71 protein-coding genes and 2 pseudogenes (1 of these 73 running past the window's edge) are annotated in these 115,343 nt (G+C 61.2%); 12 read left to right on the forward strand and 61 right to left on the reverse strand.

The window, feature by feature from the left end:
- Positions 1-226: 226 nt before the first annotated feature.
- Together KVT38_RS00935 and KVT38_RS00940 are read right to left on the reverse strand one after the other, a co-directional pair.
- Entirely contained in the window at positions 227-1,336 is a 1,110-nt protein-coding gene (locus KVT38_RS00935; protein ID WP_217591810.1) for a sugar ABC transporter substrate-binding protein, read from the reverse strand.
- Between the two features lie 191 nt (positions 1,337-1,527).
- Positions 1,528-2,880, reverse strand: coding sequence for an MATE family efflux transporter (locus tag KVT38_RS00940; protein ID WP_217591811.1), 1,353 nt, complete (start codon positions 2,878-2,880; stop codon positions 1,528-1,530).
- 158 nt (positions 2,881-3,038) lie between these two features.
- On the opposite strand from KVT38_RS00940, the gene KVT38_RS00945 reads away from it, so the two are divergent.
- Positions 3,039-3,719, forward strand: coding sequence for a TetR/AcrR family transcriptional regulator (locus KVT38_RS00945; protein WP_217591812.1), 681 nt, complete (start codon positions 3,039-3,041; stop codon positions 3,717-3,719).
- Positions 3,720-4,819: 1,100 nt separating this feature from the next.
- Here the strand turns inward: KVT38_RS00945 and xylF are convergent.
- From xylF to KVT38_RS01070, 25 genes are all read right to left on the reverse strand, one after another.
- Complete coding sequence (xylF, locus tag KVT38_RS00950; protein ID WP_254638880.1) at positions 4,820-5,965, reverse strand: D-xylose ABC transporter substrate-binding protein; 1,146 nt, start codon at positions 5,963-5,965, stop codon at positions 4,820-4,822.
- A gap of 2 nt (positions 5,966-5,967) precedes the next feature.
- On the reverse strand, positions 5,968-7,548 hold the full coding sequence (locus KVT38_RS00955; protein WP_217591813.1) for a response regulator: 1,581 nt from the start codon (positions 7,546-7,548) through the stop codon (positions 5,968-5,970).
- Entirely contained in the window at positions 7,541-8,986 is a 1,446-nt protein-coding gene (locus KVT38_RS00960) for a sensor histidine kinase (RefSeq protein ID WP_217591814.1), read from the reverse strand. Before KVT38_RS00960 ends, KVT38_RS00955 begins: the two co-directional genes overlap by 8 nt.
- Positions 8,983-9,960 carry a sugar ABC transporter substrate-binding protein gene (locus KVT38_RS00965; protein WP_217591815.1) on the reverse strand — a complete coding sequence of 326 codons (978 nt, stop codon included), beginning with the start codon at positions 9,958-9,960 and terminating at the stop codon, positions 8,983-8,985. The genes KVT38_RS00960 and KVT38_RS00965 overlap by 4 nt, the downstream gene beginning before the upstream one ends.
- A 204-nt stretch (positions 9,961-10,164) precedes the next feature.
- The gene (locus KVT38_RS00970; RefSeq protein WP_217591816.1) at positions 10,165-11,304 is read right to left on the reverse strand and encodes a toxic anion resistance protein; all 1,140 of its coding nucleotides are present in this window, start codon (positions 11,302-11,304) and stop codon (positions 10,165-10,167) included.
- A 29-nt stretch (positions 11,305-11,333) separates the two neighbouring features.
- Entirely contained in the window at positions 11,334-13,022 is a 1,689-nt protein-coding gene (locus KVT38_RS00975; protein ID WP_217591817.1) for a vWA domain-containing protein, read from the reverse strand.
- Between the two features lie 14 nt (positions 13,023-13,036).
- Positions 13,037-13,777: a hypothetical protein gene (locus tag KVT38_RS00980; protein ID WP_254638881.1), complete on the reverse strand. Its 741-nt coding sequence runs from the start codon at positions 13,775-13,777 to the stop codon at positions 13,037-13,039.
- 280 nt (positions 13,778-14,057) lie between these two features.
- Positions 14,058-15,866, reverse strand: a complete 1,809-nt coding sequence (locus tag KVT38_RS00985) for a cyclic nucleotide-binding domain-containing protein (RefSeq protein WP_217591818.1) — start codon at positions 15,864-15,866, stop codon at positions 14,058-14,060.
- A gap of 35 nt (positions 15,867-15,901) precedes the next feature.
- Positions 15,902-16,546 carry a hypothetical protein gene (locus KVT38_RS00990; RefSeq protein WP_217591975.1) on the reverse strand — a complete coding sequence of 215 codons (645 nt, stop codon included), beginning with the start codon at positions 16,544-16,546 and terminating at the stop codon, positions 15,902-15,904.
- 104 nt (positions 16,547-16,650) lie between these two features.
- Complete coding sequence (locus KVT38_RS00995) at positions 16,651-17,172, reverse strand: DinB family protein (RefSeq protein ID WP_217591819.1); 522 nt, start codon at positions 17,170-17,172, stop codon at positions 16,651-16,653.
- 507 nt (positions 17,173-17,679) lie between these two features.
- Complete coding sequence (locus KVT38_RS01000; protein ID WP_217591820.1) at positions 17,680-18,069, reverse strand: iron chaperone; 390 nt, start codon at positions 18,067-18,069, stop codon at positions 17,680-17,682.
- Positions 18,070-18,280: 211 nt separating this feature from the next.
- Positions 18,281-19,177: an SDR family oxidoreductase gene (locus KVT38_RS01005; RefSeq protein ID WP_217591821.1), complete on the reverse strand. Its 897-nt coding sequence runs from the start codon at positions 19,175-19,177 to the stop codon at positions 18,281-18,283.
- 81 nt (positions 19,178-19,258) lie between these two features.
- The gene (locus tag KVT38_RS01010) at positions 19,259-20,581 is read right to left on the reverse strand and encodes a Gfo/Idh/MocA family protein (protein ID WP_217591822.1); all 1,323 of its coding nucleotides are present in this window, start codon (positions 20,579-20,581) and stop codon (positions 19,259-19,261) included.
- A 65-nt stretch (positions 20,582-20,646) separates the two neighbouring features.
- Positions 20,647-22,308 carry a DUF4091 domain-containing protein gene (locus tag KVT38_RS01015; RefSeq protein WP_217591823.1) on the reverse strand — a complete coding sequence of 554 codons (1,662 nt, stop codon included), beginning with the start codon at positions 22,306-22,308 and terminating at the stop codon, positions 20,647-20,649.
- Between the two features lie 61 nt (positions 22,309-22,369).
- On the reverse strand, positions 22,370-26,014 hold the full coding sequence (locus KVT38_RS01020; protein ID WP_217591824.1) for a right-handed parallel beta-helix repeat-containing protein: 3,645 nt from the start codon (positions 26,012-26,014) through the stop codon (positions 22,370-22,372).
- A 141-nt stretch (positions 26,015-26,155) separates the two neighbouring features.
- Complete coding sequence (locus KVT38_RS01025) at positions 26,156-28,504, reverse strand: AraC family transcriptional regulator (RefSeq protein ID WP_217591825.1); 2,349 nt, start codon at positions 28,502-28,504, stop codon at positions 26,156-26,158.
- 122 nt (positions 28,505-28,626) lie between these two features.
- Entirely contained in the window at positions 28,627-29,922 is a 1,296-nt protein-coding gene (locus tag KVT38_RS01030; RefSeq protein ID WP_217591826.1) for an enolase C-terminal domain-like protein, read from the reverse strand.
- Positions 29,919-30,842 carry a Gfo/Idh/MocA family oxidoreductase gene (locus tag KVT38_RS01035; protein WP_217591827.1) on the reverse strand — a complete coding sequence of 308 codons (924 nt, stop codon included), beginning with the start codon at positions 30,840-30,842 and terminating at the stop codon, positions 29,919-29,921. The genes KVT38_RS01030 and KVT38_RS01035 overlap by 4 nt, the downstream gene beginning before the upstream one ends.
- 16 nt (positions 30,843-30,858) lie before the next feature.
- On the reverse strand, positions 30,859-31,809 hold the full coding sequence (locus KVT38_RS01040; protein ID WP_217591828.1) for a carbon-nitrogen hydrolase family protein: 951 nt from the start codon (positions 31,807-31,809) through the stop codon (positions 30,859-30,861).
- 22 nt (positions 31,810-31,831) lie between these two features.
- A complete protein-coding gene (locus tag KVT38_RS01045) occupies positions 31,832-32,818 on the reverse strand; it encodes a hydroxyacid dehydrogenase (RefSeq protein ID WP_217591829.1) in 987 nt (328 codons plus the stop codon).
- Positions 32,819-32,921: 103 nt separating this feature from the next.
- Positions 32,922-34,493 carry an ABC transporter substrate-binding protein gene (locus tag KVT38_RS01050; protein WP_217591830.1) on the reverse strand — a complete coding sequence of 524 codons (1,572 nt, stop codon included), beginning with the start codon at positions 34,491-34,493 and terminating at the stop codon, positions 32,922-32,924.
- Between the two features lie 431 nt (positions 34,494-34,924).
- The gene (locus KVT38_RS01055; protein ID WP_217591831.1) at positions 34,925-36,487 is read right to left on the reverse strand and encodes an ABC transporter substrate-binding protein; all 1,563 of its coding nucleotides are present in this window, start codon (positions 36,485-36,487) and stop codon (positions 34,925-34,927) included.
- Positions 36,488-36,619: 132 nt separating this feature from the next.
- Positions 36,620-37,561 carry a carbohydrate ABC transporter permease gene (locus KVT38_RS01060; protein WP_217591832.1) on the reverse strand — a complete coding sequence of 314 codons (942 nt, stop codon included), beginning with the start codon at positions 37,559-37,561 and terminating at the stop codon, positions 36,620-36,622.
- Between the two features lie 13 nt (positions 37,562-37,574).
- Positions 37,575-38,492 carry an ABC transporter permease gene (locus tag KVT38_RS01065; protein WP_217591833.1) on the reverse strand — a complete coding sequence of 306 codons (918 nt, stop codon included), beginning with the start codon at positions 38,490-38,492 and terminating at the stop codon, positions 37,575-37,577.
- Positions 38,493-38,828: 336 nt separating this feature from the next.
- The gene (locus KVT38_RS01070) at positions 38,829-40,319 is read right to left on the reverse strand and encodes an ABC transporter substrate-binding protein (protein ID WP_217591834.1); all 1,491 of its coding nucleotides are present in this window, start codon (positions 40,317-40,319) and stop codon (positions 38,829-38,831) included.
- A gap of 208 nt (positions 40,320-40,527) precedes the next feature.
- Between KVT38_RS01070 and KVT38_RS01075 the strand changes: the two genes are divergently transcribed.
- Positions 40,528-42,450, forward strand: coding sequence for a glycoside hydrolase family 36 protein (locus KVT38_RS01075; RefSeq protein WP_217591835.1), 1,923 nt, complete (start codon positions 40,528-40,530; stop codon positions 42,448-42,450).
- Here KVT38_RS01075 and KVT38_RS01080 read toward each other — a convergent pair whose 3' ends face one another.
- The 12 genes and pseudogenes from KVT38_RS01080 to KVT38_RS01130 all read right to left on the reverse strand — a co-directional run bounded on the left by KVT38_RS01080 (position 42,451) and on the right by KVT38_RS01130 (position 63,010).
- Positions 42,451-44,208, reverse strand: coding sequence for a DUF4091 domain-containing protein (locus tag KVT38_RS01080; protein ID WP_217591836.1), 1,758 nt, complete (start codon positions 44,206-44,208; stop codon positions 42,451-42,453).
- Positions 44,209-44,336: 128 nt separating this feature from the next.
- Positions 44,337-50,168, reverse strand: coding sequence for a DUF4962 domain-containing protein (locus tag KVT38_RS01085; protein ID WP_217591837.1), 5,832 nt, complete (start codon positions 50,166-50,168; stop codon positions 44,337-44,339).
- A 118-nt stretch (positions 50,169-50,286) separates the two neighbouring features.
- Positions 50,287-51,555, reverse strand: a complete 1,269-nt coding sequence (locus KVT38_RS01090) for a Gfo/Idh/MocA family protein (RefSeq protein ID WP_217591838.1) — start codon at positions 51,553-51,555, stop codon at positions 50,287-50,289.
- Positions 51,556-51,582: 27 nt separating this feature from the next.
- Positions 51,583-52,455: a carbohydrate ABC transporter permease gene (locus tag KVT38_RS01095; protein WP_217591839.1), complete on the reverse strand. Its 873-nt coding sequence runs from the start codon at positions 52,453-52,455 to the stop codon at positions 51,583-51,585.
- Positions 52,449-53,357, reverse strand: coding sequence for an ABC transporter permease (locus tag KVT38_RS01100; RefSeq protein ID WP_217591840.1), 909 nt, complete (start codon positions 53,355-53,357; stop codon positions 52,449-52,451). The genes KVT38_RS01095 and KVT38_RS01100 overlap by 7 nt, the downstream gene beginning before the upstream one ends.
- Positions 53,358-53,433: 76 nt before the next feature.
- On the reverse strand, positions 53,434-54,990 hold the full coding sequence (locus tag KVT38_RS01105; RefSeq protein WP_217591841.1) for an extracellular solute-binding protein: 1,557 nt from the start codon (positions 54,988-54,990) through the stop codon (positions 53,434-53,436).
- Positions 54,991-55,299: 309 nt separating this feature from the next.
- Positions 55,300-57,513 carry a helix-turn-helix domain-containing protein gene (locus KVT38_RS01110; RefSeq protein WP_217591842.1) on the reverse strand — a complete coding sequence of 738 codons (2,214 nt, stop codon included), beginning with the start codon at positions 57,511-57,513 and terminating at the stop codon, positions 55,300-55,302.
- Positions 57,514-57,805: 292 nt separating this feature from the next.
- The gene (locus KVT38_RS01115; RefSeq protein WP_217591843.1) at positions 57,806-60,718 is read right to left on the reverse strand and encodes an Ig-like domain-containing protein; all 2,913 of its coding nucleotides are present in this window, start codon (positions 60,716-60,718) and stop codon (positions 57,806-57,808) included.
- A gap of 208 nt (positions 60,719-60,926) precedes the next feature.
- Positions 60,927-61,220, reverse strand: coding sequence for a hypothetical protein (locus tag KVT38_RS01120; RefSeq protein WP_217591963.1), 294 nt, complete (start codon positions 61,218-61,220; stop codon positions 60,927-60,929).
- 93 nt (positions 61,221-61,313) lie between these two features.
- Positions 61,314-61,508: a phytanoyl-CoA dioxygenase family protein gene (locus tag KVT38_RS34580; RefSeq protein ID WP_254638882.1), complete on the reverse strand. Its 195-nt coding sequence runs from the start codon at positions 61,506-61,508 to the stop codon at positions 61,314-61,316.
- A gap of 47 nt (positions 61,509-61,555) precedes the next feature.
- Positions 61,556-61,801: pseudogene (locus KVT38_RS35490) on the reverse strand (phytanoyl-CoA dioxygenase family protein); the annotation flags it as partial.
- Positions 61,802-62,113: 312 nt separating this feature from the next.
- Positions 62,114-63,010 (reverse strand): TetR/AcrR family transcriptional regulator, encoded by an 897-nt coding sequence (locus tag KVT38_RS01130; RefSeq protein ID WP_217591844.1) that lies wholly within the window; start codon positions 63,008-63,010, stop codon positions 62,114-62,116.
- A 168-nt stretch (positions 63,011-63,178) separates the two neighbouring features.
- Between KVT38_RS01130 and KVT38_RS01135 the strand changes: the two genes are divergently transcribed.
- Positions 63,179-64,666, forward strand: a complete 1,488-nt coding sequence (locus KVT38_RS01135; RefSeq protein WP_217591845.1) for a DHA2 family efflux MFS transporter permease subunit — start codon at positions 63,179-63,181, stop codon at positions 64,664-64,666.
- Between the two features lie 897 nt (positions 64,667-65,563).
- On the opposite strand, the gene KVT38_RS01140 is transcribed toward KVT38_RS01135, so the two are convergent.
- The 13 genes from KVT38_RS01140 to KVT38_RS01200 form a co-directional block, all read right to left on the reverse strand.
- Entirely contained in the window at positions 65,564-66,337 is a 774-nt protein-coding gene (locus KVT38_RS01140) for an ABC transporter permease (RefSeq protein WP_217591846.1), read from the reverse strand.
- Positions 66,330-67,250, reverse strand: a complete 921-nt coding sequence (locus tag KVT38_RS01145) for an ABC transporter ATP-binding protein (RefSeq protein ID WP_217591847.1) — start codon at positions 67,248-67,250, stop codon at positions 66,330-66,332. Before KVT38_RS01145 ends, KVT38_RS01140 begins: the two co-directional genes overlap by 8 nt.
- The gene (locus tag KVT38_RS01150; RefSeq protein WP_217591848.1) at positions 67,247-68,758 is read right to left on the reverse strand and encodes an alpha/beta hydrolase family protein; all 1,512 of its coding nucleotides are present in this window, start codon (positions 68,756-68,758) and stop codon (positions 67,247-67,249) included. Before KVT38_RS01150 ends, KVT38_RS01145 begins: the two co-directional genes overlap by 4 nt.
- A 105-nt stretch (positions 68,759-68,863) precedes the next feature.
- Positions 68,864-69,790: a sensor histidine kinase gene (locus KVT38_RS01155; RefSeq protein WP_217591849.1), complete on the reverse strand. Its 927-nt coding sequence runs from the start codon at positions 69,788-69,790 to the stop codon at positions 68,864-68,866.
- On the reverse strand, positions 69,787-70,488 hold the full coding sequence (locus tag KVT38_RS01160; RefSeq protein WP_217591850.1) for a response regulator transcription factor: 702 nt from the start codon (positions 70,486-70,488) through the stop codon (positions 69,787-69,789). The genes KVT38_RS01155 and KVT38_RS01160 overlap by 4 nt, the downstream gene beginning before the upstream one ends.
- Before the next feature lie 146 nt (positions 70,489-70,634).
- Positions 70,635-71,006 carry an antibiotic biosynthesis monooxygenase gene (locus tag KVT38_RS01165; RefSeq protein WP_217591851.1) on the reverse strand — a complete coding sequence of 124 codons (372 nt, stop codon included), beginning with the start codon at positions 71,004-71,006 and terminating at the stop codon, positions 70,635-70,637.
- A 527-nt stretch (positions 71,007-71,533) separates the two neighbouring features.
- On the reverse strand, positions 71,534-72,073 hold the full coding sequence (locus KVT38_RS01170) for an NADPH-dependent FMN reductase (RefSeq protein WP_217591852.1): 540 nt from the start codon (positions 72,071-72,073) through the stop codon (positions 71,534-71,536).
- Between the two features lie 131 nt (positions 72,074-72,204).
- The gene (locus KVT38_RS01175) at positions 72,205-73,086 is read right to left on the reverse strand and encodes an alkaline phosphatase family protein (protein ID WP_217591853.1); all 882 of its coding nucleotides are present in this window, start codon (positions 73,084-73,086) and stop codon (positions 72,205-72,207) included.
- 15 nt (positions 73,087-73,101) lie between these two features.
- The gene (locus KVT38_RS01180) at positions 73,102-73,887 is read right to left on the reverse strand and encodes a DeoR/GlpR family DNA-binding transcription regulator (RefSeq protein WP_217591854.1); all 786 of its coding nucleotides are present in this window, start codon (positions 73,885-73,887) and stop codon (positions 73,102-73,104) included.
- 5 nt (positions 73,888-73,892) lie between these two features.
- On the reverse strand, positions 73,893-74,930 hold the full coding sequence (locus KVT38_RS01185) for an ABC transporter ATP-binding protein (protein WP_217591855.1): 1,038 nt from the start codon (positions 74,928-74,930) through the stop codon (positions 73,893-73,895).
- Positions 74,927-75,736 (reverse strand): ABC transporter permease, encoded by an 810-nt coding sequence (locus KVT38_RS01190; RefSeq protein ID WP_217591856.1) that lies wholly within the window; start codon positions 75,734-75,736, stop codon positions 74,927-74,929. The genes KVT38_RS01185 and KVT38_RS01190 overlap by 4 nt, the downstream gene beginning before the upstream one ends.
- Positions 75,736-76,665 carry an ABC transporter permease gene (locus KVT38_RS01195; protein ID WP_217591857.1) on the reverse strand — a complete coding sequence of 310 codons (930 nt, stop codon included), beginning with the start codon at positions 76,663-76,665 and terminating at the stop codon, positions 75,736-75,738. The genes KVT38_RS01190 and KVT38_RS01195 overlap by 1 nt, the downstream gene beginning before the upstream one ends.
- A gap of 67 nt (positions 76,666-76,732) precedes the next feature.
- Complete coding sequence (locus KVT38_RS01200) at positions 76,733-77,842, reverse strand: ABC transporter substrate-binding protein (protein ID WP_217591858.1); 1,110 nt, start codon at positions 77,840-77,842, stop codon at positions 76,733-76,735.
- 209 nt (positions 77,843-78,051) lie between these two features.
- On the opposite strand from KVT38_RS01200, the gene KVT38_RS01205 reads away from it, so the two are divergent.
- Positions 78,052-82,887: an FG-GAP-like repeat-containing protein gene (locus KVT38_RS01205; RefSeq protein ID WP_217591859.1), complete on the forward strand. Its 4,836-nt coding sequence runs from the start codon at positions 78,052-78,054 to the stop codon at positions 82,885-82,887.
- A 138-nt stretch (positions 82,888-83,025) separates the two neighbouring features.
- Here the strand turns inward: KVT38_RS01205 and KVT38_RS01210 are convergent, their stop codons facing one another.
- Entirely contained in the window at positions 83,026-83,613 is a 588-nt protein-coding gene (locus tag KVT38_RS01210) for a TetR/AcrR family transcriptional regulator (RefSeq protein ID WP_254638884.1), read from the reverse strand.
- A 194-nt stretch (positions 83,614-83,807) separates the two neighbouring features.
- Between KVT38_RS01210 and KVT38_RS01215 the strand changes: the two genes are divergently transcribed.
- The 3 genes from KVT38_RS01215 (at position 83,808) to KVT38_RS01225 (ending at position 86,498) form a co-directional block, all read left to right on the forward strand.
- Complete coding sequence (locus KVT38_RS01215; RefSeq protein ID WP_217591860.1) at positions 83,808-85,028, forward strand: MFS transporter; 1,221 nt, start codon at positions 83,808-83,810, stop codon at positions 85,026-85,028.
- 448 nt (positions 85,029-85,476) lie between these two features.
- Positions 85,477-86,262 (forward strand): class I SAM-dependent methyltransferase, encoded by a 786-nt coding sequence (locus tag KVT38_RS01220; protein WP_217591861.1) that lies wholly within the window; start codon positions 85,477-85,479, stop codon positions 86,260-86,262.
- A 59-nt stretch (positions 86,263-86,321) separates the two neighbouring features.
- Positions 86,322-86,498, forward strand: a complete 177-nt coding sequence (locus tag KVT38_RS01225) for a YjfB family protein (RefSeq protein ID WP_217591862.1) — start codon at positions 86,322-86,324, stop codon at positions 86,496-86,498.
- Between the two features lie 113 nt (positions 86,499-86,611).
- On the opposite strand, the gene KVT38_RS01230 is transcribed toward KVT38_RS01225, so the two are convergent.
- The 4 genes from KVT38_RS01230 to KVT38_RS01245 form a co-directional block, all read right to left on the reverse strand.
- The gene (locus KVT38_RS01230) at positions 86,612-86,959 is read right to left on the reverse strand and encodes a hypothetical protein (protein ID WP_217591863.1); all 348 of its coding nucleotides are present in this window, start codon (positions 86,957-86,959) and stop codon (positions 86,612-86,614) included.
- Between the two features lie 58 nt (positions 86,960-87,017).
- The gene (locus KVT38_RS01235; RefSeq protein ID WP_217591864.1) at positions 87,018-88,400 is read right to left on the reverse strand and encodes an FAD-dependent oxidoreductase; all 1,383 of its coding nucleotides are present in this window, start codon (positions 88,398-88,400) and stop codon (positions 87,018-87,020) included.
- A 25-nt stretch (positions 88,401-88,425) separates the two neighbouring features.
- Positions 88,426-88,809, reverse strand: a complete 384-nt coding sequence (locus KVT38_RS01240) for a winged helix-turn-helix transcriptional regulator (protein WP_217591865.1) — start codon at positions 88,807-88,809, stop codon at positions 88,426-88,428.
- A 61-nt stretch (positions 88,810-88,870) separates the two neighbouring features.
- Positions 88,871-89,947: a zinc-binding alcohol dehydrogenase family protein gene (locus KVT38_RS01245; protein ID WP_254638885.1), complete on the reverse strand. Its 1,077-nt coding sequence runs from the start codon at positions 89,945-89,947 to the stop codon at positions 88,871-88,873.
- A 201-nt stretch (positions 89,948-90,148) separates the two neighbouring features.
- Here KVT38_RS01245 and KVT38_RS01250 point away from each other — a divergent pair, with 201 nt between their 5' ends.
- Positions 90,149-91,078 carry a VOC family protein gene (locus KVT38_RS01250; RefSeq protein WP_217591866.1) on the forward strand — a complete coding sequence of 310 codons (930 nt, stop codon included), beginning with the start codon at positions 90,149-90,151 and terminating at the stop codon, positions 91,076-91,078.
- Positions 91,079-91,155: 77 nt separating this feature from the next.
- Here the strand turns inward: KVT38_RS01250 and KVT38_RS01255 are convergent, their stop codons facing one another.
- Positions 91,156-92,544: a family 4 glycosyl hydrolase gene (locus KVT38_RS01255; RefSeq protein WP_217591867.1), complete on the reverse strand. Its 1,389-nt coding sequence runs from the start codon at positions 92,542-92,544 to the stop codon at positions 91,156-91,158.
- Between the two features lie 174 nt (positions 92,545-92,718).
- Between KVT38_RS01255 and KVT38_RS01260 the strand changes: the two genes are divergently transcribed.
- A complete protein-coding gene (locus KVT38_RS01260) occupies positions 92,719-93,549 on the forward strand; it encodes an AraC family transcriptional regulator (protein ID WP_217591966.1) in 831 nt (276 codons plus the stop codon).
- A 120-nt stretch (positions 93,550-93,669) separates the two neighbouring features.
- Here the strand turns inward: KVT38_RS01260 and KVT38_RS01265 are convergent, their stop codons facing one another.
- The 3 genes from KVT38_RS01265 to KVT38_RS01275 form a co-directional block, all read right to left on the reverse strand.
- A complete protein-coding gene (locus KVT38_RS01265; protein ID WP_217591868.1) occupies positions 93,670-107,736 on the reverse strand; it encodes an S-layer homology domain-containing protein in 14,067 nt (4,688 codons plus the stop codon).
- 189 nt (positions 107,737-107,925) lie between these two features.
- On the reverse strand, positions 107,926-109,077 hold the full coding sequence (locus tag KVT38_RS01270) for a response regulator (protein ID WP_217591869.1): 1,152 nt from the start codon (positions 109,075-109,077) through the stop codon (positions 107,926-107,928).
- Positions 109,058-110,890: a sensor histidine kinase gene (locus tag KVT38_RS01275; RefSeq protein ID WP_217591870.1), complete on the reverse strand. Its 1,833-nt coding sequence runs from the start codon at positions 110,888-110,890 to the stop codon at positions 109,058-109,060. The genes KVT38_RS01270 and KVT38_RS01275 overlap by 20 nt, the downstream gene beginning before the upstream one ends.
- 373 nt (positions 110,891-111,263) lie before the next feature.
- On the opposite strand from KVT38_RS01275, the gene KVT38_RS01280 reads away from it, so the two are divergent.
- The 3 genes and pseudogenes from KVT38_RS01280 to KVT38_RS34595 all read left to right on the forward strand — a co-directional run.
- Positions 111,264-113,015, forward strand: coding sequence for a methyl-accepting chemotaxis protein (locus KVT38_RS01280; protein ID WP_217591871.1), 1,752 nt, complete (start codon positions 111,264-111,266; stop codon positions 113,013-113,015).
- Positions 113,016-113,360: 345 nt separating this feature from the next.
- A pseudogene (locus KVT38_RS34590) lies at positions 113,361-115,262 on the forward strand (non-ribosomal peptide synthetase); the annotation flags it as partial.
- Positions 115,251-115,343: the beginning of an SDR family oxidoreductase gene (locus KVT38_RS34595; RefSeq protein ID WP_254638904.1), read on the forward strand. It continues 1,488 nt past the right edge of the window; the window shows 93 of its 1,581 coding nt (coding positions 1-93); it begins with the start codon at positions 115,251-115,253; its stop codon lies beyond the right edge, outside the window. The pseudogene KVT38_RS34590 and the gene KVT38_RS34595, both read left to right, overlap by 12 nt.

The raw sequence follows: 115,343 nt of genomic DNA on the forward strand, positions 1-115,343 counted from the left end.
CCCGCGCCGTTTTCCCCGATGAGACAGTGAATCTCGCCCCGTTCGACCTTGAAGCTGACGTCCGTGAGCGCCTTGACGCCCGGGAATTCCTTGGTGATGCTCTTCATCTCTAAAATATAGTCGCTCATTCTCTTCACTCCTTAGGCGCAGCGACATTCGATAATGGCGGAATCGCGATAGACGCATCTATCACGATCCCGCTCTCTAAGCTATTGGCCGGCCGGGATTACAGTCCCGTGAAGTCGCCTGCTTTGTAGTAGTCCGAATCGATGAGTTCTTTCTTCACGTTGTCCTTGTCGACGACGATGACGTCCGTTTGCTTCGCCTTCACGTCCACCTTGCCGTTGTTGTAGGAGCCGGTCGTCTCAGGCGTCTTGCCGTCGAGGATGTCGACCGCCATGCCCATCGCGTCCTTGACCAGCGTGCGGACGTCTTTGAACACCGTCATGGATTGTTTGCCGTCGATGACATATTGGATGGATGCCTTCTCGGCGTCCTGGCCGGTAACGACGTAGCTCGTAATCGCCTTGTCGGAACCGAAGACGTCGGCGATGGAGCGAGCCGTGCCGTCGTTCGGCGCCAGGATAGCGACGTCGCCCTTCATGTCGGCGGCTGCGGAGGTCAGATGCGTTTGTGCTTTGTTCTTGGCTTCGTTGGCGTCCCAGTTCGTGGTCACTTGGCCGATGATCTTGCTCATTTGCTCGCGGGTCAGGTCTTTCGTATCCTTCAGCGCAACCGCTTCGCTCGAGTTCGCGATCTTGAACGTGCCGTCCGCAATCTTCGGCTGCAGCGTCTGCCATGCGCCTTGGAAAAACAGGAACGCGTTGTTGTCGGTAGCTGCGCCGGCGTACAAGTACAGCGGCTCGCCTTGGCCCTTGGCATGATCGACCAGGTATTGCGCTTGCGCCGCGCCGACCGCGACACTGTCAAAGGTGACGTAGTAGTCGACCGCGTCCGTGTTGGTGATCAGACGGTCGTAGGAGATGACCTTGATGCCTTCCTTCTTCGCGGCTTCTACCGCAGCCGCTGCCGCGTCGCCGTCTTGCGGACAGATGATGAGGACTTGAATGCCTTTATTGATCAGCGTTTCGACGTTTTCCTTTTCCTTGGCGGAAGAGCCTTGGCTGAACAGAATATCCGTCGTATATTTCGTGCCGGACAGCGCATCCTTAAAGCGTTGCTCGTCTTGCACCCATCTTGGCTCATCCTTCGTCGGAAGCACGATGCCCACGCTCACCTTGCCGCTGCCTGCTCCGTCTTTGCCGCATGCCGCAGCGACCGCCGCGAACAGCATGACAACCATCAGCAGCGCGATTGTTTTAAATCCTTTTTTCATTTGTTGTAACCCCTTTCGAACTCGTCGGTTTTTCTGGCAAGACCAACTATAGCACCGGACAAGCCCCATGAAAGCGCTTATCGATAGCACTCTTTTGCGACCGTCTGCAAAATTTTATCCTGGCCGGAAATGGCAAAAAAACCGCATCCCGAAGGTGCGGTTAACGATTGCGCGACGGTCTTGTTTTGTTTTTACTGCGCCAATTGCTCCAGATCAGGCTGCAATTTGTTCCGCAGCGCGTACAGCATGATCGCTCCGACCAGGAATGCCACGGCATCCGCGATGACGAGCGACCAGACGACACCGTGGAAGCCGTTCATACGATTGGCGATAAAGAGCACGGGAATCAACGTTGCCCCTTGGACGACGGACATCACAAATGCGGCGGTACCCTGCGCGGTCGCTTGGAAGATCCCCGTGAACAGCGAGGTCATGCCCGTTATGAACAAGGAGAGGAACGTCACATGCAAAATGTAGCTGCCCATTTCGATCAACTGCGGGTCGTTCGTAAACCAGCCGATCAGGTGGTCGGATACGAGATAGACGACGATGCCGAATACGACGGCCAGCGCCACGATCGTCTTGATCGTAAAGGAAATCGTATGCTTCATGCGCAGTTTGTTGGCCGTAAAAGAGAAGGCGATCAGCGGCACGACACCTTCGCACAAGCCCATCAGTATAAATTCGGGAAATTGCAGCAAGCGAGACGAAATGCCGTAACCCGCGATGGCTTGCTCCCCGTATTCGACAAGATAGTGGTTGAAGATGAGCGACATGGCCCCCAGAAATACGCTCATGACGAAGACGGGGACGCCGATTTTAAATACATTGCTCAGGATGTCCTTCGTTATCTTGAACCATTTAGCCGAGATGGTTAGAAACGAACTCTTGTAGCCCATATGGATGGCGAAAAATACGCACGCGACGAGGTTCGATACGACAGTGGCGGACGCGACGCCGATCACGTCCCAGTGCAAAACGAAGATGGCAAGCGCATCGAGCGCGATGTTAACGACGACGCTGAGGATCATGCCGACCATCGACGTGATGGCCGAACCTTCCGACCGCACGATATTTTCCAATGTGAAAAACAGCACGACGAACGGCGAACCGATCAGCATAATCGTGACATAATCCTTCGTGAATCCAAACGAATCGGGTGTCGCCCCAAGCCCGTGCACGATCGGGTCGATCAACGGTAGACCGACGGCCATCACAATGAGCCCGAATACTAAGCTGCTGTAAAAAGCGAACGAAGACAGATGCTTTACGTCGTCGTATTTTTTCTCTCCCAGCAAACGGGAGATGAATGCGCCGCTGCCGATGCCGATCAGGTTGCCCAGCGCCATAATGATCGCGAACAACGGCAGCGTGAGCGCAAGGGCGGACAGCATGGCGGTATTGTCAAGCGTGCCAAGGAAAAAGGCATTTAAGATCGAGTAGATCACGCTCATTGAAGTACCCAGCATCATCGGCACGGCGAAGTGGGCTACGGCTTTGGCGATCGGCGCTTTTTCAAAGTAGTGAAGGTTTGCAGATTCCATGGGAGTCACCGCTTTCTTTGGTTTATCAGGCTGTTGTCTAACTTTATCAGGCATCTGTCTAACACCGTTAGATTGAACCTTACAGTGTTAGATGATATCATGGGCTTATGCACCTGTAAAGAACAATCTTACACCGTTAGACAAAAGGGCGGATATCGATGAAAAAGCAGCAGCCGCAAATATCGGAGGACAAGATTCTGGACGCGTCATGGGCGCTTCTGGGAGAGGACGGCATCGAAAAGTTCAGCATGAGACGGCTGGCCGACCGGCTGGGCATTCAGGCGCCCTCGTTGTACTGGTACTTCAAGAGCAAGCTGGACCTCTATCAGCGCCTGGCCAACCAAGTATCGCGGATCATCCTGGAGGAGTATCGTTCTGAGGGGGATTGGAAGGCGCAGCTCGCGGGAATAGCGATGACGATCCGAAACGTGCACCGCCGGTACCCCTGCGCCACGCAGCTGATGATGCTGACGCTGCCTCACGAGCCGGACATCATCCGGCTTACCAACCGTATGCTGCTCTGCCTGGAATCGACGCCGCTTGCGCAGGAGCAGAAAATACAAACGGTGCTTACGCTCGTGAACTACGTTCACTACTTCGTGCTGGACGATTATCAGCATCAGCGCAACGTTGCCGCGATGATGAACGACCAGGGAGAATTCCATAAAGGCGGGATGGTTCGTTTGCTGGACGCCATGAGCGAGGAGGAAGCGGGACTGTTCCGGAGGTTGTTCAAAAGCGGAATGTTCGAGCTGATGGGCACCGATCGCTCGTTCGAATTCGGCCTGAACCTGATCCTGCTCGGGATCGAGCAGGTGATCCAGGCGCAGGAAAACTAACTCGCATTCGCAGCATAGCGCAATTTTGCGCTATGCGGGCCGTGTCGCTCCCCCGTTCGCGCCGACGCTGACTTACGTGCGTGGCATAGCGCATTTTTACGCTATGCGGGCCGTGTCGCTCCCTGCGTTCGCGCCGACACTAACTCGCATCCGCGGCATAGCGCAATTTTGCGCTATGCTGTCCATAGCGCTGCCCGCGTTCGCACCAACGCTCACTCACATCCGTAGGCATAGCGCATTTTTGCGCTATGCTGGCCACGTTGCTCCCTGCGTTCGCGCCGACGCTAACTCGCATTCGCAGCATAGCACAGTTTTGCGCTATGCTGACCAAGTCGCTCCCCACGTACGCACCAACGCTCACTCACATCCGTGGCATAGCGCAATTTTGCGCTGTGCTGACCAAGTCGCTCCCGCGTTCGCGCCGACGCTGACTTACGTGCGTGGCATAGCGCATTTTTACGCTATGCGGGCCGTGTCGCTCCCTGCGTTCGCGCCGACTCCTAACTCGCATCCGCGGCATAGCGCAATTTTGCGCTATGCTGACCAAGTCGCTCCCGCGTTCGCGCCGACTCCTAACTCGCATCCGCGGCATAGCGCAATTTTGCGCTATGCAGGCCATGTCGCTCTCGCGTTCGCGCACTCCTAACTCGCATCCGCGGCATAGCGCAATTATGCGCTATGCTGACCAAGTCGCTCCCCGCGTTCGCGCCGACGCTCACTCACATCCGTGGCATAGCGCATTTTTGCGCTATGCTGACCAAGTCGCTCCCCGCGTTCGCACCAACGCTCACTCACATCCGTGGCATAGCGCATTTTTGCGCTATGCTGGCCAAGTTGCTCCCCGCGTTCGCACCAACGCTCACTCACATCCGTGGCATAGCGCATTTTTGCGCTATGCAGGCCCTGTCGCTCCCCGCGTTCGCGCCGACGCTCACTCCCATCCGTGGCATAGCATATTTTTGCGCTATGCAGGCCCTGTCGCTCCCCGCGTTCGCGCCGACGCTGCCGCTTGCAACATGCGAAAAAGCGCCAGGGCATCGCCCCTGGCGCTTTAATCTTCTCGCGCAACGCGCCTGCTTCCGCCGAAACAGCCGGCGTCCCTACCGCTTCACGTTCTTGTACACTTCCTCCCGCGTGTGGAAGCCCTCCGCGATGATCGTCTCATCGATGTTGGACTTGTCGACGGCGATTGGCGAGAGCAGCACGGACGGCACCTCGATCTTGCCGTTGTTGACTTTGCGGTCGGCACCCGGGTCTTCGCCGCGGGCGAGCTTGAAGGCGAGCTCCGCAGCCTTATCGGCCAGCAGCTTGATCGGCTTGTAGACGGTCATCGTCTGCGTCCCCTCGACGATCCGCTGCGCAGCCGCAAGATCCGCATCCTGGCCCGCGATCGGGATGCGTCCCGCCAGCCCGCGCTCGGCCAGTGCCTGCACGACGCCGCCCGCCGTCGCGTCGTTGGCCGCGATGACCGCGTCGATGCGGCCTGCGTTCGCGTCGAGCGCCGCCCGCATGTTCGCCAGCGCGCTCGCGGGCAACCAATCCTTGCTCCATTGGTCGTACACGACCCGTATGTCGCCGCCGTCGATTTTCGGCTGGATGACGTTGAACACGCCTTGCTTGAACATATGCGCGTTGTTGTCCGTGTCCGCTCCGCCGATATAGACGTACTTGCCGCGCGGCACCTGCTGCACCATCGCCTGCGCCTGCAGCTCGCCGCCCTTCTCGTTGTCGAAGGAGACGTACAGGTCGATATCGGCGTTGTTGACAAGCCGGTCGTAGGCCAGCACTTTAATGCCCGAGGAGTGGGCGCGTTTGACGATCGCCGCAGTCGCCGCCGCGTTGTGAGGCACGATGACGAGAATGTCGACGCCTTCGCCGATCATCGTCTCGGCCTGCGAGATCTGCTTGGCGTCGTCGCCATTCGCCGCCTCGATGACGACCTCGGCGCCCAGCGCCTCGGCGGCCGCCTTGAACAGATCGCGGTCGCGCAGCCAGCGCTCCTCAAGCAGCGTGTCCATCGCAAAGCCGATCTTGATCGGCCCGCTATGATGCGGAGGCGCGATGCCCCCGCCACCGCCGCCTCCGCCCCCGCCTCCCCCCGCTCCCTGCGAAGCGGAAGCCGAGGGCTCGGCCCCCGACGGGCCGCCGCTGTCGCAGCCAACCGCCAAGCCTGCCAGCGACAGCGCGAGCGCTATCAGCAGCAGCGGCTTCACCCTTCGCTTGACGCGTTTCCACGACTGCACCATCTTCACGATCCCCTTTTGCCCAGCAGCGTTTTGCGGTATTCGGTCGGCGAGACGTCGCACATTTTTTTAAACACCTTGCTGAAATAGTTCGGGTCGTGGTAGCCGACCTCGAACGTGATCTCCTTCAGGCTGCGCCCGGGATCGCCCATCAGCTTCTTGGCTTTGTCGATGCGGCATTCGGTGAGAAAATCGATGTAGTTGACGCCGAGCTGCTCTTTGAACAGCTTGCTGACGTAAAAGGGGCTGAGCCCGACCCGCTTGCCGATCGCCTCGAGCGAGATGTCCTCGTGGGAATGCTCGTAAACGTACTGCTTGATCTGCTGGATCGCGTCCGGCCGCACCTGCTCCTGATGCGCCTCGAACGCCTGACGCATCCGGGCGAGCAGCAGGGCCGTCTCGGCGCGCAGCTGCCGATAATCCCGGGCCTGCACCGCAAACAGCGGCGACTCCGTCTCGACGCCCATCTCGAGCAGCACCCGCGAAGCGAGCCAGAGCAGCTCCAGCGCCCGCTGCTGCCCGAGCAGCAGATCCGCTCCCTCGCTCTCGCACCGCCGCAGCAGCTCCTGGACATCCGCTTCGACCTGCTCCCACTGCCCAAGCCGGATGCGGTCGAAAAATTGGCGCTCCCACTGCTTCGCCGACAGCCCTTCCCGGGCCATGCCCAGCACCGGCGTATCCGCATAAAAACGGTACTTGACCGGCAGCGTCGGATCGGAGGACGCGATGAGCGCCTCCTGATAGGATTGCCGAATCTGGTCCAGCGAATCGTAGACGCCGCCGATGCCGACGAACGAACCGCCCGAACCCGGCACGCTCGCACCCTGCAAGGCCCCGCCCGGCGTCCCCGCGTCCACGACCGCCAGCAGATCGCGAGCCAGAGCCAGCGCCTGCGAGCGATACGAACGGGCCGAATCCCGGAACGCGATGACCGGAATATGCCGCCCGTACATCGCGCCCACCCAGCCGCCGCCCGCCTGTCTCGCTTTTTCCCGGATCGAGCCGTACAGTCCCTCCGCGCCTTGCGGCAGCAGCACGCACATCGCGAACGGCTCTCCTCCCACGCTCTCGCCCAGCAGCCCGACCAGCTCGCCCAGGTGAACCTCGTGCACGTGGTCGAACAGCAGCTGCGTGACGACGTCGGCCTCAATGACGGGCAGCACCTTGCGCAGCGCATCCTCCTGCCGCTTGCTCGTCTCCGCCGCGCTCCGCTCCGCCTCGATCTGGCTCAGCACCTTGCCTACGGTCGCTATGATCTCGCTAGCTTTGCTCGGCTTGAGCAGGTAGTCCTTTACCCCCAGCTTGATGGCCGATCGCGCATAATCGAACGTGTCGTACGCCGTGACCATGATGAACTTAATACCCGGCTGCGCTTGCGAGATTTGCTCAATCGCCTCCAGACCGTTCATGCCCGGCATCTTGATGTCCATCAGGATAAGGTCGGGCTGCAGCTCTGCGGCCATGTCCACGGCGATTTTTCCGTTTTTCGCCTGCGCAATGTCGAGCTCGGGGAAGCCTCTTCGCAGGATCGCCTGCAAGCCGTCCCGCTCGATCTGCTCGTCGTCCACGATCAAGAGCTTAGTCATCGCTATTGAATCTCCTTGTTTTCGGAATTTGAAGGACGATCGTCGTACCTTCGGGTCCACTCGCGATGTCCATGACATCTTCGATGCCGTAAAAAAGGCGGAGCCGTCTGACGACATTGCTGAAGCCGATGCCGGTCGAATGTCCCTCCGTCTCCATGGGGCGCTCTTCGAGAATTTGCCTCACCTTGTCCTCGGACATGCCCGTCCCGTCGTCGGCGATCTCGATTCTCACCCGCTCCTCGCCGTCCGCCACGCGGAAACGGATCGTGCCGCCCTCCTCGCTAGGCTCGACGGCATGGATGACAGCGTTTTCGACGATCGGCTGCAGCGTGAGGCCCGGGAGCTGAACGTGCAGGCACGACTCGTCGATGTCCGCCTCGAACCGAAGACGATCGGTAAACCTGGCCTTCTGAATCTCCATGTACTGGTGCAGTACCTTGACCTCGTCATACAAGGTCACGGACCGGTCAAGCCGCTTCAGATTGTACCGGAGCAGGCCCGCGACGCTCGCGAGCAGGTCGCTCGTCTCCTCCGAGCCCTCGAGATAGGCCTTCTTGGACAGCGTATCGAGCGTGTTGAACAGGAAATGCGGGTTGATCTGGCTCTGCAGGCTGCGCAGTTGGCTCTCCTGCAGGAGCAGCTTGTTCTGCTGAAGCTCGTGCTCGAGCTGCGCTTTCTGCTGAATTTCCGAGATCAGGTTGTTGATATTGACGCGCATCCGCTCGAACATCTTGGCCAGGAAGGAGATCTCGTCGTTGGATTTGACCTCGACCTTCAGGTCGAACCGTCCGCGCGACAGCTCCCTGGCCGCTTGCGTGAGCTTCTGGATCGGACGCGTGATGCTCAGGGAAAATCCGTACGTGAACAGCAGCATAAGCACCGTGATCGTGAGCAGCAGCCAGACGCCCAGCTTCTTGAGCTCGGCCGATTGCTCGATGATGCCGCGGTAGAACTGGTCATACGTTTTGAGCTCGGTGTCGATCAAGGTGAGCGTCATCTCGGAGATGTACCTGGAGACGCGCGTCGCTTCGAGAAAAGCGTTCGCCGAATCCTCGGACTCCTTCTCGGATTGAAAGAGCAGCGAGCGGTCCACCGTCTCGAGCAGGCTGTCGATCAGGTTCATGTAGTTGGTAATCGCAAAGTCGTTGTCCGCGTTCCGGAGATTGATGACGCCTAGCCTCGCTCTGCGCAGCTCTTCCTTGCTTCGGTCGAGCAGGCCCTGATTGGCGATCGTCGGCTCCAGCCGGTAGTTGTTGAGCGCGGCGATCGTCTGCTGACTCGCGGTCGTCACCTCGTTCATGCGCAGGTATCGCTGCAAAATGTCATTGTACTGCTCCTGCGTCTTCTGGTTGTAATACGTCAGCGTTATCCAGATCGCGACCATGATAAAAAGGACGATGGCGACGAGCGCCCAGATCTTGCGCTGAATGCTCGTCATGGCGCCTCCTTCAGCTTGAGCATCCGGATATCGGTCAGGTAGCCGTCGGTATTCAGCGGCATGACCTCCCCGCTCAGCCATTTAACCATCAGGTTCACGCTCATCCTTCCCATCTTGTCCGGCGACTGCTCGAGTACGCCGTCGAGCTTGCCCGCCTTGAGCAGGTCCAGGCTGTCCGAGCTGTCGTCGAACGTGTAAATGTCGTACGGCCCCACCTGCGAGCGTCTGCCGATTTCCTGAATCATCGCGTCGGCAATACTGGCGTTCACGGCGATAAAGGCTTGGACGTCCGGCAGCTTGTTCATCATATCCTGCGTCGTGGCGATCACCTGCTCGCGCGTCTCCCCTGTTTGCGCGTAGGCCCTCTTGACGCCGGGATAGCTTTTAAGCACGTCGTCGATGCCCTGAATGCGCTGCCGCTGGTAATATTCCTGCCGATCGTCGCCCATCAGGATGACGGTGCCCGACGTGCCCATGTCCGCGATAAGCTGCCTGGCGATCATCTGTCCGGCCGCGAACTGATCGGAGCCGACATACGTTCGCCGGAGACTCTCGGCCATCGGCACGTCGCTTCCGACCGTAATGACGGGGATGCCGTAAAAGGCCGCTTTAACCTTCGTCAAATTTTTAAACGCTTCCGTATCGAGTCCCTGCAGGATAATCCCGTCCACCTTGGAAGCGATGGCGATCTCGAGCTTCTTCAGAAAATCGTCCTGGTCTTTGTTGTAGCTGCCCCATATCTCGATGCCGGCGCCGCTCGCCTTCGCCTCCGCCTTCGCGCCCGCTGCGACCTCGTTCCAGAACGGCGTATCCAGCTCCTGCGTGATGAGGACGAGGCGGTAGCGGGGCTCCTGCTCCGCCCGCGTCTGCGGAAGCTCCCCGTCGGAACGGAATACCCGGTCTGCCGACCGAACCGTAAAGTATAAGAGAATGGCGCACAGGACGCCGATCAGAACAAGCAACGGTTTGCGCAAGCGAATGACTCCGTTTCCATTTGGACTAGCTACATCATAGCAGAGGCGAACGGAAGATCAAACGCGAAGATTCCCGGCAGCCGGCCGCTGCCCGTTCCCGCGCGTCGTCCGCCTCCCGAACCGCAAAACAAGAAACCCGGCCGTCTGAGAATCAGACGGCCGGGCCGGCTTATGATGGATGGTTGAATCCAAGTAGAGCGACGATTATAACCCCAGCTTGTTGCCCCGCTCGAGCCGCTGGATTTGCTTTTCCCCGGTATCCGCCAGCTCGCGGAACTGGTTGATCGTCTCGCGCATCTTCGGCAGCGCCTCCTGCTTGAATGCGCTGATCGAATCGAGCGCGGACAGCACGTCGGTGAACGCCTGCTTCATCGTATCGACGGAAATGTTCGCCTCAAGCGCTTGCTTGTGGATCGCGGCGCCCTGGTCCTTGAGCATGCGGGACGTGCCGGCGATCAGCTCGTTTGTCGTCTGGTTGAGCAGCTCGATCTTTTTCAGCACGATCTTCTGGTTGTACAGCGCGCTTGCGACGGTGACGGCGATCTTGAGTGCGGACACGGTGACGTTCTTGGCGCGGTCGACGCCGCGAATGAGCTCCTTGTTGTTCCGCACGACGACCTCGATCGCCATGATGCCCTGCTGGTTGACGACCTGCATCTGCTGCAGATCCATCAGGCGCTGGCGAAGCGGGAACATGACCTCCTCCGTGATAAAGCGGATCTTCTCGGGATCCTCACCCCGTACCTTAGCCGCTTCGACCTGCTGTTCGATCGACGCGTCCATCAGCGTGCCGAGCTCGATTTCCTTTTGCAGCTTCTTGGTCAAGTCGCGCAGCGTCTGCTGCTCGATCTCGAGCGTCGTATTGTCGTTCTTGAGCGTCGTCTTGCCCTTGTCGAGGGAGACGATGATGTCCGCGATGACGGCATCCGCCTTCTCGTACCGCGCGAAGTAGGCGCGCAGCGGATTGAACAGCTTGCCGAGCAGTCCGTGCTTGGCGAAGTCGACGGCGCTCGGGTCGAGATCCTTGAGCTGAATGTTCAGCTCTGAGAGCCCTTTGGCGACCTGGCCGCCGTCGTCTCCCGTCTTCGACAGGTTGCCGACCGTAATTTGCAGCAGCTGGTTTTTCTCGGACGAAGACCGCATCGTGTTCATGCCGAACGTATCGATCGACTGCAGAATCCCTTTGCGGTTGTCAAGCGACTCGAGGTCGAGCGACATGATCGCGTTCACGTTGTTGTCCGCCAGCTCCTTGAGCTTGGCGACTTCCTCGGGGACGGGCTTGACCTCCTCTTCGATCGCGACCTTGATCTCTTCCTGGCTTGGGACTTCCATCGAAAATGACATCTCGCGTCCACCTCTCCTATGGCCTAAAGTTACAATTGAACGTTAAACAGGTTGCCGAGCTTGTAGACGACATCGTCCGTGTCCGCGTTGATGCTGGCGGCTTCGTTGATGCTCGAAATATTTTGCAGCGCCTTGATGTCTGCGTTGTAGCCGATCGTGTAGATCGGAACCTTGTAGCTCTCGATGAGGCCCTGGACTTCCTTGAGCTTGAGGCCGACGTTCGTCTCGCCGTCGCTCAGGACGAAGATCAGCGGCTTGACGTTCGGCGTGGCCGCCATGTAGTCCTGCAGCATCTTGAGCGCGACGACGACGCCGTCGAACGTCGCCGTACTGCCGCCCGCCTGCAGGCCATCGACCGCGCCGACGAACATCGACTGCTGGTTCGTGTCGTACTTGCCGATCGGCAGGTTGATCGTGACGGCGCTGGAATACGAGACGAGACCGATGCTGTTGTCGCGGCCGAGGTATTTCTGTCCCTTGAGCAGCGACTCCTTCAGCCGGTTCAGCGGCTCGCCGTCCATGCTGCCGGAGACGTCGGCGACGAATACGGCGGCGATCGGCTTGGCGCCGTTTTTCTTTTCCTTCCACACCTTCTGCGCGGCGATCAGCGTGCTGCCGTCGACCGCGCCGACCGTCGGCTTGTAATCCTCCAGCTCGTTAAAGCCCTTGCTCTTGGCCGCGTCCTGATATTTGGCCTGCGCCGCGAACTCCGCGAATTTTTTGACGATCTCAAGCTTCGTGGCGGAAATGTTGCCGAGCGCGTACAGCGGGCTGTCGTGCCTCGCGCCAAACGGCGTGAACACGTAGCCGCCCTTCAGATCCGCCGCGTTGACGTAGGTCTGATACTCCAGCACGAATCCGTCGAGCGCGCCCGACTTGGCGGCGTCGCGCATTTGCAGCGTCGTGGAAGCGATGAACGGCACGTTCGCCTGGAAGTTCTCGAAGCCCTGTACCGCCTTGTCGCTAAGCAGGTTCGAGCCGTCGAACGTCTTCAGCGCACTGACGAGAAAGTTAAGTCCGGTCGAGCTGGCGAAAGGGTCCGTGTAGCCCATGGCGAATTCGCCTGCCGCGATCGCATCGGTAACGGTCTTCACGCTGATCGAGCCGTACTTCTGGATAAGCGCGTCGTTTTTGGCCTTGGAAATGACGATGCCCGGGACGTTGCCGACAAGGCGCTTGGCGACGAGCTGCGTTTTCACGCCCGCTGCCTTGACCATCTCGCCCCACAGCTCGTTGGACGGCGTGAAGGCGTCCGGCACGTACTTGCCGGAGCGGATATAGTCCGTCGCCGTGCCCGAAGCGATGTTGCGCAGCTTGACCGACACCGTCTTGCCGTTCACGCTGATATTCGCTTTGTTAAAATCGTTCACCACGTCCGTCAGCCATCCGTCGTTGCCCGTGCCCGACTTCTCCGTCGAGGAGAAAATCTCCGCGAAGTCAGAAGTTGTGCTGTCCGCCGTGATCGGAAACTTGGCGATGTCGGGTAGCGACGCGGCGACGTCGACCGGATCGAGGTCGATCTGACCCTTGACCGGCGTCTCCGTCGTGACGTCGATATTGCCGTATAGCTTGTTCAGCCGCTTGCCCGCGTCTTCCGTCGCCACCTGCTTGTCGGACTTGCCCCAGTTCGTGGACACGTTGACCCCGATGTAGACGATCGCGAACACGACGATCAGAATAATGCCGGTTACCCATAAAAACTTTTTGCCGCTCCTCAATGCGCTTGCACCCCTTACTGTTTATAGTACTTGGTTTGCTTAATCAGGGAGTCGATCTCCACCATGGCGGGCATCCGTTCGATGTCGCCCGGCTCGATGCTGTCCAGACGCGAGATCTCCAGCAGCAGCTTGTCGAGCTGCAAGAGCATCTCTTCGTTTGTGCCGATCGCGTGCTTGATGTAGGCCATATATTCGTTGTAAAAATCGGTTTTCTCCTGGAGCAGCTTCGGCGAGTAGCGCGCAGACTTGCGCGTCATCACCCGCTCGTATTCGGCTTCGTCGAACACGCCGAGCCGATTGAGCACGCTCTTGATATTCAAATAGAATAGATTCTCCACTTCGTCGGCCACGCCGGAAAACTTGGAGAAGCTCATCTCGGCGGGATCGAATCGCTGATGGAGCACTTTAAGCAGCGTCGCCTTTTTCTTGTCCATGCGGTCCATCTGCTCCAGCGCCACCGCGATATCCTCCGCGAGCGCGCGGACCTTGCCGTACTGCGCCAGCGCGCCCGCATAGTCCTCCCGGGTCTTGATCGGCTTGGACGCGGCCAGTACGATCGACGATCGGTAGAGCCAATTGTAGCTGCCGTAAATGATCGCAATGGCGCTGGCAGCCAGCAGCGTCACGCCCAGCGCCGTCTCGAACGCGCCGCCGCCGATCGTCAGACCGACAAAGGCGGGCGACAGCGCGACAATATTCACGAGGGCCGCGCCGACCACGACCCCCAGCATTTTCAAATAATTCTTGGCGACCAACGCTCGTAGCCCCTTCCCTCGGTGTATGAATGTCCGGTCCGTTCGCGCTAGCTATGCTATGAATATGCGATCGATCGGGCGCTCAGTTCATGTAATTAAATAGTACCATATAATGCTAGGGTTCGAGGGTTATTAACAAAATAACCGTCTAAACGGCCGCAGCCGACAGCGCGGCGGCGACGCCGCCTTAGCTGCCTTTGCTGCCTTATAGGGGGAATACGTAATAGCGGCGGAAGAAGTTACTCTATTTTTTGGCGCTGCGTCGTGCCGCGCACTGCGTTCAGTCCTTGGCCCTTAGCGCGCGACCGCAACGGGCGCAGTAGCGCGTCTCCCGAGGGGAGACGGTGCCACAGCCGTCGCAGCGAAGCTCGCCGGGCGCCTCCCCCACGGCGTCGACGTGCCGCACCGACTCCTGGACATATGGATTCAGCGCGGCAAATGCGCGGTATTCTTCTCTGCGGCCCGTGCGGATAAGCCAGTAGAGAAGACCGATGCCTGCGCCTCCGACCGCGGCCATCATCCCCACCTTCGCGAGACCGCCTGCGAATCGCAGATCCCAAAGCGCATGCAGCGCGACGACAGCCGCCAGCAAAAGGACCGCGATCCAAGGCCGCATGCGCAGTCTTGCCCCTGCGCCTGTGCCGGAAGCGCGCGCCGACGCGATCCAGATGCCCGCGGCGGCGATCGCCGTCCAAGTGCCGTGACCGAAAGGCGACAGCAGCGCGCGGATCCAGAGCACGGACAGCATGCCCGCGGATGAGGCTTCGCCGAGATGGGACCAGCCGTAGATGACGCTCTCAATCGCCGCGAACCCCATGCCCGCCGCCGCGCCGAAGACGACTGCATCCATCAGGAAGCGCATCTGCTTCGTGCGAAGCAGCGCCAGACAGACGAGCAGCTTGGCTCCTTCTTCGATGACGGACACCGTCAAGGGCACCCTGAAGTGCGTGAAGTCTCCCTGACCGGCGCCGAAGAGCGACACATGCTCCAGATACCAGGCCAACGGTACGGCGACGACAGCGGAGGACAGGAAAATCAAGCCGAGTCGAAGGCTGCTGAACCCCAGCAGCTGGTGCCCCCGGATGTAGGAGACAAACGTCACGGGACCTACGAAGCCGCCGACGATCAGCGTGACGAAGCTCAGCCAGTCGCTGCGCACGATCAAGGCGAGCACTGTTAACAGGACAAAGCCTCCGCCGAGCCACAGCAGCGCATCCACCCAGCGCTCCTTGGCCTTGGGGAGTGCGGGCTCGGGCGCGACGACCGGGGCTTCGACGCCCTCCGCCCGCGGCATCAGATGCGGCGCCCGGATGCGAAGCATCTCCATGAACTGCCGGCGCACCGGCGCGTAATAGTCCAATATGTATTGAAATTCGCTTTTGCCCATCACGAGCAGCTCGCCGTCTTCGGCGGCCGTCGCCGTCGCTTCGGCGGGCGTGCCGGACAGCAGTCCGATCTCTCCGAAAAAGTCGCCTTCCCGCAGCTGCGCTTTTCGCCGTCCCGACGCCCGAACTTCGACGCGCCCCGCGCTGATCATATAAAAGCGATCGGCCGCATCGCCTTCCCGAACGAGGATGTCGCCTTTCTTCATGGGAAGCACCGTCGTGATCTCCGCCAGTCCGCGGAGCTCGGCATCGGGGATATCCGACCAGATCGAGGCTTTGCGCAGCAATCGGTGAATCATGCGGATTCGGACGGTGAGCAGCAGGCTCTCGTGAAAAAGCGGACTGCGCTCGGCGAGCAGCTCAAACGAACGCCGGTCCAGCCGCAGCGCCTCGACGTCGCCGATCGCGGTCACCGTCGCGGTTCGACGCTCGCGGCGCAGCAGCCCGATCTCGCCGACGAGCGCACCGGGGCCAAGCTCGGCGAGCAGCAGCGTCTTGCCTACCAGATTGCGCGAGGATACCTGTACCGAACCGCGACAGATAAAGTAGCAGTCCGTTCCCGTATCCCCCTCCACAAGCAGCGAACGGCCGTCCTCGAACGAGACAGGCTCGATCGAAGCGGCCGCGATGCGGAGCTCTGGGTCGGGTATGCCGCGCAGCAGGGCATGGTCGCCCAAAAACGCGATGATGTCTTCTCGATTCATGGCAGCTCTTCCGTTTCCGCGCGGGACCTGCCCGTTTATCTCATATTGCCGATGATGGAGCTGCGGGAGTCCTGCATCTTTTGAATGAAGTTCGACATGATGTCAAACGCCTCGTTGCGCTTGTTGGACAAGCTCTGGAGGCGCAGCATATCCATCTGCTGCGAGTTCGCAAGCGAGTCGATCTTGCCTTTGATCGATTGGATGAGTCCGTCAAGCTGCCCCTTCGTCGTCGGTAGAGGATCGGTCAGAGACGCGTTGTTAAGCGCGGTTTGGAGCTCCGCGGCATTCGCGCTCGAAGCGGCGTTCGACGGCACGGGCGTATCCGCTTTGGCGTCGCCGCCGAACGATCCGAGCAGCCGGTTCGCCGTGGCCAGCGCCTGATTCAACTTGGCGATTTGATCGTTCTTCGCCTGCACGGCATTGATCTGATCCTTCAGCTGCTGCTCCAGCAAGCTGGCGCGATTCGCCTGAACCGCATTTAACGCCGTCTCCAAATCCATGCCGCTCACGTCAATCGGTGTCACGCCGCCGACGCTGCCGATTGCGTTCTGCGTCGCGCCCTTGCCCAGCGCGTCGTTCACCGCGTCATATACCGAGTCGCTGTACATCAGCGCGCCTCCGCCAATGATGCCCGCCACGAATACGCCGGCCATCGTCAATGCTCTTTTTTTCGAACTCAACCCGAAGCCCCCCTGCAAAATAAAGCCGTTATTGCCAGTTTATTATGCGGGTAGAGGGGCGTCAATGAAAAATGAAGCGGCTCGGCGCGTGCCGAGACACCAGCTCACCGGTTGAGAATGCCCAAATATTGGACCCAAGGGCCGACGTCCGTCTTGTATCGTTTCGCCATCGTCCTGACAATCTGCGCCAGATGCGTCAGATCGTGCACGACCCATGCGGAGATGAGCTCCCTGGCTTTGACCGTGCCGAACGCCGGATGTGTGCCAGTCCGCTCCAGCAGATCCTCACTGTCGACGATGGCTCGCAGTCGCTCGATGCTTCGGGTTCTGAGCACGGCGAATTCCTCGAGCTTTTGCTCCGTCGTTCGGCGCTCGGCGCCCAGATGCGCGAACCGGTCGAACACGGGAAACGGCTTGCTCTCGCCCTCTTCCAACAAAAACACAAGACGCGGAATCCAATTCGTCCGCTCCCCGTCGATCAGGTGGCCGACGACTTCGTCCGCACTCCAGGTGCCTTCGCCTTCGTTGCAGTCCAGCCAGCCTTCGGGCAGTCCCGACAGGAACGATGTGAGCGTCTGCGGCGTGCGGCTGAGGATGGCGATCGCTTCTTCCAGGTTAAAATTCACGCAAAGTCCTCCTTTAGTGGAAAGGGTTTGATGGGGCGACGTTTGTTGGGGCTATGGGCAGGTTAGTCTCAGGTAGGAACAAATCTGCTCCGTCCGGGCGTTGGTGCGTCGCAGTAATCCTATGTAGGAACCAACTAGCTGCGTCAGAACGTCGCTGTGTCACGGTAATCCTATGTAGGAACAAACCCGCTCTGTCCGAGCGACGCCTTGTCACGGTAGTCCTATGTAAGAACAAATCCGCTTCGTCCGATCATCGCTGCGTTTCGGTAATCCCAGGTAGAAACAAACCCGCTCGGTCCATGCATCGCAGCAGCACGGTAGTCCCAGGTAGGAACAAATCGACTCGTCTGGGCGTCGCTGTGTCACGGTAGTCTCATGTAGGAACAAAATTCACTCTGTCCGCGCGTCGGTGCGTCGCGGTAGTCCCAAGTAGGAACAATTCCGCTCCGTCCGGGCATAGCTGCGTCACGATTGTCTCGAGCAGCGGCATTCGCGAGAACCCGGGCCTTAAGCCTTTTTGCCGCGCTTCGCTTCAGCCCGCGCCTTGTTCTGACTCGCTCTGTAGGCGGTGATTCGCCGGATCAGCTCAAGGGGCAGCGGCTTGTCCAGCGGAAATTGCACCGAGCCCTTCGCCCCCTTGTACGCCGACAGCTCGTCCTTAAACGACGCGATGCCGTCTGCGCCCGGGTAAAATCCGATATGGTTTTTGAATGCCGCGAAGTGGACCAGGTTGCCGTGCAGATCGAACGTCGGCATTTGGTAGCTGATCTTCTCCTTCGCTTCCGGCGCGGCCGACCGGATCGTCTCCCGGACTTCCTGCAGCAGCCGTTGAACTTCGGGCGGGAATGTCGCTATGTAGTCTTCCGTCGATGCGAACGAGTTACGGCTTTGATCCATGGCCTCGCGCCCCTTTACAGATCGAATTGGAGATGACTCTATTTAGTATATTCGAAATGATCGTACAACGGAAAAGACAGGCCCGTGCGGGCTATGGGGAGGGCGCGTTAAAGGTGTGGAACAGGAAGCGAAATAGCAAAAACGGGACGAAGCCGAAAGCGCTTCGTCCCGTTCCATCCTGCTTGCCGTAGACTGCTCCGCAACAGGCGATTCAAGGCGTCGGCGTGCCGCCGTTCGCGTTCAGCGTCTCGCCGCTGACGTAGCTTGATTCCTGGCTCGCCAGGTACACGTACGCCGGCGCCATCTCCGCCGGCTGGCCCGGGCGGCCGAGCGGCGTCGTCTCGCCGAACTTCGCCAGCTTCTCCGTCGGTTGGCCGCCGGCGACCTGGAGCGGCGTCCAGACCGGTCCCGGCGCGACGACGTTGACGCGGATGCCCTTGCTCGCCACCTGCTGGGCCAGCGCCTTGCTGAACACGTTGATCGCGCCCTTCGTCGTGGCGTAGTCGAGCAGAATCGGCGCAGGCTTGTACGCCTGGATGGACGACGTGTTGATGATCGTGCTGCCCGGCTGCATATGCTTGATCGCCGCCTTGCAGATCCAGAACAGGCCGTATACGTTCGTCTTGAACGTCGCATCGAACTGCTCGGTCGTCAGCTCCGCGATATCCGTCACGAACTGCTGCATGCCCGCCACGTTCGCGAGGATGTCAAGACCGCCGAGCTCGCGGACCGCGGTTTCGACCAGCTGCTCGCAGTAGGCCTCATCCTTCTGGTCGCCCGGCACTGCGACGGCCTTGCTCCCTGCCTCCTCCACCAGCTTGACGACCTGCTGCGCATCCGCTTCTTCCTCGGGCAAATACGACAGCACGACGTCGGCGCCCTCCCGCGCGAAGGCGATCGCCACGGCGCGGCCGATGCCGCTGTCCGCGCCGGTCACGATCGCCTTGCGTCCGGCGAGCCGTCCGGTGCCGCGGTACGTCCGTTCCCCGCAGTCGGGGATCGGGGTCATCTCGACCTGGAGTCCCGGCGGCTCCTGCTCCTGCATGTATTCGGGTCCCGCCTTCGGATACTGCTTCGTCGGATCCTGCATCGCATATTGGTCGGCCATCGGATCATCCCTCCATTAAGCGCTTCGCGTTTTTAACTGATAGGCTTGAACTCCTTTCTATATAACCTTCCCGGCCCCGCTTTAAACGAGAAGGGCGTCCCAATCGATCTCGACCGTACGGCCGGCGGCCATCGAGGCGTCCGCGCGGAAGCCCGCCACGTGGCCGACGATCGACTGCGCCAGCGAGGTCGAATAGCCGGCATCGGGATCGCCCCGGACGACACGCACGAAGTCCTCGACGAGCCGGTGATCGCCGCCACCGTGCATCTCGCCGGACACCTCGAGCTCGACCTTGCGCTCCGCGTACACGCCGTCCGACCGCCATGGATCGGGATGGCGGACGACGAACGCGCCTTCCTCCAGCTCGCCGCAAATCTCCCCTTTGGTCCCCGTAATATGCACGGTTCTGCAAGCTTTGGCGGTCCCCCCGACCAGACTGTGCGCCGCCGTGCTCCCGTCCTCGAATTCGAACTGGACGACCTGATGGTCGACGATATCGTTGTCGCAGCGCCATACGCAGCGTCCGAACCGATTGTCGCCCGCCAGGCTCGCCAGCTTCTCCTTGTCGCTGAGCCGCACGCCGTCCAAATAACCCGGCCATACGTACACCGGCCACAGTCCCCGGTCCACATACAGCGTCTTGGCGGAATAGGGACATCCCGCCTCGATCGGGCAATCCGTCACGCATCGCGTGCCCGCGCCTTGCGGCGCCCGGTCTTCGCGGAATTGCGAGAGCCGGCCGAAGCTGCCGACCCGCATAGGCTTGATCCCCGACTTGAACCACGAGATCAGATCGAGATCGTGGCAGCATTTGGCCATCAGAAACGAGGACCCATCCCGCCCCCGGTTCGCGAACTTGCCCCGCACGAAGGCGGTCGCCATATGGTGATAATCGACGTTTTCCTCCGTCTGGATATGGATGACGTCTCCGATCTCGCCGGCCCGGATGACCCGGTTCAGCGCCTGGTAAAAAGGCGCGTAGCGCAGCACGTGGCAAATCATGACCTTGCTCCCGTGCGTCTCGGCGACGCGATACAGCTCGAGCACCTCTTCCTCCGAGATGCCGATCGGCTTTTCCAGCAGTACGTCGTAGCCCCTGGCGAGCAGCGGCAGCGTCGTCTGCACGTGAAGCCGGTCGAGCGTCCCGTTGATGACGGCATCGGCCATCTTCGGACGGGACACGAACGCGTCGAGGTCCGCGAAGCATCGGTCCGTCGGCAGGTCGTACAGGCTTGCCGTATGCGCCCGCCGCATCGGATCGGGCTCGACGACGCCGACAACACGCATCGCCTCCGGATGCTTTAGCGAATAAGAGGCATAGTTCATCGCGCGGCTGCCCGCGCCCACGATGACGACGTTGACCGGCTCGCCCTGCGCGACCGCCTTGTCGGAAGTTCCGTTCACTTGGATTCACTCCTTTGCAAAATGACGGCGCAGGACGAGTCGTCCTGCGCCGCGTTCGTATTAACCTAGCCGATATGCGCCTTGATCGCCGCGTTCACCGATTCTCTCAAGCCGAGCAGCCATTCTGCGTCCCGCGGATACGCGCTGAACGTCAGCGGCTCATCCAGTCCTTCCTCGATCAGCGCGAGCACGCGCTCGCGGCCGATGAAGCGCTCGAGCAACTGCAGCGCGCGCAAGTCCTGAAGGGCTTCGTAGAACACCTCCATGCGGATCGACTCGACGGGCGTCCCGTCCGCCCCCGGGTAGACGAGAAACGCGTCGCCCGAAGGAAACGTGTTGCCCGCATCGGTCACGCGGTACGGATCGATCGCCTCGAGCGAATACTGCGAATTCCAGAAGTTGTAGCCCCAGTGCAGAAACCCGGCGATTTGAAACTTGTAGAGCTGAATGCCGATCACGCGGTTGCGGGCCGACGGCATGTTGAAGAAGCGATTGGACACCTGCTTGTATTGCGCGCAGCAGTAGTAAGTCCACAGCTCCGGAACGCCCCGCTCCAGGAAAGGCCCGATATGATCGTTGGACGGTATCGGCCGCCGCACGAGACCCTGCTCGTAATATGCGTAGTCGGTGAGCGCGTCGATAATCGGCAGCTCGCCGAGATGCGCCTGCATCAGCTCGCTCGCACTGCGGTACCAGGGCATATGCTCTTCCAGCGGTTCGTCGGAAATGTGGAAGTAGCTGCGGTCCAGCAGCCCGTGCCGGCGAAGAAAGGCGACCAGACACGGCAGGAACGCGCCGAGGAACGCTCTGTATTCCTCGCCTGCGGAGTCCGTGTCCCAACCGAAAATCCGCCGGTACGTCCCGTTATCGTCGGCCATAATCTTTGGCGCATGCTTCGCACCCCATTGCGTGAACAGATGCGAGAATTCAAAATACTGAATGCCGACGCGGTCGCACATCGCGACCCAGCGCTCCAGCCGTTCGAACCCGAAGATGTAGCAGTCCCCGTCCTTCGTCACGTCCACCAGCTGAACCGTCGACCGCTCCCCGCCGACCGCAGTGTCGAGCGGCGGCGTGAACAGCGGCGTCAGCACCATGTTCATGCCGTGCCGCGCGGCCGTGTCCAGATAGCGCTCGATGAGCGACCAGTGCGCTTCGCCGAACACTTCGACGCCGTAATAGTTGGCCAGGCAATCGCCATGGAACCATTCGGTATGAAGGAGCGTCTGCGGAGGCAGCTCCGCATCGATCACCTCCAGCTCGAAGCGTTCCTCCCCGAGCGGTTCGCCGTCGTCGCCCGCGAACCGGACGACGACGGGATGAATGCCCGCCGGGGTATCGGCATCGGTCGTTACCGTGACCCACACCGACCTCCACTGGTGGCGAAAACCGGTTATGCCTTTTTCCTCCTGAATCGGATACAGCGGATCGGGATACAGCCCCGGCGTCGCCCGAAGAATGTAGTCGTCGTGGTCGTACTGGCTGGCCAGCTCCGCCGGCGACAATCCTACGGATCTGATGGAGACGCGGTCTCCGAACACGGATTGCGCGCTCACGGCGATCTGCTTGGTCAGCCTCGGCGCGCGGTAGGCGACTTGAAAGGCGTAGGTCTCGCCCTTGAGCGCCGAGCCGCGCGAACGAGGAACCGCGCTTAGCGGTTCATCCGCGAATACTTTTTCCAGGGAATGCAGGCACCGGGTTTCGAATGGCGCGTCGGGGTGGGTCATGGCGATTCTCCTTCTCTTGAACTAAGCTATCGATAACAATAACAATTCGTTATGAGGCATGCTATTCCTTGTCCTTGCCGGATTGGTCGTGCGGTACGTTGAGCGTCGCCGTGGCGACCGTGCTGTTGCCGGCTTTGTCGGTCGCCGTGTAAGTGACCGTATAGACGCGCCCCTTCTCCGCGCGCACCTGGAACGACCGGGCGTCGGTGCCGACGGCAGCCTGAATGTCGTTCTGACTGCTGCCCGGCACATTGCTCGTCACCGAAGTGAGAACCACCGAGTCCACGCCCGAATCCGCGTCATCGGCTGCGATCGTCGCATTCACGGTGACCATCTTGTGGTTCGGCGGCCACACGGAAGATTTGTCGAGCTGGACGGACAGCGTCGGATTTGTCGTATCCGGCGGCGGCGCATCGCCTTCGATCTGGACATCAAGGCTCGAGATGACCGCCTTTACAGGAAGCTTGCCTGCGCCCGAGTACATGCCGATGCCCGCGAGGAAGTCGCCGCCGGCGAATTCGACGGTCGTGCTGCCGATCGATACCCAGGCGCCGTCTTTCAGATAGAATCCTTCAACGTTGTTGCCCGTCTTCACCAGCTTCATCTGGAAAGGCGCGGAGATGTTTTTGCCCTGGAAGTCGAGCAGCAGGCCGGTCTGCGAGCCCCAATACTTCTGCTCGGCTACGGGCTTCTGCGCGTCCAGGATGCTCTCCTCGTTGCGGAACACGTAGCGCAGCACCTTGCCGGTGCCGTCCGTGCGGAAATGCACGTGCTTGGAGTCCGCCGTATCCTGCGCCCGGAACATGAGGCCCACCGAAGCCGGATCTCCCGCGCCGAGCGAATCGATCGTCGCCGTCAGCGTGACCGTCGCATTCGGATCGTTGACATGGACAGGCTTGCTGAAGTAAATGAAGTCGTCGCTCGCGTTCCAGACGTTGTCCCCTTGGCCGATCAGGTTATAGGTCGTGCCGGACACCGTAGCGAAGCCGCGGCTATGCGAACCGTACGTCCGGATCGACCAATCGCCGATGGGCGTCTGGGCGCCGTTCGGGAACACGGTGACGACCGTCGAGGCCGCCTTGGTGATGCCGTCCTTGACGGCGATCGCTTCGACCGTGACCTGTCCCGGCGACAGCGCCGTGAAGGACGCATTGCCCCCGGTCACGCTATCGATGCGGAGCACGCTGCTGTCGCTGGACGTGAATTGCACGTCTGCCGTCGAAAGATCCGCGGCCTGGTCGTCCTGCTGCTTGCCGACGAGCGGAATCGTGCCCGTGTCGCCTGCCGTGAAGACCGGATTCGGCAGGTTGACGCTGACTTCCTTGAGCAGCGAATCGCTGACGCCGGAGTCGAACGGCGTCGTCTCGAACAGCCCGAGATCGTCGGCGTAGGAGATGCCCGTCGTGGCGTTGCTCTTGTAGATGCGCACGCGCGCGCTCGTATTTTCCGGTCCCGTTCGGAACGTGACTTCTTTGCGGATATACGTCGTATCTTGGGAGGAGACGTCTTTGACCGTACCTGTGCCGGCAAAGTTGGTCACGCCGACATTGATCGTCTCGCCCGGTTCGTTATAAACCCACGCGACAAACTTATATTCCGTGTCCGGCTTGAGACCGGTAACGAGTTGCTCGACGCCGCCGCCCTTGCCCAGCTTGAGGGTGACCTGATACCCCCGCTTCTTCCAGGCCGTCGTGCCGGCGATGTTGGACACTTGCTCCAGTGTCGTCGTCGCGGGCGTCCATACGAGCCAGTTGTCCAGCGTGCCGAAGCTGCTGTTCTTGACCAGGTTCATATACGGCGTGACGATCTGCGTATAAGCCGGGCTCGGCGGATTTGCCAAGTTCGGTCCGACCGTCCAGTCGGCGCCGCCGTACTCATAGGCACCCGCATCAGGCGCAGCTCCGACATAATCCTCCGTGATGCCTTCGATGAACGCGCCCGTATTGATCGCCGTCGAGCCGGCGCCAAGACGGAAGTTGCCGTTCGCCGCGTCGACGAAGTTCACGCCGCTGGCCGACAACGTATTGAACCCGCTGGCCGTGTCGGCCGTGAGTCCGACCTTGTTGGTGAAAATGTTGTTGTAGACGCGCGAGCCGTACAGCTCCTGATCGTAAGGCGCGGAGCCCCAGTAACCGACGCTGCTCACGTCGTTGTTCACGACGGTATTGTTGTAGATCAGCCGGTAATTGCCCGGCGTGTTGAGCTGAATGCCGACATTGTTGTTGAAGATCACGTTGTGATGGGCGACGACATTGGAAGCGAAGTTATCGAAGTACAGACCGACGCTCATGTCCGTGCCCTTGCTGTCGTGAATCAGATTGTGGTGAATCTCGCTGTTGCCCATGTCCGTGCCCCAGCTGTAGATGAGGGCGCCGTCGCGGGACAGCCACATGCCGTCGTGGATGTCGTTGTACTGAATCTCCGCGCTGCCTCTGTTCCAGTAGAGGATGTAGCGCCCGGAATTGTACATGTCGTTGTGGCTGATCAGGTTCTGGGAACCCGTCGACAGCTTGACGACCGGATCGTAGGCCGCGAAGTAGCTGCCGTCGTGAATGGAATTGTTCACGATGCGGTTGTTGCTGCCGTCGATGTTGATCAGCGTGCCGGTCGAGTAGGCAATCTCGCTGTTTTTAATCTCGTTGTTGCTGCCGCCTACCGTGATGCCGCCATTCAGCTGATGAGGGACGGACGTGCCGTGCGATTCGGTCGAGAAGTACAAATACTCGGCCTTAATACCGTCGAGCACGTTGTAGCTTGCGCCGCCGTCCATCGGGATGCTGCCGGCGAACGTATTCAGCCCTTTGAGATGGATGTAGGAGCGCCCGCTCAGATCGAACGTCTTGAGGCGCTGCTTGATCTCGACGTTCTGCGGCTGGCCGCCGTCCGGCGCCCACAGATACACCTTGCGCGCGGCCGAATCGACGTACCATTCGCGCGGCGCGTCCAGCTCGCTGCGCACGCCGGACAGATAGAAGGTGGACCCGAGCTCCGGCCACATATAATCGAAGTTCTGGATGATCGTCGGGTACGTCAGCGTATGCGTCGCCGCGTCGTAGCCGGTGATCTTGGTCGATACCGGATTATACGCGTCGCCGCCCCGAATCCACATCGTTGCGCCGACCCAGTAATCGTCGGGCTGCGTCAGCTGATCGCTGGACAGCGTCGTCGCCGAGCCGCCGGTCGCGATGCCGACATGCTGCTTCAGCTGGGGCAGCGTATAGTCGTCGATATTGGGCCATCTCGCCTCCCAGAGCGTCGTGACGTTCCCGCCGTCCCGAATGAACAGCTGGTTCTGGTCGCCCAGGCTGTTCATGCCCGCGGGCAGGTCGGCGACATAGATATGCCCCGAATCCAGCGTCCAGCCGCCGATCTGCTCGGCGCCGCTTACGACGACGGTAGCGCCTGGCTCCGCCGCGTACGTAATGGGCATTCCGGACGTGCCGCTCTCGGCCGGCCTGACCGTCTCGCGATAAGTGCCCGAATCGATCAAGCACGTATCGCCGGGGTGCATGACCGCTGCGCACTTGCCGATCGTCTGGAAGGGCGTCGCGGAAGAACCGTCCGCCGCGTCGCTGCCCGTCTTCGAGACGTGATACGTGTTCACGGCAGCCTGGGCGCCCGGAGCAGGTACAAATCCGATAGCCAATAGTGCAATCATAAATGCCGCCATGCTGGAAACAAGCTTCGATCTCTGTTTCTTGTACAAGAACCATACCTCCTCTTGTCAGATGGCGGATCGGTACAATCCGCACCTCATACAGTAGCAGGACAGCGCAGAAAAAAAAGTGCAAAATCTGCACTTTTCCCCCTTGTCGCGCTCAACGATATGGATTTTAGGATATTGCACCTACATCCCCATCGATTTTTTGATCCGGTAGTCCTTCGGCGTCGTTCCGAACCGTTTTTTGAACAGCTTGAAAAAATAGCTTTGCGAGCTGAAACCGACTTTTTCGGAAATTTCGTTGACCTGCCAGTTGTTTTTTTCCAGCAGAATGACCGCGTTTTGCAGGCGGACTTCGTTGATGTAGTCGGCCACCGAGACCGTCTCGTACTTTTTGAAAATCCGGCCCACGTAAGCCGGCGACATCTTGAGCAGGTCCGAGATTTCCTGAAGGCTCAGGTTCGTATTGGCATAGTTCGACTGGATGACGTCCTTGATCGTGTCGACGATGACCTGGACCTTGTTCTCGACGACCGCCTTGTGATCGACGAAGATCGCATCCAAAATTTGCACGAACGCTTCGAAAATCTCGCCCAGCGTCTCCTTCTCAAACACGAGGCCGTCGACAGAGCGCAGGTCAAGCGTAAGCGGCGATACTTTGTTCTGGTTGATCTCGCGGATCGTCTGCTTGATGATGATGCCGACATGGACGACCGACTGGATGACCGCGTCCGAGCTCATGCCGGAGATGACGGCGCGGATGCGGTCCAGCTCCTGATGGACCTGCTCCTGCCGGCCCGACTTGATGCCTTCGATCAGCTTGCGTTCGAGCTCCGGCGGGATCTGAGCGTCGTGGTTGTACTGCCTCTCCTGCACAAGCTCGGGCGTGATCACCGCATTCGCGCCGACGTTCATCCGGTATTGCAAATAGTCGAGTGCCCGCTCGTAAGCATATGTCAGCTCGCCGTGGGACGGCACGAGGTCGCTGAGTGCCACCGTGAACGTAATGTGGTACAGATCGCCCACGATCGTCTGCGCCTTCCGCATGGACGCCGCGATCCGCTCGTACGTATCCTCGTCCGGCTTGCCGATGTCGAACAGCAGCACGAAGTGCTCCTCCCGAAGATCGACCGCGTCCACGGGAAGCACCTCGGAGACGACCTCCTGCACGATGTTGGAGACGGCGAACTGCAGCAGCTTCAAATCCAGTCCTCTGGTTTCTTTGAGCTTCTTGTAGTCGTCCACCTTGACGACGCCGAGCACGAACGGCCACTCCAGATCGGTCTTGAGGTACCCCCGCTCGCGGAAGGAACGCAGCTCATCCTGCGAGATCGCCGTGCTGTCGGTCACGAGCTTGCGAAGGTGGTAAGAGCAAATAATATTTTCATTGCCGGCCTGCCTGGACTGTTCCGAGGCGAGCTTGTCGACGAGCCGGTCGTAAATGTCGGTGACATAGCTGAATTCGTCCTTGCCCTGCGGCCGATCCACAGCTACGCCGGGCACGCGTTCGGTTTGCTTGAGCAGCACGTTGACCGGATTGTACAGCTTGTTGGACACGAACAGCGAAGCGAGGAGCGCCAGGAAAAAGGAGATGGCGGCTACGGTAATGAACACCTTTTTGAGCTGCTCGATCTGGGCCAGCACGCCCGTATAAGGCTCGATGTCCACGATAACCCAGTTCGTCGACGCGTTCGCCATGTAGTTCACGATCTGCTTCTGGCCGTCCAGCTTGTAGGTGAACTGGGACACCGCCTGATTCGAAGCGTCGATTTTTCTGTAGATCTCTTCCTTGAGCTCGGAAAGCCCTTTGTCCGCCGGCGCGACGGGGCTGTAGATCTCCTTGTTCTGATCGAGGATGAAGATGCGATTGGACGGATCGTCCGACGTCGCGTTCATCAGCTCGAGCTTCTGGAACAGCCATTCCGGCTTGATATTGATAATGAGAGCGCTGTCGGTTTTGTTGTAGGCATCGATCGAGTCGTACATGTAGAGCGAGAAAATTTCCTGCACGTTTTGCGGACGCTCGGTGTTGGGCGCATAGGCGACCGGCATCAGCTGCATTTTGTAGATAGGCTTGGTGCCGGCCAGATAGCTTTTTGTAATGTCCATCAGATTGCTCTTGGGGTTCGATATCGAATCGTCGCCGCTCGTAAAGTAGGTGTCCCGCTTGCTGTTGTAAAAAACGATGGAGTGAACGAACGAATTGTAGGCGATCGTTTTGTTCAGCTTGTTGATCCGCGTCGTATCCTCGAACCGGTCCGGCTCCCGGCTGAACAGCAGATGAGCCATGTCGTTATCGTAATAAAGCGAGATGGCGAAGTTTTTGACCGTCTCGTTCATATAGGAAATGTTGTAGTTGATCTGGGAGAGCACCTTCTCGTTGGCTTCCCGCTGGGAGTCGAGGCTGATCTTCTTCGAATACATGTACGCGGACAGCAAGGAAGCGAGCATCGACGCCACGATCAACAGATTGATCGAGAGCATGATGCGCATCAGGTATTTGCGTTCTCTGTATTTTCGCAGGTAGTGTGTCATGGCTGATCCCCTCCATCTCTACCTTAACAGGAATACAAACGAAGAGAAAAGTGCAAAATCCGCACTTTTCTCCATTAGAGACAACCCAAAAAGTTTCAATATTACAGCGATTGAAATGATTGCTATTCCAAACGGCACAGCGAATCGTCGTAAGCGCTTCGGTCGAGCGCGCCTCCGCTGCGCGCGTAAAAGACCTCGTCGAGCCGGAACATGCCGGACTCCGCTTCGATCCAAGCGCCTTCCGGAATCGGATGGCGGCGCTTCATCTCCGCCCAATGCCGGTAATTTTGCCCCCCGTTCGATTCGATCAGCCCCATGGCAAGTCCGGGGAGCGGCGCGAGGCGCGCGGCCAGGTTTTTGTTCCAATCGACCATAACGGGATTGGCCGTCAGATCGGCGCAGAAGCAAGGAATCCCGTAGGCGGCCGCAACCCGAGCGATCCGCAGGCTCATGCTCATCGTCTTGGCGACGGGCTTGAGCGCGAACGCCCCGTAGCCCATCTGGATGCGGGCGAGCGCATCTCCTTCGTCGTGCACGCTCTCGTCGGCCGCCACGCGTACGGGAAGGTCCGCCACGCTCTCATGCACATGCTCGGGGAACGGTTCCTCGACGACCAGGATGCGATCCAGCGCGCCTATCTTTTCGGCCGCATCGATCAGCCGGTGCAACGCGGCCTTGCTCTCGTAGCGTCCGTTAATGTCCAGATAATAAGCGATCTTCCCGTTCGTGGTATGCGGACAGTCGCGGCGCTCCGCGATCCGGTGAATGTCCTCGAGCCGCCGGATGTCCCAGGCGAGCATCTTGTCCGGATCGCCGTCGCCGGCCGGATCGGATCCAAGCTTGATCTTCAGGACGAAGCAGCCTTCGTCCAGCAGCGCCTCGACGTCCGCGGCCGTCATGCCGTAGGAGACGACCGGCGTGCAGGCCAGGCGATCGTGACGGGCCGTCAGCGCGGAGCGATAGGCTTCGGGCACCAGCTCGAAGAAGGAAGCTTCCGGATGCCGACCCGCGAGCAGCGCCCATGCGGCATGGTCGACCGGCACGAGCGCGTTCAGTCCGAAGGTCGCGCGGAGCCGTCCGCGGCCCCACTCCCGGTCCGCGTAGGCGAGCGTCGGGCCGGTCAGGCTGTCCAGCAGGTCGAGCGGTGTCCCGAAGGACATGCCCGCCGCGGTATCCAGCGCATGCGCGGTGATCGCTTGCATAAACGCGTTGCCCCGCTCGTGGCCCCACCGCGCATGCACTTCGGGGCCGGACCACAGCACGCTCTGGACGCCCAGCCCGGTCGCGCGGCTGCCGATGTCGTCCTGCAGGCAGACGACGGACTGCCACAGCTCGTCGACGTACCCGCCCTTGAAGCCGAACGGCGCCGCGAGCGGTTCGCGATGGCAGCTGAGACTCGTTTTCTCGATCTTGATCATTGTGCCTGCCCTCTCGCCTTCCTGCGGTATTGAACGGCGAATGCGGCTCCGTCGTATCCCGGCGCGGACGAAGCCGCAGCTTCGTCGAGCGAGACCGTTCGCCCGTCTTCGAGCAGGGACGTCCTTGCGGCCAATGCCGCAAGCTCGGCCTCGATCAGCTCGTCAAGCGGCGGAATGCTCGCCGTCTCGCCCGCGAGATACGGCAGCGCAGCCGCGAGGAACGAACGGTACAGCCGATCCGGATCGGCCTGCAGATGGCGAACCTCGCGCTCCGAGACGATCGTCGCGTAGAAAGGCAAGTAGCCCGCGGTCTCGCCGACGCTGAGAAAGGCCCTGCGCCCGTCCCGCCAGACGAGCTCGACCTGCTGCTGGACGTGGACGCCGGCGGACCGGACGCTCGCAAGTCCCGGTCCCATGATCGCGAGCATGAGACCGTAGGCGTGGATGCCGTAGTTGAAGTCGTCCACGGAGCAGCCGGCCAGCGCCATCACGATCCGGTCCCCGGGATCGCGCGATTGGCGCCAGGCTTCAACCTCTTCGCAGAAGCGCAGCGCCGAGCCGCCGGCGATCCGGACGCCGCTTTGCGACCAGGCGAGCAGCTGCCGGATGTCGCGCGCGTTGCCGGCGATCGGCTTGTCGATGAGAATCGCCTTGCCCGCTTCGGCGAACGGACGCGCCCGCTCCACATGCAGGTCCCAATTCACGCTATGGACGATGGCTGCGTCCACCAGCGCCGGCATCTCCGGCAGCCGGTCGCAAACGACCGGGATGCCGTGCTTCGCGGCGAACACGGCGGCTGCGCCCGCGTCGTGTACCGTGCCGCCGTCGAATACGGCCGTTATCTCATGGCCCATTTCTTGCAGGATCGGGACCCAGGCGTTCGGATGGGAGGTGTCCAGATCGACGATTCCGATTTTCAAAGCGCATGCCTCCTCATCAGGGCGTCATCCGGCCCGGCTCATGCCTCGACCGGTCCGCCCGGGCGAAGTAATCGTCCAGCAGCTCCAGCTCGAACTCCGCCACGATATCGTCCGCCGTCACATCCTCCGATTCGCTCGTCAGCAGCACGCACCCCAGGTAGCCGGGGTCGTGGATGACGACCGACGGGCCGTATTTGCGCTTGATCGCCGGGAACTTGGCGTCGTTCTCGTCGATATGGAGCACGACGTAGTCGAGATTGACGCGGGCCGTAATGAACGAGTAGTAGTTCGTGCTGCTGGCCGCCGTCTCGCCAAGCGGCGTCACGATCGTGCAAGGCGCTCCCGCGACCGCTCCGGCGAAGTAAGAGCGGCAGGCATACGCCCAGTAGCCCTGCATCAGACCGCCGTGGTACATCGAAGGAAACACGATGAGGTCCGGCTTCGCGGCGGCATAACGGCGCAGCAGCTCCTCGAAATTAAGGTCGAAGCAGATCGCGGGCGCCACCCGCCCGAAGTCGCATTCGAAGATCGGCGCCTCCCGGCCGTACAGAATGTTCGTCTTGGCGTGCTCGTCGGGCGTCAGATGGTTTTTGACATAAACGCCCGTCACGCCGCCCATGCGGTCGATCAGCTGCAGCTCGTTCAGCCACATGCCGTCGTCGGCTTCGACATGCGCGGGATAGACGATATAACACCCGTGCCGGCGTGCGGCGTCCGCGAAGAAGTCGCGGATCCGGTCCTTGCGCGCGCGGTAATACGACAGGCGCCGCTCCAGCGGGAAGCCGAGCGGGTCCGGCCGGTCGCAGGCTTCCGGCAGGACGATCAGGTCGGGCCGGTCCGGCAGCACCCGGACGAGCTGCGCCTGCCAGTGGGCGATCATCCGCGCGATCGCCTCCTCGTCTGAGACGTCGGCCGGCACGGCGAGCGGCCGGGGACCGAGACAGCTGATGGTCACGTAATTGGCCATTTGGCATTTTGCCCCTTTCTCGTTAAGCGAGCAGGTGCAGCTGGTCGGCCCGCACTTCGCCGGCGAGCGGCTCGCCGTCCATGAACGCCTCCGCGTCGAGCACGACGGACTGCGCGATCCGCCGCAGCCCGTTGTTCACGGCACCCGCGATATGCGGCGTCAGCACGACGTTCGGCAGGCCGCGCAGCGGATGGTCCGCGCCGGGCGGCTCGGGGTCGGTCACGTCCAGACAGGCGAAAAACCGGCCTTTGCGAAGCTCATCCACAAGCGCGTCCTCGTCGATAACCGAGCCGCGCGCCGTATTGATGAGCACGCAGTCGTCCTTCATGAGCGCGAACCGTTCCCGGTTGAACATGCGATACGTCTCGGGCAGCGACGGCAGGTGGATGGAGATGACGTCGCTCTGCGCCAGCAGCGCTTCGAACGTCACCTTGCGCGCGCCCATCGCCTTCGCCTGCGCCTCGGTGACGAACGGATCGTACACCGCGATGTCCACGTCGAACTGGCGCAGCAGCTTGATATAGTGGGAGCCCGCCTTGCCTGCGCCGACGACGCCGATCGTGACGCCGTACACCTCGCGGACGTTCGCACCGTCTCCCCAGCCGCCGTCCCGCGTCTCGCGGACAAGCCGCCACATGTCCTTCAGCGAAGCGATCGTGAAGCAGAGCGCCGTCTCCGCGACGCCTTGGCCGAGCGCGGCCGTCGCGTTGGACACGCGGATGCCTCTGTTCCAGAGCTCGGGCGTAATGATCGGCTTCACGGTGCCTGCGGCGTGGAGCACCAGCTGCAGCTTCGGAGCGGCGTCCAGCACGCGCGCGGTCAGCGGGCCGCAGCCCCATGACGTGATCGCGATATCGGCGCCGCGAATGACTTCCGCAAGCTGCGCCTCGGACGGATCGCCGGCCGTCTCGTTAACGACGACGTCGCCCAGCTTGCGAAGACGGTCGAGATGTTGCTGCGCGAACACTTTTTCCCGCTGTTCCTTGCCTTGCAGCAGCGCGATTTTCATCTGCATATCCTCCCGTACCGCGAAGAAAATAGACGGGGACGAGCCCGGTCTATTTTCCGCGTCGGCTATCAAATTGAGTAGGGCGCCGGCACGCAAGCCCGGCTTATTGCTTGCCGTTGGCGGCGAGCCATTCGTTCAGCTGCTTCTGCTTCTCGGCGCGGATCTTTTCGGCCCCCGCCTTCTTCAGCTTCTCCTCGTAGATCGGCAGATACTTCGCCGGATCGAGCGTGCCGCTGCCCAGCGAGGCGGCATATTCCTCGTTCACCGCGTTCACGTTGGCAACCTCTGTCTTGACCGGTTCGTTGTTGAACACGAAGCCGTTGTACTTGGACACGCGCGCTTCGTTGTTCATCTTGATCGTCTGCTCGATCTTGTCGGCCGGCGCGCCTTCGGGCAGGTACTCGTTGGTGATATTGCCGAAGATCCAGTCCGTGTTCGTAAAATAGCCGGCATCCTGGTTGATCTTGATGAAGTTGCCCGTCGTCTTCTCGTAGTGCTTGCCTTCAATGCCGTAGACGAGCGTGTTATAAAGCTCCTTGTCGGTGTTGACGAGCTCGAGGAACATCATCGCGCGCTCCGGATTTTTGGACGTCCGGCTGATCGCGTTCAGCGTGCTGGCCGCCCCCGTGAAGACGGGCTCTCCCATCGGGACAAGTACGACGTCGTAGCCGCCGTCGGCCGCCTTGTACTCGACCTCGGAGCCCGGCTTGCCCGTCCAGTCGAACCAGACGGCCGTCGTTCCCTTATTGTAGACGTCCGCTGCGGATTTGAGCGTCGCGGCATTCTCGTTGATATAGCCCTTTGTATACCAGGAGTGCGCAAGCGCGTAGTTCTCCTTCATTTCCTTGGTCACGTCGGGGAGGACGGTGTTCGTCGGATCGTCGTAGTAGACCGGCACCTTCGTGTCGATGCCGTACAGCAGAGCCGTGTAGAAACCCTTCCATGTACCGAATGGCGTAATGCCCGGCTCGCCTTCCTTGATCTGCTTCAAGAATGGCTCGAGGTCTTCCATCTTCTTGATCGTGCTCGTATCCAGCTTGTACTTGTCGATGAACCGCTTCTGAATGACAAGGCTTGCGCGCTGGGCGGAAAATTGGAAATTGGGCACGGCATAGATCTTGCCCTGCAGCGAAGCGTCGTCCCAGAACTTTTTCTCGAGCGAATCGTGCAGCTTCTGGCCGTGCGTCTTCAGCAGATCGTCAAGCGGCAGAAACGCACCCTTCAGCTGGTTCTGGTCGAACTTGAACAGCCAGCTCGACGTCCAGATGATATCCATCTTCTCGCCGGAAGCGGTCATCGTGTTCATCTTCTGCTCGTAGGTGCCGAAGTCGATCGGATTCAGCTTGACCGTCGCGTTGATCTTTTCCTTCGTGATCTTGTTCACGGCTTCGTTCACGAGCTGAAGATCGGCGTTCGCCGCGTTTTGCGGATAGTACCAGGTCAGCTCCACGGGCGGAAGCTCGCTGCCGGCCGAAGGAGACGCGCCCGATGAAGCCGGGGACGATGCCGACGGAGCCGCGCTCGCGCTGTCTGATGGAGAAGCGCTTGCAGAAGCGTTGCCGTTATTGTTGTTGGCGTTGCCGCAGCCTGCCGCCGTGAGCGCCAGGCCCAGCGAGATGGAAGCGAGGAGCGTGGTCCGGAAACCGAACTTGCCGATGTTTGTTTTATGCAACATAAACCCTCCTAATTGGTTGGATAATGATGCCATCGAATGCATTGCAGCATGTCTCGCCACTCTCCCCGCCTCTGCCCGTTCGCCTGACGCCCGGCTTCCGGCGGGTTGCTCCCGTCGTTCGTTTCTTTCTATTTTGTTTACGCATGAACGCGTAGCGGACGGACTGAGGAGCCGTTATTCCTGTGCCTATCGCGATTCGCGGCCCGTTCGCGGACCCGGGGGACGTTATCGCGAGATTGCCGGCCTTGTTCAGCCTTGATCCGAGCAAATAACGTCCCTCCGGTCCGAAACTATCGCGAATGAACCGCTTTTTTTGCGAAATAACGTCTCCTGAGTCCGATACCGGCGCGCTTTGCCCCACTTGCCCTCTCAGTTGCGTCTATTCGCTTGCTCATCTGACGTCGCCGACAGGTGAGCAAGCGAAGCGAGGATTACTTCTTGCCGTTCGCGGCCAGCCACTCGTTCAGCTGCTTTTGCTTCTCGGCGCGGATCGTTTCGACGCCCGCCTTCTTCAGCTTCTCTTCGTAGATCGGCAGGTACTTCGCAGGATCGAGCGTACCGGTGCCGAGCGAAGCGCCGTATTCTTCCTTGACCGCGTTCACGTTGGCGATCTCCGTCTTGACCGGCTCCGTATTGAAGACGAAGCCCGTGTACGGCGATACGTACGCTTCATCGTTCACCTTGATCGTTTGCTCGATCTTGTCGGCCGGCGCGCCTTCAGGCAAGTATTCGTTGGTAATGTTGCCGAAGATCCAGTCCGTGTTCGTGAAATAGCCCGCATCCTGGTTGATCTTGATGAAGTCGCCCGTCGTCTTCTCGTAGTGCTTGCCTTCGATGCCGTAAACGAGCGTGTTGTACAGCTCCTTGTCGGTGTTGACGAGCTCGAGGAACATCATCGCACGCTCCGGATTTTTGGACGTGCGGCTGATCGCGTTCATCGTGCTGGCCGCGCCCGTGAACGTGGATTGCGCCAGTGGCGCGAGCACGACGTCGTAGCCGCCGTCGGCGACCTTGAACTCGACTTCGGAGCCCGGCTTGCCCGTGACGTCGAACCAGACAGCCGTCGTTCCCTTGTTGTACGCGTCGGCGGCGGATTTGAGCGTCGCCGCATCCTCCATGATGTAACCCTTCGTGTACCAGGAATGCGCGAGCTCGTAGCTATGCTTCAGTTCATCCGTAACGTCCGGCAGCACGGTGTGCGTCGTGTCGTCTCTGTACACTTCGACGCGGTTGTCGATGTTGTACATGAGGCCCGTGTAGAAGCCCTTCGTCGTGCCGAACGGCGTGATGCCCGGCTCGCCGTCCTTGATCTGCTTCAGGAACGGCTCGATGTCGTCGATCTTCTTGATCGTGCTCAGATCGAGGTTGTATTTGTCCACGAACCGCTTCTGCAGCACGAGCGACGGACGGCTGGCCGATACCTGGAAGTTCGGGACCGCGTAGATCTTGCCGTCGAGCGTGGCATCGTCCCAGAATTTCTTTTGCATCGAATCGTACAGCTTCTGGCCGTGGGACTTCAGCAGATCGTCAAGCGGCAGGAATACGCCCTTCTTCTGGTTCGTATCGAACTTGAACAGCCAGTTGGACGTCCAGATGATATCGATCTTCTCGCTCGCGGCAGTCGTCGTATTCATCTTCTGCTCGTAAGTGCCGAAGTCGATCGGCATGAGCTTGATCGTCGCGTTGATTTTTTCTTTCGTAATCTTGTTGACCGCGTCGTTGACGAGCTTCAGGTCGGCATTCGCCGCGTTTTGCGGATAGTACCAGGTGAGCTCTACGGGCTCGAGCGCGCTGCTCGCCGAAGGAGACGCGCCGCCAGAAGCCGCTGCCGAAGCCGTGGAGCCGGCGCTGCCGGACGGGGCTGCGCTCGCCGAAGCGTCCGTATTATTGTTGTTGGCGTTGCCGCAGCCCGCTGCCGTAAGAGCGGCCGCCAGCGAGATCGACGTGAGGAGCGTAGTCCTGAATTTGAATTTACCGTTATTTGTTTTTTTCAACATGAACCCTCCCGTGAAATGTTGGATGATGATGCCTATCGCAAGATTAAAGGCCGCCGCGCAACCGTACCGCCTTCACCGCCTTCCAAGCGCCTTTGGCCTTTAATGGGACATCCCGACTATCGGTCGTGCTTAACCTTTAATCGCGCCAACGGTCAAGCCCTTGACGAAGAAGCGCTGGAAGAACGGGAACACGAGCAGCATCGGCCCCGCCGACATGATGGCGATGGCGAACTTGGCCGACGTTTTCGGAAAGTTGGACAGATTGAAGTTGGACATAACGAGTGCGAACTCGGGACGCGAGGTGATGAAGTCGAGCGAGTTCATCGTCCGCACCAGCAGCAGTTGCAGCGGCACCAGTCGTTCGTTGTCGATGAACAGCAGCGCGTTAAACCATTCGTTCCAGTAGTTGAACATGATGAACAATCCGAGTGTGGCGAGCGACGGTTTGGACAGCGGCAGGATCAGCTGCACGAAGATGCGCCACTCCCGCGCGCCCTCCACCTTGGCGGACTCGATGATTTCAAACGGAATTTTGGACATGAAGCCCTTCATGATGAGCACGTAGAACGGACTGAGCATCCCGGGCACGATCAGCGCCCAGATCGTATCCTTCAGATGCAGGTACTGCGTGACCAGAATGTAGAACGGGACGAGCCCGCCGCCGAACAGCATCGTGAAGAATACATAGAAGGAGGTCGGCCGCACCAGGCCGTAGTCCCTTCTCGACAGCGTATAGCCCATGCTCGCCGTCAGAATCAGACTCAGTATCGTACCAACGACGCTGACGAAGATCGTCACGCCGTAAGCGCGCAGGATTGCGTCCGGCGATTTGAAGAAGTACTCGTAAGCCGCAAAGGAAAATTTGTCCGGAATCATCCGGTACCCGTTATGCAATATCGAATTTTCGTCAGTCAGGGAAACGATAATTACGAGTGCGAGCGGCACGAGCATGCTCAGCGTGATCAGAATAAAAATCAGGTGAATGACCAGCGTCGACCATTTGAAGGAAGACTTTTTGGCGGTCGCGGGCTCGGCGGTTGCCGTATGAGCGGTCATCGTCTTGGCGGTCATAGAACGGTCCTCCTTAGAACAAGGAATTTTCTTCGTTGATTTTGCGGACGGTGTAGTTGGCGAGTACGACGAGGATGAGGCCGACGACGGATTGATACAGACCGACGGCGGATGCCATGCTGACGTCCCCAAGCTCGCTAAGCGCCCGATAAATATAGGTGTCGATAATGTCCGTCGTGGCGTACGTCATGCCGTTGTTGTTCGGAATGAAGTAGTGAAGGCCGAAGTCGCCGCGGAACATGTTGCCGATGCTCATAATCAGGAGAATGATGATAAGCGGGGTCAACTGGGGAATCGTGACGTTCGTGATCATCTGCCAGCGCTTGGCGCCGTCGATCTTGGCCGCTTCGTACAGCTCGGCGTCGATGCCGAGGATGCCCGCGAAGTAGACGAGCGCCGAGAAGCCGATCGCTTTCCACAGATGGACGGCGTTCAGAATGTACGGCCAGACGTTGGCTTTAAAGTACCATTGGACCCGCTCGAACCCGAGCCCCTCCAGCCAGCCGTTCAGGAAGCCGTTCTGATGATCGAGAAACGCCATCGTGATATAGCTGACGACGACCCATGACAGGAAGAAAGGAAGAATCATTGCCGTCTGGTAAATCTTGAGCCACTTCTTGGCGACTTCGTGGAGCAAGATGGCCACCGCGAGCGAGAATACGGTCGTCATGAACATGTAGCCCAGGTTGTACAGCACCGTGTTCCTCGTGATCCGGTAGGCGTTCTCGCTCTCGAACAGAAACTTGAAGTTCTTGAAGCCGACCCACTCGCTTCCTAAAATGCCCTTGTCGTACACGTAATTTTTGAACGCGATAATTACGCCGAACATCGGGACGTACGACATGATGAAAATGTAGATGATCGCGGGAAGCGAGAAAATAAACAATTCGCCGTTCCTGCTCACAAACTTTAAAAACTTGCCGCGTTTCATCGCCCGGCATCCTCCTTGCTGCTTGGATTTGCGTCTTGCCCTTGCTCATACCTTGACGATATCGCCGTCTCGGGCCCAAATAAAGTGAAGAAATCGTACTTTACTCTCCGCTAAAGTGCGCGATTTGCTTTTTAGTGCGCGATTCCGCGCATGCGGTGCGCATACGAAAAAAGCCGCGATACGGACGGGGATCGATCCCGTCGTTCGCAGCTGCGTCAGCGTGCAGGTGGGGCTATAGTAACATTGCGACATAGGTTTAGTTTCGTGGAAACCGGTACTTGGGTGGAACAGCGATGCAGCACATCGTTATCCCCCTTGGCTCAGCCCGCCCAGCCTCTACTTGCCCTTCGCCCTCAGCCAAGCGTCCAGCTGCCTCTGCTTCTCCTTAACGATCACGTCGCTGCCGGCCTTGTTCAGCTTGTCCTCGTATTCGGGCAGGAAGCGCGCCGGATCGATCGTGCCCGTGGCGAGGGCGGCATAATACTCGTCGTTCACGGCGCGGACGTTCGCGATCTCCGTCTTGACCGGGTCCGAATTGAACTCGAAGCCCTCGAAAGCGGAGACGGCTGCCTCTTCATTCGCCTTGACCGTCTGCTCGATCTTGTCCGGCGGGGAGCCCTCGGGCAAATATTCGTTCCGGATGTCGCCGAACACCCAGTCCGTATTCGTGAAGTAGCCGGCGTCCGGATTCAGTTTGATAAAGTTGCCGGTCGTTTTCGTATAATGCTTGCCCTCGATGCCGTAGACGAGCAAATTGTATAGCGCCTTGTCCGCGTTCACGAGATTCAGCAACATGACCGCCCGGTCCGGATGCGCCGACGTTCGGCCGATCGCGCTCATCGAATTGCCTGCGCCTACGAAGGCCGATCCGGAGAGCGGCACCAGCTGCACATCGTAACCGCCGTCCGCCGCCTTGTACTCGACCTCGGAGCCCGGCTTGCCTGTAATATCGAACCATACCGCCGTATTTCCTTTATTATAGGCATCTGCCGCATCCTTGCGCGTAGCGGCATCTTCATTAATATAGCCCTTCATATACCAGTCGTGCATCAGCGTAAAATTCGCTCGCATCTCCGGCGTCACATCCGGGAGCACGGTCGGCGTCGGATCGTTCCGGTAGACGGGCACGATCCAGTCGATGCCGTACAGCAGGTTCGTATAAAAGCCTTTGGTCGTGCCGAAGGGAACGATATCCGGCTCTCCCTCCTTGATCCGCTTCAGGAAGGGTTCGATATCTTCGATCCGCTTGATCTTCGAGACGTCCAGCTTGTATTTGTCGATGAAACGCTTCTCAATGACGAGACTCGGCCGCATGGCGGAAATTTGATAGTTCGGGATCGCATACTGGCGCCCGCCGAGCTTGCCGCCGTTCCAGTACTTCTCGTCCATCGACGCGAGCAATTGTCCGCCATATTGGTCAAGCAGCTCGTCGATCGGCTGGAACACGCCTTTTTTCGCATTAGTCGTCCATTGGAACAGCCAATTCGACGTCCAGACGATGTCCATCCGTTCGCCGGAAGCGACGATGGTGTTCAGCTTCTGCTCGTAATTCGAGAAGTCGATCGGGCGCAGGTCCACGGTGGCGTTCAGCTTCGCCCGCGTGATCTCGTTAACCGCGTCGTTCACGAGCCGTTGATCGGAATTGGACTGGTACTGCGGATAATACCAGATCAGGTTAACCGGATCGAGCCCGGTCGCCGAAGCGCCCGCTGCCTCGCCTTTGCCGCCGTCGCCGGCGCATCCGCTCAGGCTTGCCGCGCTAATCGCGCAGATGAATAAGGTCCACCACAGCCGATGCCGAAATCGCCGTTTCACCGCTTTATCCAAGCTCAATCGCCCCCTTGCTGCCGCTCGTCGGATTCTGTATGTCGCGATCGTTCACTTAAATATAAATATAGCAATTCGATCGTCCCCTTGAACATACAAAAGTGCAAGATGTCCTGAATCCATTCCCCGCTTCATTTGGTAAGCTGACTACATAGGCCGGCAGCTTGCCGCCGGACCATTCGTCGCCATCGACAAGGAGGATACAAACATGCGATTCGATCTGCCCGAGCTGTGTACGGCATCCGTCAACATCGTATTGTCCGACCGCGTTCTGCAAGGCGAGTTTTCCGACTCCGCGCCAGGGAAGCCTTATACGTTCCGAAGGGACAGACTGACCTTGTCGCTCACGGCAGACGGCGATACGGAAGTTCGGACGGTCGCTCTATATAATGAAGGAACGGAGAAGGCCGCGCTGCGGGAGATTCGACTAGCGTGGTCGGCCGCACGGCTCGGCGACCGCCTGGATGCGCGGGACTATGTCCAGCTTCATCATACCCGCGACTTCTCCGGCTCATCCGGCGTGCGGCCCGTCCATCGGCCCGCGGCATGGTCGCCGGCCGCAGAACCTTCCGGCATGGTGAGCGTGTTCTGCCATCGCCGGACGGGCGAGTGTATCCTGCTTGGCGCGCTCCCGCCTTACGGCGATTGCTTCGTCGATATCGCCGTTCTGCACGCGCAGGCCCATCGCGACGGGGCGTTCGGGCTCGGCTTCCACCTCCGCTCGCCTAGGAATGTGGCTCCCGGCGAGCGCATCGACCTCGCGCATCTGATCTTGCTGCATGGCGACGACGGCAACGCGCTGCTGTCCGCGTACGCCGACCTCATGAGGCAGCGGCTCGCCGCATCGAACTTCCAGCCGCCCGCGGCGCGGATCGGCGGCTGGAACAGCTGGGACTACTATGCTGGCGCCGTCCGGGCCGAGGACGTGCTGTCCAATGCCGCGGAGGCGCGACGGCGGTTAGGCGATGCGGTGCGGTATATCGTCATCGACGAAGGCTACGAATGCCAGTGGGGCGTCTGGGACGCCGGCTGGAAATTCCCGCAGGGGCTCGAGGCGCTCTGCGCGCAGATCCGCGCCGAAGGCTTCGAGCCCGGCATCTGGACGGCGCCGCTCATGGTGAGCGTCTATACGCCGCTGTACCGCGACCATCCCGACTGGTTCGTCGGCGACGACAAAAGCGATCCCTTCGTCGAAAATGCGGGCTACGGCAGCATGGTCCAGCTGGATATTACGCACCCGCAAGCAGAAGCGCATATTCGTGAGACGTTCGTGCGGCTTCGCTCGGCCGGCTTCACTTATTTCAAATGCGACTTCGCCCAGCTGCTGCTCGGCGCGTCCTCCTTCCACGATCCGCGCATGTCGCATGCCGGCATGATCCGGCGGTTGTACGAGGTGATCCGCGAGGCCATCGGGCCGGACGTTTACCTGCTCGCCTGCGGCGCGCCGTACGAAGCCGTCATCGGCATCGCGGACGCACACCGGACGACGGGCGACATCCACAACTACTGGAGCCATATCCGCCACAACATCCGCTCGATGCAGGCGAGATGGTGGATGCAGGGAGCGATCGGCAATACGGACCCCGACACCGCCATCGTACGCTGCGCGGACACGACGGACGACCGCCAGCTCAACCGTCGATTGGCCAAAAATCCGTGGGGACTCGGCGGCGGCTGGGCGGCCGGGCGAGAGATGAACCTGGCGGAAGCGAAGACGCTGCTGCTCGCCTGCTATGCGAGCGGAGGCGATCTTCTTCTGGGTGACGCGCTGCCCAAGCTGAACGACGTCGGCACCGGGCTGCTCGCGCGATTGCTGCGGCAGCCGCCCGTTCGGCGCGGTATCCCGCTGAACCTGTTCGCGCCGGATGGCGACGAGCTGCCGATTGTCGCGGCCGAGACGGTCGATCCGAATTTGCGGCTGCTCATCCTGTTCAATCTCGGCGACGATTACCGGACGCAGCGGATTCCGGACGACTATCTCGCGCCGGGGCTGGCATGGACGACGTTCTGGTCCGACGAGACTGTGCCTGTTCCGGGCGCCGGGGAGGTTGCGCTCGAACCGAGAAGCGCGGTCGCCTGGTGGATCGAAGGCATGGGCACTGCGGCATCGCAACCCTCGGCGACGACATAATTATCGGGCTTGCGGGCCTGCCGCCAGCTCGCCCAACAGCTCCGCGACGATGCCGTCGTAGTCGGCATCGTCGAGCGAGATCAGCTCCTCGATCCGGCGCCTCGCGTCCCGATGCAGATCGGCCGGGCTCTCCCAGCGGATGACGCTGCGCATGCGCGAATCGAGCCGCTCACGGTCGCCGCCCTCGCGGACATAGCGCGCGATGATCTCATAATCCCGGATACCCTTTTGCAGCAGCTTGTAGCGCAGGCTCAGCAGCGGCCGTCCGTCCCGGCCCGGGTAGACGAAGTTCGTGTCACCGGCCGGGAAAAAGGGGTTGTGATACGAGATTTTGCGCAGAGGGTCGGTCGGCCACACGGTATAGTTCCACCGCAGAAAGCCGTCGAGCTTCAATTGCCAGACGATCCACGGGATGGCGCGCGCCTCCAGCAGGTGGGAGGCGATGAACGTGTTCGGATGCTTGACGTCGCAGGCGACGTAATAAAGCGTCCGGCCCGTTCTGCCCTCCCTCATCTCCAGAATCTGCTCATGCTCTTGTCCAGCGCAGTCCAAAATCGGCACGTGATCGACAATCCCGTCCTCTTCCATGAACGACGCGTGGGCGATCGCGGCTTTGTATTGGAAGGAAGGGGCCATCTGGCGCATGGCGCCGAGTCGCTCGCGGAACAGCGTCAGGTCGGAAGGCTCGTCGGCCAGCACCCGTACCCGATCGATCCAGCCTCGCTCGATAAAGTGGCGCTCGAGCGCTGCGACGTACGCCTCGAATTCGCTCCGCTGCCGGATGAAGCGATACGTGCCGCTCTCCTCGTCGAAGTAGCGGATGCGCACCGCGTCCGGATGGTCCGCGATGACGCCGCCGTAGCCCGCATCCTCGTATACCCAGATGTTCAGCAAGCCGAACACCTCGATCTCGTCCTTGATGCCGTGCCGTTCGCACAGCTCCACATAACGGTCGAGCGCGCGGTAGTCATACGCCCACGTGCCGTCGGCCCGTTTCGCCACGCCGACGATACTGTACTCGAACAGGTTGGCGGGATCGATCCGGTCGTAGCAGGAGGCCTGGCCCGACCAAGGGATCTCCGAGACGACGAGCGAGACCGCCTTCTGTCCGAGCGCGGCCAGCGAAGCGACGTAAGGCTCCATGACCTCGAAGTGCAGGTCGCTCCAGAGCGGCGCGTCGTATTTGCGCGCGAGATTGGAATTGTGCTGCCACAGGTCGAGATAAAACGCCTGGTTCGCGGGCGCGTCGAGCGTCACGTCGTGTACGACGATCTCGAACTTCAGCGTAGCCTCCACCCGCTCGTCCTCGAACATGCGGCGGCGATAGACGGTGATCTCCGGATCATAGACGCCCGGCGCTGCGTCCGCGCCGATCTCCGCTTCGATCCAGACGGGCTGCACCCGCCGCTTTTCCACGCGAAGCGACGACTGCCGCAGCACAATGTCCGACTTGAGCTGCCGGTCGTCGTCCTCGACGAGTCCGACCAGGCTGGCGGAGATGCTGCCGTCCGTCAGACCCGGGACGCGGACGCTTACGCGCAGGACATCGATCGGCCCGCGCTCGTCGAACGCGGCATCTTCGCCGACGCAGACCAGCAGCTCCTCGTCCGCGTAGATCAATAGCTGCGCGGCCGCCCGGTCGCGGCGCCCGCAGGCGAGCGAGATCGCGCGATCCGGTTCGAACGGCGCGCCGAACTTGTGGAAGACGCCGAATACGTATTTGTAGCTGTCGGGGGCGAGCCCCATGGTGATGTTCATGTCCTGCAACTCCTTCGATACAAGCATGCAGACGGCGCGTCGACGCACCGTCTGCATGCTGCTTTTATTTCGTAAGGGCAAAAAGTTACTCTACAGACTTGCGGCACGGTCCATTTAGTGCCGCCGCGCTATAGCTGCTTGAAAATGCGGTACAGCATCGTCGCAGTCTCGGCTCTCGTCGCGGAGGCGTCCGGCTTCAACAGCCCGCCGCTCCCCTGGATGATGCCGGCGCCGACCATTGTACCGACGGCTTCCTTGGCGTAGCGGGAGACGTCGTCTCCGTCCTTGAACGTTGCCAGGTCCGCCGAGGCGCCGGTCAAATCAAGCTTGCCTGTAAGCTGCAGCGCTCTGGCGATCAGCACCATCATATCCTGGCGCGAGATCTCCGCCCTCGGATCGAAGCGGACGCCGTCGACGCCGTTGGTGATGCCGAGCTTCTTCACGACGGCCAGCGTGTTGTAGAAATAGTCGTCCGGCGATACGTCGGCGAAATTGCCCGCTCCGTTCACGTCCGCTTCGAGCCCGAGCATGCGCACGAGCAGCGTCATGAAGTCCGCGCGCGTGATCGGCTTGGCCGGGTCGAACGTCGCCTCGCCCGTGCCCTGGATGATACCCGCAGCGGCAAGCGTGCCGATCGCTTCGTCGGCCCAGCCGTATTTTGCGTCGACATCCTTAAAGATGGCGGCGCCCGATGTCGGTGCCGGCGTCGGTGTCGCGGACGGCGTCGGGGTTGGCGTCGGCGATGGCGTCGGAGTTGGCGTCGGCGACGACTGCGGCGGAGACGTCGGTCCCGGATCCGGCGATTGCTCCGGGCCTGGGTCCGGCGATGTCGACGGCTCCGGCGATGTTGATGGTTCTGGCGACATAGATGGTTCTGTCGACGGCTCCGGCGACGTAGACGGCTCCGGCGACGCGGACGGCTCCGGCTCCTCCGAGCCGCCCTCGAGCAGAACGCTCAGGCTCCTTACCTCGGGCGACGTCTTATCGTTTTGATCGACCGCCCGAATCGAGAATGCATACGTCGAGCCAAGCGTCAGGTCCGTCAGCGTAGCCGTATTCGTACCGGCCGGGATCGTCGTTTTCAGCGTCCCGTCCTGAAAAATCGCATAGGCCTTCACTGCCGGATCGGCCGAGCCGTCCCAGGCGAGCGTCGCCGAGTCGTCCGTCTGTGACGCCAGGCGCAGCTTCGGCGCGGGCAGACTCGTCTTGACCGCATCCGTCGGATAGATCGCTACATAATCGAACGCGTACTTGCCCGTATACCGCTGGGCCGAGAAGCGGAGCATCTCGAAGCCCTTGAGCGTAGCGCTCGTATCAAGGAACGGAATGTCGTCAACGCGATAGACGCCGGTCTCGCGGTCCACTTCGCCGCCGGCGACAGGCAGGCCGCCATAGTTTTTAAGCCCTTCCTCCTGAACGGTCAGGTCGTACGTCTTGGCGTCGAAATCGATGTCCCAGCGAATCGTCATCCAGCGATCCTTCGGCTGCTGGTAACCTTCCGCCAGACGGATGTTCGTCGAGACGCCGCTCACCATCTTCTGGAAGCCGATCCCCCCGTCCGAGAAGCCGACGAAGCCCGCAAAAACTTTGCCGTTGCCGCTCAGATCGAACAAGTAGTTGCCTACGTCGTGGTCCACCTTGGAGAACATTGTCCGCGTCTCGACGGTCAGCTTGCCGCCGCCCGTGTTCGGGATGATCTTCCGCAGCACCGGAGACGACGCATATTGGTCCGAGGACGGGAAGTAGTTGTCCAGCGCCACGAGCGCGTTGCCGCCCTCCGGCAATTCGGCGACGCTTACGGACGTGTCGCCCGTCTTCGTGTATTCCCAGCCATTGCCGTTTGCGACTTCGCCGGCCGGCCAGTTATCGAACGTGTCGTACACAGGGATGCTCACGGATTCCGGCAGCGTGACGGTGACGTCAGGTCCGTTTTTCGTTTCATTGTCCTGATTGTCCCTGGCCTCGACCTTGAACGTATATGTGCCGCCTGCCTGCAGGCCGCCGATGTCGACGGTCGTGCTATATGTCGCATAGACTACCGACATAACCGAGTCCTCGACGCGGTACACCCGGTATCCGCTCGTCTTGCCCGCGTTATCGATCGCCGGCTCCCACGTCAGCCGAACCATGTCGCTAGACAGGAACTGCGTATGAACAGCCGCATCCTCGCCCCATACCGGCGGAATCGAATCTTTCTTCAAAATACGCAGCGGCTCTGCGCCCGGCGCGACGAAGGAGCGGTTGCCGCTCGTATCGACCGCCTTGACCATAAAGGCGTATTCCTGTCCCGAAGCCAGTCCGGCAACCGTCGCTTCGTTGTTGTCGGCCGGCACCGTCAACACTTTAACGCCGTCCATGATAATTTCGTAAGCTTTGACTTCCACGTTGTCCGTGGACGGCTCCCAACCCAGGGTGATCTCGCCGTCGCCTTGGGACACTTCCTTCAGACCGGCCGGCGCGCTCGGACGCGTCTCGTCGTCGCCCACCTTGACGAGGCCGATCCAGTCCAGGTTCATGCCGCCTAGCGCATGATACATCGTCAGGTCGACGACGCCCGCGGACAGGGGCACGCCCGTCCTGATGCGAAGTCCGCGCCATTGTTCCGGCAGCGAGCCGAAGCTCTCGGTCTTGGGCACTTTAAAATAATCGATCTCGTTGCCCAGCTTCACGTACCGGATCGAATCCGTGTCGGGCGTCGTTACGTCCCAGCCCGCCACATACTTTACGACCAGGTCGTAGACGCCGTCCTCCGGCACGTTCAGCTTCCACTTGAGCGATACGCCGAGCGCATCCCAGTTGCTCACGCCTTTGCCGCCCGAGAGGAACTTGCGCGTGTCGTAAACGGTCGGCTGCTTCGTGCCCTTCCACTCGGTGTACAGCTCGGCCTCCTGCCATTCGATGCCCATCGTCTGCCGCGTCTGATCCGCATCCTGATACTGCTCCGTCTGCAACGGGTCGCCCAGGCCGATATTCGTCAGCTTCAGAACGCCGGTGTCGCCCTTCAGCAGGATCGATGCGTTGGCGTCGATGAGGCCGCTCGAGATTTTGCCGTACTTCTGGAACGAAAAGCCTTCCGGCGCTTCCAGCACTTCATAGAAGCCCTGTTCGTTGGACAGCTGTCCCCACGCGACGCTGTCTCCGTTCACGTCGCGGTACGCTTGCAGCGTGACCGAACCGGCGACGCCATCGATCTCGGTCTGCAGCGTGACCGGCGACAGCGGACCCGGCATCGGAGCGGCGTTCAGCTTGAACGCGCGCTGACCCTTTTCCACGTGCATCGTCAGCTTGTCGCCCGCGAACGTCCATTGAACCCCGCGGTTGTTCAAGCCACCGGCAACCGTGCCGCCTGAAGGAATCGCATTGCCGGTGTCGGCGTCGCGCACCGCGGTCAGTCCGTTCGCAGCCAGCGTCACTTGAACGTCCGCCTGAGCGGATACGGACAATCGGTCGCCGCCGTACGAGATCGTCGCAGCCGTATCGCTGTCGATCAGCGTCACGCCGTCCTTGACGAGCTTCGTGCCGACGACGAGCAGCGCCGAGTCGCCCTTGATCGCCGCAGCCGCGCCGTCGAACTGCACGCCGTCCGCGCCGGTGTCGACCAAGCCGCCGTCCGTCTTGCGGACGTATACCGACGTGCCGTCCTCGAACGCGAGCTTCAAATAGTCCGCGTACTCGGTAGACGTTACATTCGCAGGTGCATCGCCGCGCTTGTACGGTGCCAGCGTTGCGATCATCTTGGCCTGGTTCTCGCGCGGAGTGATGAACGCCGCGTGAATCTGCGACTTGCCGGAGAACGAGCCTGTCGGCGGATACGATACGCCGTCCGGCCCCAGATACTTCGTCTCGTAGGTCGTATGGTAGCTCTGCGCCTCCTGGCCGTAGAATTGCACCTTCAGGTTCGCGTCGCCTTTGGCGATCGTCGCGCCTTTATTATCGGGATCGATCGTCAGATTGTCGTCGGCGTGCAGGTTCCATTCGAATTGGGACCCGCCGTCCTTGTTCGTCGCCAGGTCGTCGATGACGACATAAACATCCGGACGCACGTAAATGATGTGACGGACGGCCTTGGACAAGCCGCCTTTGTACGCTGCGGTGGCATCGCCGCTCGTCGCGTCGAAGTCGGGACTCGTCACGAAGCCGAGAATTTTGCCGTCGGCCGATATATCGTCGTTCCCCTGCCCCTTGCGGCCGTCGAACGTAATCGCATTGGCAGAGTAGGTCTGCCGCGTGAAGTTGGAATGATGCTTGCTGCCGTAGAAATCATAGTAGCCGGCCTTCACGGCCAGGGATTCGCCGAAGGCGTTCAGCACGAACGAGTTCTGGTCCGACATCGTATGGTTGTACGTGCCGTACGGGCTCGACCGGAAATAAAGCGAGGTGCGGTCGGTCTCGTACAGCTCCGAATGCATGGCGACGGCGCCGGTATCCGGGAACCAGATGCCCTTCGGCAGGTCGACCGGCGGCTGGCTGCCGACGTCGTCGGCCCGGTAGAAGTAATCCGTCAGGCCGGTCGACTTGGCCCCGATCGCCTGCGCCTCCCACTTCAGCCGCGAGTTGTCGTAGATATCGGCCATGCGGGTCAGCAAGCTGACGCTAGGCGCGCCCGGCGTATATTGCGAGTCGTCCCCGAACACGCCGATCGGGCTGCCGTGCGGGAACATGTACAGCGGGTACAGGCCCTCGTTGCGCGAGAAGGCTTTGTCGTACAGATTAATCGCGCCCGAGCTCAGCAGGACGTCCATCAATTCCTTATTGGATCCGGACGACCATTGCCAGTACCCGGTCCCTTGCGACCAGGAGCCGTCCTCGCCGCCCCACGGCGGCAGCACGTTGATGAACAGCGGCACGGACAGCTTGTACCAATCGGCCGCTTCCGGAATCTCGTTCAGCATCGCGGTCGCGATGATGCCGATATAGCCGACGATCGTCCAGCCGTGCGAGTCGTAAGGGAACTTATAGAAGCCGTTATTGGTCAGATAATTCTGGACCAGCGTGTCGGTACGGGCCTTGATCATGTTGCGTACCGGCATCTTGTCGCTCTCCGACAGCAGCGGATAGAGCCAGTCGTACGCGATCGCCGAGCGATAGGCGATGGAGCGGTGCACCTGGTCGTGAATCCGGTAGCTCGTCGCGCCGTTCGGATTCCAGGTCGCGAGATTCAGCAACAGCGCCTTGGCGCGGTTGCCGTACGTAGTGTTGCCTGTCACCAAGTAGAGGAACGCTGCGTTCTGCATGTCGTTCAGCGCGTCCTCCGCCGTTTTCTTCAGCACCCCTTGCGCAGCGACGTAAGCGTCGCTGTTCGTAGGCACTTCATTGTTCATGTAAGGGAAAGTCGGATCGGCCGGCAACGGCTTGTTCGCGCTGGCGTTATACGCGGTCACGGTCTGATCGAACACCGTCTTGGAGTTGCCGGTCAGCCGCAGGTCGCGGAAGGCGGCGAGCTCGGCCGGCGTGGTCCAAACGCGCGGATGCGCGGTGGATACCTTGCTCATGAGCGTCTCGACCGCCGGCACCGCGAACGGCACGTTGTCCGCGTCGATGCGGAACTTGCGCGTCGTGCTCCAATCGGACCAAGCGCCGCTCGCCTGGTGATAGCGGACGCGCCAGTACCAGGTGCCGGCATCGAAGGTCACGGGGAAATTGTAATAGTTGAACTGGATCGCGTCGTTCTCGTGCGCGACCGTCGAGAAGGACGAATCGCGACTGACCTGGACGTCGTACTTGTCCGCTTCGGTCACGAACGGCCAGCTGAAGTCGGGCGGGTTCTGCGTCGTGACGAGGGAATCCGTCGGCCGGAACGGCATGTTCGTGCCGCCGAGCACGTTCGCGGGCCAACCCGAGTCGGCTGCCGCGGCCTTCGGCGTCATACTTGCCGGCCAACCTGCGCCAAGCAGTCCAAGCAGCATCGTGAAAGCTAATACAATTGCGGTTTGCTTTTTCAACTTCCCGTAAATCGTCACTACACTTCATCCCTTTCGATCCGAATTTGTACGATTCCGTTTTAATCCCAATTACTGTAAGCGCTTGCCATTTTTCATCGCCTAAAGGACGGCTCTCCGCAGAGAGCCGCCATCGATTCTAAACGCTTACGGATGCGATCAAATCCCGAATCGGAATCGTCTTGCGCTCAAGCCTCGACTGCTCGGCGGCGAATGCCATCATATGGCTCTGCACCGATACGTCGGCCGAAGACAAGCTGGCTCCGTCCCCCTCCCCTCGTACGAGCCGCGTGAAGTCGCGCATGATGCCCAGATCGCCGCCGCCGTGATTCAGCCCGGTCGATTCCAGATCGATCGTCTCTACGCGTCCGGTTTTAAAATCGGAAATCTCGATGGCGTTCTTGGCCATATGCGCGCGCAATTGTCCGCGGGTGCCCATAATCTTGAGCGTGCGGCCCCCGTCCGTCGTGAAGGCGGTCATCGTAAATGTCGCCGTGATGCCGTTCGCGAATTCCATCGCGACCACCTGGTGGCCGACGACGTCGTTGTCGCAGCGATAGACGCATCTGCCGTAAGGTCCGGTGCGCAGCGCCTCCAGCACGCCTTCCTCGCTCGTATCGTGGCTGATCGCGCCGCGAAGAATCCGCTCCGACACCTTGTCCTCGTTGTTCAGGTAGATATCGGGCGCATAATACGGGCATTCGTCGCTGACCGGGCAGCCGTCCAGGCAGCGATACGGCGCGCCGGGCGGCGCGTTCTCCGCCCTGAAGTGTCTGAGCCCGCCGAAGGAAGACAGCGTGTCGCAGTCCGCGCCGGCCAGCCACACCAGAATGTCGAGATCGTGGCAGCTTTTGGCGAGGATCATCGGGTTGGACTCGTCGGCTCTGCGCCAGTTGCCTCTGACGAAGCTGTGCGCCTGATGCCAGTAGCCGACATTTTCAATAAGGTCGATCGTGACGGGCTCGCCGATCCGCCCTTCGTTCAGCAGCCGTTTGACGGTCGAAAAGAAAGGCGTGTAACGAAGAACGTGGCAGATGGCGAATACCCGGTCCGTGCGCCTCGCGAACTGGCCGAGCCTTGCACATTCGCCCGGGTCGTTGGACATCGGCTTTTCGAGAAGCACGTGGTAGCCGAGCTCGAGCGCCTTGACGGCAGGGTCGTAGTGCATCCGGTCTTGCGTGCAGATGAGGACCGCGTCCGCGACGGGAGGCCCGGCGAGCAGCGCCTCCCAGCTGTCGAAGCACATGGACGGGTCGATGCCGTGCCGGTCGGCGAACGCCTCGCGCCGGATCGGGTCGGGCTCTGCCACGGCGGTAATCCGCAGCTCTCCGGGCTGATCGAGCGCGTACTGGGCGTACTCTCTGCCTCTTCCTCCGGCGCCGATGACGGCGGCCGTTACGGTTTTCATGATGTCCGGCTCCTTTTGACGCATCGATCAGCCCTTGACGGAGCCGATCATGGCGCCTTGCTCGAAGTGCTTCTGAATAAACGGATAGATGATCAGGACCGGCAAGCAGCCGAGCAGGATGATGCCGTATTTCAACGATTCGAGAATGACCTTGTGACCGTCCTTGGTCGTTGCCTCCAGCACATCGCCCGCTTGCCCGACGACGACGAGATTGCGAATGACGAGCTGCAGCGGGAACAGGTTCGGTTCGCGGATGAGCAGCAGCGCGCTCTGGAAGTCGTTCCAGATCGCAACCGTGTAGAACATGCCGATCGTCAGCAGCACCGGCTTGGACAACGGCATCACGATGTGCGTCAGCACCGTAAAGTCCGACAAGCCGTCGATGCGGCCCGACTCCTCGACCTCGACAGGCATTCCGGAGAAAAACGTCCGCATGATGATAAGCCAGACGGTAACGATCGCGTTGGGCAGCACCATCGCCCAGATCGTGTCTATGAGTCCGTAGGAGCGCGCGACCAGGTAGAACGGAATCATTCCCCCGTGAAACATCATCGTGAACACGATGTACAGCATGATCGGCTTGTAGAAAACGAGGCCCCGGCGCGAGAGCGCATAGGCGCCAGTAATCGTCAGCGCCATCGATATAAAAAGGCCCAGTATGACATAGCCGATCGAATTGCGGTAGCCGATCCACAGCCGCTTGTCTTCGAACACAGCCTGCAAGGCGTTGAACTGCAGACCTTTCGGAAAGAAGCTGACCTCGTTGCGTACGACATATTCCGGCGAGCTGATCGCGACGGAAGCCATATGCAGGAACGGGAACAGCATGGCGATCGCGACGAACAGCAGCAGCAAAAAGTTGACGACGTCGAATACGCCAATTTTCCCTGTTCTTACCATAGACTCGTTTCCCCCACTTTGCGGCTTGCGGCATTCGTTAAATAGACGAGCAGCATGGTAACAAGACCCAGGGACAAATTAATCGCCGTCGCATAGCTCATGCCGCCGCCGAGAATGCCGATCCGGTAGACGTAGGTCGTGATGATATCCGCGGTGTCCATATTGCCCGCATTGCCGATCAAAAACGCCTTGTCGAACGGAATATTGATAATGCCGCTGATGCTCATGATAAACATGATGACGATCGCCGGGATGATGCCGGGTATCGTCACGTGTACCGTCTGCTTCCAACGGTTCGCGCCGTCCATCCGGGCCGCTTCGTACAGCTGCGGATCGATGGCCGCCAGCGCGGCGAGGAAGATGATCGTACCGTAACCCGTCATCTGCCAGATATCCGACGCGATATAGATCGTCCGGAACCATTCGGGCCGCTGCAGGAAGTTGATCGGCTCGTAGCCAAGAGACTGAATGGCTTTGTTGATCCAGCCGGTGCTAGGGGACAGCAGCATGATCATAACGCTGGACAGTACGACGCTCGAGAGGAAATACGGCAGATAACTGACGGACTGCACGAATCTCCTGAACTTCTTCCAGCGCATCTCGTAGAACAATACCGCCAGCGCGATCGGCGCCGGGAAGGCGAAAATAAACTTATATAAACCCAATAAGAGCGTGTTGCGGACAATCAGCCAGGCGTCGGGGTTGCTGAGAAACATCCGGTAGTGCTTGAGACCGACCCATGGGCTGTGCCATATGCCCTTGAACAGGTTGTAGTCCATAAAGGAGACTACGATCCCGAACATCGGGACGTAGTGGAACAATAGATAGTAAAGCAGCGTGGGTAACAAAAGCAGCAAGTAGACTTTATTGCGCTTGATGCGGTAAAAAACCGATTGCTTCATGACGCTACTCCTTCCCGGAAAAGCACGGGGCCGTGCGCTGCTCGTATCGCCCGGCCCCGCTGCTTGCTATCGTTGCTTACTTCGTATTCGCGAGCTGACGATCGAGCGCCGTCTGGTACGTCGTGCGGACTTTCTCGAGATCATGCTTGCCGAGCTCCTTGATGAAGGCGTCCCATTCGGTGAGCGGCCGGTCGCCGTTGATGAACTTCGTGACTTCGCCCGTCCAGAACTTCCACAGCTGGTCGTTCGACGTCGAGAGTGCGGCCGCTTCGTCGGCGGTCAGGTTCGGACGGCTGTAGGCGACGGGGAACCGGTACTTCGGCGCCTCGACGTATGCATATTGCTCTTCCGGCTTGACCAGCGAGAGCCAGGCATTGAAGTCGAACCAGCCGTAGGTCGCAGCGGTCTGGATGCCGGAGACGACGCGCAGGTCGTTCGCTTCCTTGTAGTTGTCGTTGAACTTGCGCTTGCCGTCCACGACCGTATACGTCTCGCCTTCCTTGCCCCAGCTCTGGATGTCCTTGCCTTTCTCGGAGAAAATGTAGTCCAGATAGCGGAAGGCCGCATCCATGTTCTTGGACGTAGAGGCGACTGCAAGGCCGTAGCCCTCTTGACCGCCCTTCGGCAGGTAAGGCTTGTCGCCGGCGCCGATCGGAGGCGCCATGAACTGCAGGTGGCCGTCGGTCAGCTGGCTGTTCATAATCTCGATCTGGCCGATGAATTGGACGGTGACGAACGCCTTGTTGGTCGACATGAACTGCGTCCAAGCCTTGTAGTCCATCGTCAGCCAGTCCGGCGGGATGAGCTTTTCCTTCACGAACTTGTTGAGCCATTCGACCATCGTCTTGGCGTTCGGGTCTTCGAGACCGAACTTCATCTTGGTCGGATCGGCAGGATCCTGATAGAACTCCGGATAGATGTCGAAGGAAGGTCCGAACGTATCGAGCGTGCTCAGGCCGTGGCGGAACAGGAACGGATAGCTGTCGGGATAAATTTCCTTGAGCTTCTTGGACACCGTATAAAGTTCGTCCCACGTCTTCGGAACTTCGAGGTTGTTCTTCTTGAAGATGTCGTCGCGGTAGAACCAGACCATCTGGCTGCCTTCGCCCGCGCCGTCGTTAATGATGCTGTAGATCTCGCCGTTCGGCGACACCACGCGGGACATGACGTCCGGATGGCTGTCGAGGAACGCCTTGACGTTCGGCATCTTGTCCATATGCTTGGACAGATCCTCGAAGGCGCCCTGGGAACCGAACTTCTGAACGTCGTTCGGGAATACGGACAGCACGTCGGGCATGTCGCCCGAAGAGACGGCCAGCGCGAGCGATTCCGGACCGGTCGCGAGCACCTGCTCGACGTCGATGTTCGTCTCTTCCTTGACCCACTTCCATACGCCCCAGTCGGGCTTGGGCGGCCAGGCCGTGTTGTTTTCCGTGAAAATGCGAAGCTTCGCCGGTTCCGGCAGCGCTGCCGACGCGCTCGGCGATCCGCTTTGAGCTGCGCTGGCGGATGCGCTTGCATCGGCGGAGCTCGAGGAGCTCGCGGCCGGCTCATTATTATTGTTGCTGCTGCAGCCGCTTACGGTCAGCGCGACCGCCGCTGCGGCCGCCCATGTCCATTTCAACGATTTCATTCCGACACCCCGTCCTTTCGGATATAGTCCTAGTTGCCTTGCGACCAAGCTGCCTTGCGGCCGAACCGTCCTGCGTTGTGACCGCCGTTCGGTTCGGCACGGCGGCGTCGCCCCGGCCGTCCTTCGGCTTGCTCCCATCGTAGGCGCTCCGGGCCCGCCCGGTAAATAATCGGTTGTCTTTATAAATTGTATTTTTTTCGAGGCGCATTAAAAAAGTATTAGCTTTCCGTAAAACAGGCAAAAAAACGGCGAAAAACAGGCAAAAGCGGCGGCGGGACGGGCTTTGCCCGTTCCCCGCCGCCGCCGGCTTCATTCCCCCGAAGCGTCTTGCATGCTCTTCCGGTAATCGCTGGGCCGCAGGCCCGTGTACTTCTTGAACATCCGGTTGAACGACGCGATGTTGCGATAGCCGACCGCCTCCGCCACTTCCTGGATTTTGGAGCGGCCGCTCACGAGCAGGGATGCCGCTTCCTTGATTCGCGTCTCGTTCACATACTCGACGAAGTTTTTGCCGGTCTTTTCCTTAAAGTAAGTCGACAGGTAGCCGCTGCTGAGGTTCAGCTTTTCCGCGAGCGCGTCCAAATATATTTCCTCCGACAGATGCTCGTTGACGTAATTCATGACGAACGTCGTCACCGTATCCTTGCGATCCTTCCTGTCCTCGATCTCCTCCGCCGTCCGCCGCACCCATTCGAGCAGCAGACGCTCAAGCGCCTCGATCGTGACGCAGCCTTCGATGCGCTGCTCCGCATTCTCCAGGATGGCGTCCGCTGCAGGCGCGCCTAGCTGGTCGGCCGCGATGCTTCGGATGCGTTCGGTCGCGGATTCGGCAAAGCCGAGCCAGGCGGCCGCCGTCAGCTCGCGATCGCGCTGCTTCGCGAAGAAGCGGGTCATAAGCCGCTCCAGCACTTCGCCGTGGCCTTCCCGCAGATTCGCCCGGAATTCGGCCTCTTCTTCCTGGGTGAAGGCGATCTCGGTCTCCCTGCTCGAGGACGACGTCACGATCTGCGTCTCGTCGACGAGGCCGCGATCGTCGATCCGCTCCCGCACCTCCTTGTAGGCGGCGCTGATCTGGTCGGAGCGATCGTAGATCGACGTGACGGCGATCGTGATCGTGCCGCTGTCCCGGTCCTGATCGAACACCGTCTTCATCTCCCGCAGCAGCTCCTGCAGCGTCTCCAGCCGGTCGATGAACACCAGACTCAGAATCTGGTTGTACTCCACCTGATTTGTCAGCGCATCCGGAAATACGCGGTTGAGCTTATCCTCGATAAATACCTTCATATAGTAAAGCCAGCTGCTGAACGTCCCGCCGTCCCAGCTCGCGCCCTTTTTCTCGACGACCTGGAACATGACGAACACGAAGGGCTTGTCCGCGAACTCCAGCTTCGCGGCGTCCCCGCCGCTCCCTCCCCGGATATCCTTCAGCAGATGAATAAACGCCCACTGCCGCATCAGCTTGTTTTTATCCTGCAGCTGGCTGTTGATCAGATCGAATTCCTTGATCCGCGAACGGTACGGCGCCGTCTCGCTCGTTCCCCTGATCGAAGCGACGAGCTGCTTGAACGGGTTGTTGATGCGGGCGGCCATCAAGAGCGAGATGACGACGCTGAACAGCACGACCGCGACGACCAGCACGACGAGCGTCAGGTTCAGACGGGTCTGCGAGGCCATCTGCGCAACCGGCAGGCGATGCATGTAGGTCATGCCGCTGGCCCCGGTCATATAAAAATGATAGCGGTTGTTCAGCACAAACGCCTCTCCGCCCCGTGCCCCAAGCGTGTCGAGCGGCGGGAAAGCGCTCGTCTGCGACCTTTCGAACAACGTCTCCCCCGCCGTGCCGTAGATGACGAAGTCGTCGTTAAGCGATTGGTGGAAGGCGTCGTACATCTTGTTCGCGTTGAGAAAGACGACCATGTAGAAGTCCTTGTTGTCCGCGCGCTTGAAGATCATCGGGATGTAGTCGCCGACGACCTCCTTCCGGCCGGTGAACAGATGCGAGAAAAAGCGGTCGGCCGGAAAAATGCGATTCGTGTACGGCTCCTCGAACTGCTTGTCCCAGAACGACTTCGGATATTTCGCGCCGGCCATGAACACGTCGAACAGATTGTCGGGCGTGGTGCTCGCCGACTTGTCGATGACGAACTGATGCGACTTGGAATAAAAAACGATATCGGCGATATACAGATTCGAGTTGGACACCTGTGACAAGATGTCCGTGATAATGGCGCCGAAGTCCGAGTACTTCGGTTCCCGCTGCAGCTTCTGTACCCGGTCGCTGAACAAAAAGAGATACATCTGCTGGCGGATGATATTGAAGTGCTTTTCGTAGTTCTCCATCGTGCTGTCAAGCATGAGCGTGTTGTATTTCACGATCTCCTGCCGGACATTGCTCTTGGATACGGAAAGCGCATACGCAGTTAAAGATACGAGGAGAATGATAATGCACAAAAAGCCCGCCATGAGGCGCAAAAAAAGCGTAGTCGACAGATTGCGGAAATAACGCAGCGGCTGGAGCTTCATGATGATCATCCTGTCTGTATGGCCGGTACGCCCGGACGTCCCTCGAGGGTGTGCCGCGGGAGCTGCCTATATTTAAGTACCATCGTACGGATTCAGCTACCAAGCGATTACATTTATGCCTGCGGATTCGAGGCTGATGCAAACGACCTATGTCCATGATAATAGCCGAAGGCATTTCGAGACAAATCTTTTTTATGTCTTTATACGTTTTCGTGATGAAAGCGCAAAAAAACGCCCCTCGCGTCTTTATCCAATCGAGGGGCGTCCGAATCCGGACAAGCAGATGTGCGGTTTATTTTTGCAGCGACTGCACCAATCGGAGCAGGGCGGTTGCCGCTTCCGCGCGGGTCGCCGGCGCTTCCGGATCGAAGCTGCCGCTGTCCCTGCCAAGCAGAATGCCGCTGGAAGCTGCGGCGCCGATCGCGGGGCGCGCCCAGTATGGAAGCTTCGCATCGTCCTTGAACGAGGTCGCTCCTTCCTCAGTTTGCCATTTCGCGGCACGCGCGAGCATCAATGCCATCTCGGCGCGGCTAATATGAGCCGCCGGACGGAAGCTGCCGTCCGGATATCCCTTCAGGACGCCTGCCGCCGTGCCTTCGCGAACTAGCTTGGCCGCCCAATCCGGCAGTTCGCCGTCGTCCGAATAGGTGATTGCGGCTGCCGGCTCAGTGTCCTGCTGCGCACCGGCGCCGATCGCGTTCATGAGCATAACCGCGAATTCGGCACGGGTGACCGCCCGGTCGGGTGTGAAGTGGCTTGCGTCCGTCCCGTTCACGATCGAACGCGAATAGGCTTCGCATACATACTTCTTGGACCAATGCCCTTCAAGATCGACGAACGGACACTCGGCGACCGCCCGCTTGCGAACGAGCGTCAGCACGTAATCCTGCGCACCGCCGGGCGAAGCGACCCGGATCGTGAACACGTTGCTGCCTTCGTTCAGCTTCACGACGCTGTCGCCGCTCCAAGCCGCTCCGTCGAGCAGCAGGCTTGAGCCGGCGATGTACGACACGGCGCGAAGGGTAGCCTCTGCCGATTCGGTCTCCGCGCTGTATGCGAACTGCTCCCGGTTGAAGCTTGGCGTCAGCGCGAGCTCCGAGTCATCCTTGGTCGACCTGGCCGTCAGTTGCTCCAGCCGGGGCGATGGCTGGTACACCGCTGGCGGCGGAGGTGGCGGTGTCACGGCCGTATTCACGGTAAACGTCACGATTACGGCGGAAGCGCCGACATTGCCGACCGCGTCTGCCGCCTTCGCAGACACGTTGTGCGAACCATCGGCAAGCGGCGTTGGCTGCGTGAGACTCCACGCTCCAGAGCCGTTCGCAGTTGTCGTGCCCGATGCAGCACCGTCAACGAGAACCGTGACAGTGCTGTTCACTTCGGCGGTTCCCGAGTAGGTTGGCGTGGAATCGTCCGTTATCCATCCGTTCGCCGGGATCGTCACGACGGGTGCGAGCGGGGCTGTCGTATCGACGGTGAACGTGTTCGTATTTGAATCCGGACTCGTATTCCCCGACCCGTCGCTTGCTCTGGCAAGTACCGTGTGCGAACTGTCGGTTAGCGGCGTCGGCTGCGCAAGACTCCAGTTGCCTGAAGCATCAGCCGGCGTCGTGCCGATCGAGGTTCCATCCACGACGACGTCAACGGTGCTGTTCGCTTCGGCCGTTCCCGTGAAAGTCGGCGTCGAATCGTTCGTGGTCGACCCGTCGGCCGGGCTCGTCGTCACCGGCGCCGGAGGCGCAACCGTATCGACGATGAAGGCGTTCGTATTTGAATTCGGGCTCCAATTTCCGATTGCATCCTTCGCTTGCGACCACACCGTATGGGCACCGTCGACGATGTTGCCCGCCGGCGTGTAAGACCAGTTGCCAGCAGCGTCGGCATTTACGTTACCGATACCGGCCATGTCTACGAAGACTGTTATTTCCACGTTCGGCGCCCCGGTTCCGCTAAAGATCGGCCTGGCGTTGTTCGTCTTCGATCCGTTTGCCGGACTAACCGTCACCGGCGCCGCCGGAGCCGTCGTATCGACGGTGAACGTGTTTGTATTCGAATTCAGGCTTGTATTTCCCACCCCGTCACTCGCTCTTGCGAGTACCGAATGCGGTCCGTCGGAGAGCGGCCCTGCCGATGTGTACGTCCAGTTGCCCGAGGCATCGGCGGTCACCGGCCCCAACGTGACGCCGTCAACGACGACCGCCACAGACACGCTCGCTTCGGCCGTCCCCGAATAGGTCGGCGTCGAGTCGTTCGTGGTCGACCCGTTGGCCGGGCTCGTCACGACCGGCGCCGGCGGTGCCGTCGTATCGACAGCAAACGTGTTCGTATTCGAATACACGCTTGTATTTCCAGCCCCGTCGCTTGCTCTTGCGCGTACCGTGTGCGAACTGTCGGTTAGCAGCGTCGACTGCGTCATGCTCCAGTTGCCCGAAGCGTTCGCCGGCGTCGTGCCAATTGAGCTTCCATTCACGACGACCGTGACGATGCTGTTCGCTTCGGCCGTTCCCGAATAGGTCGGCGTCGTATCGTTCGTCGTCGAGCCGTTGGCCGGGCTCGTCACGACAGGCGCCGGAGGCGCCGTGGTATCGACGGTGAACGTGTTCGTATTCGAATCAGGACTTGTATTCCCTGCTCCGTCGCTCGCTCTTGCGAGTACCGAATGCGGTCCTTCCGCGAGCGGCAGCGCCGATGTGTATGACCAATTGCCCGAGGCATCGGCGGTCATCGGCACGGACGATGCGCCGTCGACGACGACAGTCACGGACATGTTGGCTTCGGCCGTTCCCGAATAGGTTGGGAACGTATTGTTCATCACCGAACCGTTTGCGGGAGTAACCATTACCGGCGCCGACGGCGGCACCGTATCAACGGTCCAGGCGTAAAAAGCGGGGCTCTGATCGACATCCATGCCGTCAACGGCTCTAACCGCGAACGTATGATTTCCATCTGCAAGGCCTATAATGGAGACCGGCGTTGTGCAGCCCGTAAATACCGAAGCGTCCAGGTTGCATTCAAAACTGGCACCCGGCGCAGACGAAGAAAATGTAAACGTCGCAGTCGTGCTGTTTGATAGAACGGGCGGAGCGGTCACGATCGTCGTATCCGGTTCTGCCGCGCTTGCCGTCAGCGGATAACCGACCAGCCAACCGAAAGCGAGCGCCCCCGCCATAAGTATTTTCATTGCAGTATGTACAAAACTGCGCACCTCTTTATAAACCTCCTTTAATTAGTAGAATGCCAATAATTACTATAAAGGAAAATACGACAAAAAACGATAGCGTAATTGTCGCTCTCGTGAGGGTTCGCATTATAGGAGAGTGGAGGTGAGGTAGGACCATAAGAGTTTTATTAAGGAGTTCCCGCTTGACGGTAGCGCGCTCAGGGGAACTCCGTTGGGCCACAAGCCGGATGCGTTACGCCTTTTTGCCAGCGTACTCGGCGTTCGCCGTATCGAGCATCGACTTCCAGTCGGCGAATCGGGTCTCTCTGGCCACGTGCCGCTCCCACAGCTCTTCATGGAGGTTCTTGATATCCTCGTGGGAGTATACTTGAAAATTGCCCTTCTCAAGAAATGCGAGGAACGAATCGAAGTTCGTGTACTTGCTCATGAACGCTTCGTTAAACAGCTTATCCAGCGAGACATGATTCGGATCCTCCTGGAACGTACGCTGGCCCTGCAGATCCTTTAACAATTCTTCCATCGACATCGGTTTTTGCTTTTTCAAACGACCACTCCTAATTTTTAACGATACTCCATTATTGCCGCATTCCGCCAAAGTTACAAGTCTGCGGACACGATTCTATTGCGCAGGAGCAGTTTTGAGGCGGTAGGTGGAAAAGTAACGCATCGTGTAGCCGCAACGTCTGTACGGGCTCGTACTGGGCTCGGCGCCGTGGATGATGCGCGAATCGTGGAGCGAGCACTTGCCCGGCTCGAGTTCGAAATAGGCGGCTTTCTTTTCGTCCACTTCGCCCTTGATTTGCGTCGCGAACACATTGCGTTCGGCATCGATGTCCTCATATTCGGAAAATCCGCCCCGGTGGTGCCGGGAAAGACGCGCATGCAGCCGTTTTCCCGGTTGCTCATGTCAATCGCGAGCCATACGGTCACGATATTGTCGAAGGAGCTGAGCCGTCCGTTCCAGTAGGCGGAATTCTCGTGCCAAGGCGTAGCCCGGCCTACATACGGGTCCTTGCAAATAAAGTGGCTCGACCACAGTCCGATATTCGGACCGATGATCGGCTCGACCAAGTTCAGCACTTCGTAGCTCAGCAAAAACGAGAGCATACGCTCGTCGCGAAAATGCGGCGTATTCAGCTCGTCGGACAGCTTGGCGCCCTTTTTGAGCAAGCTGATCCTCGAAGATCGCGGTCAACTCTGCGAAGCGCGCCGGGGAAAACAGCGGCTTCTTGTGCAGATAATAGCCTTCGTTGCGATAAAACGCTACCTCGTTATCGGTCAGTACGGACTGCGTCATGCGCGGATGCCTCCTCGATTCTGATCGTTGCAGTACCGATTATAGAGCGCCCCGCCGTCCCCGTACTCGCCAAAAATTAACGAAAAGTATGCTTATCTTATCCTGCTTCCAAACGCATGTCTCTAATCCCGCAGCATCTGCATCGCCCAGCGACGCATTTTGGCCACATACGGCTCAAGCTCGTGCTCGTTCGCGAGCTCGTTGAGCAGTGCCGTGACGAGGAAGCGCCGCGGCTTTTCTTTCTCCCCCTCGTCCCGAAGCAGCTCGAGGATCTGCTCCAGCTCCCGCTTGCGCGCGTTGGGCACGCTCAACTCGCGGATCGTGGAGGCTGCTTGCTCGAGCACCAGGGCGCCGCAGCGCTCGATCGCTTCCTGCAGCGTCTCCAGCTTCTCGGTCTCGAATTCCTTCATAAGGTCGGCCGAGAGCATCGGCTCCGCCTTTCGCGAGAGCAGACCCGCGACCAGATCGTCCATCCGGTCTGCGAAGTACGACGCCAACGCCGACTCCGAGATCGGCTTGGCGAACATTTTGATCAGGTGAAGATACTCCTTCGCCATCGCGTTCAGAATCATGACCGCATCCCAGGTATGCGGCTCGAGCGCCTCCCCGTACCGGCGCTGCAGCACGCCGCGATAGTAGTTAAGCAGCTTGGCGCGCTTGCGGAACATCAGCGGACCGAGCTTGTCGCCGGGAATCGCGGGCTTCTCCTTCAGCGAATTGGCGACGAACAAACCGCGATTGAGAAAATAGTCGAGCTGATGACGGATCTCCTCGACGAACAGCTCGCGCGAAGAGAGCTCCGTCCGCTCGCGAATCCGCTCGGCATCCTCCATGATCCGCGTGAAGTGTACTTCCATGATCTCGATGTACAGGTCCTCCTTGGAAGGAAAAAACTTGTACAGCGAGCCCTTGGCGATGCTGCAGTCGTCCGCTATATCTTGAATGGAAGTCGACTCGTAGCCCTTCTCCGCGAACATGCGCTCGGCCGACTCTATAATTTTGTTTTTAAGGATGCTCATAGGCCCTCCTGAAAAATAAGGATTGACAAAGACGGTCTAACACGATACAAATAGGCCTGTAGCCTTTTATGACTGAACGGTTTTTGTTAAAACCCCTTAGTCAAAAGTTAACGGAAAATCGGAATTCCGTCAAGGCGAAGGCCCTTATTCAGAAAGGAATGAGTACTTATGGCAAACACGCGCACGGCCTCACCCGCCCAAGCAGAGCCTTTCTCGCTGCTCAAGCTGCTGCCGCCGCTCCTCGCCGTAATTATCGGCATGTTTATGGTTATCCTTGACACGACCGTCGTCAACAACGCGATTCCGACGCTCGTCGACGACTTCGGCACGACGCTGCATCATCTGCAGTGGGCCGTCACCGGCTATACGCTCGCCCTGTCGGCCGTCATCCCCCTCGCCGGCTGGTTGACCGACAAATTCGGTTCCAAGCGCGTCTTCATCGCGACGATCGTGATGTTCACGCTCGGCTCCGCGCTCTGCGCGCTGGCGACGAACACGGAGCAGCTCGTCGTCTTCCGCGTCATCCAGGGCATCGGCGGCGGCATGGTCGCTCCGATCGGCATGGCGCTCGTCTTCCGCATCTCGCCACCGGAGAGGCGTGGCGCGGTCATGGGCATGCTCGGCATTCCGATCCTGCTTGCTCCGGCTCTGGGGCCGGTGCTGTCGGGCTACTTTGTCGAGTACGTCTCGTGGCGCTGGACCTTCCTCACCACCCTGCCGACCGGCGCCGCCGCCGTGATCGTCGCGTGGCGCTACCTGCCCGCGTTCGAACGCGGCAAGCCGCCGGCACTTGACATCCTCGGCATGATCCTCGGTCCGATCGCATTCGCCATGCTGGCGTTCGGCGTCAGCGAGGGCGGCACGGACTGGGGCTCCGCGCGCACGTTAACGGGCCTTATCGTAGGCGGCGCAGCGCTCCTGCTCTTCATCTTCGTCGAGCTGAGGCATCGCCAGCCACTGCTGGAGCTGCGCGTATTCAAGAGCTTCGCCTTCACGCAAGGCATTATCTTGTCTTGGATCCTCTATGCAGCGCTGTTCGGCTCCATCATCCTGTTCCCGCTCATGCTGCAGCAGGCCAAGGGCTATACGCCGCTGGAGACCGGCCTCATCCTGCTGCCGCAGGCGCTTGGCTCCATGCTCGGCATGCCGATCGGCGGCCGCCTGTTCGACCGGTTCGGCGCTCGTCCGATCGTTATCACAGGTACGGTGTTCATCTCCGCTGCGCTGCTCATCATGTCGCAGATCACGCTTGATCGTCCGCTGTACGTCATCATGCTCAACCTGTTCCTGCTCGGCTGCGGCATGGGGCTGTCGATGATGACGATGAACACTTACATCCTCAATACGGCGCCGAAGGAGCTGGTCGGCCGCGTCACGCCGCTTACCAACTCGGCTCAGCAGGTCATCGTGTCCTTCGCGGTCGCCGGTCTGACGGGTTACTTGTCCACCCACAGCGACAAGGTTTTGGCAGCCTACAAAGGTCCCAACCCGCTCGAAGCGGTCGTCGGCGCGTTCGGCGACACCTTCCTGCTCACTTCGGGCTTCGCGATTGCCGGCTTCGTGCTCAGCCTGTTCATCCGCCGCGTCAAGCCGGCCGCGCAGAAGAGCGGCGCAAGCGATACGCGGGCGGAGGAGAGCATGCTGGCAGGGCATTAAAGCGAATGATAATTGAATAATAGAAGCTAGACCTCATGGCGCTATGCTGCGCCAGTGTCGCTTAACGCGGCGCTGGGTGTGGTATAGCGCCTTTTTGTTCGCGGGAGTGCCTGAAGCCGGGCTGACGCTGTTCGCGGCGGCGCTTGGAGCAGAATAGCACAATAATTGTGCGCGGCCTTGTGCCGGGCTGACGCCGTTCGCCACGGCGTCTGGAGCAGAATAGCACATTTTTGGGCTATTCCGGATGGTTAGCGCGGACTCGGTGCCGGGTTGGCCTGTTCGCGGCGGCTCCAGTTGCAGAATAGCACATTATTTGTGCTATTCCGGATGGTTAGCGCGGCTTCGTGCCGGGTTGACGCCGTTCGCGGCAGCACCCGTTGCAGAATAGCACAATATTTGTGCTATTCCGGATGGTTAGCACGGTCTTGTGCCGGGCTGACGCCGTTCGTGGCAGCACCCGTTGCAGAATAGCATATTTTTGGGCTATTCCCGAAGGTTAGCGCGGGCCTCGGTGCCGGGTTGGCCCGTTCGCGGCGGAGTCTGGAGCAGAATAGCACATTATTTGTGCTATTCCGGATGGTTAGCGCGGCTTCGTGCCGGGTTGACGCCGTTCGCGGCAGCACCCGTTGCAGAATAGCACATTTATTGGGCTATTCCGGATGGTTAGCGCGGCCTCGTGCCGGGCTGACGCCGTTCGCGCCGGCGCCTGGAGCAGAATAGCACAATATTTGTGCTATTCCGGATGGTTAGCACGGTCTCGGTGCCGGGTTGGCCCGTTCGCGGCGGCTCCAGTTGCAGAATAGCACATTATTTGTGCTATTCCATGCCTTTCGCTCCCCCGTGCAAGGCCCATGCCGTTCCTAGCGGCGGTCGGCGTGGGTTCTACGCAGATTCCCCTCAGGAGCCGCTGTGGATCTCCGCCTTTTCGTAATAAACGATACAGAATGCGAGCGATATCGCGAACAGCGCCGCCAGGATGATCCCTCCGGGCACGGCGTATGCCGCGGCATCGATCTCCTGAAGGCCCTGTCCGAGCTCCCGGACCGGCCAGTAGGGCATGAGCCAAGGGAACAAAAAGCCTCGCGCCCCGTGCCCCATCTCCCCGATCAAAGTGACGAGCGCGGCAAGCGCGCCAAGCACCGTCGAGGGAATGACGCTGCGGCCGACCATGCTGATCGCCGCGGCCAACGGCACCGTGCCGAAGGAGAGCGCGCAGGCAAGCAGGTTCATGCGAATCCCCGCGCCCAAGGCCGCGGTGTCGATCGGCTGCGTGAACGACGCGATAAGCGCGGTCGCGAGCGTCGAGACGCTGGAGAGCGCCGAGGTGACGAAGATCAGCAAGAGCGCGGTCGCCAGCTTGGCCAGAAGAATGTTCACCCGCGGCACCGGATAGGCGAACAGCTGGTTGATCGTGCGCTCCTGGTATTCGCGCGAGACGATATAGCCGATCATGAGCGCGAACATGAACGGCGCCAGGATCGTCATCGTCATGCCCTGACGATAGAACATATCCTGCAGATCGATGCCCGGCGAAGCGCCGTCCGGGGTCACTCTCGGCAGAAATCCCGACCAGGTAACCAGATTGGCCGGCAGCGCGCCCGCAAGTACGAGCAGGTACATTTTCGTATGCTTCAGCTTCATCAGCTCGGCGGCGATCAGCCGGTTAAACATGCCGCCCGCCCCCCGTCAGTTTCAGAAAATAATCCTCGAGGCTATCTCCCGACACCGCCAATTCCCGGACGCCGACGCCGCCGGCCGCCAGCGCGGCGCTGACGCGTTCAGGCTCCTCAACGTATTCGTATAGGCGCAAACCGCCGGAGCCGGATATGACATAATCGGTCGTTCCCAGCTTCTGCTCCAAAATAAAAGCGGCCTTCTGTTCGTCCGTCACCTTGATCTCGAGGCAATGCCGGGTCTTCCGGCGCAAGGCCTCGCTCTCGATCTCCTCCAGCAGGCGTCCGCCGTGGATGATGCCGATCTTGCTGGCCAGCTGCTCGACTTCGCCGAGCAAATGGCTGGATATTAAAAACGTAATGCCCCGCTTCCGCGCGAGCTCCAGGAAAAGCTGTCGCATTTCCTTGATGCCGCCTGGATCCAGTCCGTTCGTCGGCTCGTCCAGCAGGAGCACCTCCGGCCGATGCAGCAAGGCGGGGGCGATGCCGAGCCGCTGCTCCATGCCCAGCGAATAGCTTCTGACCTTCTGGTATTTGGCGCTCGTCAGACCAACGATCGAGAGCGCCTCGTCGATGCTCTCCTTGTTGCCCATGCCCATCATGCGCCGGTGAATCTCCAGATTTTCCGCCGCGTTCAGGTTCAGATAAAATCCCGGGTACTCGATGATGGCGCCGACGCGCGACATCGCCATGCTTCGATGGCCTTGCAGCGCGGTCCCGAACAATTCGATATTCCCTTCCGAGGGATGGATCAGTCCCGTCAGCATCCGCAGCGTCGTCGTCTTCCCCGCTCCGTTCTGCCCCAGGAATCCGTAGATATCGCCGGCGCGAATCGTCATGTTGACGTTGTCGACGACGGTTTTGCCGCCGTAGCGTTTGGTCAGCCCTTCCGTGCGCAGGATGCAGGTCATAGGTTTGCCTCCCTGTGAAGCTTCGGATATCGGTGCAGGACGGAGTCCATCGAAGCGTCCGGCTCCTGTTTAAGCTGTTGGTCTAGAAAAGTCAGCGTCGCGGCCCGGACGATGGCGAGGCATTGTTCCGAGGAGGTGCTTCCGTTAATCCCGACGAAGCGGCGAAATACGCTCCCGACGTACAACCCGATATCCGACATCTTCATATGGGCGCTGCCTTCGATCGAATACAGGTTGCCTGAAGTCTTCAAGGCGTCGGCCAGACCGGCGATCGCCAGCCGCTGCCGCTCGTAAATTTCGGCATAGGCTTGTTGGCTGCCATAAGCCGTCGCGACGGCTTGCCGTTCATCGTCGGGCATATCCGCCCACTTCTTCATCAAAGGCTCGCGCGCCGAGATCGCCTGCAGGTGAAACTCGTCGTTTGCCAGCATGAGCAGCGGCGCAATACGCTTGGTCGGGTCGGATGCGACGTAGACGGCGCCGTCCAGATTGACGGCGGCCTTGATCCTGGGATCGCGCACGGCCAGATTGTAAGCCGCCGCGCCGCCGAGCGAATGGCCGACGACGCCGATCGCCTGCAGGTTCAGCTTGCCTTTCAACAACGCGTCCGCCTCGCCGGCATTAAACGCCGCGAGCTCGTCGATCACGAAGCTGTCGTCGTCCGCCATGATCTGCGTGATCGCCGCGAGCGGGTCGCCTTCGTCGAACGAAGCCGTCGCATCCCGGTCCGTCACGACGCGACCCGGCAGCTCGGCCGCCGACGCGACGTAAGTGTGATCGACGGCCACGACGACATACCCGTGACTGGCCAGATCCTCGCATTGCGCGGTATGCGCCTCCATCGTCGTACCGCCGCCGTGCGAGAACAAGACGACAGGGTAGCTCGCCTGCCTTCCCGATACGGGTACGCCCTCTTGCGCATGCGTCTTGACGAGCGTCAGCTGCTTGAACAGGATAGCGGGCATATGGTAGCCCGCGGCGAACGCTTCGACAAGTCCAGGCGAATCGTGAAAATAAGCGGCATACGGCTTGCCGGCGGCACGGGTTGCCGGATAATAGATTTTGACCGCCAACTGCCGCATGGCCGAAGCTTCCTTCAAAAAAGGCTCGACACGCCTCTCGTCGGTCAGGTAAGCGTACTTGACGCCGACGTCGTAATCGCCGGTCGGCGACGGAAGCTTGAATACGGGGAGCGCGTAGGCTGCGAGCGCAGTCAAGCCAAGGCATAATGCAGACAGGCCGGCAACCGCGCCTTTAACGATTCGCGCATACAGGCGATTCGGCATCCGGAGCTTCGCGCTCGCCGCCGCGTAGACCGCGTACAATACGACGAATGCGTAGGAAAATGCCATTTGGCCGCGAAAACCTTCGGCGGCGCCATGGATAGCAAGCGCGAAGACGTTAACGCCGGTGAGTCCGAGCTTGACAACGATAGGCCGCTTGCGGCTTGCCCAGGACAGGCAGGCGAGCAAGTTGGCGACGAGCAGTGCGACTTCGAATTCTCTCATGTGGCTTCCTCCTTTGTGAAGCCCAGTATAACGACGCGGCCTAACGCGACTTTCTCTTATTTCTAACGAAGTTCTTACATTTCCGGCGTTCTCGGCCGGAGGCGGCTAATCTTTTTGCAAACTGAACGAGAACACGGTTTTCTCGCCCGGCCGACTGGACGCGGCAATCTGCCCGCCCTGCTTTTCGACGAGGTTCCTCGCAATCGCCAAGCCGAGCCCCGTGCCTCGCAGCGACGCATTCCGGGAATCCTCTCCCGTATAAAAACGTTCGAACACGCGGGGCAAATCCGCCGGGGGAATGCCGCGGCCGCGATCCCATACGTCCACCCATGCAAAGTCCCCTTCCTCCCGCACGGCAACGCCGATCTCGCCGCCGTCCCTCCCGTAGCGCAGCGCGTTGGACAGCAGGTTTTCGAGGACGCGCCGAAGACCTCCTCCGTCTGCTCTAACATGCAGGGGCGCATCGGGGAGACGAACCGAAGGTTCGATCCCGGCTTTTTGAAAGTCCGGGTAAAAGCCGAGCAGCACCTCCTGGACGATATCGACCAGATTCATTCGTCGGAGTTCGGACGGCGCGTCGTCCGCCTCCAGTCTGGCGAGCTCAAAAAAAGATTGCAGCCGTTCCAAAAGCGAGCCGCCTTTGTCGGCGACGATGCGGAGGAATTCGGTCCGTTCCTCCTCCGTCAGCGTCGCATCGCTTCGCAAAGCCTCGATATACCCAAGAAGGGAGGTGAGCGGCGTACGGAGATCGTGCGAGAGGCTCGCGATCATCCGTTTGCGTTCGTCCTCGAGAACGAGCATGCGCTCCGTCGTTCGCTGAAAATAGTCGATCAGACGGTTAAGTTCCCCGCTAAGCTCTTCGATGGGTTTGCGCGGCGCGGGCAGGCGGTACCGCAGATTCAGATTGCCTGTCCGAAGCTCCTCCGTCGTCCGCTTGAGCTTCCCGAGCTCGCGAATCAAACGCCGCTGATGGACAAGCAGGTATGCGCATGCCAAAAGGAGGCCAGTAACCAGCATGCCGGGCCACGTCATGCGCGCGCCTCGCCAAGCTTGTAGCCGAAGCCCCACACGGTTTGAATATAGACGGGATTGGACGGATCCCGTTCGATTTTCGCCCGCAGCCGGTTGATATGGACCATGACCGTGTTGTCCTCGGACAGGCTCTCTTCCTGCCAGACCGCCTCGAAAATTTGGGATTTGGTAAATACGCGCGTCGGGTAGGTCATGAACAGCTTAAGGATGGCAAACTCTTTGGCGGTCAGCGATTTTTTCTCGCCCGCTGCTTCCACCTCGAAAGAGCCTGCGTTCAGCGCCAAGTCGCCGTGCACGAGCAAGCCCGTCTCGCGGTCCGCGGATTCGCGATTAAAATCGACGTACCGGCGAAGCTGCGCCTTCACCCTTGCGACGAGCTCCCCGATCGTAAACGGCTTCGTCATATAATCGTCGGCGCCGAGCTCCAGTCCGAGTATTTTGTCGATCTCGCTGTCCTTGGCCGATAAAATCAGGACGGGAATCGTCCCCTTCGCCCGGATGCGACGCAGCACCCCTTGGCCGTCTACGCGCGGCAGCATCAGATCCAGAATCACCAGCTGATAATCATGCTCCCGGATACGGGCGAGCGCTTCTTCGCCGTCATAGGCAGCATCGATCCCGAAGCCTTCCTTCGCCAAATATTTGGCGACGAGCCCGTTGATCTCGACGTCGTCTTCGACCAGCAAGATTCTTTTCATCGGAAGCGGCTCCTTCCTGACTTCTATTTCATACCTCCGATTATAGGCGTCGCTGTGGTGCGTTTCGATGGACCTGCGTCTAGAAAAGCAAAGGAACCGGCCTCATCCTGAGGCGGTTCCCGGCATGCGTCATTGCATATAGAAGATTAATTCGACGGATAAGCGAAAACGACCTCGTGCACGCTCAGCTTCGCGCCAAGCATGATGCCGCTGCCGGGACGCGCTTGCTCCCCGTGACCGCCCGGATGCCCTCCCGGCTCGGCGCCCGCTTCAGGCTTCGGACGGGCGTGTGCATGCGCCTGCTTAAACGCATCGCTGTTCACCCAGCCGTCGAAGGCCGCGCGGTCTTCCCAAGTCGTGCACACTTTGAGCTCGTCGTGCTCCGCCAGCGATTCGGTCAGCAGTTCCATCCGGACGAAGCCGGGCGCGTGCTGGACGCCCTTCGGATTTTTGAAGCGCTCGGCGACTTCGGCGACGTGCCCCGACTTCACCTTGATGGTATTGATGGCGACGATCATACACAACATTCCTTCCCATGTCGGTTTTGTACCTATTGTAGCAAAGGGGGAATGGCGGCTCAAACGGCGCTGGTTGCGATGCGGGGCTGTGGAGCTTGATGAGGCGCAAAGCAACCGACTTCATTTGAAATAGTGGTCAATAAGCAGTTATTTCCCCGCCAATCCGCATATCCGCAATAAATAATTGTCAAAAGGCCGCTAATTTCCGCTCAAACGTCATATTTTCGCATCCCGCAACACAATAACTGCCTTTTAACAACTATCTGCTGCATGCTTCCGAGTCCGCACGAAATAACTGCCTTTTAACCCTTATTCCGTGCTGGGCCGCGCAGGGGGAGGCCTTGATGGGCTGGGTCGCGCTGGCTGGATCGCACTGTACGAAGCTGTGCTGGTGGATGAGCCGAGCATCCGTGCTGAGCCGCCCAAGGCCACGACTCCCCTCGCCCCTCCCTTGTCCGCGCAAAACAAAAACCCCTGCCGGATCGACCGGCAAGGGCAAGCTAGTTCTGTTCGCGTCGCGAAGCGAATTACTTGCGAATCGTCTTGAGGCCCGTGGACCAGGAAATGACTTGGTCCAGCATTTGACCGAGCGAGGTTGCCTGCACGTCCTTCGGCTTGAACACCGAGCCGTTCTCGAAGTCGGTGAACAGCGAGAGCGCCGGGTGCACGCGCACGTCCGCGACCGACAGCTCGCCGAGGATGCCGCGGAGATGCTCCGCCGCACGGGCGCCGCCGACCGAGCCGTACGAGACGATGCCCGCGGCCTTGTCGTTCCACTCTTGGCGCACGTAGTCGAGCGCATTCTTAAGCGCGCCCGTGATGGAGTGATTGTACTCCTGCACGATAAACACGAATCCGTCGCAGCTGGCGACCTTCGCCGTCCATGCTGCTGCGCCGGATGCGTCCTGGCCCGGCTCGCCGAGCAGCGGCAGCTTGAAGTCGGCGATGTCGATGATCTCGTATTCGGCGTCGCCGCGCTTGTCCGCGAGCGATTTCACCCACTCGCCTACCTGCGGGCTGAGACGGCCTTCGCGCGTGCTTCCCAGGATAATACCGATTTTCAACATTGGATTGCCTCCCTTGGCTAATATGGGTTCAATTCATTGTATCACCAGCTCCAAGATTAACCAAAGCCCGTCCGATTTATGCAGCTTCCCTGAAAGCTGAACTCGCGAATACCGCGTCGGCCGGACGGCAACTAGGCACGCGATACAGGCGATACCGTTGATGCAAACGATGCGGTCGATGCATACGCCACTTCCGGCAAGTCGACCATGGCAGGCGTAGGCGCGATGCCAAGACAGCGGCACATGAGCGGAGCGAGCAGCAGCTGCGGCAGCGCGGATTCCCCGCGTCCCCGTTCGAGCATAAAGCGCGCGTCCCCCAGCAAATAAAGCGGGACGCTCCGCTCCTCGGCCGCCGTGCCTCCGTGCTGCCCGGACGCGCTCATCCCGTGGTCGGAGGTGACGAGCACGCTGTACCCGAGCGACAGCCATTCGGGCAGAAGCGAAGCGAGCATGCCGTCCGCCGCCCGCACGGACGCCTCGTACTGCGGACTTTCGCCGCCGAACTTGTGGCCCGCGTCATCGATATTCATCGTATGAACGTACAGAAAATGCGGGTCGTACGCCTTGCGCAAATGCTCGGCGTCCGCGAACAGGTGACTGTCCGGATAGTGGTCCTCGAAATAGAAGCTGCCATGCTGGATCGGTTTGTCCGCATCATGCTGGTGACGGTCCGCAAGCGGTCGGAAAGGAGCCGCGTTGTACAGCTCGCTGACCCAATGATACGCGGCGGCGGCCGTCCCGAGTCCCGCTTCGGCGGCAAGATGGAATACGCTGCGCTCGCGGCTGAGACGCGCGATATGGTTGGCCGTGATGCCGTTTTGCGCGGCGGGGGTGCCGGTCAGCAGCACTTCGTACAGCGGGCGCGACAGGCTCGGCAGCTCGGACCGGACTTTTAAGCAGACCGCCTCGCCTTGCTCTGCCAGATGCTCCATGTAGCCGAGGTATCGGCGCGCGGCGTCGTATCTTAATCCGTCCAGCACGACGACGATGAGCTTCGGGGATGTTGGATTCATGCACGCTCTCCTCCTTTAATGGGCGACCGTCCACTGCAAACGATGGGCGCGCAGCAGCTGCGTCCACTCGCGCGGCGCGGCGACGTTGCTGACGATCGTATGGACGCTCCGCAGCGGGACGATCTCCACGAATGCTTCCTTGTTCAGCTTGGAATCGTCCGCGAGCACGATCGTCTGACCGGCCGCCTCTGCCATGCGCCTGGACATGCCCGTCTCGGCAAGATCGTAATCGCTGATGCCCCGGTTCGGCGATACGCCGCCGACCGAGATGAAGGCTTTATCGACGCGAAATTGCGAGATCGTCCGCTCGGCCATCGTACCGGACATGGACTGCTGCTCCGGGTTCAGCTCGCCGCCGATGACGATGATTTTGCCCGTAAACCGCCCACCGTTCAGCGACTCCATGAGGTGGTAGGCTACGGCCAGGGAGTTGGTCAGCACGGTGAGCCGCTCGCGGCCCGCGATCGCCTTGGCCAACTCCAGTGTCGTCGTGCCCACATCGATGGCGATCGTATCTCCCGACGAGACGAGCGCGGCGGCCGCCCGGCCGATGCGCTCCTTCTCCTGCGCCTTCTCTTTTTGACGCTGCAAATACGGAGGTTCGTAGTTGGTCTGCTTGCTCGGCACCGCGCCGCCGTACACGCGCTTCGCCAGCCCTTCCCGCTCGAGCAGCAGCAGGTCCCGGCGCACCGTCTCCTCCGACACGGCGAAGCGTTGCGACAGCTCGGGCACCTTGACCCGCCCGTCCAGCTTCAGTTGGTCCACGATGACGCGCTTGCGTTCTTCCGACGAGATGGACATCGCGCTTAAGCTCCTTCTTTCTCCAAATGCAGCAGCTGCGATTCGTCGAGTGCCAGAAGAACGGGACTCTGTTCGGCGAGCGGCAGCGAGCGGCCGTCGTTCAGCGCGTCGATCGTGAGCCGCACGCCGGCAGCCTCGACGCCGTACCGGATGACGTTGCCGAGGATCGATACGGAACGAATCATGCCCTCCGCGATGCGCCGATCCGACCCTGGCGAATCGGTCCGTCCCTTCAGCAGCACAACCGACTCGGGACGAATGGCGAAGCTCTGCGCCGCGCCGTCGACCTTGCCGAACAGCTTGAACGCATCCGTGCGGCTAAGCACGTTGTAGCTGCCCATGAACCGAGCGACGAACTCGGTCCGCGGCTTCGTATAGATCGCCTCCGGCGAGCCTTCCTGAACGATGCGCCCTTTGTTCATCAGGCATACGCGGTCGGACAAGGCCGGCGCCTCCTCCTGGTCGTGCGAGACAAAGATCGTCGTCATGTTAAACTGGCGCTGGATCGCCCTTATTTCCGTCCGCAGGTTTTTGCGGATTTGCGCGTCGAGCGCACTGAGCGGCTCGTCCAGCAGGAGTACTTTGGGCCGGACGGCCAGAGAACGCGCAAGCGCCACACGCTGCTGCTGCCCGCCCGACAACTGCTGGGGATACGCGTCCCGCTTGTCCGTCAATTGCACGACGGCGAGCAGCTCCTCCGCCCGGTTCCGTCTGGCCGTCTTGTCGATGCCCCGCATTTTTAAGCCGTATTCGATATTTTGGCCGACGGTCAGATTCGGGAACAACGCATAAGCCTGAAACACCATCCCGATCTCCCGGCTTCGCGGCGGCAGCGTGGCGATGTCTTTGCCGTCCAGCAGGATACGCCCGCCGTCGATGTCCGCGAGCCCCGCGATGCAGCGCAGCAGCGTGCTTTTCCCGCAGCCCGAAGGACCGAGCAGCGTCACGAGCTCGCCTTCCCGAATTTGCAGGTTCACGTCGTCCAGCACGTTCGCCGATCCGAATCGCTTGCGGATGCCTTGCAGCTCCAGGTAGTCGCTCATCGTTTCATGCCTCCGTTCACTTTTTGACCCAGCTTCATGAGCAAGGCGGACAGGATCAAGATAAACGCAAAATAAGTGATCGCGATGGCGCTGGCCAGATGTCCGCTCTCGCCCATGCGCCGGTAGAGGTACACCTGGATCGTCTGAATCTGCCCGCCGACGAGCATATTGGTCAGTACGAACTCGCCGAACAGCACGGAGAACGACAGCAGCGCGGAGACGAGCACGCCGGGCCAAATATTCGGCAAAATGACCGTCGCGAACGCGCGCATCCGGCTCGCGCCGAGCAGCTCCGCAGCGGAGAGCAGCGGTCCTGCCGATACGGTCAGCAGACTGTTGCGGATGCCCTGGTACATATAAGGCAGCACGACGACAAAGTAGGCGCCGAGCAAAATGTAGGCCGTGCCGGAGATGTTAAGCGGACCGGAGGAATAGGCTCGGATCAGCCCAACCGCCGCGACGACGCCGGGCACCGCGTAGGGAAGCACGACGATCCCCTTCATGAGCGACTCCAGCCTCGGCATGTAGGTCGTAATGACGAACACCGCGGGCAGCATGACAAGCAGGCTGATCGCGACGGCGATCAAGCACAGATACAGCGAGGTCCAGAGCGACTCCAGGAAACGAAGATCGCGGAACATGCCACGGAACCATTCGAGCGTCCAGCTCTCGGGCAGCAGCGTCGTCTGCCATTCCCGGGCGAACGCATAGATGCAGGTGGCCAGGAGGGGCAGCAGCAAATAAACCATCAGCAGCAGCAGCAGCGCGCGATGCGCGGGTCCCGCCCGCCTGGTCGTAGCGTCCATTACAGCTCCTCCTTGGCGGCGGCTGCCGCGGTCCATGCGCGCTGCGGCGAAGAACGGCGTCTGCGAGCCGGGCGAGAGGCGAATACGGTGTCGAGACGCCGGGCGCGCTGGGTCATCTTATGATTGAGAAAGACGGCGAGCAGCGTCGTGAGCGCCAGAATGACCGCGAGCGCGTTGCCGAGCTGCGGCTGGTTGACGACATCGCCCGCCACGAGCGAGCCGATCCGCACGGCCAGCAGATTGTAGTTGCCGCCGACCAGCGCATAGGCCGTCGCGTATGCTCCCATCGCGTTGGCGAACAGAATGCCGACCGTGCCGAACACGGCGGGCGACAGCACCGGCAAGCCGATGCTCGTCCAGAACTGCCAGCGGCTCGCGCCCAGCAGCGACGCGGCTTCGCGCCATTGCTCCCGGATGCCGTAGAAGGACGGGTACAGCAGCAGGAGCGCGAGCGGTACCTGGAAGTACACGTATACGAGCACGAGCCCCGACCAGCTGTACAAATTAAAGTCGGCGAACACGCTCCAGCCCCACTGCTTGAACAGGAGCGTGAACACCCCGTTGCTGCCCAGCAGCACGATATAAGCGAAGGCGAGCGGAATGCCTTGGAAATTCGACGTCATGTTGGACAGCATCAGCAGCCGGTCCCTCGTTTTCGAAGGAAATCTCGTGATCGCGTACGCGCAGGCGAGGCCGACGACGATGCCGATCGCGCTAGACGCGGCGGAGATGAGCAGGCTGTTCTTGATCGCCTGCATATAGTAGGCGCTTTGCAAAATATGCGCATAGAAGCCAAAGGAAATGCCCGAGCCGGATTCGGGCTTCAGGCTGCCGGCCACCATCGATACGACCGGGATCAGCTGAAACAAAAGGACCAACGCCAAAAAGGGGACGAGTCCCAGCCACATCCACCGATTGCTTCGTTTCAAACGCGCCACGCTCCTGTCGGATCGGAGAGACGCCTTCGGCCGAAGTGCGAAGACGCCTCGTTAGAAATTAGTTCATGTGGACGAGGACGCGCTCCTGCCACAGCTGCGGAATTTGCTTGGCCGTCTCTTCCCACGCCTTGTAGTCGTTCACCGGCTTCACGTTCGTATAGGCTTCCTTCGGCAGCAGCTTCGCGGCCACGTCTTCCGGCAGCTTCACGCTGTCGCGGATCGGTCTTGCGTAGCCCTTGGCGAGGTTGATCTGACCTTCATCGCTCAAGATATATTCGCGAGCGAGCTTAGCCGCGTTCGGATGCGGCGCGTACTTGTTGATGATCGTGGCGTACCCGCTCACGACGCTGCCTTCCGTGGGGATCGCGACGTCGTACTGCTCCTTGCCGAGCTGATCGCTGTAGTTCAGCGCGTTGAAGTCCCACAGCAGCGTCACTTGCACTTCGCCCTTCTCGATGTTGGCGAGGCTCGCTTCCGCGTTGGAGAGACGGCCTTCCTTCGCCAAGCCTTCGAAATACGCGATGCCCGGCTCGATGTTCGTCTCGCTGCCGCCGAACGCGATCGCCGCCGCGAGCACGGCCATTTGGGCTTGCGCGGCTTTGGTGACGTCGCCGACGATAATCTTGTAGTCGCCTTTCTTCAGGTCTTCCCAGCTCTTGGGCGGGTTCGCGACCAGCTTCTTGTTGGTCAGGAATCCGATCGTGCCCTGGTAGCCTACGATCCAGTGACCGTCCTTGTCCTTGGCCCAAGCGGGAATCTCGTTCCAGTACGAAGTTTTATAGGCTTGCGTGACGCCCTTGTCGATCGCGACCGAGCCGAAGGCGATGCCGACGTCGCCGATGTCCGCGGTCGGCTTGTCCTTTTCCGCATCGAACTTGGCGATCTCCTCGGCGCTCGACATGTCAGTGTCCGTATGCGACAGCCCATATTTAGTCTGCAGATCCGCCCACGTATCCTTCCAGTTCGCCCAGGTGTCCGGCATGCCTACGCTGACGACGGAGCCCTCTTCCTTCGCGTTTTTCTCCAGGTCGGCGACCGAGATTTCCTGCTGCGGAGCGGCGCTCGCTTCCGCGCCGTCCGCGCTTTTTTCTCCGCATGCCGCCAGCGGCAGCGCGAGCGTGGATAAGACAAGACCCGCAGCCAATTTCCTCTTCAATGCGTTTTTCATCGTTTCCCCTTCACTCCCGCGTGGATTATTGTGGACTATGTCTATATTCTTGTTGTTTTCTCTCCACCTAGAGTGTAGACGGGTACTATTTACGCTGGATTATCCGAACCGGGCCGATTTGTTAAATCGTTTGGGGGATTTCTCGCGAAGACGAATCTAGTATAATGTTGAAAAAGTGCATATTTTGTCAGAAGGAGATTTGCCCTTATATGAAAAGAAAACTAGCGGGTCTCGTGCCCGCAGCGCTGGCGCTCGCCCTGGCTGCAGCTCCGATCGGCGCGTTCGCGGCGGGACCGAAGTTTCAAAGCGCGGTCATGTATACGCTGCCCGCCGGCAGTTCGATCAACGATATCGCGTTCGCCGATCTGGACGGAGACGGACACTTGGACGCGGTCGCGAGCGATTCTTTGAACAATCGAATCGCGATCTTTAAAGGCAACGGCGACGGGACGCTTCTAGCGACACCCGCATACCAACCGGTAGGCGTCTCCCCTAGAAAGATCGCAATCGCGCAACTCGACGGCGACGGTATTCCCGATATTGCGGTAACCAGCTATGGCGACGATAAAGTGACGGTCCTTCTCGGCAACGGCGGCGGAACGTTTAAGCCGGGGATCGCGTATACGGCGGGCGACGGTCCAACGGGAATCTCTGCGGCCGATCTCGATGGAGACAGCTTCATCGATCTGGCGATCGTTTCGCACGACGATCATCAATTGGCCGTCTTGTACGGGAACGGAGCCGGCACCTATTCCGCGCCGGTCTATTATCCTGTCGGTACGTACCCCTACGACGTCATCATTCGAGACTTCGATAAGGACGGAGATCCGGATATGGCCGTCTCCAACGACAATTCGGGGAGCATCAGCGTGCTGCTTAATAAAGGAAGCAGATCCTTTGACCGCAGCGATTTCGGGGGCATTCAGACCCCGACGGTCTTAGTGTCGGGAGACTTCAACGGCGACGGGTTCGTCGATCTGGCGACCGCCGACAACGGCAGCGTCGGCGGCGCTGCCGTCCTGCTCGGCTTGGCCGGCGGCGCCTTCTCGCCTGCCGTAAAGTACCCTACAGGCGCGCATCCGCTCGACATCGCCGCGGGCGATTTCGACGGAGACGGCCGTCAAGATCTTGCCGTTATGAACCAGTTCCCCTCAAGTTCCATTTCCATCCTTAACGGCATCGCCGACGGAACCTTTCAATCGGCAATCGATCTGCCGATTATCGGCTTCTTGGCCGCTGCCGACTTGAACGAGGACGGACTGGCGGATTTGGCCTACGCGAACAGCGTCAGCCTCAACTTGTTGAACAGTCTGGCCGAAGGCGAGCTGGCGTTTTCCTCGCCGACCTTTACGGTTGCTGAGGACGGCGGGAATGCGACCGTGACCGTCAACCGTACGGGCAGCGACTACGGTCAGACGAAAGTACGGATCCAAACGTCGGACGGCTCGGCAGTCGCGGGCACCGACTATACCGCCGTCGACACGACGATCGTCTTCGGCCCCGGCGAGACGTCGAAAAACGTGACGGTGCCGGTCACGGACAATTCGGTCTACGGTACGGACCGGACGTTCGGCGTGACGATCTCCGGTCCGACCAACGGAGCCACGCTTGGCGGGCAGACGAGTGCGATCGTCACTATTCAAGAGGACGAGCAGGCGCCGGATACGACCGCGCCTACCCTTGATCCGACGAAGTTCGCCGCCGTCGACAACTATAGCGGCACGCCGGATCGGCTCGCAGGCGCCGCGGCGGCGGTAGGCGAAGCCGGCGCGATCGTCCGCGCCTACCGCTGGAACGACGACGACACCGACGGCGTCATCGATGCGGGCGAGCTTGAAACGGCGATCGCGCTCGGCACGAGCGCCGGGGACGGCTCTGTCGCAGGCGCCGACATCGGCGACCTTGGGCCAGGCACATACAAGTACGTCATTTCCGCCGAGGACGCCGCGAGCAACGAATCGCCGCGCACGGCAGCGGCGGCCGTGACCGTCACGTTGACGAAGGGTATCGCGCCGGACGTCGCCGATCCGACCTGGCCGGCGGGCGCGGAGCTCGCGGACGCGAACGTCACGCGCACCGGCGTTAAGCTGTCGTGGCCGGCCGCCGCAGACGACCGCGGCGTCGACCACTACGAGCTGACGCAGGACGGCGGCCTGATCTCCTCGCCTGCTGCGGCGACGTTGTCTTACGATGTCACCGGTCTGACGGCCGGTACATCGTACGCGTTCGAGATCGTCGCCGTGGACGCCGCTGGCAACCGCAGCGCCCCGCTCGCCGCGACGGTGACGACCTCGCCGCTGGTCGATCCGGCCAAGTTCGCGGCCGTCGACAACTACGACGGTACGCCGGATACGCTCGCCGGCGCGGCTGACGCCATCGGCCGCGCCGGTGCGACCGTGCGCGCCTACCGCTGGACCGACGCCAATAGCGACGGCATCGTGGATGCAGGCGAGCTCGGCGCGGCCATCGCGCTCGGCACAAGCGCAGCCGACGGCTCGGTCGCGGCCGCCGACCTCGGCGACCTCGCGCCCGGCGCTTACAAGTTTGTCGTTACGGCGACCGACGGCGCCGGCACCGAATCGCCGCGCACGGCGGCAACGGCCGTCACCGTCACGCTGACGAAAGGACTTGCGCCGGACGTTGCCGACCCGACCTGGCCGGCAGGCGCGGAGCTTGCGGACGCGAACGTCACGCGTACCGGCTTCAAGCTGTCGTGGCCCGCTGCCGACGACGATCGCGGCATCGACCACTATGAACTGAAGCAGGACGGCGGCCTGATCGCCTCGCCTGCTGCGGCAACATTGTCTTACGACGTCGCCGGGCTGACGGCCGGCAAGTCCTATGCGTTCGAGATCGTCGCCGTGGACGCCGCTGGCAACCGCAGCGCGCCGCTCGCCGCGACGGTGACGACCTCGCCGCTGGTCGATCCGGCCAAGTTCGCGGCCGTCGACAACTACGACGGTACGCCGGATACGCTCGCCGGCGCGGCTGACGCCATCGGCCGCGCCGGTGCGACCGTGCGCGCCTACCGCTGGACCGACGCCAATAGCGACGGCATCGTGGATGCAGGCGAGCTCGGCGCGGCCATCGCGCTCGGCACAAGCGCAGCCGACGGCTCGGTCGCGGCCGCCGACCTCGGCGACCTCGCGCCCGGCGTGTACAAGTTTGTCGTCACGGCGACCGATGGCGCCGGCACCGAATCGCCGCGCACGGCGGCAACGGCCGTCACCGTCACGCTGACGAAAGGACTTGCGCCGGACGTTGCCGACCCGACCTGGCCGGCAGGCGCGGAGCTTGCGGACGCGAACGTCACGCGTACCGGCTTCAAGCTGTCGTGGCCCGCTGCCGACGACGATCGCGGCATCGACCACTATGAACTGAAGCAGGACGGAGGCTTGATCGCCTCGCCTGCTTCCGGGACGGTTTCCTACGACGTCAGTGGGCTGACAGCCGGCACGTCGTACGCGTTCGAGATCGTCGCTGTGGACGCTGCCGGCAACCGTAGCGCGCCGCTCGCCGCGACGGTGACGACCTCGCCGCTGGTCGATCCGGCCAAGTTCGCGGCCGTCGACAACTACGCCGGCACGCCGGACAGGCTCGCTGGCGCAGCTGACGCTATTGGTCGCGCCGGCGCGACCGTGCGCGCCTACCGCTGGACCGACGCCGACAGCGACGGCATCGTCGATGCGGGCGAGCTCGGCGCGGCGATCGCGCTCGGCACAAGCGCCGCCGACGGCTCAGTCGCGGCCGCCGATATCGGCGACCTCGCGCCCGGCGCTTACAAGTTTGTCGTTACGGCGACCGACGACGCCGGCACCGAATCGCCGCGCACGGCGGCGGCAGTGGTCACCATCACGCTGACGAAAAGCATCGCGCCTGACATTGCCGCACCTGCTTGGCCTGCCGACGCGGCGCTATCGGTCTCGGCCGTCACTTACGAGAGTCTTAGGCTCGCATGGCCTGCTGCTCAGGACGACGGCGGCGTCGACCATTACGAGCTGAAGCAAGGCGCGGGAGCGCCTGTCATCCTGACCGCCGCCGCGCTTTCGCGCGATATCGAAGGCTTAGCCGCTTCGACCGCGTATGAATTTTCCATCGTCGCCGTCGACGCTGCAGGCAACCGAAGCGCCCCGTTGACGGTTACGGCCACGACGCTGCCTCGGCCTGAAACTGCGCAGCCGTCCGAAGCTTCGAGCGAGACCAGACTTCGGCTGCTTACGCTCGAAACCGATGCCGGCTCCGTCAGCTTGACGCCTGCCTTCGATATGGACATACACGCCTATGAGGCAACGACCACGGAGTCGCGCATTACGCTGAATGCCGAGCCTCTTTCTCCAGCCGCCATCTTGCGGATTAACGGACAGAGCGCCCTCGGCAAGCTCCCGCTCGCGATCGATCTTGCCCCGGGCAAGAACGTCGTACAGATCGAGGTTCAGGCAGCCAACGGTAATATTCGCGCTTACGACCTGACGATCAATCGCCGGGACAAGCCTCCGGTTGTCTCTTGCTTCGGCGATATTCGCGGCCACTGGGCGGAAGCGGAAATTAACGAAGCCTGCGCGCTCGGCCTCGTCAAGGGCGGGCCCGACGGCCTCTATAGACCGGACAGCCCGGTCACTCGCGCCGAGTGGGCCGTCATGACCGCTAGATGGTTAAAGTCGGACGCCAAAGGTATCGCTCTGATCTCCGGGTACGCGGATTCGTCCAGCATTCCGGCTTGGGCCAGAGAGGCGATTGACGCCGCGACGGACATCGGCATCCTGAATGGCTATCCGGACGGCACGTTCCGCCCCGCCGTGACGATCAGCCGCGCCGAGATGACAGCCACTCTCGTTAGAACCGCGAATTGGACGACAGATCCGAAGGCCCTTACGAATTTCGCGGACGACGCGAGCATCCCGTTCTGGGCAAAACCGTATGCCGCTGCCGCCGCGATGCACGGCATTATGAACGGCAAAAGCGGCAATCGCTTCGAGCCGGGAGCGCCGACGACCCGCGCCGAAGCGGCGGCGCTCCTCGTCCGATTGACCAGACTCCTTAACTAACTGCGAAAAACGGGATTAGGCAGGTTTATTTCCTGCCCAATCCCGTTTTTGTGTGATCGATATTTAGACATCTACCGCTCAACCACAGTCGTTCGCCCGCTTCACGCCCTCGGAGCCGCCCGCCATCTACTCCTCCAGCTACGCCCGAATCCCCTCGAACCCGCTCTTCACCAGCCGGCGTACATAATCGTCGTCCAGCGGCTCGCCCGTCACCAGCAGCCGGTAAAGGATCGGCCCGTACAGCAGGTCCACGCCCAGTCCGACATCCAGCGTTTCCCGAAGCTGTCCCCGACGTATTCCTTTTTCCAGAATGCCCTTGGCCTCTTGCCGCCGCGGCTGGAAGTAACGCTTCCTATACGCTTCGGCCAAGCCCGCATCGAATTGTCCCTCCCCGACCAACGCCGTGATGATCTTCCCTTCCTTGCTCAACAAAAAACGGGTCAAGTTCACGGCGTGGATCTGAATGTCCTCGAACACGTCGCCTGTGTCGGGCACCGGCAGTCGGGCCGAAGCGGCGGACAAAAATCCGTCCATGACTACCGCCGCTTTGTTCGGCCACCATTTATAGATGGTCGCTTTGCTGACGCCGGCCCGCTCGGCGATTTTCTCGACTGTCACCGCGCCGAAGCCGACCTCCAGCAGCAAATCGTACGACGCGGACAGAATCGCCTGCTGTGTCTTCGGATCCCGGGGCCGCCCCCGCTTGTTCTGCTCTTCCATATTCATGACCGCCTCTCTCTCATACGAGCGGGTATTTCTAAACATTCAAATACAATACGTTCAGTATACAAAAAATCATGCAGAAATAAAAACGAAACGCCTATTTACAAAACGCTTCGTTCAGTATATCATAAGATCACCAATTAATAAACTGTACGTTCATTATTTAAATCACGAACGTACCGATCGGAGGAAGCAAGATGAGTAAGGAACAAAAGATGAAGGACGGAGGCTTTTCCCGCGGGTTGACGATTCTGTTGGCAGCGGCATGCGGTCTCATCGCGGCCAACCTCTACTACGCCCAGACGCTGGTCGGACCGATCGGCGCCTCCACGGGACTGTCCGCCGGCGCTGCGGGTCTCATCGTAACGTTGACGCAAATCGGCTATGTCGTTGGCCTGCTGTTCATCGTCCCGCTGGCCGATATTGTCGAGAATCGCAGACTGACGATCGTATCGCTCGCCGTTGCGACCGCTGCATTGATCGCGGCAGCGCTCGCGCCGAACGCGCCGCTCTTCCTGGCCGCGTCGCTCCTCATCGGGACCGCGTCGGTCGTCGCCCAGGTGCTTGTGCCCTTCGCGGCTTCGCTCGCCTCCGAAGCCGAAAGGGGCCGCGTAGTCGGCAACGTGATGAGCGGACTTCTTCTCGGCATCATGCTCGCGCGGCCCGTCGCCAGCTTCATCGCCGGCATCTGGAGCTGGCCTTATGTATTCGCCGCTTCGGCGGTCGCCATTGCGTTGTTGGCCGCATTGCTGTCGCGCAAGTTGCCCGAGCGGCGTCCGGCGCCCAGCGTTTCCTACGGCAGGCTGATCCGCTCGCTCGCGCCGCTGTTCGCCCGAACGCCGGCTCTGCGCCGCCGCGCGCTGTACCAGGCTTTTCTGTTCGGCGCCTTCAGCCTCTTCTGGACGGTAGCGCCGCTCCACCTGGCTGACGCGTACGGCATGTCGCAGCAGGGCATCGCCTGGTTCGCGCTCGTCGGCGTCGGCGGCGCGATTGCCGCGCCGATCGCCGGCAGACTGGCAGACAAGGGCTGGAGCCGCCCGCTTACCTGGCTGGCTCTGAGCGTCGCGCTGGTGTCCTGGCTGCTCCCGCATATCGTCCACGGCCACTCGACCGCCTCGCTTGTCCTGCTCTTCGTCGCCGCGATCGCGCTCGACATGGCCGTCTCCGGCAACCTCGTGCTCGGACAGCGCGTCGTCTATACGCTCGGCAGCGAAGCGCGCGGCCGCTTAAACGGCCTGTTCATGTCGATCTTCTTCATCGGCGGCGCTGTCGGCTCGGCACTTGGCGGCTGGGCGTATGCGCACGGCGGCTGGCAGCTCGCTTCGCTGATCGGCGCCGCACTGCCGCTGCTCGCAATCCTCTATGCGTTCACCGAAAGAGGACACAAAGAGCTCGAAGCAAAACCCGCCGTTAACTAAGCTTCGCCAGCTCGTCCATCAAAGCAATCGGGCCGTCTTCCGTAAGCCGCCTTCAATCGGGAGACGACCTCCGCTTGCCCGGCCACGCCGGCGATTTTTTTGTAGCGTGTGATGGCGCCGCAGACAGCCTTGTAGCCCCTTCTATCTGTCGATTGCTCAGCCAATTCGATCGCGCGGCGATTGTCCCCGGATCCATCAATCGATCGATGATCAGCTCGCAGAAGGAAGGACACTGAATATGCGCATAGGCAGACCGCTCCGCTTCTTCCTCCGAATCGAGCAGGAGCAGCCGGTGCATGAGCTGCTCGGAATTTCGTTTATGACCTGCACTTCTATGGACTTTTGCTCGACCGTTTGTCGACGAAGCTTGACGTGCGCTTCTATTTAGATCTATTATGGATATTCAATGTCTTTAAAAAAGCGAATTTATCGAAAGGGGACGTCGACTATGTCCAGCCGACCCGACCTCAACTCACATCTTCCCTCTGAAGCGCAGCGCAAGGAACCTCAGTCCAGACTCGGCACGGAAGTCCTGTCTCTTCTTCAGCCATCCCCCGGGGAGCGAATACTCGACCTAGGCTGCGGAAACGGAGACTTGACGGCCCGAATCGCGGCTGCGGGAGCGGTGCCGACGGGCATAGATCTGTCTGCGGATTCGATCGCAAACGCAAGACTAAGACATCCGGGCCTCAATCTTCAGGTCGCGGATGCCGGCAAGTATCGGACGGATGTCCGGTACGACGCGGTTTTCTCCCATGCCGCGCTGCATTGGATCGGGAACGCGGAGGCCACGGCGCACACGGTCTGGCTCGCTCTTCGGGACGGCGGGCGATTCGTGGCCGAGTTCGCGGGCAGCGGCAACCTCGTGGCGCTGACCGATGCGGTCCGACAGGCGCTCTCGGTGCGCGGCTACGAGGCGGAGGGGCGCATTCCCTGGTATCTGCCGACGATCGGCGAATATGCTGGCTTGCTCGAGCGAACCGGATTTCGCGTGACGTCCGCCCTTCACTTCGACCAGCTATCGCCGATTAAGGCGCCGACGGGGATCAGAGCAATGCTGGACAGCTTCGCGACCTACTTCTTCGCGGGCGTGGCGCCAGAGGAACTCGATGCCGTCTACGACGAAGTCGAAGCTGCGCTCATGCCGTTTTTGTATCGCGACGGTCAATGGACGATCAATAAAAGCCGCTTGCGCATCGCCGCCGTCAAGCTTCCGCAACCGAAAGACGCTTGACCAGCGTTCACCGATTAAACATCCGTATCCGATAATAGTAAACGGGAGGGTGAGCGTCCATGGACATAGCGGCAATCTCGACGGGTCTGGCGATGAACGATCTGCGGCAGCAAGCCGGCATCGCCGTCCTCGGCCAAGCGCTGGACAGCGCGCAACAGAACAGCCAGGCGATCGTACAGATGGCCCAGAGCATCGCGCAGCCCCATCTGGGCGGCAACATCGACGTGCGCGTTTAAGCTCCCGTTTTTTCATCACGAACGACAGCGCAAAGCGCCGAATCGTCCTTGATCGTCCAAGGTTCGGTTCGGCGCTTTGCGCTGCCGGATAGGACGGAACGACGCAGGGTAAACTACAGACGGTCGAGCTCCCGCGCTTCGGCTTTGGACCGGCAATCTCTGCATACGCCGATCGTACGTCCGCCTTCGTCTAGATAAAAAGAAAGCCGCGCGGATCGCTTGCGGCACAAAGAGCAGGGGCGCGCCTGCTCCCCTGCCTCAGCCCCCCGCTCTTTGCCCGGCTCCTCCCGCGTCTTGCGTCCAGCCTCTCGCGACGTTCCCGATCTGCGCCTGCGGGCGGCCCGAAGCGGCACGACCTTCGCGCCGCGCGTCGCGGACGAGCCGGTACGCCCGCGCCGGACGAGCCAGTACACCGACCCGGCAACCGCCAAGACGGCGGCCAATACGATTCCGATAAGCATGCGGTTCTCCTTTCTGATCCGAGGTGCGATTCTTCCCGGCGGACGGCGGTCGTAAAGCTCAATCGATCGCCGAGAGCAGGTCGTTCAGCGACTCGGCCATCGACGGATGCGTAAAGATCGTATCGCGGAGCGCCGTGTAAGGCTCGCCGGTCTTCATGAATTGCGAGACGATGTTCACGACCTCGCTGGACTCAGCGGCGAATAATGTAACGCCGAGCAACCGATCGGTATCCGCGTCGACGAAGGCCTTCATCAGGCCTTCGGTCTGCCTGAGCTGGCGAGCGCGCGGCGAAGCGGAGGCCGGGAGCGCGGCCGTCTTCACCCGGTGCCCGGCGCGCAGCGCCTCGGACTCCGTCATGCCGACCTGGGACAGCGGCGGGTCGATAAACACCGAGTACGGCACGTAATGCCGATCCTTCGTCGAGCGCCCGCCGTCGCCGAACAGCGCATCTCTTACGATCCGGTAATCGTCGAGGGAGATATAAGTAAATTGCGGACCGCCGTTGACGTCCCCTAGCGCCCAGATGTGCGGGACATTCGTCCGCAGCCGCTCGTCGACCTTGATGAAGCCGCGCTCGTTCAACTCGACGCCGGCGGCTTTGAGATTTAAGCCCTCGGTATTGGCCGTACGGCCCGCGGCGATCAGAATCGCGTCCGCCGCCAGCTCCGACTTGCCGGCCGGGGACGACAAATGCAGCGTCGAAGCATCGCTGCCGTCATCAATCCGTTCTACGCCCGTATCCAGAACAATGCGGATTCCTTTTTTCTCCAGCGTCTTCCGCACTTCGTCCGCGATGTCCCGATCTTCGCGCGGCATGAACCGGGCGCCCCGCTCGATCACCGTCACCTCCGAGCCGAAGCCGGCATAGATCGAAGCGAACTCGAGGCCGACATACCCGCCGCCGACGATCGCGAGACGCGCCGGCAAGCGGTCGACCTCAAGCAGCCCGGTGCTCGTATAAACGCGGCTGCCAGCGATGCCCGGCAGGTCGGGCATGGCCGCCCGCGCGCCCGTATTAATGAAGATCCGGTCGGCTTCGACGATCCATGCGCCCTCCTGTGTCTTCACGCGCACCTCGTGCGGATTGAGGAACGACGCCTCGCCGGTGAGCACGGTCGCGCCGGGGCGGCCGTTCACATTGTCGAAGTTCTTGGCTCTCAGCAGCGAGACGAGCGCATCCTTGTCCCGAACGGCCTGCGCGTATGCTTCCCTGCGCGCCTCCCTGCTCAGCCCCTCCCGCTGCGACAGCAGCTGAGCGTCGTGAGCAAGCGCCTTCGTCGGAATACAGCCGACGTTGATGCAGGTACCGCCGTACATCAACGGAGACTTCTCCGCGACGATGACCTTGAGACCTTGAGCGGCCAGGTAGGGCGCCAGCGTCTTGCCCCCTTTGCCGAATCCGATGATTAGAGCGTCGACCCGCTCTCGTCTGTCCGCCATCTCGCATCCATCCTTGCTATAGAGATTAGCTGTCCCTTGCTTCGGTCCCCGGTGCCATCGGGTCGCGGACGGTCCGCTTGAAGCTCTCGCCCCAGTCCCGCATGGCGGAGATGATCGGGCTAAGCGTCCGTCCGAATTCGGTCAGCGAATATTCGACCTTCGGCGGCACCTGGTTGTACACCTCCCGGTGCACGACGCCGTCCTCCTCGAGCTCCCTCAGCTGCAGCGTGAGCATCCGCTGCGTGATCGTCGGACAGATTCTGCGGAATTCGTTGAACCGCTTAGGCCCGTCCATCAAATGATACAGCAGCACGCCCTTCCACTTCCCGCCGATCACGTCCAGCGTGAATTCGACCGGGCAGCCGTCCTCGTCCGGACAAAACCCGTACCCGCTCTTTCGGTCCCGCACGCCGATCCGCTCCTTCGCCTTCATCTTCCTTTCTAATGATAATAGCACTCAACCGCCTCGATTAAAATCCTTCGAGCACGACCTTGCCCACCGTACGGCCGGTCTCCAGCATGGCATGCGCCTTGCGGAGGTTGTCGGCGTTGATCGGCGAGAGCGTCTCGCTTGTCGTCGTCCGGACCGCGCCCGCGTCCACCAGTCGCGCCACCTCGTTCAGCAGGTTGTGCTGCTCGATCATGTCCGGCGTCCCGTACGTCGAGCGGGTGAACATTAACTCCCATACGAACGCCGCGCTCTTGTTCTTCAGCAGCGTCAGGTTAAGCAGCTCGTCGGTCTCGACGATCGAGCAGATCTTGCCCTGCGGCGCAATCGCCTCCGCCATGTTCGCCCAGTGCTTCTCCGTGCTGTTCAGGCAGAGGATGTAGTCGACCTGCTCGAACCCGATCGCCTTCAGCTGCGGCACGAACGACTCGAAGTGGTTGATCACGTGGTCAGCGCCAAGCTCCCTTGCCCAGTCGGCCGACTCTCGGCGGGAGGCCGTGCCGATAACCTTCAGGCCCGTGAGCTTCGCCAGCTGCGTCGCGATCGACCCGACGCCGCCGGCTGCGCCGATGATCAGGATCGTCTTGCCCGCGTTGGCGGCAGGCTCCTTCGAGACGCCGAGCCGGTCGTACAAGCTCTCCCACGCCGTGATCGTCGTCAGCGGCAGCGCGGCAGCCTGCGCGAAGTCGAGCGACTTGGGCTTCGCGCCGACGATTCGCTCGTCCACGAGATGGTACTCGCTGTTGCCGCCCGGCCGTGTGATGCTGCCCGCGTAGTACACTTCATCGCCCGGCTGGAATAGCTCGACCTCGGGCCCGACCTGCTCGATCACGCCTGCCACGTCCCAGCCGAGAATGCGCGGCGCGGACTCCTCGCGGCTTTTCGGCGAGCGGACCTTGTAGTCCACCGGATTGACCGAGATCGCCCGCACCTTCACGAGCAGATCCCGTCCCGCCGGCGACGGCTTTTCGATCTCCACATCGATCAGACTTTCCGGATGCTCGATCGGCAGATACTTGTACAGGCCGACGGCCTTCATCGTCGTTTTGTCCTGTGCGTCCTTCAGGTTGCTTTCGTTCGTTTTGATTTCGTTGGTCATGGTCGATCTCTCCTTTGCGCGGTTGCCGTTGATTCGGCTTATATTCGCAATATAAGACATACACGGCATTCGCGTAAGTACGCACATTTATGTGGGATAGGCACACGAATGGTACTATATTGTCGTCGAAAACCAGCAATCCATGAGAAACGCCGTCCTGTCGATCCATGATAAAATGGTGCAAAAAGGAGGCTCGCATACATGAACGACGTTAACGCCGGCGCATTCGCGCCACGCATCGTTCCGCATCTGTGGTTCGATCGGGAAGCCAAGGAGGCCGCAGCGTTTTACAGCACCGTATTCCCCGACTCCGCCGTCACGAGTACGACGACGCTGAGGGACACGCCTTCGGGCGACGCCGATCTCGTATCGTTTACGATCTGGGGCATGCCCTTCATGGCGATCTCCGCCGGCCCGCTCTTCAAGTTCAATCCGTCCGTCTCGTTTATCGTGAACTTCGATCCGTCGAGAGAGAGCCGCGCGAGAGAGCTGCTCGACGAGACATGGGACAAGCTCGCCGAACACGGTACGGCGCTGATGCCGCTTGGCGAATATCCGTTCAGCGCGCGATTCGGCTGGATCCGGGACAAGTATGGCGTGACCTGGCAGCTTATGCTGACCAATCCAGAAGGGGAGCCTCGTCCGACGATCATCCCGTCTCTCATGTTCACCGGCGACAACGCAGGCAGAGCGGAGGAAGCGCGCGAGCTTTACCTGTCCGTATTCGAGCGGTCGCGTCCGGGACAGCTGCGTCGTTACGGTCCGGGCATGGCGCCGGATAAGGAAGGCACGGTCATGTTCAGCGACTTTATGATAGAAAACACTTGGCTGACCGCGATGGACAGCGCGCACAACCACGGATTCACCTTTAACGAGGCGATCTCCCTGCTCGTCCGCTGCGACACGCAGGCTGAGATCGACGCATACTGGAGCGGACTGTCCGCCGATCCCAAGGCCGAGCAGTGCGGCTGGCTCAAGGAGAAGTTCGGCGTGTCGTGGAAGATCGCGCCCACGTCCATGGACGACATGATGGCCCGCGGGACGCCCGAGCAGATCGAGCGCGTGACCGAGGCCTTTATGCCGATGAAAAAGCTCGACATCGCGAAGCTGGAGCAAGCTTTTCGCGGTTAAAGGTCGATGATGCGAGACGCCGCCCGTCGGGCGCGCAATAACAAAAACCGCGAAGCGCCAAGGCTTCGCGGTTTTTGTTATTCGTACCAATATTTTGGGAGGACCTCCTTTTCCTGCTCCAACAGCTCCTTGATGATCATGTCCGCGTCATGAATCGAATTCACGAGCGGATCGGTCATCATCGCCCTGCGCAGCTTGACGAAGCTCCGTTCGGCGACTGCCTCCGCGGTGAGCTCATGCGTGTCGAGCACGAGCTCCTGCATGCCCCGGATGCCTCTCGGCATCTCTCCCACGGGCAGCGGCTTGATCCCCTCCATGCTCACCTCGCTGAGCAGCTCGAGGAACGCGTCGTCGTTCATGTTGGACACCGCCCCGTTGTTCAGCGTGTTAATGAAAAAGCGTTTGCCCAGGTTGCCCACCATATTCTCGATGATATCCGTCGCATGGTCGGGGCCAAACGACTGCATATAACCCGAGATCGGCAGCGCGCCGGACAGGAAGCCGTCCACCTGGCTCCACATCTCCTCGTGGCGCTTGTACCGTTCGTCCGTCTCCCAGATCGACAGCGGCGGGATCGCGTCCTTCGTCTTCCCATGCCCCTGCCAATAGCGGACGTATTCCTTGGTGTGCGCCGTGCAGGTCGGGATATGGCCGAATATATCGTAAAGCTGATACGTAATCGAATCGTTGAAGAGCGCTTTGGCGCCCGTATCTCCGCCGTCGGTTTCCGTAGCGGCCGCTATTCTCATCGTCTCGGCAATCCGAGGTGCGACATCCTTCCCATCGTACTCCGCCTTCAGCAGCCAGGTGAAGTGATTGACGCCGGCTACCCGGAAGTCGAATCGGCGATCGATGTCCGCGTCGAATTCGCTCCGATCCGCGAGGATGCCTGCCCTGAGTGCGTAGTTCACTTTGACATGCGGCATATGATGGCCGTCGCACAGCGCGAACGACTTCAGCTTCGGCGCGTAGCGGCTCAGCGCGATGCCATGCACGGTAGACGGGTTGATATAGTTGATGACCCAGGCGTCGGGACACAGCTCTTCGATATCCTTGGCGCATGCGAGGATGACCGGCATCTCTCTCATGGCCCTGAAGATGCCGCCCGGTCCGATCGTATCTCCCGAGCACATGCGTATTCCGTATTTCAACGAAACCTGACAGTCGATCCCCCGGTATTTGACCGTATCCTCGGCGAAGCTGAGCACGACAAAATCGGCGCCCTTCAGCACTTCTCTCCTGTCCGTAGCGCCTTCTACTTTGAGCGGCACCCCATTTTCCCTGGCTACCGCCTTGGCCAGGTTCACCATCTTGGCCAGCCTTTCTTCGTCCGTGTCGACCAAGGCAAGCGTCCCGTTGTTCAAGTAAGGGGAGTGTACCATCTGCCAAATCGACTGGCGGCCGAAAAACAGGCTGCCCGCGCCGAGTACGACGACCTTCGGTTGAAACGCGTTCGAGTCGCTCACGATCGAACCTCCTAGTGGTTGATAGCCTCATTATAGGAGAATGGCCGAAAAGCGGAATATGAGGCGGTTTTGCATTCATGTCAAATAGTACGAATAGCGATGGCTCCCAGATTCAATGATATAATCGCTTAAAGCGCATCATGTCTCTGAGTGGAGGAATCGTTCGTGTCGGACATGAACATTTTTAACGAGCTCTCCGAATTTATCTCGCTCCGTCTGAAGTCCTGCTGGGCGACCGCGCCCGCCGGGGATTGGATCGAGCATAAGGCGCATGCCGATTACGATATGTGGTTCGTTCAATCCGGCACCGTGAAGCTTCGCATCGCGGGGATCGAGCATACCGCCCGTCCGGGAGACGTCGTTTTCTTTTATCCCCGCATGCCCTACATCGCTTCCTGCGGCGAGGAAGGCTGCCGGTTCATCTACGTCCATTTCGATTACGGCATCGGCGAGCAGCAGCGCATATTGGACGACTTTCGGCTATCGGGCATTATCGACGCGAATCTAATCCGGGAGGATGCCGGGCTGTACGTCCAAGCCTTCGCGAAATCGGAGCGGTCGAGCGGCAAGCCGAAGAACCTTCTCTATTTGAAAGCATGCCTGATGGCCGTCATCGCCAAGATCATCGAGCTGCACGGACAAGGCCGGTACGTCGGCGCCTTTGCGAGCGAGACGTCGCAGAGAAAATCCGGCCGGGATCTGGACGTCCTGCAGCCGATCTTCCGGTACATTGACGACCATATCCACGAACCCGTTCGCATGAGCGAACTAGCACCCCTTGGCGGCATCTCCGAGAAATACTTCATCTCCTACTTCAAAAAAGCCGTCGGCATCACGCCGGGCCAATATATTTTTCAGATCAAAATGAACCGGGCGCGCGATTACTTGTACGAAAAGAAATACACGGTTCAGCAAATCGCCGGCTTCCTCGGCTATCCCGATCCGTTTACCTTTTCGAAGGCGTTCAAGAAGTACTACCACATGCCCCCGTCGAAATTCGATTGATCGCGCGAGGCACCCCCGCTTTATCGGTTGCGTGTCGCGTAAGGCAGGGTGCTCTCGCTGCCATTCGCCGAACAGCAAAGAAGTCTCCTCCCCCGAAGGGAAAGAGACTTCTTTTAGCTGTCAGGACACTTCGCGTTTTACGATTCGAAGGACGATCTTGCCGATCTTCCAATAGCTCTGGAAGTCCTTCATGAAGTTCGAGATCGTGCTGCCCATCATCGAGCGCAGGATGAAAAATCCGATCGCGCCGCGGTACTCGTCCCATACCGCTCCGAGCGCGTCGTCCCACTCGTAGCCGGTCAGGATGAGCAATGCCGTCGCCTTCATCCAGTCGCCCATCTCGTTCGTGAGCAGGTCGGCCGACTCGTGCGCGCTGAATCCGGAGCCGCGCAGCGTGCCAAGCGTCACGATGATCGCAGCCTCGTCGTCGCCCAGCGCGCGGCGTTCGACCGCGGACAGCTCACCGAGGAATGCGGCCTGCTCGTTTTTGCTGATCGCCTTAATGATGTCGTAGATCTGCTTGTTGTTCATCTGCGCGATCTGCAGCGCCTGGACGATGACGGTGAGCGAGATCTCTCCCGTATTCGCCATCGCCTGCGCGATATCCAGCATCGGTGCCATGCTGCGGATGTAGTCGGGAATCCATTCAGGGCGAATGCCCGCCTTGAATATCGCCTTCACGATCTCATTCAGATCGGTGAAGCCCCCTTGCTTCAGGTTTTGCGCGATGATCGAATAGTTGTTCGATGCGCCCGATTGAACGATGGCGACCGCGATGTCCGTAGCGCCAAGCCCAGTCTGCTTCAGATAGGCGACGGACTCCGCGCCGTTATAAGCATACTGTAGATAATCCGTCAGCTTGTAGCCGTTGAGGGCGAGCAGCCGCAATTGATCGTTGTTGCTCGGGAACATTCGACTCACGAAGCCAGCCGCATCATAGGCGCTGTAGCCGAGACGCTTCAGAATGGCTTCCTCTGCGATAGCCCCGCTGAGCTCGTCCATCGCCAGCATGGCGTTCTCGATCGCCAGTCGTCCGAAGCCGTAGCCCGCGACCGCCAGCGCGATATCGCTAATGGAGGCGTTCGGCAGTCCCGCGCGCATGATCCGCATCATCGGAAGCGCGCCTGCGGAGCCGCCGCCGTAGCTCTTGTACATGAGGAAGTCCGCCATCGCCGCAGGGGTATTGACGCCGAACCGGACGAGCAGTGCGGCCTGTTCCTCAATCGTGCCTTCATTTTTTAGTACGCGGTTGAAGGATCTATACCGCAAATTCAGGATCGTCGCTCCGTCATAGCCGAGCGCGGCAAGCGTATCGACCAGATAGCGGTCGCCGATCTCCAGCTTGCCGTTGCGCTGCATCTCTACCGCGAGATCGCTCGCGCTGGCTCCTTGTGCCTTCATACGTGTCAGTAACGCAAGCACCGGGTCGACGCCGTACACTTCGGCGATCTTGCCGTTAATCTGATCCGGCGAAGCGTCCACATTGATCATCGCATCCTTGGCGCCGAGCGCGTCGAGACCGAACAGCAGCTTGAGCGCCAGCACGATATCCGACAGCGGGAACTTACCGGACATGTAGCCGGCCATATTCGTCGGATTGCCGGCATAGGCGGCCGGCACCATCTGCTTCAGATACGACAGATTCGTATCGGCATAGTAGACGGCCGCGATCGCCAGCGCGATATCTCCGGCCTGGTCGTAAGGCTTCAGCAGCTCAGTCGCGCGCGCCGCGTCTACCTGATAACGGTTTTTGAGCTGGAGCGCGATGTCGGCGAGCGAATTGTTCGTCTGCTTCAGAAAAGCTACCGCGCCTTCCGGCGTCTTCACCCCGTACAGCTCGAGGACGTCCGACAGCAAATCGGCCGATGTCGGTCCTTGTCCGCGCGCCTGGTTGACGGCGGCTTCGATCGTTTGCGCCGTATAGACGCCAAGTCCGGACAGAATCGTCTTCGTCTCCGCCTCCGATTGGGCATAGCCGTTTAGGAGCGCGACCGCGATGTCCGTCGCGCCGTAGCCGGCCTGCCGCAGCATGCCCGCGGCCTCCGCCGCAGAATCGACGCCAACCGCGCTCAGCACCGCGGCGACGGCGGTACCGGTCAGGCCGTCCGCGCCAGCGGTCAGCACGTAGACGATCGTGGTCGGGTCGAACAGCGCCGTGCCCGCCAGCACCTCGGCGATCTCGCCCTGTGCCAGGCTATAGTGGCGGCCGAGCGCACCGGCGATATCGGCTAGCGGAATGCCGGCCTGCCATAAGAGCCTTACAGCGGCGGACGGATCCGCGATCTCTTCGCCGCCGGCGAGCACCGCGTCCGCATCGGCGGCCGAAGCCGGCGCGTAGACGTCCGCTACGGCGGTCGCGATCAAGGAGGCGCTGTCGAAGTCCAGCGCCGCGAGCCCGTCGGCGGTCTGCTCGGCGGACAAGCCGTAGTACGAGCGCGAAGCTTCGACGATCTCCTTCAGCGAGTAGCCCATCTGCCGCAGGATCGGCGCGCCGTCCTCCAGCTTGACCGCGTCGGCGCCGCGCAGCAGATCTCCCGCGCTCTCCGCGAACGGCTTGCCGTAATATTCCAGCACGGCTGCCGTCACTGCGCCCGCCTGGTAAGAAGCGATCGGCAGCAGTGCGCCGAGCGTCTGCCCGGCGGTCAGCCGATAATGATCCCGCGCGGCCAGCACCAGATCGTCCAGCGTCAGGTTGGCGGCGCGCAGATCGGGAATGGCCGCTTCGAACGTCGTTGCGCCAAGCCCGTCCAGCACGGCGACGAGCGTCTCGCTCATCGTCTGCCCGTATACGGAGGCGATCGCCGCGACGACGTCGCTGCCGTCTCCGTCGAAGAAGCCGGACGCGTCGAGCTGCGCCGCCGTCTGTCCTTGCGTCAGTCCGTAATGCTCGCGACCGACGCGCACGATGCTCCGCAGATCGAAGTTCATCCGCAGCAGGTACGATACCGCATTGGCCAACGTGTCCATGCCGCTCGCAGCGAGCGAATCGACGACACTGGCATCGCCGGACGTGCCGTATACGCCCGCCACCGTGGCGACGACCTCCTTGTCCGGGTACATGCCGAACGCCCGGAACGCCTGCAGCGCTTCTCCCGAGGAGAGGCCGTATTCTTCCTTCGCCAGCCGCGCGCCCGTCCGAAGATCGAACCGCTGCTGTGCGTAAATAAAGGCGATCGCGTCGGCGAAGGACGATTGTCCGCCCGCCGTCAGCAGCTCGCGGATCGCATGTTCGACCGTTTGGCCGTAAACGCCCGCCGCCGCGTAGAGCACGACGCTGTCGCTCTCGCTGCTCTGCGCGAGCAACGCCTGCGCCGCCCGGCCGAGCGGCGCGTCGAAGTGATCGCGGGCGATCGCCGCGATATCCTGCAGCGAGAACCCGGCATCCCGCAAGTACGGAATGGCCGCATCCAGCGTAGAGATACCCTCTGCCGCAAGCGCGGCGGCAGCGACCGCCGTCTTGCTGTCTCCGTAAATGCCTGCCACCGTCTGAATGACCTTTGTCAGTTCGTACGGGTAAGCATCGGTCAGCAGCCTGGCCGCTTCGCCCGAATCCAGCCCATAATAAGACTTCAGACTGCGGGCGATCTCCGCCAGCGAATACTTCGCGTTTTTCATGAAACCGATGCCGTCGGCCGGCGTCTTGCTGCCGGATGCCGCCAGCAGTTGCCCGACCGTCACTTGTTCTTGCGCATACAGCGATTTGAGCACGGCGATCGTATTTTGCAGGTTCGGATTGCTCGAACGGGCGATCAGCGCCTGCATCACCTCGTCCATGCTATAGCCGCCGCGGACCAGCGCCGGACCCGACACGCTCGGATCCCGGTATTCCGTATAGCGGGATGCCAGCAGGTTGATGACGGAGCCCGCCGAGGCGCCCTGCGCCTTGAGCGTCTTCACCCACAGCGCGACGGGATTGCCCCCGAACGCCCAGGCGACAGCCGACCCGATCGCGTCCTGATCGTAGAACTGCACGGCCAGCAGCGCCGCGATCGCACTCGACTCGTCCAGTCCGTACTGCTCCCGCAGCACGAGCGCGATATCCTTCAGCGGATACGGACGCAGGCGGACGACGATCTGGTCTTCTGTCAGTCCCTTGGATTGCAAATACAAGGCCGCTTCCTTGGCTGCGATGCCGTACCTGCTGAACACCTTGATCCAGTCCCAGCCCTCGCTGTCGTAAACGGCGGCCAGGTCCCCGATCGGATACCCGCTGCCGCTCAGCACGGCGGTGAGCGCGGACATCTGCGACTCCCGCGAGCTGCCGGGGTACAGCGCGATCGTGCCTTCGATGATCTGCGCCAGCGTGAACTTGCCGGTCGCGCTCAGCGTCAGCGTGATATCGCCGATGGACGAAGCGCCGAACAGGAACTTGGCGTCCTTGGCGAGCTTGCCCGCGTCGCAGGCGCAATTGGCCGTCTGCTGCTCGATCCACGCCGGCATCGTCTGGCCGAACTGCGAGATGAGCGCCTCCTGATACTCGTAAAACGGATATCGCTCGCTCAGGCCCGCCGCCAGATTCGTCGGGTTGGCCGGCTCGGCCGCGTCGTTCGCGTACGCGGCGCGCAGCGCGGCGAGCGCCTCCGCCGCCGAATACCATGCGCCGGTGGCGAACATGTCCCGGACGGCGTCCTTCATCGTATAGGCCGTGCCGTCCGCCGTCACGGCGTCGTGCACGTAAGTCAGCGAAGCCGCGAGCGGGTAGTGCGCCGTCTCCAGGAAGTTCTCCAGCACCGGCGCGCGGCCGACGTAGACGTGCTTCAGGAAGTAATCCGCCACTGCCGCCGGGTCGTAGCCGCCCTGGAGCAGCGTCGCGAACAGCCCCTTGGCGTCGAAGCCCCACGGATGAAACATCGCCTCCATCGCGTCATATGCGGAAGCCATATCCGCGCCGTATACGGTGCGCAGCATCGTCGCCGCCGTGGTCTTGCCGAATCCGCCTTGCACCAATTGGCTTGCCGTCTCCCGCATCGTGAGCGAGGTGCCCCATGCGCCCATCACCTGACGGGCGACCGTCTCGGGATCCCCGCCCCGGCCAAGCAGGGCCGCGACAGCCGTCGCTGCGCTGCCCCCGGCCGCCCGGATGGCATCCGCCACGTCGAACGCGGACATTCCTTGGCCGAGCATGGCCGCCGCCGCGTCCGCCGGCGAGAATATCCCGCTGGCTGCGGCATATAGATCGGCGCCGGCGATTCCCGCTTGCGCGAGCGCCCGGACGGCCTCCGCCGCATCCGCGAACGTATAAAGCTGCCGGACGGCTGCGCCGATCGCCTTCGCCGGGTAACCTGCGCCGCTCAGCAGCCCGGCTACCGTCGCCGCATCCGCGGCGAACAGCGTCTTGCCCGCCGCGGCGGCATCGGCCGCGGACATGCCGCCGGCCGCCAGCGCCTGCATCGTGCCGGCATCGGTCAGGCCGTATGCTCCCTGCACCGCGCCTGCGGTGTCGGCAGGCCCGTACAGACTTCGCAGTTGTGTCACGGCGGCGTCGCCCGTTTCATGGAGCGCGCGGTTCATCGTCTGCGCCGCGGCCTTCGCGGACGCACCCGCCGCCTTCAGGCCGCGCAAGATATCCCGCGTCTGATAGCCGGCGTCGCGGAAGCTGCCGGCGAATTCCTCCGGCGCGTAGCCCCCGCTCGCGAAGCCCGCGATCCACGCATCCGGCGTATTCGGCAAGTAGCGCTTCTCCCGAAGTGCGCTGAACGCCGTCTGGGCGTCCAGGTCCATCTCGTAGAGCAGCTTGACGAGTGCCGCAAAGTCCAGCTGATATTCTTTGCCTACGGCGGCCGCGTACAACGCGGCGGAGAAACCGCCCTCGCGCAGCAGCTTCGCGGTCTCCTCCGCCGTGCGTCCGAACTGTCCGTGCAGCATGGCGGCCGGCGCATCGGCGTTCCAGCTGTCGACGTAGCTCTGCACGAGACCGAGCTCGCTCGATGCGTTCAGTGCCGGCGTCCCGCCGAATTGAGCGAGGAATGCGCCGTTCTCCCCTTTCACCCGGTTCACGCCGGTATAGGCGACCGCCAGCTCGTCGGTCGAACGAAGGAGCGAGCCGCTCCAGGTCAGCTTGACGGTCGTCGCGTTGACGAAGTACGACTTGACTCCGCTTTGCCATTGGCCGCCTATTTTCAGCGCGAAGCCCGCGCTCGTATCCATCGAGACGAGCGGCGCGTCGAAGGTCAGCAGCACGCTCGCGCTGTCCGCGCCGGATACCGCCTGGAGCATCACCGGCGGCTTCTTGGCATATTGCACGGTTCGGTCGGCGCCCAGATCGTAGCCCGCTTTGGACAACGCCAGCGTTAGCGGATAGTCGCTCGGCCAGGATACTCCGACCTGGTAGGTGCGTCCCGCGTCGGGCGTCGCGATCTTCAGATCGTAGTAGGCGTTAACAAATCCCGGCTTGAACAGCTTGATATCCAGATCCGGCACCGGCTCGGAAAGCACGATCGTGAAGCCCGCTTCGTTCGGGTTCAACACGGTAGCCGTCACGGCGATCGGCACCTGTACTTGCGTCCCGCCGCTCGATCCGAAAGTGTAGCCCGTCTTGTTCAGCTTCAGCGTGTACGCGCGCCCCTCCGTCAGCTTGACGTCGACCGCATACTTCGCTGCCGTGTCTCCCGCGACCGCGCCGCCAACAGCGACCGGTTGCCCGTCTTCGTTCAACAGCTCGATGTCGTCCGCGGTCAGCCCGGGAACCGCCTGGTTAAAGGCGAGCGCGAATCCGTTCTTCGAGATGCCGGACACCTGGACCTGAACCTGGATCGGCAAAATAACCTGCAGCGGCGCGGCCGTCGGGTGGGCCGGGTCGCGGACGTCGATCGTATACGCTTCGCCTCTCGTCAACGAATAGACGACCTGGAAGCGACGTCCCGTATGGGAAGCGCCGGATAGATCGAAAAACGAGACCGAATTCAGCCGGATCCGCGTGCCGGACGCATCCGTTAAGTAGACGTCGTCCGGCTTCAGACTCGGCACGGCGTCGCCGAGCTCAAGGACGAAGCCGACGTCGGAGACGCCGCTCGCCGACAGCGCGAGCGCCGGCCGCGCCTCGCGCTGCAGGGCCGGACCGAAGTCGTAGCCGTTCGCGGCGAGCTGCAGCGTGTACGTCTCATGTGCGACGAGCTCGGCCGCCGCTTGATAGGACAGCCCGTCCGCGGACGCCGTCCAGTCGGAGACGGGAACGGCCTTTCCGGCGCTGTCCTTCAGCGCCAGATTGCCGGCGGTCAACCCGGGTACGGCCCGATCCAGCCGGATCGTGAACCCGGTCGTTAGCAGCGCCGCCACGTCGGCTTGCACGGCCAGCGGCACGACAAAGCCGGTATCGGCGCCGAAGTCGTAGCCCGTTTTGGAGAGGCGCAGGCTGTAGCGCTGCTGCGCCTGGAGCGCAGCCTGCACCGCGTAGGTAGCGCCGCCGTCCGACGTCGTCATGGCGGCGACCGCGATCGGCTTGCCTTCCTGATCGAGCAGCGTGGCATTCGAAGCGGTCAGCCCCGGGACCGGGGCGGCCAGGCGGATCGTCAGTCCGGACGTCCGTACGTCCGAATAAGCGGCGGTTACCGGGATCGGTACGTTCAGCGTCATCGGATTGCCGAAGTCGTAGCCGGACAGCGCGATCGTCAGCGTATAGTTACTGCCGCCCGTCATTCCTGCGGTGAGCATGTAACTGGCACCACCATTCGTCGTCGTTGCGCCGGTCAGCGCCACCGCATGCCCGGACGCGTCGCGCAGCGAGAAGCTCGCTGCGTTCAGTCCGCCGACCGCCGGCGAGAGCGACACCGTCGCGCCCGTCTCGGACACCGCGGATACCGCGGCAGTAACCGCGTCCGGGATATCCGCCGTCAGCGGTTCGTCGAAGTCGTAGCCGGCCTTGGCGATCGTCACCGTATACGTCTCGCCCCCAGCGTAATCGGCGACGATCCGGTAAGTCGCGCCGTCGTCGTCGGTCGAGACCGCTCCGACAGGGAGCGTGCCGCCTGCGCCGCTGCGCAGCGCAAAGCTGCCTTCGTCGAGCCCCGGCACCGCCGGGTTGAAGCCGACCTTGATCTCGCGCGGACTCGCGCCGGTGATGGCCGTCCGCTCGAACACCGGCACGCTGAACGGGATCGGATCGCCGAACGCATAGCCGTCCTTTTCCGGGACGATCGTGTAGCTCTCCGTCTGCAGGAAGTCGGCGGACAGCTCGTACGTCGTGCCGCCGTCCGTCGATTCTGCCGTCAGCACAGGGAGACGCAAGCCGTCGGAAGCGCGCCTTAACACGAACTCTCCGAGCCGCATGTCCGGGATCGGCCGATCGAGCGTCAGACTGAAGGTACGGCTGCCGCCCGCCCCCAGGCCGCCGAAGGTCGCCTCCGCCTTCCGCACGATCAGCGGGATGCCCGGGCCATAGTCGTCGCCCGGCTTGGTGATCGTAACCGTATAGTTCACGTCAGGCACAAGCGGCGCATCGATCTCGTAGCTCAGTCCGTTATCCTTGGATACGATGCCGCTGGTCTTGACGGCATTGCCCTGGTCGTCCATGACGACGAGCTTGAACTCGCTGCTCCAGTTCACCGCGCGGTCGAAGTTGAGCCGGAAGCCGCGAACCGATACGAGGTCCACCGACGCCGCCCGCCGATTCAGGCTGAACGGAATCGTGAATTTCACCGTGTAATTCGGCTTGTCGATCGTGACCGTATAGGTCTTGCCCGCCGTCAGCGGCACGGACACCTGATAGGTCGCTCCGCCGTCCGCGGACACGGCGGACGACGCCGGATAGCGGGTGCCGCCGCTATCCTTCACGACGATCTCGGCCGCCGCCAGATCGGGAATCGGCATGCCCAGGAGCAGCAAGAACCCTTGCTGGTTCTGGAACATCGTCGTGATGCCGACCGCGATGCTGAGGCCGAACGTCAGCGGCTTGCCGAAGTCGTAGCCCGGCTTGGAGACGGTCAGCGTATACGTCTCTTGCGCGTTGAAGGCGCCAGTCAGCTTGTACGAGCCGCCGCCAAGATCGGCCATCGCGAACGATACCGGACGTCCCTTGCTGTCCCGCAGGTCGAAGCTGCTCTTGACAAGGCCGAGCTCCTGGCCTCCGTAGCTGCCGATACCAAGCAGCAGCTCCGTGCTTGTCGTGAGCGAGACGAGGACGTTCGCCGGAATCGGGATATCGAACGCGAGCGGCGCATCGAGCGCGAATTCGTCGCGCTGCACGTAGAGCGTGTATCCTGCCCCCGGCTCGAGCGCGCCTTGGCCGACTGCGTAACGGAACTGATAGGTGAGGCCCTGGTCCGTCGTCGAGAAGCTGTACAGGCTCGTGTGGACAATGCTGCCGTTTGGATCGCGCAGGACGACCTCCGCGTCCTTCAGGCCCGCGACCTTTTCGCCGAATTGGAGCGTGAAGCCCGTAGACGTCACGTTTTTGATCGTCGGCGCCAGCGACTTGCGCACGGCGAACGACACAGCCTTCGTCAGTTGATAGGACGATGGCGACTTGTACTGTACCGTGTAAAACTTCCCGGGCGTCAGCGCGGCCGTCAGTGCGTAGCTGCCGCCGCCGTCCTCGGATACCGCGCCGGTCACGGGGATCGCCGTACCCGAGGCATCGCGGACGATGAAGCCCGCGCCGGTCAGCCCGTCGACCGGCGAAGCGAACCGGACCGTAAGGCCCGCCGCCGTGCCGTCCGCGGCCGAGATCTCCGTCGGGAATCCGAACGTCGGAGAAGTCAGCGCGTAATCCGCGAGCTCCGGCGCAGCCGCCGGATTGAGCGCGATGCTGTACGTATGGGCGGCTGAGAAAGCCGGGAGCCGCAGCCGATAAACGGTGCCGCCGCCGGCCATGGCGTATTCGTACGGATAATAGTCGTTCCCCGCTTCGTCCCGGGCGAACACGCCGCCGTACTGCGCCTCTGGAAGCGCGGACGAGAAGCGGACTTCGATGCGTCCGTCCAGCGTCGTCTGCACGATCGTTGCCGATAAGAAATATCCGACGTGGAACGTGACGGGCGACGCAAAGCGGAAGAAGTCTTTGCTCAGCGTCAGCTTGTAGTCTCGTCCGCTGGTCAAGCCGACATGGACGCGGTAGCTGGCCCCGCCGTTCGCGGTGGACAGCGTCACACCGCTAAGGCGATTGCCGCCCGCATCGCGCAGATCGAGATTGGCCGGCATCAAGCCGGGCACGGCGCTGCCGAACGTCAGGTCGAAGCCGTCCGCCGCGATGCGGTCCACGACCGGGACGCCTGCGTCGACCGTGCCGTCGGCCTGGAATGCGACGCCTTCCGCCGGCTGATGACCGGGCAGCTTCAGAATGTAGCTGCCGCCGGTCAGCGCCGCGGCCAGACGGTAGGTGCGACCCTGATCGGTCGTCGTCGCCGAATCGATCGCGACGGGCGCGCCCGTATCCGTATGGACGAGCTCGAAGCTGTAGGCACCTAGGTCGCTAAGCGCTTCGCTTAGATTCACCGTCAGTCCGCTGTCGGTAATATGATCGACCGTCATGGTCGCGACGACCGGCACCGTGAAGTAGAACGAATCCTCTTCGATGTCGGCATCCACCGACAGCTTGTAGTCGCCCGGCGTGAGCGCGGCCGCGAACCGGTAGCTGGCCCCATTGTCGCTTGTCTTGACGGAATCGATCCGCAGCGCGCTGCCGACGACTGCGCCATCTTTCACCTTATACAGGGCAAAGGCGTGCGCGGTATCGATCGCGACAGGCGGGTTAAGCGCCAGTGCAAACCCGGTCCTGGAAGGATCTACGATCGTATTGCGGGCATACACATTAATCCGATGCGGACCGCCGAAGTCGTAGCCTTCCTTGACGACGGTCACATCGTAGCTGCGGCCCCGCGCGCCGTCAAAAGTGGCGATGAATGCGTTCTGCATCGGGATGAGCGCCTTGATCGTGACCGGGGCGCCCGATGCATCCGCAATCCGATAGTTGTCCATGGTCGTCGGCACGGACGGATTCAGTCCGATAAACGCGGCCAGGTCGGCCAACCCGCCCCAGTTGTTAATCGTCGGACGGATGATTTGCAGCGCGCCGCCGAAGTCGTAGCCCGCATGATGTACGTCCAGCGCATAGTCGCTGTACGTCATTTGCTCCGGTACCAGCAGGTAGCTCCGGCCTCCGTCATCCGTCGTCGCCGACGCGAGCGCATAAGGCGTGCCGTCCCGGTGCGTCAGCTCGAACGCCTCTGCGGGCAATCCGGGTACCGGTACGCTGAAATGCACGCGCAAGCCGGCATCGATGTAGTTCACCGATTCGAAGGTCGTGTAGCGGCTGACGGCGATCGTCTCGGGTACTTCAAGCTCTCCCGAAAAGACGAGATCCGACACCGAGATGCGATACCCATAGGCGCCGGCTGCCGACAGATCGGCCGTCACGACGGCGGACAGACCGTCCGCCGCAAGTTGTACGCCCTGAACGGCGACTGCCGCGCCCGACGCCCCCGTCAGCGTGATCCGGTCCGCGGTCAACGCCGCGACCGGCGAGCCGAAGCGGACGGAGAAGCCTTGATAAGTCGCCCACTCGATCGTAGAAGGCGATTCGGTCGCCTGCACGGACAGCACAAGCGGCTCGCTGAAGGCATAGCCCGGCTTGTTCAGCGATACGGTGTACGTATCGCCCAGCTCGAGCGGCGCGTACACCTCGACGATCGTATGCGAGGACTCCGTCTCCAGCATGTTGATGCCCACAACCGTCTCTCCGCTGTCCTTGATCGTGAAGCTGTCCATCTCCAGCTCCGGCACCGGCTTGTCCAGCGACAAAACAAAGCCGGACGAAGAAAGCCGGTTCACGCTCGGCGTGACGACCACGAGACCTGCGGGCACCGTGAAGGTCAAGCCGCTGCCGAAGCCGTAGCCCGCCTTGACGATCGTCAGCCGATACGTCTCGCCTTCGATCAACGAGGCCGCGATCGCATACGTTGCTCCGCCGTCTTCGGTGACGGCGCTCGTCACGGCCACGCTGTCTGCGCCGTGCGTCAACTGGAACTGGCCGGCGGACAGATCCGGAATTGGCACGCTCAAGCCGACGGACAATCCCGCAGCGCCGGCCGCACCGCTCGGAGCCAGCGTGACGACGATCTCCTCGGTTCCCTCCGGCGGCACGTCGATCGTCAGCGCACTGCCGAATCGATAGCCGGGCTTGGCGATCGTCAGCAGGTAGCGTTCGCCCGCGGACAGCGCCGCGACGACCGCATACGTGGCACCGCCGTCGGCGCTGTCCGCGGACGCGATGTCCACAGGCTCGCCGCCGTGCGTCAGCGCGAGATCGGCCGCCGTCAGACCGGCGACCGGCCCGTTCAGCGCCAGCGTGAAGCCGGACGGCGCGGCTGCGCCGACAAGCGACGCAGTGACGTCGACGTCCTCCGGCTGCGTGACCGGCACGACGATCGGAAGGCCCGCGCCGAAGTCGTATCCCGTCTTCGCGAGCGTCAGCGTATACGTCGCGCCCTCGGTCAACGCCGCAGCCGCCGCATAGGTCGCGCCGCCGTCGAGCGTCGCGGCGTACGTCACCTCGACGGTACCGCCGGCGGCGTCCTTCAAGGCGAAGTTCGCCGCCGTCAGACCCGGCACGGCCGGACTGAGCGCCACCTTGAAGCTGGACGCACGCGCCTGAACGAGCGTCGGGACGACCGTCACCGTCGTATCGACCGGCGGCGTCGGGGTAGGCGTCGATGTTGGTGCAGTGGTTGGCGTGGCCGTCGGTGCAGTTGTGGGCGTAGACGTTGGCGTAGGGGTCGGCTCGCCGCCGCCATTGCCACCGTTGCTCCCGCCTCCACCTGCACCGCTATTGCCGCCCCCGGCGCCTCCCGCGCCGCCGCGCACGGTCACTTCCACGTTCGCGGGCTTCGTCTCGAAGCGCACGTCCGCCGCGTCCACCAGCGCGTGGCCGATCGTCCCTGCGCCCGTGAACCGCGCGCCGCCGTGCAGCTCCGCGCGCTCCACCGAGACGCCGTCGCCCAGCTTGATAGCGGCGGTCTTCACCCCCTCCGCAACCTGCAGCTCGCCGATCGTCCCGGCGCCGACGGTCAGCAACACGTCGCCGGCGACTTCGACTTTGCCGAAGCGGCCCGAGAGCGACACCTCGCCGGCCGTCGTGATGGAGACGCCCGCGATCCCGCCGCTCTCCGCCGTTCCGTCCGACTCGACGTTCGCGTCCGTCCGCACGTCCATCCGCTCGATGACCGTCGTACCGCCGACGACGATCCGAATCAAGCCGTCCTTCTTCTCGACGACGACCGTCCCGAGCCGCGAATCGTTGATATGCACGCTATGCGCGCCCCCGCCCTGCAGATTCGTGCTTCCTCCCACGGCGACGCCCTTCAGATCGACGTCGCCTTCGCCGACGGCCGCGCCGATCGTCAGGTTTCCGCGCACCGTCACGTTGCGCAGCGTGATGCCCGGCGCATCGATGACGACGTCCCCGCCGACCGCGGCGGTACCGGATGCCGGCCCATAGACGCCCGCTTCCGTCAATCGCAGCGGGGCGGGCACGATGCCCCCGTTCGCGCCGACGGCGGACTGCGTGCGGATCCGGTCCAGCAGCACGATGGCCTCCGCGCGCGTCAGCTTGCCCCCGGGACGCACCGTCCCGTCCGCGAAGCCCTGGACGATGCCGCCTTCGACAAGCGCGCCCAGCGAAGCCCGGGCATAGACCGGCACATCGCCCCGGTCCCCGAACGCGGCGAGCGCATTCGCCCCGTCGCGCTCGATGGCCGGCACGAGCTTCGCGAGCATGACTGCCGCCTCCGCACGGGTGAGCTGCCGACTCGGCTTAAACGTCCCGTCCGGGAAGCCGTTAATATAACCCGCCGCCACCGCCGCCTGCACCTGGGACGCGAACCAGGCATTGCCCGGCACGTCGGCGAACTGCAGGCTCGCGGTTCCCTTGTAGGCGAACAGCCGGTTCGCCAGCGCCACGAATTCGATCCGGCTGATAACCTGATCTGGACGCAAGCTGCCGTCCGGGAAGCCGTCGATCAAGCCCAGGCGCCGCCACTCCGCCATCGTCTGGCCGGCCCAGTGTCCCGACGTGTCGGCGGAAGCGGATGCGGCTGACAACGCCCCGATGCCGGACGTCCCGAATCCCGCCGCCAACGGCACTGCGGCAGCAGCCTTTCCTCCACTAAAGTTCGGCAAAATCAAGCTGCCCAGCATGCTCGCGACGAGCAGCCAGGCGAGCGCGATGACGCGCCATTTCCTCCCTCTATTTCCCACAGTACGTTAACCCCTTCCCTCGCTTGCCGCCGCGCCGGATCAGGATCGACCGGCTGCGGACGGATGGCGAGCATTCTAGAGCTAAGTCTACGGGACCCGAATAAAAGAATAATGAAAGAGTTCGTCAAAATCGGACAAAAAACCGCTTCGCATCAAGGCTCGGCGGCGTTTTTCCCCTCTATGAAAATATTAGTTGGCGCCCTCCGAGAGCCCGCTGACGAGCGAATCGTAGAGCAGCAGCAGCTCCTTGGACGGCTTGATGCCGAGCTCGCGGCTCAGCAGCTTCACGTAGTCGGTATACTGCGCGGTCAGTCCCTTCTTGTCCCGCATCATCGCATGCTTGCGCATGAGCAGGGCGACGGCGGCCTCATCCCAAGGGTTGCGGGCGTGCAGCTTGTGCAGCAGCTTGGCGGCGGCCTCCGTATCCCCCGAATCGAGCAGCCCGGCAGCTGCTGCCCGCACGAAGGCCGCATAGCGTTCCGCGAGTTGCTCCGTATGCCGGACCGCCCAGACATAAGCCTTGGCGCCGAACAAGTCGCCCGTGTACAGCCGTTCGACATCCAGCGCTTCCGCCGCGTTGCCGGCATGGAGTCGTCCGAGCCTGGCCGTCTCCCGTTCGAACGTCTCGAAGTCGACGACCGCTTCGTCCAGCTCCAGGACGTACCCGTCGTTCTCCGAACGGACCGCCTCGCGCAGGCCGAGGGGCTCCAGCGACTTGCGCAGCTGGTAGACCGCCGTGTTCAAATATTTCTCCGCGTTCAAAACCGTCATGCCCGCGAAAATCTCGGCGATCAGCCGGTGGCGGGAGATTCGCTTCCCGCGGCTCAGCAGCAGGTAAGCGAACAGCTCGGCGCTCTTGCCCGACATCCACTTCACCCGCCCCCGCTCGCTCTGCACGGCAAAATCCCCGAGCGCCGATACGGTCACCCTGCCCCAGGTCTGCGCCGGCGCGTCCGCCGCCTTCGCTGGTGCCAGCGCCTTGCGGCTCTCCAGCGCGCGGTAGACCGTCCGCTCAAGACGCTCCTGCGTCACCGGCTTCACGAGATAATCGAGCGCGGACAGCTCGAACGCTTCCACGGCGTAGTCCTTGTGCGACGTGACGAACACGACCTGCGGCGCGCCGCCATCGCGGTCCATCTGCGCGGCGAAGGACAGGCCGCTGCCGCCGGGCATGGAGATGTCGACGAACGCCAGATCGACGTCTTCCCGCTCCTTCAGAAAGGCGGTCGCCGTCGGGGCGTCCGAGAACGTACCGACGACCTCCAGCCCATCGTACTTCTCCAGCATTTTCCTCATAATAAGATGCATGACCGGCTCGTCGTCAACCAGCATCACTTTCATACGCGCTCACCGCCCATCCCTCTTTTTCCGTCGCAGCATCCCCGCCCGCATAGCCCGGCAGCGTGAACCGGAATGTCGTCCCCCGCCCCGCCTCGCTCTCGAACCGGAGACTGCCGCCGTGCATGCGAAGAAATTCGCGGGTGAGCACGAGCCCGAACCGCATCTCTCCACCATCGCCCGCGCTTGCGAAGCCGGGCTCCTTGAAGTACATCTCGTCGCGCCGGAGCAGCTTGGCCGTCTCCTCGTCGATGCCTCTTCCGTCGTCGCTCACGGATACGCTCACCTCGCCTTCCCGAAGCGACGCGTCTACCGCGATTTGCCCGCCGACGTCCGTGTACTTGATCGCGTTCGCCAGCAGATTGCGGAAGATGAGATCGAGCATCTCCTTGTCCGCGTTCACGGTCAGCCGGTCGTCGACCCGCTCCGCGATGCGAATGTGCTTGGCGGCGGCTCTCGCGCCGGCCAGCGACAGCGCCTGCCGGACGACCTGCTGCAGATTCCACGCTTGCGGGCGGAAGGCGATCGTGCCGTTCTGGCTGCGGTACCAATCGAGCAGGTTGTCCACGAGCTGGTAGGTGCCGCGCACCTGGCGCTTGATCTCCGGCAGCACCTCGGCCTTCGCCTGGCCTTGCTCCGCCGACTCCGCCTCCAGAATCTCCGTCAGGCTGACGAGCAGCGCGATCGGATCGCGGATGTCATGGGCCATCACGGTGAACAGCTTGTCCTTGAAGGCGTTCAGCTGCGTCAGACGCTCCGACTTTTCCCGCAGCCGCTCCTCGTTCTCGCGCAGCGCCGTAACGTCGCTCAGCAGGATCATTTTCCCGATCGGAGCCGTGCCGGTGTCGTAGATGTGCGTGATGCTGCAAATATAGTGCCGCGTCCGGTCCCCAAGCGCGCGCGCCAGCGGGAAGCGCTCGTCCAGATGCGCCGCCGACGCCAGTCGGTCCAGCAGCTCGGGGTTCCCGCCAAGCACCGTGCGAGCCGGTATCGATGCTTCCTTCGCCGCATGCAGCAGCCCGGGATAAGCCTCCGTCGCCGCGTCGTTGTGGCTCACGATCTGATTGTCGTAATCCAGCAGGATGACGCCGTCCCGGATCGTATCGAACATCTTGGCATAGGCGAGCGGCGTCAGCCGCAGCAGCCGGAAGCGGAAGATGCCCCAGGCGTACACCAGCCCCGACAAGGCGAAGCCGAGCGGCGTAAAGTCGATCTCCTTGTTGAACATGTAGGCGATATTGAACAGGATCGGACCGGCCGCGCCCACGATCAGCACGACGATCTGTTTGCGGACGATCGGGACGGCTCTGAGGTACATCGGGAGAAACAGCAGGATGCCGAACAGCAGAATCGTATAGTTGTAGATCGCGTGGACCGCATACCAAGGACCCTTTATCGTGTTGAAGACGGGGACGAGCCCTTCCGCATTCGGGACGAAGGCGCGATAGAGGAGATGGTGCCAGTCGTTGGTCAGATGCAGCAGGAAGGTGACGGTCGGGATGAGGAAAATGCCGATCGCGACCTGTCTCCGGCGCTTTGCCGCGAACCCGGTGAACTGGAACACGAGCAGCAGCCAGAAGGCCGACACGAACGGGATGCCGACGTATTCCAGCTGATACGACAGCTTCACCTCGCGCAGGCTCTCGCTCACGATCTCGAGCGTGTAGCCCATCGCGTAGCAGGAAGCCGTCAGCATCATCCAGATCATCGTTCGGGCCATCGGCTGCTGCCGCTTCAGATAAGAAAGACAAGCGACGAACAGCATAAACGCCGTAGCGAGACACAGCAGCACCGACATCCATTGCCTCGTATCCACCGCGCCTCTCGCCTCCCTTTCGTTTCCTCTTGGACACTTGGATTCGACAAAAATCGGCGGATTCCTTGTCGAAGGAAATTCGGTCAGCCGGCTCCGCTTGCCGTTTTCGGACACATAGGACTTATGTAACAATTTACATAGGAAAAAGGAAGGAATGTGTTAAAAAATTAAACAAATCTTTATGTAATCTATTACTTTCGGCCGTCTATCGTTCGATAATGGATAGGTAAAAATTTTAACTAAGGAGGGAGTTTTATTCACGAGAACCAATTTTTGAAGGGCTTTCAAGACCAAAGACGCAGGTCTTAAAGGCAACGGGCGGCGACATGCTGAAACGGTTTAGATGCAAATTATACAACAGGAGCGGAGCTTAGTGAAGAAGTTGCTTAGAATGTCCTTTTTCTCCAAAAATTTAATTTTATCGTTCATCAACATCATTCTCATTGGAGCGGCGCTGATCACCTCCGCATACATCGTCGAAAAAAACATTCTGATCGACCAGCTGCGCGGTCAGATCAAGGTCGTCACCGAAAACTGGGCCAAGGGCATCGAGCCCCAAAAAATCCGGCAGGCGATGGGCGAAAAAAGCTACAAGGACCCCGTTCAGACGGAGCTTACCGCTTATCTGGATCAGGTCAACAAAAACAACCCCAACATCGCGCAGGCGTACGTCTTCGGCACGGAGCTGACGAACGGCAACCAGACGTCGATCGCGGCGATGCCGACCAGTCTCGTGACGGCGTTCGAAGAAGCGAAGCTGAACGTCGGCGACATGTACGAGCAGCCGAAAATCGTAGCCAATGCGCTCGCCCATATGCTGGATAGCGGCAAGCCTACCTTTACCAGCATTTACTCCGACGACTTCGGCACCTGGACGACGATCGCCTACCCGATCAAGGACGCCGACGGGAGCACGTTCGCTTATTTCGCCGTCGACGTGGACGCCAGTTCGGTCTCCAAGGGCCTGGGCAAGCTGCTGACCTACGGCATTACGATCCTGCTCATCCTGCTGGCCGTCATTCTTCTGATTCAGTTCATCGTCGCCCGCAAGATGATGAAGCCGATCAAGGAATTGATGCGCGGCATCGAGCAAGTGAGCCAGGGCAATCTGGACGTTAAGCTGAAGGCCGGCGGCAGCGATCTCGGCATGCTGAACGACAAGTTCAACGGCATGGTCGCACGGATCAACGACACGATCGCGAAGGTTCAGCAAACCTCGCACACGTTGACTTCCTCGGCCAAAGCACTGCATGAAGTGTCCGAAAAGAACGACGCCAGCATGGAAACGATGACGGCCAGCATGCGCGAAATTACCGTGAGCGTCGTGACCCAGGAGCAGGCTGCTGGCGACGGGGCGAAGGCGATGGCCGAGATGGCGAACGTCATCCAGAATATCGCGGCCAACGCGTCCAAAGTCGCAGACGAAGCGACGGAGATGGAAAAGCTGTCGCTCGAGGGCAATCAGGTCGTCAGGCAGGTATCGGACCAGATGGTTCAAATCGAGGACTTCGTGACCCGCACGGCTAATGCGGTCCAGCTCCTCGAGGGCCGCTCCCAGGAAATCGAAAATATCGTCGCGATCATCACCGGCATCTCGACCCAGACCAACCTGCTGGCCCTGACCGCGGCCACCGAGGCGGCGCGCGTCGGCGAGTACGGCGCAGGCTTCGCAGTCGTGGCGCACGAAGTACGCAAGCTCGCGGAAATGTCGGCCCAATCGGCCAATCAGATCACCGAGCTCATCAAGGAAATTCAGAGCGAGATCGGCATCGCGGCGCTGGCCATGGAGCAAGGAACAAACGAAGTCCGGATCGGGAAAGAGATCGCGTCCGATGCGGAGCGGATGTTCGGCGGCATCCTGAACGCCACGAACAACGTCGCGCTTCAAATCCAGGAGGTGTCCAGCTCGACCGAGCAAATGTCGGCCGGCACCGAAGAGCTCACCGCGACCTCCGCAGAGCTGTCGGCCTCGGCAGGCAAGACCGCGGCGAACAGCGCCAAGATCAATGAGTCGATCGCTGACCAGAAGGAATCGATGCGTGCCATCGTCGAATCGTCGACGGGTCTGGCGGTCATGTCCGCGGAGCTGCAGCAGCTGGTCGAACGCTTCAAGGTGCAGCTTTAGTTCAAGTTAGTTTCAATACGCACTCTCCCGGATCCACCCGAGACGCACTCTATTCTCTGGGATGGGGTGCGTCTCCATTCTAGCAATGGAGGCAATAACAACATGTCTTTCAATCGTACCGCCGCCGAACTGAACCTCGCGCGCGGATCGCAACAGCCGGTTCTTCTGCTGCCGACGGACTATCCCCGTCATCGCCGGACTTACGCCTACGATACGAGCGAATATGCGTTAAGTGAATCATTAACCCGGAGGCTCGGGGAATCGAAAAAGGAGGGAAATCGCGATATCGCCTTACTGGCGGCCGTCTACTTCGCATGGATCTGCCGCCTGTCGGGCGAGCGGGAGATGGCGGCCGGCATCGCCGCGGCTGCCGGCGACGTGCCGGTGTTCGTCGACGCGGCCGCGGCCCGGACGTTCGCCGACCTGCGCGACGCCGTTCACCGCAGCCTCATTTCGCCGGAGCTGCCATTCGATGGTGTCTGCGAGACCCGCTTCTCCGTCGGCTTCCCCCTTCGCGCGGAGCGCGAGCAGCTGAACTGGCAGCTGCGCGAGCGCGAAGGCGGCTGGACCGTCATCGTCGAGTACGACACCTCTCTTTTCCGCAATGCGACGATCGGCCGATACGTCCGGTATTACGTCGCCTTGCTGGAAGCCGCGCTTGCGGATCCGTCCGCGAGCTTTGCGGGGGTCGACCTGCTGACGGAGGAGGATACCGCGGTCTATGCCGCGCTGAACGCGACGGAAGCGGCGTACGATCGGACCGCGACGATTCACGGCATGATCGAGCGGGCCGCAGCGCTTTATCCGGACAAGACGGCAGTCTCCTCCGCCGAGGGCAAATGGACGTACCGGCAGCTGAACGAGCTGGCGAACCGGACGGCGCGGATGCTGATCGACCGCGGCCTGCGAAAAGGCGAGTTCGTCACGATACTGATGGAGCGCAGCGCGGAGCTGATCGTGAGCCTGCTCGGCATCCTGAAAGCGGGCGGCGTGTACGTCCCCGTCGATCCGGAGCATCCCGACGAGCGCAACCGTTATATCGTGGAGGATACGGGATCGGCGTTCGTCCTGACGAAGGGCAAGTACGCGGCGGCCGCGGAGCGGCTCTGCGCGGGCATCGGGTCGGTCAAGGCGATCGTCGACGTCGAAGCGGGATTCCCGGCCTACGATGGCGCGGACAATCCGGATGCGAAGGTCGGTCCGGACGATCTCGCTTATGTCATCTAGACGTCCGGCTCGACCGGCCGGCCGGAGGGCGCGCTTATCGCGCACGAAGGCGTCGTCAACCTGGGCGAATCGGTCCGCAAGGATTGCGGTATCGGGCCGGATGACGTGCTGACCCAATTCGCCACGTACAGCTTCGACGCCTCCGTGTGGGATACGATCGGCGCGCTGTTCTACGGCGCCGAGCTGTACCTGCTGTCCCCGGCCGAGCGGATGTCTGTCGAGGAATTCGCCTCGGCGGTCGAGCGGACGGGAACGACGATCGTCGCCATTTTGCCGACCGTGTTCTTTAATCAGCTGTCCGCGTATTTGTCCGACGAAGGCTATCGCAAGCTGTCCCGTGTCCACCTGATCACGGTAGCGGGCGAAGCGTTGTACGGTGAGCAGGTGCGCAATTTCCAGCGCAAGTTCAAGGACGCCATCGCAATCGTAAACGTGTACGGGCCGACCGAATGCACGGTGTGCACGACGACCCACACGATCAAAGATTACATCCCGGACGATCTGGCGAACGTGCCGATCGGACGGCCGATCGGCAACTACAAGGTCTACATCGTCAACGAGGAGAACCGTCTGTGTCCGGTCAACGTCCATGGCGAGGTGCTCATCTCGACCGTGGGACTGGCCAAAGGCTATCTGAACCAGGCCGAGAAAACCAGGGACGCGTTCGTCCCGAATCCGTTCGAGCCGGGCAGCCTGATCTACAAATCGGGGGACTACGCCAAGCTGCTGCCGGACGGCACGATCGAGTACGTCGGCCGCCGCGACTCGCAGATCAAGATTCGCGGACACCGGATCGAGATCGGCGAGATCGAGGACGCTTTTGCCCAGATTCCGAACGTGCAGAACATCGCCGTCGTGCCGAAGAAGGAAAAGGACGGGCAGAACATGCTTGTCGGGTTCTTCACTTCCAAGGACGGCGCGCGTGTGGCCGCCGCGGACGTCAAACGGCTGCTCGGCGCCAAGCTCCCCTCCTACTTCGTGCCGAAGCTGGTCGTGCAGCTGGACGACATGCCGCTCTCGCCGACCGGCAAAATCGACCGCAAAAAGCTCGCCGGCTACGAGGTGCGGCAGGAGGAACAGGAGCAAGACGACGAAGGATTC

This window comes from Cohnella sp. GbtcB17 (assembly GCF_019091135.1).
GTDB lineage: Bacteria > Bacillota > Bacilli > Paenibacillales > Paenibacillaceae > Cohnella.

What these genes read in the sequence shown, in the direction of transcription:
- KVT38_RS00935 (WP_217591810.1), bottom strand. Translation starts at nt 1,336, where the DNA reads ATGAAAAAAGGATTTAAAACAATCGCGCTGCTGATGGTTGTCATGCTG.
- KVT38_RS00940 (WP_217591811.1), bottom strand. Translation starts at nt 2,880, where the DNA reads ATGGAATCTGCAAACCTTCACTACTTTGAAAAAGCGCCGATCGCCAAA.
- KVT38_RS00945 (WP_217591812.1), top strand. Translation starts at nt 3,039, where the DNA reads ATGAAAAAGCAGCAGCCGCAAATATCGGAGGACAAGATTCTGGACGCG.
- xylF (WP_254638880.1), bottom strand. Translation starts at nt 5,965, where the DNA reads ATGGTGCAGTCGTGGAAACGCGTCAAGCGAAGGGTGAAGCCGCTGCTG.
- KVT38_RS00955 (WP_217591813.1), bottom strand. Translation starts at nt 7,548, where the DNA reads ATGACTAAGCTCTTGATCGTGGACGACGAGCAGATCGAGCGGGACGGC.
- KVT38_RS00960 (WP_217591814.1), bottom strand. Translation starts at nt 8,986, where the DNA reads ATGACGAGCATTCAGCGCAAGATCTGGGCGCTCGTCGCCATCGTCCTT.
- KVT38_RS00970 (WP_217591816.1), bottom strand. Translation starts at nt 11,304, where the DNA reads ATGTCATTTTCGATGGAAGTCCCAAGCCAGGAAGAGATCAAGGTCGCG.
- KVT38_RS00985 (WP_217591818.1), bottom strand. Translation starts at nt 15,866, where the DNA reads ATGAATCGAGAAGACATCATCGCGTTTTTGGGCGACCATGCCCTGCTG.
- KVT38_RS01000 (WP_217591820.1), bottom strand. Translation starts at nt 18,069, where the DNA reads ATGGATCAAAGCCGTAACTCGTTCGCATCGACGGAAGACTACATAGCG.
- KVT38_RS01005 (WP_217591821.1), bottom strand. Translation starts at nt 19,177, where the DNA reads ATGGCCGACCAATATGCGATGCAGGATCCGACGAAGCAGTATCCGAAG.
- KVT38_RS01015 (WP_217591823.1), bottom strand. Translation starts at nt 22,308, where the DNA reads ATGACCCACCCCGACGCGCCATTCGAAACCCGGTGCCTGCATTCCCTG.
- KVT38_RS01025 (WP_217591825.1), bottom strand. Translation starts at nt 28,504, where the DNA reads ATGACACACTACCTGCGAAAATACAGAGAACGCAAATACCTGATGCGC.
- KVT38_RS01030 (WP_217591826.1), bottom strand. Translation starts at nt 29,922, where the DNA reads ATGATCAAGATCGAGAAAACGAGTCTCAGCTGCCATCGCGAACCGCTC.
- KVT38_RS01040 (WP_217591828.1), bottom strand. Translation starts at nt 31,809, where the DNA reads ATGGCCAATTACGTGACCATCAGCTGTCTCGGTCCCCGGCCGCTCGCC.
- KVT38_RS01045 (WP_217591829.1), bottom strand. Translation starts at nt 32,818, where the DNA reads ATGAAAATCGCGCTGCTGCAAGGCAAGGAACAGCGGGAAAAAGTGTTC.
- KVT38_RS01050 (WP_217591830.1), bottom strand. Translation starts at nt 34,493, where the DNA reads ATGTTGCATAAAACAAACATCGGCAAGTTCGGTTTCCGGACCACGCTC.
- KVT38_RS01060 (WP_217591832.1), bottom strand. Translation starts at nt 37,561, where the DNA reads ATGACCGCCAAGACGATGACCGCTCATACGGCAACCGCCGAGCCCGCG.
- KVT38_RS01065 (WP_217591833.1), bottom strand. Translation starts at nt 38,492, where the DNA reads ATGAAACGCGGCAAGTTTTTAAAGTTTGTGAGCAGGAACGGCGAATTG.
- KVT38_RS01075 (WP_217591835.1), top strand. Translation starts at nt 40,528, where the DNA reads ATGCGATTCGATCTGCCCGAGCTGTGTACGGCATCCGTCAACATCGTA.
- KVT38_RS01080 (WP_217591836.1), bottom strand. Translation starts at nt 44,208, where the DNA reads ATGAACATCACCATGGGGCTCGCCCCCGACAGCTACAAATACGTATTC.
- KVT38_RS01090 (WP_217591838.1), bottom strand. Translation starts at nt 51,555, where the DNA reads ATGAAAACCGTAACGGCCGCCGTCATCGGCGCCGGAGGAAGAGGCAGA.
- KVT38_RS01095 (WP_217591839.1), bottom strand. Translation starts at nt 52,455, where the DNA reads ATGGTAAGAACAGGGAAAATTGGCGTATTCGACGTCGTCAACTTTTTG.
- KVT38_RS01100 (WP_217591840.1), bottom strand. Translation starts at nt 53,357, where the DNA reads ATGAAGCAATCGGTTTTTTACCGCATCAAGCGCAATAAAGTCTACTTG.
- KVT38_RS01105 (WP_217591841.1), bottom strand. Translation starts at nt 54,990, where the DNA reads ATGAAATCGTTGAAATGGACATGGGCGGCCGCAGCGGCGGTCGCGCTG.
- KVT38_RS01110 (WP_217591842.1), bottom strand. Translation starts at nt 57,513, where the DNA reads ATGAAGCTCCAGCCGCTGCGTTATTTCCGCAATCTGTCGACTACGCTT.
- KVT38_RS01120 (WP_217591963.1), bottom strand. Translation starts at nt 61,220, where the DNA reads ATGTCGATGGAAGAATTGTTAAAGGATCTGCAGGGCCAGCGTACGTTC.
- KVT38_RS01130 (WP_217591844.1), bottom strand. Translation starts at nt 63,010, where the DNA reads ATGAGCATCCTTAAAAACAAAATTATAGAGTCGGCCGAGCGCATGTTC.
- KVT38_RS01135 (WP_217591845.1), top strand. Translation starts at nt 63,179, where the DNA reads ATGGCAAACACGCGCACGGCCTCACCCGCCCAAGCAGAGCCTTTCTCG.
- KVT38_RS01140 (WP_217591846.1), bottom strand. Translation starts at nt 66,337, where the DNA reads ATGTTTAACCGGCTGATCGCCGCCGAGCTGATGAAGCTGAAGCATACG.
- KVT38_RS01145 (WP_217591847.1), bottom strand. Translation starts at nt 67,250, where the DNA reads ATGACCTGCATCCTGCGCACGGAAGGGCTGACCAAACGCTACGGCGGC.
- KVT38_RS01150 (WP_217591848.1), bottom strand. Translation starts at nt 68,758, where the DNA reads ATGAGAGAATTCGAAGTCGCACTGCTCGTCGCCAACTTGCTCGCCTGC.
- KVT38_RS01155 (WP_217591849.1), bottom strand. Translation starts at nt 69,790, where the DNA reads ATGACGTGGCCCGGCATGCTGGTTACTGGCCTCCTTTTGGCATGCGCA.
- KVT38_RS01160 (WP_217591850.1), bottom strand. Translation starts at nt 70,488, where the DNA reads ATGAAAAGAATCTTGCTGGTCGAAGACGACGTCGAGATCAACGGGCTC.
- KVT38_RS01165 (WP_217591851.1), bottom strand. Translation starts at nt 71,006, where the DNA reads ATGATCGTCGCCATCAATACCATCAAGGTGAAGTCGGGGCACGTCGCC.
- KVT38_RS01170 (WP_217591852.1), bottom strand. Translation starts at nt 72,073, where the DNA reads ATGTTGAAAATCGGTATTATCCTGGGAAGCACGCGCGAAGGCCGTCTC.
- KVT38_RS01175 (WP_217591853.1), bottom strand. Translation starts at nt 73,086, where the DNA reads ATGAATCCAACATCCCCGAAGCTCATCGTCGTCGTGCTGGACGGATTA.
- KVT38_RS01180 (WP_217591854.1), bottom strand. Translation starts at nt 73,887, where the DNA reads ATGTCCATCTCGTCGGAAGAACGCAAGCGCGTCATCGTGGACCAACTG.
- KVT38_RS01185 (WP_217591855.1), bottom strand. Translation starts at nt 74,930, where the DNA reads ATGAGCGACTACCTGGAGCTGCAAGGCATCCGCAAGCGATTCGGATCG.
- KVT38_RS01190 (WP_217591856.1), bottom strand. Translation starts at nt 75,736, where the DNA reads ATGGACGCTACGACCAGGCGGGCGGGACCCGCGCATCGCGCGCTGCTG.
- KVT38_RS01200 (WP_217591858.1), bottom strand. Translation starts at nt 77,842, where the DNA reads ATGAAAAACGCATTGAAGAGGAAATTGGCTGCGGGTCTTGTCTTATCC.
- KVT38_RS01205 (WP_217591859.1), top strand. Translation starts at nt 78,052, where the DNA reads ATGAAAAGAAAACTAGCGGGTCTCGTGCCCGCAGCGCTGGCGCTCGCC.
- KVT38_RS01210 (WP_254638884.1), bottom strand. Translation starts at nt 83,613, where the DNA reads ATGAATATGGAAGAGCAGAACAAGCGGGGGCGGCCCCGGGATCCGAAG.
- KVT38_RS01215 (WP_217591860.1), top strand. Translation starts at nt 83,808, where the DNA reads ATGAGTAAGGAACAAAAGATGAAGGACGGAGGCTTTTCCCGCGGGTTG.
- KVT38_RS01220 (WP_217591861.1), top strand. Translation starts at nt 85,477, where the DNA reads ATGTCCAGCCGACCCGACCTCAACTCACATCTTCCCTCTGAAGCGCAG.
- KVT38_RS01225 (WP_217591862.1), top strand. Translation starts at nt 86,322, where the DNA reads ATGGACATAGCGGCAATCTCGACGGGTCTGGCGATGAACGATCTGCGG.
- KVT38_RS01230 (WP_217591863.1), bottom strand. Translation starts at nt 86,959, where the DNA reads ATGCTTATCGGAATCGTATTGGCCGCCGTCTTGGCGGTTGCCGGGTCG.
- KVT38_RS01235 (WP_217591864.1), bottom strand. Translation starts at nt 88,400, where the DNA reads ATGGCGGACAGACGAGAGCGGGTCGACGCTCTAATCATCGGATTCGGC.
- KVT38_RS01245 (WP_254638885.1), bottom strand. Translation starts at nt 89,947, where the DNA reads ATGACCAACGAAATCAAAACGAACGAAAGCAACCTGAAGGACGCACAG.
- KVT38_RS01250 (WP_217591866.1), top strand. Translation starts at nt 90,149, where the DNA reads ATGAACGACGTTAACGCCGGCGCATTCGCGCCACGCATCGTTCCGCAT.
- KVT38_RS01260 (WP_217591966.1), top strand. Translation starts at nt 92,719, where the DNA reads ATGAACATTTTTAACGAGCTCTCCGAATTTATCTCGCTCCGTCTGAAG.
- KVT38_RS01270 (WP_217591869.1), bottom strand. Translation starts at nt 109,077, where the DNA reads ATGAAAGTGATGCTGGTTGACGACGAGCCGGTCATGCATCTTATTATG.